The 113,002-nt window shown below is 70.4% G+C and carries 109 protein-coding genes (2 of these 109 running past the window's edge); 37 read left to right on the top strand and 72 right to left on the bottom strand.

All coding sequences use genetic code 11. The features are described 5' to 3' along the window. On the top strand, nt 1-399 hold the 3' portion of the coding sequence (locus ASD84_RS19645; RefSeq protein WP_056714104.1) for a TetR/AcrR family transcriptional regulator. The gene continues 189 nt to the left of window position 1, outside the view; the window shows 399 of its 588 coding nt (coding positions 190-588); the start codon falls outside the window, past its left edge; its stop codon occupies nt 397-399. 28 nt (nt 400-427) lie between these two features. Here ASD84_RS19645 and cimA read toward each other — a convergent pair whose 3' ends face one another. The 3 genes from cimA to ASD84_RS19630 form a co-directional block, all read right to left on the bottom strand. Next, nucleotides 428-2,044 (bottom strand): citramalate synthase, encoded by a 1,617-nt coding sequence (gene cimA, locus ASD84_RS19640; protein ID WP_056714100.1) that lies wholly within the window; start codon nt 2,042-2,044, stop codon nt 428-430. Between the two features lie 144 nt (nt 2,045-2,188). Further along, entirely contained in the window at nt 2,189-3,859 is a 1,671-nt protein-coding gene (locus ASD84_RS19635; RefSeq protein ID WP_235531232.1) for a serine/threonine-protein kinase, read from the bottom strand. Between the two features lie 53 nt (nt 3,860-3,912). Beyond that, on the bottom strand, nt 3,913-4,314 hold the full coding sequence (locus ASD84_RS19630) for an MmcQ/YjbR family DNA-binding protein (protein WP_056714093.1): 402 nt from the start codon (nt 4,312-4,314) through the stop codon (nt 3,913-3,915). 50 nt (nt 4,315-4,364) lie between these two features. Between ASD84_RS19630 and ASD84_RS19625 the strand changes: the two genes are divergently transcribed. Both ASD84_RS19625 and ASD84_RS19620 read left to right on the top strand, forming a co-directional pair. Then, nucleotides 4,365-5,135 (top strand): alpha/beta fold hydrolase, encoded by a 771-nt coding sequence (locus tag ASD84_RS19625; protein ID WP_056714088.1) that lies wholly within the window; start codon nt 4,365-4,367, stop codon nt 5,133-5,135. Nucleotides 5,136-5,144: 9 nt separating this feature from the next. Next, entirely contained in the window at nt 5,145-8,255 is a 3,111-nt protein-coding gene (locus tag ASD84_RS19620) for an ATP-binding protein (protein ID WP_056714086.1), read from the top strand. Between the two features lies 1 nt (nt 8,256). Here ASD84_RS19620 and ASD84_RS19615 read toward each other — a convergent pair whose 3' ends face one another. The 5 genes from ASD84_RS19615 to ASD84_RS25205 all read right to left on the bottom strand — a co-directional run bounded on the left by ASD84_RS19615 (nt 8,257) and on the right by ASD84_RS25205 (nt 12,757). Next, nucleotides 8,257-9,099, bottom strand: coding sequence for an ABC transporter permease (locus tag ASD84_RS19615; protein ID WP_056714082.1), 843 nt, complete (start codon nt 9,097-9,099; stop codon nt 8,257-8,259). Further along, on the bottom strand, nt 9,099-10,088 hold the full coding sequence (locus tag ASD84_RS19610) for an ATP-binding cassette domain-containing protein (protein WP_056714079.1): 990 nt from the start codon (nt 10,086-10,088) through the stop codon (nt 9,099-9,101). The genes ASD84_RS19615 and ASD84_RS19610 overlap by 1 nt, the downstream gene beginning before the upstream one ends. A 222-nt stretch (nt 10,089-10,310) precedes the next feature. After that, nucleotides 10,311-11,399, bottom strand: coding sequence for a branched-chain amino acid aminotransferase (locus ASD84_RS19605; RefSeq protein WP_056714970.1), 1,089 nt, complete (start codon nt 11,397-11,399; stop codon nt 10,311-10,313). A gap of 69 nt (nt 11,400-11,468) precedes the next feature. After that, nucleotides 11,469-12,575: a 3-isopropylmalate dehydrogenase gene (locus ASD84_RS19600; protein WP_056714076.1), complete on the bottom strand. Its 1,107-nt coding sequence runs from the start codon at nt 12,573-12,575 to the stop codon at nt 11,469-11,471. 11 nt (nt 12,576-12,586) lie between these two features. Continuing rightward, nucleotides 12,587-12,757: a hypothetical protein gene (locus ASD84_RS25205; RefSeq protein ID WP_156392238.1), complete on the bottom strand. Its 171-nt coding sequence runs from the start codon at nt 12,755-12,757 to the stop codon at nt 12,587-12,589. Nucleotides 12,758-13,156: 399 nt separating this feature from the next. On the opposite strand from ASD84_RS25205, the gene ASD84_RS19595 reads away from it, so the two are divergent. Further along, nucleotides 13,157-13,726 (top strand): O-methyltransferase, encoded by a 570-nt coding sequence (locus ASD84_RS19595; RefSeq protein ID WP_056714073.1) that lies wholly within the window; start codon nt 13,157-13,159, stop codon nt 13,724-13,726. On the opposite strand, the gene ASD84_RS19590 is transcribed toward ASD84_RS19595, so the two are convergent. The 12 genes from ASD84_RS19590 to ASD84_RS19535 form a co-directional block, all read right to left on the bottom strand. Further along, a complete protein-coding gene (locus tag ASD84_RS19590) occupies nt 13,700-14,599 on the bottom strand; it encodes an SDR family oxidoreductase (protein WP_056714068.1) in 900 nt (299 codons plus the stop codon). The genes ASD84_RS19595 and ASD84_RS19590 overlap by 27 nt on opposite strands. A 24-nt stretch (nt 14,600-14,623) precedes the next feature. After that, nucleotides 14,624-15,382: an FHA domain-containing protein gene (locus ASD84_RS19585; protein ID WP_056714065.1), complete on the bottom strand. Its 759-nt coding sequence runs from the start codon at nt 15,380-15,382 to the stop codon at nt 14,624-14,626. Further along, nucleotides 15,379-16,665, bottom strand: coding sequence for a vWA domain-containing protein (locus tag ASD84_RS19580; RefSeq protein ID WP_056714062.1), 1,287 nt, complete (start codon nt 16,663-16,665; stop codon nt 15,379-15,381). Before ASD84_RS19580 ends, ASD84_RS19585 begins: the two co-directional genes overlap by 4 nt. Further along, on the bottom strand, nt 16,658-17,815 hold the full coding sequence (locus tag ASD84_RS19575; RefSeq protein ID WP_082574089.1) for a zinc-ribbon domain-containing protein: 1,158 nt from the start codon (nt 17,813-17,815) through the stop codon (nt 16,658-16,660). Before ASD84_RS19575 ends, ASD84_RS19580 begins: the two co-directional genes overlap by 8 nt. Beyond that, entirely contained in the window at nt 17,812-20,208 is a 2,397-nt protein-coding gene (locus ASD84_RS19570; RefSeq protein WP_056714059.1) for a serine/threonine-protein kinase, read from the bottom strand. The genes ASD84_RS19575 and ASD84_RS19570 overlap by 4 nt, the downstream gene beginning before the upstream one ends. Next, nucleotides 20,205-21,317 carry a hypothetical protein gene (locus ASD84_RS19565; protein WP_056714968.1) on the bottom strand — a complete coding sequence of 371 codons (1,113 nt, stop codon included), beginning with the start codon at nt 21,315-21,317 and terminating at the stop codon, nt 20,205-20,207. Before ASD84_RS19565 ends, ASD84_RS19570 begins: the two co-directional genes overlap by 4 nt. Nucleotides 21,318-21,337: 20 nt before the next feature. Further along, nucleotides 21,338-22,264 (bottom strand): glutamate ABC transporter substrate-binding protein, encoded by a 927-nt coding sequence (locus ASD84_RS19560; RefSeq protein ID WP_156392239.1) that lies wholly within the window; start codon nt 22,262-22,264, stop codon nt 21,338-21,340. Next, the gene (locus tag ASD84_RS19555) at nt 22,261-23,538 is read right to left on the bottom strand and encodes a hypothetical protein (protein WP_056714056.1); all 1,278 of its coding nucleotides are present in this window, start codon (nt 23,536-23,538) and stop codon (nt 22,261-22,263) included. The genes ASD84_RS19560 and ASD84_RS19555 overlap by 4 nt, the downstream gene beginning before the upstream one ends. Further along, a complete protein-coding gene (locus ASD84_RS19550) occupies nt 23,535-25,181 on the bottom strand; it encodes an AAA family ATPase (RefSeq protein ID WP_082574091.1) in 1,647 nt (548 codons plus the stop codon). The genes ASD84_RS19555 and ASD84_RS19550 overlap by 4 nt, the downstream gene beginning before the upstream one ends. Nucleotides 25,182-25,251: 70 nt before the next feature. Continuing rightward, a complete protein-coding gene (locus tag ASD84_RS19545) occupies nt 25,252-25,773 on the bottom strand; it encodes a hypothetical protein (protein WP_056714053.1) in 522 nt (173 codons plus the stop codon). Between the two features lie 32 nt (nt 25,774-25,805). Then, nucleotides 25,806-27,047, bottom strand: a complete 1,242-nt coding sequence (locus ASD84_RS19540) for a toxic anion resistance protein (protein WP_056714050.1) — start codon at nt 27,045-27,047, stop codon at nt 25,806-25,808. Between the two features lie 29 nt (nt 27,048-27,076). After that, nucleotides 27,077-27,793: a YczE/YyaS/YitT family protein gene (locus tag ASD84_RS19535; protein ID WP_056714048.1), complete on the bottom strand. Its 717-nt coding sequence runs from the start codon at nt 27,791-27,793 to the stop codon at nt 27,077-27,079. 61 nt (nt 27,794-27,854) lie between these two features. On the opposite strand from ASD84_RS19535, the gene ASD84_RS19530 reads away from it, so the two are divergent. Next, nucleotides 27,855-29,309, top strand: a complete 1,455-nt coding sequence (locus ASD84_RS19530) for a PLP-dependent aminotransferase family protein (protein WP_056714962.1) — start codon at nt 27,855-27,857, stop codon at nt 29,307-29,309. 115 nt (nt 29,310-29,424) lie between these two features. Here ASD84_RS19530 and serA read toward each other — a convergent pair whose 3' ends face one another. The 4 genes from serA to efeU all read right to left on the bottom strand — a co-directional run bounded on the left by serA (nt 29,425) and on the right by efeU (nt 34,459). Next, entirely contained in the window at nt 29,425-31,014 is a 1,590-nt protein-coding gene (serA, locus tag ASD84_RS19525) for a phosphoglycerate dehydrogenase (protein ID WP_056714958.1), read from the bottom strand. 121 nt (nt 31,015-31,135) lie between these two features. After that, nucleotides 31,136-32,392, bottom strand: a complete 1,257-nt coding sequence (gene efeB / locus ASD84_RS19520; RefSeq protein ID WP_056714045.1) for an iron uptake transporter deferrochelatase/peroxidase subunit — start codon at nt 32,390-32,392, stop codon at nt 31,136-31,138. Between the two features lie 2 nt (nt 32,393-32,394). Further along, entirely contained in the window at nt 32,395-33,585 is a 1,191-nt protein-coding gene (gene efeO, locus ASD84_RS19515) for an iron uptake system protein EfeO (protein ID WP_056714041.1), read from the bottom strand. 4 nt (nt 33,586-33,589) lie between these two features. Further along, nucleotides 33,590-34,459 (bottom strand): iron uptake transporter permease EfeU, encoded by an 870-nt coding sequence (gene efeU / locus ASD84_RS19510; protein ID WP_056714040.1) that lies wholly within the window; start codon nt 34,457-34,459, stop codon nt 33,590-33,592. Between the two features lie 83 nt (nt 34,460-34,542). Between efeU and ASD84_RS19505 the strand changes: the two genes are divergently transcribed. The 6 genes from ASD84_RS19505 to ASD84_RS19480 are packed head-to-tail and all read left to right on the top strand — an operon-like array spanning nt 34,543 to nt 38,984. Further along, nucleotides 34,543-35,292, top strand: a complete 750-nt coding sequence (locus ASD84_RS19505) for a DUF4129 domain-containing protein (RefSeq protein WP_082574093.1) — start codon at nt 34,543-34,545, stop codon at nt 35,290-35,292. Beyond that, the gene (locus ASD84_RS25200) at nt 35,289-35,672 is read left to right on the top strand and encodes a hypothetical protein (RefSeq protein ID WP_056714035.1); all 384 of its coding nucleotides are present in this window, start codon (nt 35,289-35,291) and stop codon (nt 35,670-35,672) included. Before ASD84_RS19505 ends, ASD84_RS25200 begins: the two co-directional genes overlap by 4 nt. After that, nucleotides 35,669-36,643, top strand: a complete 975-nt coding sequence (locus ASD84_RS19495) for an AAA family ATPase (RefSeq protein ID WP_056714032.1) — start codon at nt 35,669-35,671, stop codon at nt 36,641-36,643. The genes ASD84_RS25200 and ASD84_RS19495 overlap by 4 nt, the downstream gene beginning before the upstream one ends. Next, nucleotides 36,544-37,932, top strand: coding sequence for a DUF58 domain-containing protein (locus tag ASD84_RS19490; protein WP_056714028.1), 1,389 nt, complete (start codon nt 36,544-36,546; stop codon nt 37,930-37,932). The genes ASD84_RS19495 and ASD84_RS19490 overlap by 100 nt, the downstream gene beginning before the upstream one ends. Further along, nucleotides 37,929-38,489, top strand: a complete 561-nt coding sequence (locus tag ASD84_RS19485) for a hypothetical protein (protein WP_056714024.1) — start codon at nt 37,929-37,931, stop codon at nt 38,487-38,489. The genes ASD84_RS19490 and ASD84_RS19485 overlap by 4 nt, the downstream gene beginning before the upstream one ends. Nucleotides 38,490-38,531: 42 nt before the next feature. After that, complete coding sequence (locus ASD84_RS19480) at nt 38,532-38,984, top strand: MaoC family dehydratase (protein WP_056714021.1); 453 nt, start codon at nt 38,532-38,534, stop codon at nt 38,982-38,984. Between the two features lie 122 nt (nt 38,985-39,106). Here the strand turns inward: ASD84_RS19480 and ASD84_RS19475 are convergent, their stop codons facing one another. Continuing rightward, nucleotides 39,107-39,748 (bottom strand): DsbA family oxidoreductase, encoded by a 642-nt coding sequence (locus tag ASD84_RS19475; protein ID WP_056714018.1) that lies wholly within the window; start codon nt 39,746-39,748, stop codon nt 39,107-39,109. Between the two features lie 142 nt (nt 39,749-39,890). On the opposite strand from ASD84_RS19475, the gene ASD84_RS19470 reads away from it, so the two are divergent. The 3 genes from ASD84_RS19470 to ASD84_RS19460 are packed head-to-tail and all read left to right on the top strand — an operon-like array spanning nt 39,891 to nt 42,470. Further along, nucleotides 39,891-40,814, top strand: coding sequence for an ABC transporter ATP-binding protein (locus ASD84_RS19470; RefSeq protein ID WP_056714015.1), 924 nt, complete (start codon nt 39,891-39,893; stop codon nt 40,812-40,814). Then, nucleotides 40,811-41,632, top strand: coding sequence for an ABC transporter permease subunit (locus tag ASD84_RS19465; protein ID WP_056714012.1), 822 nt, complete (start codon nt 40,811-40,813; stop codon nt 41,630-41,632). The genes ASD84_RS19470 and ASD84_RS19465 overlap by 4 nt, the downstream gene beginning before the upstream one ends. 7 nt (nt 41,633-41,639) lie before the next feature. Further along, nucleotides 41,640-42,470 carry an ABC transporter permease subunit gene (locus tag ASD84_RS19460; RefSeq protein ID WP_082574097.1) on the top strand — a complete coding sequence of 277 codons (831 nt, stop codon included), beginning with the start codon at nt 41,640-41,642 and terminating at the stop codon, nt 42,468-42,470. An 82-nt stretch (nt 42,471-42,552) separates the two neighbouring features. Here the strand turns inward: ASD84_RS19460 and ASD84_RS19455 are convergent, their stop codons facing one another. Genes ASD84_RS19455 through ASD84_RS19445 form a run of 3 tightly spaced genes read right to left on the bottom strand, consistent with a single transcriptional unit; the run spans nt 42,553 to nt 46,099 of the window. Next, nucleotides 42,553-43,746: an acetate/propionate family kinase gene (locus ASD84_RS19455; RefSeq protein ID WP_056714008.1), complete on the bottom strand. Its 1,194-nt coding sequence runs from the start codon at nt 43,744-43,746 to the stop codon at nt 42,553-42,555. Then, on the bottom strand, nt 43,743-45,815 hold the full coding sequence (gene pta / locus ASD84_RS19450) for a phosphate acetyltransferase (protein WP_056714005.1): 2,073 nt from the start codon (nt 45,813-45,815) through the stop codon (nt 43,743-43,745). Before pta ends, ASD84_RS19455 begins: the two co-directional genes overlap by 4 nt. After that, nucleotides 45,815-46,099, bottom strand: coding sequence for a helix-turn-helix domain-containing protein (locus ASD84_RS19445; protein ID WP_414858601.1), 285 nt, complete (start codon nt 46,097-46,099; stop codon nt 45,815-45,817). Before ASD84_RS19445 ends, pta begins: the two co-directional genes overlap by 1 nt. Before the next feature lie 156 nt (nt 46,100-46,255). Between ASD84_RS19445 and ASD84_RS19440 the strand changes: the two genes are divergently transcribed. After that, nucleotides 46,256-46,597: a DUF6907 domain-containing protein gene (locus ASD84_RS19440; RefSeq protein WP_056714002.1), complete on the top strand. Its 342-nt coding sequence runs from the start codon at nt 46,256-46,258 to the stop codon at nt 46,595-46,597. Between the two features lie 62 nt (nt 46,598-46,659). On the opposite strand, the gene ilvC is transcribed toward ASD84_RS19440, so the two are convergent. The 5 genes from ilvC to ASD84_RS19415 form a co-directional block, all read right to left on the bottom strand. Then, a complete protein-coding gene (gene ilvC / locus ASD84_RS19435; protein WP_056713997.1) occupies nt 46,660-47,685 on the bottom strand; it encodes a ketol-acid reductoisomerase in 1,026 nt (341 codons plus the stop codon). 37 nt (nt 47,686-47,722) lie between these two features. Further along, nucleotides 47,723-48,265 carry an acetolactate synthase small subunit gene (gene ilvN / locus ASD84_RS19430; RefSeq protein ID WP_056713994.1) on the bottom strand — a complete coding sequence of 181 codons (543 nt, stop codon included), beginning with the start codon at nt 48,263-48,265 and terminating at the stop codon, nt 47,723-47,725. Continuing rightward, entirely contained in the window at nt 48,265-50,022 is a 1,758-nt protein-coding gene (locus tag ASD84_RS19425; RefSeq protein ID WP_056713991.1) for an acetolactate synthase large subunit, read from the bottom strand. Before ASD84_RS19425 ends, ilvN begins: the two co-directional genes overlap by 1 nt. 223 nt (nt 50,023-50,245) lie before the next feature. After that, nucleotides 50,246-51,127, bottom strand: a complete 882-nt coding sequence (locus tag ASD84_RS19420; protein ID WP_056713986.1) for a CHAD domain-containing protein — start codon at nt 51,125-51,127, stop codon at nt 50,246-50,248. A gap of 31 nt (nt 51,128-51,158) precedes the next feature. Beyond that, on the bottom strand, nt 51,159-52,220 hold the full coding sequence (locus ASD84_RS19415; RefSeq protein ID WP_056713984.1) for a 5'/3'-nucleotidase SurE: 1,062 nt from the start codon (nt 52,218-52,220) through the stop codon (nt 51,159-51,161). A 110-nt stretch (nt 52,221-52,330) separates the two neighbouring features. On the opposite strand from ASD84_RS19415, the gene ASD84_RS19410 reads away from it, so the two are divergent. Beyond that, nucleotides 52,331-53,224 (top strand): LysR family transcriptional regulator, encoded by an 894-nt coding sequence (locus tag ASD84_RS19410; RefSeq protein WP_082574101.1) that lies wholly within the window; start codon nt 52,331-52,333, stop codon nt 53,222-53,224. Nucleotides 53,225-53,282: 58 nt separating this feature from the next. Continuing rightward, nucleotides 53,283-54,269, top strand: coding sequence for an SGNH/GDSL hydrolase family protein (locus ASD84_RS19405; RefSeq protein WP_156392241.1), 987 nt, complete (start codon nt 53,283-53,285; stop codon nt 54,267-54,269). 4 nt (nt 54,270-54,273) lie between these two features. Here the strand turns inward: ASD84_RS19405 and ASD84_RS19400 are convergent, their stop codons facing one another. The 3 genes from ASD84_RS19400 to ASD84_RS19390 all read right to left on the bottom strand — a co-directional run bounded on the left by ASD84_RS19400 (nt 54,274) and on the right by ASD84_RS19390 (nt 56,008). Beyond that, entirely contained in the window at nt 54,274-54,690 is a 417-nt protein-coding gene (locus tag ASD84_RS19400) for a VOC family protein (protein WP_056713975.1), read from the bottom strand. Nucleotides 54,691-54,722: 32 nt separating this feature from the next. Beyond that, on the bottom strand, nt 54,723-55,208 hold the full coding sequence (locus ASD84_RS19395) for a DUF6069 family protein (protein ID WP_056713972.1): 486 nt from the start codon (nt 55,206-55,208) through the stop codon (nt 54,723-54,725). Nucleotides 55,209-55,294: 86 nt separating this feature from the next. Continuing rightward, on the bottom strand, nt 55,295-56,008 hold the full coding sequence (locus tag ASD84_RS19390) for a GNAT family N-acetyltransferase (RefSeq protein WP_056713968.1): 714 nt from the start codon (nt 56,006-56,008) through the stop codon (nt 55,295-55,297). 20 nt (nt 56,009-56,028) lie between these two features. On the opposite strand from ASD84_RS19390, the gene ASD84_RS19385 reads away from it, so the two are divergent. Beyond that, the gene (locus tag ASD84_RS19385) at nt 56,029-56,853 is read left to right on the top strand and encodes a DUF559 domain-containing protein (protein WP_056713965.1); all 825 of its coding nucleotides are present in this window, start codon (nt 56,029-56,031) and stop codon (nt 56,851-56,853) included. 104 nt (nt 56,854-56,957) lie between these two features. Here ASD84_RS19385 and ASD84_RS19380 read toward each other — a convergent pair whose 3' ends face one another. The 4 genes from ASD84_RS19380 to ASD84_RS19365 are packed head-to-tail and all read right to left on the bottom strand — an operon-like array spanning nt 56,958 to nt 60,803. After that, entirely contained in the window at nt 56,958-57,521 is a 564-nt protein-coding gene (locus tag ASD84_RS19380; protein ID WP_056713962.1) for a pyridoxamine 5'-phosphate oxidase family protein, read from the bottom strand. Between the two features lie 7 nt (nt 57,522-57,528). Beyond that, nucleotides 57,529-59,205, bottom strand: a complete 1,677-nt coding sequence (gene ilvD / locus ASD84_RS19375) for a dihydroxy-acid dehydratase (protein WP_056713959.1) — start codon at nt 59,203-59,205, stop codon at nt 57,529-57,531. Nucleotides 59,206-59,264: 59 nt separating this feature from the next. After that, a complete protein-coding gene (locus tag ASD84_RS19370) occupies nt 59,265-59,714 on the bottom strand; it encodes an SRPBCC family protein (protein ID WP_056713956.1) in 450 nt (149 codons plus the stop codon). Between the two features lie 9 nt (nt 59,715-59,723). After that, the gene (locus ASD84_RS19365) at nt 59,724-60,803 is read right to left on the bottom strand and encodes a WD40/YVTN/BNR-like repeat-containing protein (protein ID WP_056713953.1); all 1,080 of its coding nucleotides are present in this window, start codon (nt 60,801-60,803) and stop codon (nt 59,724-59,726) included. 94 nt (nt 60,804-60,897) lie between these two features. On the opposite strand from ASD84_RS19365, the gene ASD84_RS19360 reads away from it, so the two are divergent. The 4 genes from ASD84_RS19360 to ASD84_RS19345 all read left to right on the top strand — a co-directional run bounded on the left by ASD84_RS19360 (nt 60,898) and on the right by ASD84_RS19345 (nt 64,223). Further along, nucleotides 60,898-61,815, top strand: coding sequence for an EamA family transporter (locus tag ASD84_RS19360; RefSeq protein ID WP_235531222.1), 918 nt, complete (start codon nt 60,898-60,900; stop codon nt 61,813-61,815). A gap of 61 nt (nt 61,816-61,876) precedes the next feature. Further along, nucleotides 61,877-62,089, top strand: a complete 213-nt coding sequence (locus ASD84_RS19355; RefSeq protein ID WP_056713947.1) for a hypothetical protein — start codon at nt 61,877-61,879, stop codon at nt 62,087-62,089. A 41-nt stretch (nt 62,090-62,130) separates the two neighbouring features. After that, nucleotides 62,131-63,066, top strand: a complete 936-nt coding sequence (locus ASD84_RS19350; protein ID WP_056713944.1) for an alpha/beta fold hydrolase — start codon at nt 62,131-62,133, stop codon at nt 63,064-63,066. Next, entirely contained in the window at nt 63,063-64,223 is a 1,161-nt protein-coding gene (locus ASD84_RS19345; protein WP_056713941.1) for a PQQ-dependent sugar dehydrogenase, read from the top strand. Before ASD84_RS19350 ends, ASD84_RS19345 begins: the two co-directional genes overlap by 4 nt. Before the next feature lie 25 nt (nt 64,224-64,248). On the opposite strand, the gene ASD84_RS19340 is transcribed toward ASD84_RS19345, so the two are convergent. Beyond that, nucleotides 64,249-65,163, bottom strand: coding sequence for a hypothetical protein (locus ASD84_RS19340; protein WP_156392242.1), 915 nt, complete (start codon nt 65,161-65,163; stop codon nt 64,249-64,251). 180 nt (nt 65,164-65,343) lie between these two features. Beyond that, entirely contained in the window at nt 65,344-66,264 is a 921-nt protein-coding gene (locus tag ASD84_RS19335; protein WP_056713935.1) for a hypothetical protein, read from the bottom strand. A gap of 211 nt (nt 66,265-66,475) precedes the next feature. Here ASD84_RS19335 and ASD84_RS19330 point away from each other — a divergent pair, with 211 nt between their 5' ends. Together ASD84_RS19330 and ASD84_RS19325 are read left to right on the top strand one after the other, a co-directional pair. Beyond that, nucleotides 66,476-66,832, top strand: coding sequence for an SH3 domain-containing protein (locus ASD84_RS19330; RefSeq protein ID WP_056713932.1), 357 nt, complete (start codon nt 66,476-66,478; stop codon nt 66,830-66,832). Between the two features lie 48 nt (nt 66,833-66,880). Further along, entirely contained in the window at nt 66,881-67,747 is an 867-nt protein-coding gene (locus ASD84_RS19325; protein WP_056713930.1) for a hypothetical protein, read from the top strand. Nucleotides 67,748-67,750: 3 nt separating this feature from the next. Here the strand turns inward: ASD84_RS19325 and gatB are convergent, their stop codons facing one another. Genes gatB through gatC form a run of 3 tightly spaced genes read right to left on the bottom strand, consistent with a single transcriptional unit; the run spans nt 67,751 to nt 71,063 of the window. Further along, nucleotides 67,751-69,244, bottom strand: a complete 1,494-nt coding sequence (gene gatB / locus ASD84_RS19320) for an Asp-tRNA(Asn)/Glu-tRNA(Gln) amidotransferase subunit GatB (protein ID WP_056713926.1) — start codon at nt 69,242-69,244, stop codon at nt 67,751-67,753. Further along, nucleotides 69,241-70,767, bottom strand: coding sequence for an Asp-tRNA(Asn)/Glu-tRNA(Gln) amidotransferase subunit GatA (gatA, locus tag ASD84_RS19315; RefSeq protein ID WP_056713922.1), 1,527 nt, complete (start codon nt 70,765-70,767; stop codon nt 69,241-69,243). Before gatA ends, gatB begins: the two co-directional genes overlap by 4 nt. Continuing rightward, nucleotides 70,764-71,063, bottom strand: coding sequence for an Asp-tRNA(Asn)/Glu-tRNA(Gln) amidotransferase subunit GatC (gatC, locus tag ASD84_RS19310; RefSeq protein ID WP_056713918.1), 300 nt, complete (start codon nt 71,061-71,063; stop codon nt 70,764-70,766). The genes gatA and gatC overlap by 4 nt, the downstream gene beginning before the upstream one ends. Before the next feature lie 43 nt (nt 71,064-71,106). On the opposite strand from gatC, the gene ASD84_RS19305 reads away from it, so the two are divergent. Beyond that, complete coding sequence (locus tag ASD84_RS19305; RefSeq protein ID WP_156392243.1) at nt 71,107-71,544, top strand: hypothetical protein; 438 nt, start codon at nt 71,107-71,109, stop codon at nt 71,542-71,544. Here ASD84_RS19305 and ASD84_RS19300 read toward each other — a convergent pair. The 3 genes from ASD84_RS19300 to ligA are packed head-to-tail and all read right to left on the bottom strand — an operon-like array spanning nt 71,534 to nt 76,948. Further along, a complete protein-coding gene (locus ASD84_RS19300) occupies nt 71,534-73,759 on the bottom strand; it encodes a protein kinase domain-containing protein (protein WP_156392244.1) in 2,226 nt (741 codons plus the stop codon). The genes ASD84_RS19305 and ASD84_RS19300 overlap by 11 nt on opposite strands. A 58-nt stretch (nt 73,760-73,817) precedes the next feature. Continuing rightward, on the bottom strand, nt 73,818-74,846 hold the full coding sequence (locus ASD84_RS19295; RefSeq protein WP_082574107.1) for an alpha/beta hydrolase family protein: 1,029 nt from the start codon (nt 74,844-74,846) through the stop codon (nt 73,818-73,820). After that, a complete protein-coding gene (gene ligA / locus ASD84_RS19290) occupies nt 74,846-76,948 on the bottom strand; it encodes an NAD-dependent DNA ligase LigA (protein WP_056714947.1) in 2,103 nt (700 codons plus the stop codon). Before ligA ends, ASD84_RS19295 begins: the two co-directional genes overlap by 1 nt. A gap of 190 nt (nt 76,949-77,138) precedes the next feature. Between ligA and ASD84_RS19285 the strand changes: the two genes are divergently transcribed. Together ASD84_RS19285 and ASD84_RS19280 are read left to right on the top strand one after the other, a co-directional pair. Further along, nucleotides 77,139-77,747: a TetR/AcrR family transcriptional regulator gene (locus ASD84_RS19285; RefSeq protein WP_056713908.1), complete on the top strand. Its 609-nt coding sequence runs from the start codon at nt 77,139-77,141 to the stop codon at nt 77,745-77,747. Between the two features lie 37 nt (nt 77,748-77,784). Further along, nucleotides 77,785-79,434 carry an MFS transporter gene (locus tag ASD84_RS19280; RefSeq protein ID WP_056713903.1) on the top strand — a complete coding sequence of 550 codons (1,650 nt, stop codon included), beginning with the start codon at nt 77,785-77,787 and terminating at the stop codon, nt 79,432-79,434. 72 nt (nt 79,435-79,506) lie between these two features. On the opposite strand, the gene ASD84_RS19275 is transcribed toward ASD84_RS19280, so the two are convergent. From ASD84_RS19275 to ASD84_RS19230, 10 genes are all read right to left on the bottom strand, one after another. After that, nucleotides 79,507-80,520 carry a methionine synthase gene (locus ASD84_RS19275; protein WP_056713900.1) on the bottom strand — a complete coding sequence of 338 codons (1,014 nt, stop codon included), beginning with the start codon at nt 80,518-80,520 and terminating at the stop codon, nt 79,507-79,509. Then, complete coding sequence (gene mnmA, locus ASD84_RS19270) at nt 80,517-81,629, bottom strand: tRNA 2-thiouridine(34) synthase MnmA (RefSeq protein ID WP_056713896.1); 1,113 nt, start codon at nt 81,627-81,629, stop codon at nt 80,517-80,519. The genes ASD84_RS19275 and mnmA overlap by 4 nt, the downstream gene beginning before the upstream one ends. Nucleotides 81,630-81,660: 31 nt before the next feature. Beyond that, entirely contained in the window at nt 81,661-82,836 is a 1,176-nt protein-coding gene (locus ASD84_RS19265) for a cysteine desulfurase family protein (RefSeq protein WP_056713894.1), read from the bottom strand. Nucleotides 82,837-82,902: 66 nt separating this feature from the next. Then, nucleotides 82,903-84,030 carry a glutamate 5-kinase gene (proB, locus tag ASD84_RS19260; RefSeq protein WP_235531223.1) on the bottom strand — a complete coding sequence of 376 codons (1,128 nt, stop codon included), beginning with the start codon at nt 84,028-84,030 and terminating at the stop codon, nt 82,903-82,905. Then, nucleotides 84,023-85,585, bottom strand: coding sequence for a GTPase ObgE (gene obgE / locus ASD84_RS19255; protein ID WP_056713891.1), 1,563 nt, complete (start codon nt 85,583-85,585; stop codon nt 84,023-84,025). The genes proB and obgE overlap by 8 nt, the downstream gene beginning before the upstream one ends. A 119-nt stretch (nt 85,586-85,704) precedes the next feature. Further along, a complete protein-coding gene (gene rpmA, locus ASD84_RS19250) occupies nt 85,705-85,959 on the bottom strand; it encodes a 50S ribosomal protein L27 (protein WP_056713888.1) in 255 nt (84 codons plus the stop codon). 48 nt (nt 85,960-86,007) lie between these two features. Then, on the bottom strand, nt 86,008-86,310 hold the full coding sequence (rplU, locus tag ASD84_RS19245; protein WP_056714940.1) for a 50S ribosomal protein L21: 303 nt from the start codon (nt 86,308-86,310) through the stop codon (nt 86,008-86,010). 153 nt (nt 86,311-86,463) lie between these two features. Further along, nucleotides 86,464-89,637, bottom strand: a complete 3,174-nt coding sequence (locus tag ASD84_RS19240; RefSeq protein WP_082574109.1) for an Rne/Rng family ribonuclease — start codon at nt 89,635-89,637, stop codon at nt 86,464-86,466. Between the two features lie 302 nt (nt 89,638-89,939). Continuing rightward, a complete protein-coding gene (locus ASD84_RS19235; RefSeq protein WP_056713884.1) occupies nt 89,940-90,656 on the bottom strand; it encodes a TIGR03936 family radical SAM-associated protein in 717 nt (238 codons plus the stop codon). A gap of 15 nt (nt 90,657-90,671) precedes the next feature. Then, nucleotides 90,672-91,868, bottom strand: coding sequence for a winged helix DNA-binding domain-containing protein (locus ASD84_RS19230; protein WP_056714934.1), 1,197 nt, complete (start codon nt 91,866-91,868; stop codon nt 90,672-90,674). A 30-nt stretch (nt 91,869-91,898) separates the two neighbouring features. Here ASD84_RS19230 and ASD84_RS25580 point away from each other — a divergent pair, with 30 nt between their 5' ends. The 4 genes from ASD84_RS25580 to ASD84_RS19210 are packed head-to-tail and all read left to right on the top strand — an operon-like array spanning nt 91,899 to nt 94,980. Next, nucleotides 91,899-92,591 (top strand): DUF4190 domain-containing protein, encoded by a 693-nt coding sequence (locus tag ASD84_RS25580; RefSeq protein WP_056713880.1) that lies wholly within the window; start codon nt 91,899-91,901, stop codon nt 92,589-92,591. Nucleotides 92,592-92,595: 4 nt separating this feature from the next. After that, nucleotides 92,596-93,675 (top strand): DUF4190 domain-containing protein, encoded by a 1,080-nt coding sequence (locus ASD84_RS19220; RefSeq protein WP_056713877.1) that lies wholly within the window; start codon nt 92,596-92,598, stop codon nt 93,673-93,675. Between the two features lie 10 nt (nt 93,676-93,685). Further along, nucleotides 93,686-94,378: a DUF4190 domain-containing protein gene (locus ASD84_RS19215; protein WP_056713874.1), complete on the top strand. Its 693-nt coding sequence runs from the start codon at nt 93,686-93,688 to the stop codon at nt 94,376-94,378. Continuing rightward, nucleotides 94,375-94,980, top strand: coding sequence for a DUF1294 domain-containing protein (locus tag ASD84_RS19210; protein ID WP_056713872.1), 606 nt, complete (start codon nt 94,375-94,377; stop codon nt 94,978-94,980). Before ASD84_RS19215 ends, ASD84_RS19210 begins: the two co-directional genes overlap by 4 nt. Nucleotides 94,981-95,060: 80 nt before the next feature. Here ASD84_RS19210 and ASD84_RS19205 read toward each other — a convergent pair whose 3' ends face one another. Next, complete coding sequence (locus tag ASD84_RS19205; RefSeq protein WP_056713869.1) at nt 95,061-97,001, bottom strand: TIGR03960 family B12-binding radical SAM protein; 1,941 nt, start codon at nt 96,999-97,001, stop codon at nt 95,061-95,063. Nucleotides 97,002-97,083: 82 nt separating this feature from the next. Between ASD84_RS19205 and ASD84_RS19200 the strand changes: the two genes are divergently transcribed. From ASD84_RS19200 to ASD84_RS19190, 3 genes are read left to right on the top strand one after another with little or no spacing between them, the layout of a single operon-like run. After that, a complete protein-coding gene (locus tag ASD84_RS19200) occupies nt 97,084-98,202 on the top strand; it encodes a calcium:proton antiporter (RefSeq protein WP_056713867.1) in 1,119 nt (372 codons plus the stop codon). Beyond that, the gene (locus ASD84_RS19195) at nt 98,199-99,095 is read left to right on the top strand and encodes a hypothetical protein (protein WP_056713865.1); all 897 of its coding nucleotides are present in this window, start codon (nt 98,199-98,201) and stop codon (nt 99,093-99,095) included. Before ASD84_RS19200 ends, ASD84_RS19195 begins: the two co-directional genes overlap by 4 nt. 31 nt (nt 99,096-99,126) lie before the next feature. Further along, complete coding sequence (locus ASD84_RS19190; RefSeq protein ID WP_056713863.1) at nt 99,127-99,999, top strand: hypothetical protein; 873 nt, start codon at nt 99,127-99,129, stop codon at nt 99,997-99,999. A 9-nt stretch (nt 100,000-100,008) separates the two neighbouring features. On the opposite strand, the gene ASD84_RS19185 is transcribed toward ASD84_RS19190, so the two are convergent. The 5 genes from ASD84_RS19185 to ASD84_RS19165 all read right to left on the bottom strand — a co-directional run bounded on the left by ASD84_RS19185 (nt 100,009) and on the right by ASD84_RS19165 (nt 104,927). Beyond that, nucleotides 100,009-101,652, bottom strand: a complete 1,644-nt coding sequence (locus ASD84_RS19185; RefSeq protein WP_082574113.1) for a copper resistance protein CopC — start codon at nt 101,650-101,652, stop codon at nt 100,009-100,011. A gap of 3 nt (nt 101,653-101,655) precedes the next feature. Next, entirely contained in the window at nt 101,656-102,384 is a 729-nt protein-coding gene (locus tag ASD84_RS19180; protein WP_056713857.1) for a YcnI family protein, read from the bottom strand. A 74-nt stretch (nt 102,385-102,458) separates the two neighbouring features. Further along, entirely contained in the window at nt 102,459-103,004 is a 546-nt protein-coding gene (locus ASD84_RS19175) for a hypothetical protein (RefSeq protein WP_056713852.1), read from the bottom strand. 5 nt (nt 103,005-103,009) lie between these two features. Continuing rightward, entirely contained in the window at nt 103,010-104,233 is a 1,224-nt protein-coding gene (locus tag ASD84_RS19170; protein WP_056713850.1) for an AAA family ATPase, read from the bottom strand. A 7-nt stretch (nt 104,234-104,240) separates the two neighbouring features. Next, on the bottom strand, nt 104,241-104,927 hold the full coding sequence (locus ASD84_RS19165) for a hypothetical protein (protein WP_156392245.1): 687 nt from the start codon (nt 104,925-104,927) through the stop codon (nt 104,241-104,243). Nucleotides 104,928-105,026: 99 nt separating this feature from the next. Between ASD84_RS19165 and ASD84_RS19160 the strand changes: the two genes are divergently transcribed. Beyond that, entirely contained in the window at nt 105,027-105,260 is a 234-nt protein-coding gene (locus ASD84_RS19160; protein WP_056713843.1) for a helix-turn-helix domain-containing protein, read from the top strand. Nucleotides 105,261-105,288: 28 nt separating this feature from the next. Here ASD84_RS19160 and ASD84_RS19155 read toward each other — a convergent pair whose 3' ends face one another. From ASD84_RS19155 to sigE, 3 genes are all read right to left on the bottom strand, one after another. Next, nucleotides 105,289-106,677 (bottom strand): S1C family serine protease, encoded by a 1,389-nt coding sequence (locus tag ASD84_RS19155; RefSeq protein ID WP_056713840.1) that lies wholly within the window; start codon nt 106,675-106,677, stop codon nt 105,289-105,291. Between the two features lie 43 nt (nt 106,678-106,720). Then, nucleotides 106,721-107,230 carry an anti-sigma factor family protein gene (locus tag ASD84_RS19150; RefSeq protein ID WP_056713837.1) on the bottom strand — a complete coding sequence of 170 codons (510 nt, stop codon included), beginning with the start codon at nt 107,228-107,230 and terminating at the stop codon, nt 106,721-106,723. Between the two features lie 67 nt (nt 107,231-107,297). Next, on the bottom strand, nt 107,298-107,897 hold the full coding sequence (gene sigE, locus ASD84_RS19145; RefSeq protein WP_056714931.1) for an RNA polymerase sigma factor SigE: 600 nt from the start codon (nt 107,895-107,897) through the stop codon (nt 107,298-107,300). Nucleotides 107,898-108,073: 176 nt separating this feature from the next. On the opposite strand from sigE, the gene ASD84_RS19140 reads away from it, so the two are divergent. Next, nucleotides 108,074-108,730 (top strand): O-methyltransferase, encoded by a 657-nt coding sequence (locus tag ASD84_RS19140; protein ID WP_056713832.1) that lies wholly within the window; start codon nt 108,074-108,076, stop codon nt 108,728-108,730. Between the two features lie 3 nt (nt 108,731-108,733). On the opposite strand, the gene ASD84_RS19135 is transcribed toward ASD84_RS19140, so the two are convergent. The 5 genes from ASD84_RS19135 to dapE all read right to left on the bottom strand — a co-directional run bounded on the left by ASD84_RS19135 (nt 108,734) and on the right by dapE (nt 112,834). Next, entirely contained in the window at nt 108,734-110,347 is a 1,614-nt protein-coding gene (locus ASD84_RS19135; protein WP_056713829.1) for a leucyl aminopeptidase family protein, read from the bottom strand. Continuing rightward, nucleotides 110,344-110,511, bottom strand: coding sequence for a DUF3117 domain-containing protein (locus ASD84_RS24865; protein ID WP_082574114.1), 168 nt, complete (start codon nt 110,509-110,511; stop codon nt 110,344-110,346). Before ASD84_RS24865 ends, ASD84_RS19135 begins: the two co-directional genes overlap by 4 nt. Before the next feature lie 133 nt (nt 110,512-110,644). Further along, nucleotides 110,645-110,980 (bottom strand): DivIVA domain-containing protein, encoded by a 336-nt coding sequence (locus tag ASD84_RS19130; protein ID WP_235531224.1) that lies wholly within the window; start codon nt 110,978-110,980, stop codon nt 110,645-110,647. Between the two features lie 10 nt (nt 110,981-110,990). After that, nucleotides 110,991-111,719: a TIGR00730 family Rossman fold protein gene (locus ASD84_RS19125; protein WP_056713824.1), complete on the bottom strand. Its 729-nt coding sequence runs from the start codon at nt 111,717-111,719 to the stop codon at nt 110,991-110,993. Next, nucleotides 111,716-112,834, bottom strand: coding sequence for a succinyl-diaminopimelate desuccinylase (gene dapE, locus ASD84_RS19120; protein WP_235531225.1), 1,119 nt, complete (start codon nt 112,832-112,834; stop codon nt 111,716-111,718). The genes ASD84_RS19125 and dapE overlap by 4 nt, the downstream gene beginning before the upstream one ends. 132 nt (nt 112,835-112,966) lie before the next feature. Between dapE and ASD84_RS19115 the strand changes: the two genes are divergently transcribed. Beyond that, nucleotides 112,967-113,002, top strand: the start of a protein-coding gene (locus ASD84_RS19115) for a hypothetical protein (protein WP_056713816.1). Its footprint extends 1,404 nt past the window's final position; 36 of the gene's 1,440 nt are visible here — the first part of the coding sequence; it begins with the start codon at nt 112,967-112,969; the stop codon falls past the right edge of the window.

Raw genomic sequence — 113,002 nt, 5'->3', positions numbered from 1 at the left:
CGCGAGGGCCTGATGGCCTCCCTGCTCGACCACGCCGAGAGCGAGTGGCAGGCGGCCGTCATCGGCGGACCGCCACCGCTCGGCCCCGGGGCACCGCCGATGGAGCGCCTGCTGGCGTTCGGCGAGTCCCGGATGCACCTGCACCTCCAGCAGGGCGCGCTGATCGACGCCGCCGGTCGCACCTGGGGCGAGAACTACGCCGTCACCGGCTTCGTCACGATGCACGTGCGGATCCTGCTGGCCGAGCTCGGCGTCGAGGGCAACCTGCCGTACCTCGCCACCGCGCTGGTCGCGCCGCTCTCGCTGCCGGTGCTGCGCCAGCAGTTCGGACCCGCCGAGATGAGCGAGGAGCAGGTCCTGGCCGGCTGGGAAGAGCTGGTACGACGCGTCGTCGGCTGAGGTCGCGACCGGCTCGACCGGCGACGAGTCAGCCCGCGTGGTGGCGCAGGATTCCGAACGTCAGCGCGTCGACGAGGGCTTCCCACGACGCCTCGATCACGTTGGCGCCGACGCCGACGGTGACCCACGTGGACTCCCCGTCGGTGGTCTCGATCAGCACCCGCGTGATCGCGTCGGTGCCGTGGCCCTGGTCCAGGATCCGCACCTTGAAGTCGATCAGCTCGAACTTCGCGATCTCGGGAAACGCCTGTCCGATTGCGGAGCGCAGCGCCTGGTCCAGCGCGTTGACCGGACCGTTGCCCTCGCCCGTGACGACGAAGCGAACTCCGTCGGCCTGCAGCTTCACGGTGGCCTCAGAGACGGCCTCCTCGCCCGGCTGGGCGTGGGTCAGCGTCTCGGTGATGACCCGCCAGCTCTCGATCTGGAAGTACGACGGCCGCTGGCCCTCGACCTCCTCGGCGAGCAGCAGCTCGAAGGACGCGTCGGCGGCCTCGAAGGTGTAGCCGCGCGACTCCATCTCCTTGACCCGGGCGGTCACCCGGTTGACGATCTCCGGCGAGTCCGACAGGTCGAAGCCGAGCTCCTTGCCCTTGAGCTCGATCGACGCGCGACCGGCCATCTCGGACACCAGCAGCCTCATGTCGTTGCCGACGCCGGCGGGGTCCATGTGCTGGTAGAGGTCCGGGTCGATCTTGATCGCGCTGGCATGCAGGCCGGCCTTGTGGGCGAAGGCCGACGTGCCGACGTACGGCTGGCGCGCGGCGGGCGGCACGTTGGTCACCTCGGCGACCGCGTGCGCGATCCGGGTCGCTTCACGCAGCAGTCCGGGCGGCAGCACCTGGCGGTCCAGCTTGAGCTCGAGGTTGGCGACCACGTTGACGAGGTCGGCGTTGCCCGTGCGCTCGCCGTAGCCGTTGATGCAGCCCTGGACGTGCGTCGCACCCGCATCGACGGCGGCGAGCGTGTTCGCAACGGCCAGCCCCGTGTCGTTGTGGCAGTGGATCCCGACGCGGACGCCGGCCGTCTGCACGACGTCGTTGACGACGTCGGCGACCCAGCCGGGGAGCATGCCGCCGTTGGTGTCGCACAGGGCGATCACCTCGGCGCCGGCGTCGTACGCCGTCCGCAGCACCTCGAGCGCGTAGTCGCGGTCCAGCCGGTAGCCGTCGAAGAAGTGCTCGGCGTCGAGGAAGACCTGCTGGCCCTCGGCGCGCAGGTGGCTCACCGTGTCGCGCACCATCGCCAGGTTCTCCTCCGGCGTGGTGCGGAGGGCCTTCTCGACGTGGCCGATGTGGGACTTCGCGACGAGCGTGACCACGCTGGCGCCGCTGTCGCGCAACCCGGCGACCTGCGGGTCGTCGGCGGCGCGGATACCGGCCTTGCGGGTGGCTCCGAAGGCGGTGAGCCGCGCGTGCTTGAGGTCGAGCTCGTGGACGGCGCGTCGGAAGAACTCGGTGTCCTTCGGGTTCGCGCCGGGCCAGCCGCCCTCGATGAAGCCCACGCCGAGACCGTCCAGGTGGCGGGCGATCGCGAGCTTGTCGGCGACAGTCGGGTTGAGGCCCTCCTGCTGCATGCCGTCACGCAGCGTCGTGTCGTAGACGTGGAACGCGCCGTGCAGGTCGAGCGGCTGGTCGAGCTGGTTCATCGAATCCCTCTGTTGGTCATGACCCGGGCAAAACAAAAGCCTCCCGAGAACGAGAGGCTGGCGCGTCCGACGTGCGGACGCGCTACGTAATGATCGTGGTGCTGGTCACGGACCCAGTTTGCCACGAAACATCGGGACGCCGGGTCAGAGTCCGAAAGGCCCGTTCGACCACGGGACCCAGTGGGTGCCCTGACCGGCCACCAGCACGCCGAGGACCGCCGAGACCGCGAGCAGACCGGCACAACAGAACAGCCAGGGCAGCGTCGGGCGACAGGCCGGGTACAGCACCCGCGCGATCGGCGAGCGGAACCGGCTGGCGCCCGGTCCCGACCACAGCGCGACGCCCAGTGTCGCGCCGCAGGCCATCAGGGTGCTCGGCACGTCGAGGGCGAAGGCGTAGCAGATCAGGCCCGCCGCGAGCCCGAGTCCGGCACTCCACGCCACCAGGACGACCGTGCCGGTGATCGCGCGGACCAGGTGCCACGGGCTGGTCGTGATGAGGCGGAGGCCGTCGTACCACTTGATGCCCCGGACGGTACGACGATCCGCGACCGCCGAGGCGGCGAGCGACCCGGCGCGCAGCAGCCACACGGCCAGCACCACCGCGAGCGTGGCGATCCACGGCGCCGCGGCGAACCCGGCGCCGAGCGCGATGGCCGCCACCCCGATGGCCGTCCAGCGGCGCAGCCGCTCCCCCAGCGGCGCCTTCGGCTGGGGCGCGAAGGGAGCGTCCGGATCGAAGCCGTGCGCCTGGTCCCACTCGCGCTCGATCCGGTCCATCACGGTCGGCGGGGGCGGCAGGTGGACCGCCGTCCCGGGAATCGTGAGCGGCAAGGGTGCCACCACCGACAGCGGCGGGGGCGGCGGGTACTCCTCAGCGATGGTCCGCGGTGTCGGCGGCGCAGGCGGCGACGCCTGGGCGGCCAGGGCCAGCGGCAGGGTGAAGTCGTCGTCGACCGGGGCGTTCGTCGCGAACACCCCGCCCGGGGGCGCCACCTGCGGGAGCTCAGGGCGGGTGCTCAGCGGGCGGATCCACGCCAGCACCTCCTCCAGCAGCGGACGCTCCAGCGGATCGGGGTTCAACGCCATCGCGAGCACGTCGGCCAGCGGTTGCTCGATGCCGGACAGGTCGTGCTGACCGCGGCGGGTTCGGTCCATGATCGCCATCGCCGGCCCACGGCCGTACGGCGCACGCCCGGTCGCGGCGTACGCCACGGTCGCTGCCCACGCGTGCACGTCGGCAGCGGGGGTCGCGTCGTCGCCGTACAGGATCTCGGGCGCGAGGTAGCCGGGTGTCCCGAGCAGCCAGCCGGTCTGGGTGAGGCGGATGTCGTCGGCGACCCGGGCCAGGCCGAAGTCGATCAGGATCGGGGTGCGGCCCTCCATCAGCACGTTGCCGGGCTTGATGTCGCGGTGCAGCACGCCGACGGCGTGCACCGCGGCGAGCCCCTCGGCCAGGCAGCCCGCGAGCCAGTGCAGGTCGCGGCCCTCGATCGAGCCCTCGGCCGCGACGTGCTCGTGGAGCGTGAGCCCCGGGACGTAGCGGGTGACGACGTAGGGAATCTCCGCCCACGGGTCGGCAGCGAGCATCTCGGCCACCCAGGGGCTGCGGATCCGGGTCAGTGAGCTGACCTCGCGCGCGAGGCGGCCGCGGGCCTCCTTGTCACCCACGATCTGCGGTCGCAGGACCTTCAGTGCGACCCGGCGTCCGTCGGGGCCCTGGGCGAGGTGGACGATGCCCATCCCGCCTTCGCCGAGCTGCGTCAGCAGCGAGTAGTCGCCCACGCGAGTGGGCGCGCCACTCTCGGGTCGCATCGTCACGAACCGAGATTACCCAGCCGTGCGCCACATCAACGTCACCGTGAACGTCAACCGCGCGCGTCGAGCTCGGCGACCAGCCGCTTCGAGGCGATCCGGCGGTACGACGCGTCCGCGAGCTCGGCGATCTCGGTCCAGTCGATGTCCGGTGCAGCCAGGTCGATCGCCCGGCCGCCGTACGGCCCGTAGTAGGCGGGCACGAAGAAGCGCTCGTCCTCGTCGATCGCGGGCAGGTCGACGCTGTCGGGGGTGAAGATGAAGGCGCTCGGCACCATCCGGTGGTCGCCGGGACTGAGCTTTTCGGAGCCCCCGTAGACCGCGAAGATCTTGCCGGCGCGGAAGGTGGGCCGACCGTGGCTGACCTTCTCCTCGGCGCCGGGCAGCGCCAGGCAGATCCTCCGCAGCTCGGCGAGGCCCGGGTCGTCGTCGCTGAACATGATCGGGTGCGCCATGGGGACAGTGAAGCACCGCGCATCGACCCGCCCCCGTGCCACGATGAGCCATGTCGTTCCTGGACCTCGGCACCGGCGATGCCGTGCTGTTCATCCAGACCGGCCTGGGCGCGGACGAGCTGCTGCCCCTGGCCAGCGAGCCGGCCCTGGCGGGCCGGCGGCGGATCCTCCAGCACCGCCGGGGATACACCGGGCGTGGACCCGAGGTCCCGGGCTCCATCGCGCGGGATGCCGCCGACTGTGTCGCGCTCCTGGAGTCGCTCCACCTACCGGCCGTGGACGTCGTCGGCTACTCCTACTCCGCCGCGGTCGCCCTGGAGCTGGCCGCACACGCTCCCGGCCTGGTCCGCACCCTCACTCTCGTCGAACCGCCGCCGCTGATCACCAGCCACCACGACGACTTCGTCGCGGTCTGCGTGGACCTGATGTCCCTCTGCGCGGAGCACGGGCCGGACGCGGCGCTGGACGCCTTCTGGGACCGGACCACCACGCCCGAGTGGTGGTCCGCCCTCGAGCACCAGGTGCCCGACGCCCGCCTCCAGATGCGCCGGGACGCCGCGACCTTCTTCGACCAGGACCTTCCTGCCCTGCTGGGCTGGGACTTCACCGCCGAGGACGCCCTGCGGATCGGCTGCCCCGTGCTGCACGTCGGGGCAGCCGAGAGCGGTCCGTGGTGGGCGGAGGTCCGCACCACCGTGCTCTCCTGGTTCCCGGCCGCCACCGATGTCTTCGTGCCCGGTGCCGATCACGGACTGGTCGTCACGCACCCGGCACAGGTCGCCGCGGCGCTCGCCACCTTCTGGGGTGCAGCCGCCTCCTAGACTGCCGACGTGCCCTTCCGCCTGACACTTCTCGACGGCGTGCAGTGGGACGGTACGGCGATTCCCGGCGATCGCCCGCAGGCACTGCTCGCCGCGCTCGTCGACGCGGGGCGCACCGTCGGCACCGACCGGCTCGTCGACCTCGTCTGGGGCGAGGACGTCCCTGCCAATCCCGGCAAGGCACTGCAGGTCCTGGTCTCCCGGGTCCGATCCGTCGTCGGCGCCGAGACGCTGGTCACCGAAGGAGACGGCTACCGGCTCCAGGTCGCCCCCACCCAGATCGACGCGCTGCACCTGCGCCGCTGCGCGCAGCTCGCCCGGAAGGCACTGTCCGACGACGCACCGGCAGCGCGCGCACACGCGGAGGAAGCCCTCGCCCTCGCGCCCTCGGGCGTCGCCGACGCCGAGAACGGTCCCCTGGCCGAGGTCCGGCGCCGGGCCACGGACGACCTGCGCACCGCCGCACTGGTGCGGGCCCGTGCTCTCGAACGGTCGGGCCAGCACGCCGAGGCGCTGCCCCTGTTGGAGGCCGCCTCCGACAGCGCACCCAACGACGAACCACTGCTGGTCGACCTCCTTCGCGCCGAGGGCGCGGTGCGCGGTCCGGCGGCTGCCCTGGATCGCTTCGAACGCCACCGGCAGAGAGTCCGCGATCGCACCGGAGCTGATCCCGGCCCGGACCTCCAACGCGTGCACCGCGAGCTGCTGGCGCTGGACAGCCCGGTCCGGGAGGGCCTGCGGTACGACGCCGGGCCGCTCCTCGGGCGCGACGCCGACCTGCGCACCATCGGTGCGCTGCTCACCAGCGCACGAGTCGTGTCGATCGTCGGGCCCGGCGGGCTCGGCAAGACGCGTCTCGCGCACACGGTCGCGCGCGCCGCGACCCAGCCGGTCGTCCACTTCGTCGAGCTGGTCGGCGTCACCGCAGCCGAGGACCTCATCGGCGAGGTCGGCTCGGCGCTCGGTGTCCGCGACTCGGTCAGCGGGCGTCGTACCCTCACACCGGAGCAGCGGGCCGACGTACGGGCCAGGATCGCGCAGCACCTCGACCAGGCGCCCACCCTCCTGGTCCTCGACAACTGCGAGCACATCGTGGACGCGGTCGCCGACCTGGTGGCGTTCCTGGTGGCGACCACCCGTGAGCTGCGGGTCCTGACGACGACCCGCTCGCCGCTCGCCATCGCGGCCGAGCACGTGCACCTGCTCCCCCACCTGGGCTCCGACGACGCGGTCGAGCTCTTCTGCACCCGGGCGGCCGCAGCACGACCAGGGGTCCGGCTCGACGAGGTGGACGTTCGCGCGGTGGTGGACCGCCTCGACGGCCTGCCGCTGGCGATCGAGCTGGCTGCCGCCAAGGTCCGGGTGATGCACCCGGCCGAGATCGCCCGCCGGCTCGACGACCGCTTCGCCCTGCTCCGCGGCGGGGACCGCAGCGCACCGGACCGGCACCGCACCCTCCTGGCCGTCATCGACTGGTCCTGGAACCTGCTGGAGGAGCGCGAACGCCGCGCATGGCGATACCTCTCTGCCTTCCACGACGGGTTCACGCTCGAGGCCGCCGGCGCCGTCCTCGGCGACGACGCGCTCGAGACCGTCGAGGACCTCGTCGAGCAGTCGCTGCTCGTCGTGAGCGACACCGACGACGGCACGCGCTTCCGGATGCTCGAGACGGTCCGCGAGTTCGGCCGCCTCCAGCGCGAGGCCGCGGGCGAGTCCGGCAAGGTGTCGAACGCGTTGCAGTCGTGGGCCGTCGACCTCGCGAGCCGCGAGGGTCGACGGCTCTTCAACACCGACCAGGTCGAGGCGATGGACCGGCTCCGCGAGGAGGAGACCAACCTCGCCGACATCCTGAGGGAGGCCATCGGCGCGGGTGACCAGGACGCCGTGGCCGTGCTGTTCGCGACCCTCGGCGGCTACTGGTCCATCAGCGGCGACCACTTCCGCAGCATGGCCGTCGCGCCTGCCGTGGGCCGGGCGCTCGACGGGTGGGAGGTGTCGCCGGCTCTCACCGACACCGCCCGCTCCGCGCTGTGCGCCACGTTGTTCAGCGTGCGGTTCACCGGCTCCGGCGGGGCCGAGCAGCTCACCGGACAGCTGGAGGCGCTCGGTCACGACACCGCACATCCGGCCTTGGCTGCCCTGGTGCGGGTCACCCTCGCCCAGACCGAAGGCGTCGCCACCGACCTGACCCACCTGATCGAGGATCCCGATCCGTGGGTGCGCTGCCTCGCGCTGCAGTGGGCGGCCCATCAGTGGGAGAACAACGGCGACCCCGGCGGCGCCGTCGATGCCCTGCACCAGGCGCTGCCGCTGGTCCATGTCGAGGAAGGCCCATGGCGGCGAGCGATGATCGACGCCCAGCTGGCCGAGCTGCACGCACAGCTCGGCGACGCCGAGCGCGCGGCCGAGCACGCGCTGCTCGCCCTGCCGGTGCTCGAACGGCTCGGGGCCGTGGACGACGCGGTCCAGAACCGGGCGATCGTGGCGACCTCGACGATGATCCGCGGCGACCTGTCGGGGGCTGCCTCCCAGATCGCCGAGCTTGCCGCACTCGCGCCCACGGGCCTGCCCGGCGGAGACGTCGCGATCATGCGCACCCGCGCTGAGCTGGCGCTCGCCACCGACGACGTCGCCGAGGGACTGCGGCTGCACCGGGCGGCCGCCGAGGCGAGCCGGGCGATGCGCCTGCCCGGCTCGGAGGAGCAGGTCACCCCGTGGGCGATCTCGGGTGAGGCCGCCGCCGTTTCGGCCTTCGCCCTCTACGGTCACGGCGACGACGGCAGCGATCTGCAGGCGTCACTGGCGGCCAAGGCGCTCGGCGCACTGGACCCGGAACAGCCGTTCATGGACTTTCCCGTTGCGGGACTGGTGTTGTTCGGCCTCGGCCTGTGGGCCCTGTTGCGCACCGACGGTCCGGCCCCCGACGCCGTACGGGTCCTGGTGCTGGCAGACCGGTTCTCCTACTACCGGTTCGCCCCGACGATGCAGTGGGACCGGGCGCAGGCGTTGTGTGCGGAGCACGCGCCCGGCGTCCTGGCCGCCGTCGAGGCCGAGTACGGCGAACGGCGCGGACCCGACCTCCTGGTCGAAGCCCGCGCCGCCGTCGGACGCATCCTCTGAGTCACATCTTGCGGAAGTAGGTCCGCACCGCCAGCGGGGCGAAGACAGCGACCACCACGGCGCAGCCGAGCAGGGCCCAACCGACCTGGACGGTGACGTTGCCGTCGTTCATCAGGTCACGCACCGCGGTCACCACGTGCGAGACCGGGTTGATCTTCACGAAGGCCTCGAGCCAGCCCGGCAGCGTGTCCATCGGGACGAACGCGTTGGACAGGAAGGTCAGCGGGAACATGATCATCATCCCGATCCCCTGCACGGCCTGCGCCGAGCGCGCGACCGTGCCGAGCCAGGCGAAGATCCACGACAGCGACCAGCCGGCGAAGATCGTGAGCGCCCAGCCGGCGAGAACACCGAGGACGCCGCCGCCCGGGCGGTAGCCCATCGCGATGCCGACGAGGATGGTGATCGTCGCGGCGGTGCCGTAGCGGATGAGGTCCGCGAGCATCGGTCCAGCCAAGGGGGCGATGCGCGCGATCGGCAAGGACTTGAAGCGGTCGAAGACGCCCTTGTCCATGTCCTCGCGCATCTGGGTCCCCGTCGCCATGCACGCGGTCAGTGCGGTCTGCGCGAGGATGCCCGGGATGATCAGCGGCAGGTAGTCGGCCACGGAGCCCGAGACCGCACCGCCGAAGATGTAGGCGAACATCGCGGTGAACAGGATCGGCTGCAGCGTCACGTCGAAGAACTGCTCGGGGTTGCGGCGCATCTTCTTCGTGGCGCGCCACGCCATGGCCAGGGTCTGGTTGACCGTGTCGCGCAGGGAGGGCCGGGCGGCCAGGACGCGATCGGCGCCCGGTGCGGCCGGCACGGCGGTGGTGGGAAGGTCCGGAAGCAGGGTGGTCATCAGGCCACCTCCTCGTGGTCGTCGGCGTGGTCGTCGGCGTGGTCGTCCTCGGCGTGGTGACCGGTCAGGGTCAGGAACACCTCGTCGAGGGTGGGTTGGCGTACGGCGGCGGTGGTGATGTCCACGTCGCCCTGGCGCAACGCGATGAGGACGTCGGCCGTGCGGTTGGCATCGGTGAGGGCGATGTTGAGTCCGCCGGCCTCCGGGGTCAGCACGGGCGCCTCTCCCAGCACCCGCTCGACGATCGACGCGGCCCGCGTCGTCTGGTCGCGGTCGGCCACCCGCAGGTGCAGGGTCGAGCTGCCGACGCTCTCCTTGAGCTGGTCGGGCGTGCCCTCGGCGACCTTGCGGCCGCGGTCAATGACGGCGATCCGGTCGGCGAGCTGGTCGGCCTCGTCGAGGTACTGCGTCGTCAGCAGGATCGTCGAACCCTGGGCCACGAGCTCGCGGATCGTGTCCCACATCTGGCCGCGCGTGCGCGGGTCCAGACCGGTGGTCGGCTCGTCGAGGAAGATCAGCGGCGGCCGGGCGATCAGCGACGCTGCGAGGTCGAGCCGGCGTCGCATGCCGCCGGAGAAGTTCTGGATCTGGCGGTCGGACGCCTCCTCGAGGCCGAAGCGGCCCAGCAGGTCAGCGGCCGTACGACGCGCCTGCCTGCTCGACTGACCGAGCAGACGGGCGAACAGGACGAGGTTCTCGGTACCGGTCAGGTTCTCGTCGACCGAGGCGTACTGCCCGGTGACGCCGACCAGCTGACGGATCCGGTGCGGCTCGCGGCGTACGTCGACCCCGAAGATCTCCGCGTGCCCACCATCGATGGGCAGCAACGTGGCGAGCATCTTCAACGTGGTGGTCTTGCCGGCGCCGTTGGGGCCGAGGACGCCGTAGATCTCGCCCTGACGGACTTCGAGGTCGATGCCGTCGACGGCGCGGAACGCGCCGAAGGTCTTCACGAGACCGGTGGCGTGCACTGCAGGGGTGGCAGTCATGGTTGCTCCTTCGCGGCCGGGGATCGACCCGGCTCATGGAAGGAGCGTGCTGGCTGCCGGTTTCACCGCGGCATCACCGCGGTTTCACCGCCGACAGCCACCGTCGTCTTGCCGCCAGACCAAGGAAGGACCTACGAAAGACAACCGCGGCGCGGCAGCGCGGCGGGAGCGAAGCTCCGGCAGCTTGCTGCCCCCCACCGAAGCGAAGACGCTCTCGCGCAATCAAACGACTTCGTGCATCCAGCCGAAGGTGTCCTCGGCCCGACCCAGCTGCACGCCCACGAGCGCCTCGCGGATCCGCTTGGTCAGGTCCTGGCTCGGGGGCGCCGGCACTTCGCCGTCCTTGGTCTTCAGCGATCCCACGGGCGTGACGACGGCGGCAGTGCCGCAGGCGAAGATCTCGGTGATCCGGCCGCTGGCCACGTCGGCGCGCCACTCGTCGATCCCGAAGCGGCGCTCGGTGACCTGGTGGCCCATCTTGCCGGCGAGCTCGATGATCGAGGCACGCGTGATGCCCTCGAGGATGGTGCCGGTCTCGGGCGTGACGATCGAACCGTCGTCGTAGACGAAGTACATGTTCATCCCGCCGAGCTCCTCGACGTACTTGCCCTCCTGGGCGTCGAGGAACACGACCTGGTCACAGCCCTGGGCGTAGGCCTCCTGCTGGGCGACCAGCGAGCTGGCGTAGTTGCCACCCGTCTTGGCCGCGCCCATGCCACCGCGACCGGCGCGGGTGTAGTCCTCGGTCAGCCACAGGGTGACCGGCTTGATGCCGCCCTTGAAGTAGGCGCCCGCGGGGCTCGCGATCACCATGAAGGTGACGTGCTGCGCGGGCCGCACCCCGAGGAACTTCTCGGAGGCGAACATGAACGGGCGCAGGTAGAGGCTCTTCTCGCCACCGTCGCTGTTGTCCGGCACCCAGCGCGCGTCGACCTTGACCAGGGCCTCAACGGCCTGCACGAAGTCGGCGGGGTCGAGCACCGGCAGCGCGAGGCGGTGGCTGGACCGCTCCATCCGCGCCGCGTTGGCCTCGGGGCGGAACAGCCAGATCGAGTCGCCATCTTCACTTGGGTGCCGGTAGGCCTTCATGCCCTCGAACGTCTCCTGCGCGTAGTGCAGGACGGCCGCGGCCGGGTCGAGGGTGATCGGCCCGTAGGGCGTGATCCGGGCGTCGTACCAACCCTTTTCGGGGGTCCATTCGACGGTGAACATGTGGTCGGAGAAGTGCACGCCGAAGCCCGGGTTGGACAGGATCTCTGCCAGCCGTGCGTCGTCGGTCTGTTCCGCAGAAAGGGTGGTGGTGATCTGCATGGTCACGAGATTAGTCCTCTGGGGTCGCGGGTGGGAGAAGCAGGCCGGGCCGCGCCGCAGAGGGCGCGGTCAGCCGGCTACTCGGGCTGCGATCGCGTCGCCCACCTCGGGCGTACGACGCGACTGGCCCGGCGTGCGCGCAGCAAGGTCCGCCAGTACGGCGGTCTCGATGCGGGCAGCGGCCTCGGGGTGGCCGAGGTGGTCGAGCAGGAGCGCACCGGACAGGATCGCGGCCGTCGGGTCGGCGATCAGCTGGCCGGCGATGTCGGGTGCCGAGCCGTGGACCGGCTCGAACATCGACGGCGCGGTGCGGTCGGGGTTGACGTTGCCCGACGCGGCCAGGCCGATGCCACCGGTGATGGCGGCCGCCAGGTCGGTGATGATGTCGCCGAACAGGTTGTCGGTGACGATCACGTCGAAGCGCTGCGGGTCGGTGGTCAGGTAGATCATCACGGCGTCGATGTGGCTGTAGTCGGTCGTGACGTCCGGGAACTCCTTGGCCACCTCCTCGAACAACCGCCACCAGACCGAGCCCGCGTTGACCAGCACGTTGGTCTTGTGGACCAGCGTCAGCTTCTTGCGCGGGCGCTTCCGGGCGCGGGCGAAGGCGTCGCGGATGACCCGCTCCACGCCGAAGGCCGTGTTGACCGAGACCTCGGTCGCGACCTCGGCCGGCGTGCCGACGCGCAGCGCGCCACCGTTGCCGGTGTAGGGACCCTCGGTGCCCTCACGGACCACGACGAAGTCGATGTCTCCCTTGCCGAGGACGGCTTCGGACAGAGGCGACGTCGCGCCGGGGAACAGCTGCGACGGACGCAGGTTGACGTAGTGGTCGAGCTCGAAGCGCAGGCGGAGCAGCAGGCCACGCTCGAGGATGCCGGGCGGCAGGTTGGGGTCGTTCGGCTTGCCGCCGACCGCGCCGAGCAGGATCGCGTCCTGGCCGCGGATCTCCTCGAGAACGCTGTCGGCGAGCACCTCACCGGTCGCGAGGTAGTTCTCGGCACCGAGGTTGTACTGCGTCTGGGCGAACTTCACCTCGGCGGGCGCGGCCACCTCGAGCACCTTGAGCGCTTCGGCGGTGACCTCGGGACCGATGCCGTCACCGGGGATGACGGCGAGGTTGACCTGGCCGGTCGAGGAGGTGACGGAGCCGGCTGCAGCAGAGGATTCGGTCATGTGAGGAGAGATTAGTTGTCGTCGGGGCGCGCGTCGTCGCCGTCTCGCAGGGCAACCGCCGAGAACGGGTCGCTGTCGAGCAGGGCGCTGTGCAACGGGTGCTCTGGATCGTGGCGGGCGGGGCCCCAGTCCGAGCCGGAGGCCGTCGAGGTGCGGTGCGTGGTGGTGGCGGTGGTGAACATGGCAGGTCTGCTTCCGGATGGGTTCGCCCTGGCGTCCCCCACCGCGGCGGGTGGGCGTCAGCTCGTGGGTCTCACGGGAGTCGACTGCGTCGGGGCTACGGATCGCGTCTCTTGCCGATCGGTGGGCCCGCCGCGGTGCGTCGGAGATGCGCCAGGGCTTCGATTCTGATGGTCGAAGGCCCGGGGGCGGAGGATCATGGGATCGCCGCAGTCACCGCGGCGAGGTGGCCTTCTTCAGGCCTCGCCGCGGCAGCCGATTACGAGAAGGGCGCCACGCATGATGGGAGAACGATAGCCGCACGATGCGGTGTGTGTCAGGCCGATCCCGCCATGCGGTCAGGTTTCGGCATGCGAGATCGCCGTCACAGCATCTGAGACACCGGATGTAAGACTCGTTGCATGAGCGCGCCCCCCGACTTGCCCGGTGTGGTCAGCCGCGCCTTCGACGTCTGCCGGCGGGCGGGTTACGTGGCCTTCTGCCGCAACGAGACCGGTCGGCTGCTGGCCACCCTCGCCGCGACCCGCGAGGGGACGATGGCGGAGTTCGGCACGGGGTGTGGCGTCGGTACGGCATGGCTGCGCTCCGGCGTACGCAACGACAAGGCGCGGATCATCACCGCGGAGCTCAACCCGAAGCTCGCGGCCGCAGCGTCCGAGATCTTCACCGACGACCCGCTCGTCGACGTCCTCGCCGCCGACTGGTCGACGTTGATGGACAAGGGCCCGTTCTCGCTGCTCTTCCTCGACTCCGGCGATCCGACGGCCGTCGCGGTCGACAAGATCGCCGACCTCATCGAGCCCGGCGGCATCGTCGTCCTCGACGACTTCTTCCCGTGCGAGATGTGGCCGCCGATCACCGGCGGTCGGGTCGACACCCTGCGCGAGCAGTGGCTGACCGACGAGCGGTTCACCACCGTCGAGGTGATGGTCGCGGCCGACGCGTCAGCCCTGATCGCCACCCGACGCTGACCGCTCGTCGTTCGCGACGTTGCGGGCGCTGGTGGAGCGCCCCAGGGCGCGGACCTCGGCGTCCATGCGCGGCAGGATGTCGGGCACCAGGCGCAGGATCGGAAGCGCGCCGACCGCTGAGTTCACCACGTTGCGGTTCAGGCCCACGCCACGGACCCAGCCGGGGCAGTAGACGTGGCGCGAACGCTTGTCGATGCCCTTGATGAACGCCTTCACGCATGCGTCGACACCGGTCGTGCGGTTGAGCGGAGGAGGCAGCTTGCTGACCAGCTCCTGGAACGTCGGCAGGTCGGCCTTGGCGTCCTGGACGAGCGGCGTGTCGATCCAGGACATGTGGGCACACCCGACGGCGATGCCGCGGTGCGTCACCTCCAGCCGGAGGGCGTTGGCGAAGTGCTCCGCGCCGGCCTTGCTCGCGTTGTACGCCGCCAGCCCGGGGGCTGCCGCGAACGCCGCCAGGGACGACACGACGAGCAGGTAGCCCTTGCTCTCCTCCAGCGCGGGGATCGACGCCCGCGCCGTGTTGAAGACACCCACCACGTTGATGTCGAGGGTCCGCTGGAAGGCCCCGGGGTCGATGGCCATGACCGAGCCATAGCTCGCGATCCCGGCATTGGCGAGGACCGCGTCGAGCCTCCCGAACTTCTCGACGCCGGCCGCGACCGCTGCCTCCATGGCGGCGAGGTCGCACACGTCGGCCACGATCCCGAGGCACTTGTCGGCGCCGATCAGCTCGACGGCCTCCTCGAGCGCCGGTGCGTCGAGGTCGGTGAGGACGAGCTTCGCGCCGCGTCCGGCCAGCGCCTTGGCCGTCTCGAGCCCGATGCCCCGGGCGCCGCCGGTGATGAAGATGACCTGCTCAGTGATCGCCATGAGGCGATCGTGGCAGAGTTCCCCTCAGAATTCGCCGGGTGTGGCCCTCCGGACCACCAGTCGGGTCCAGGCACCGAGGTAGACGCGGCCGTCCGGCCCGATCTCGCGCTTCTCCCCCGCCGGGAGCGGGTCCTTGGGCAATGAGCCGATGGTGCCGAGGTAGGTGCCGTTGGAGGAGCCGAGGTCCTCGACCCACCAGCGGGTGCCGTCGGTGGTCAGCTGACAGTGCCGGCGGCTGATGCCGTTGTCGGCCACGAGGTCGATGTCGGGGTGGATGCCCCGGCTGCGCGAGGTGCGGCCCACGAGGATCGACGTCGTCCTCAGCTGTACGACGGTCGGTACCCCCGCTGACGGCAGCGGGTCCGTGGACTCCTGGTCGGCGTACCAGTCGGGGTCGATCCAGACCTCGGCCACCCAGCCGTCCTCCAGGGGCGGTGCGATCGGGGCGTCCGCCGGCGCAGCAGGTTTCGCCTCCGGCGTACCGCTGGGACCGGAGCCGCCGGACCCGAGGTCCAGGATCGAGTCGATCGTGGGTGGCGTGAACGGCCGCGGCATCGACCCGGTGGTGAAGTCGTAGCCGCAGGCCTCGCAGAACAGGGCGTTCGGCGGGTTGGTGGCTTGGCAGTTCGGGCACGCGGTCGCTCCGGCGTCGGGCTCCGCGGGGGCCGCGTCTCGAGACGGTTGCTGCGCAACCTCCTCGACGGGCGTGGCCGGGATCGGCAGGCCGCAGACGTCGCAGTAGTCGTCGGACGCCGAGTCGTGCCCCGACGGGCAGGTGCTCATGAGGGCTCCTTGCGGATCCGTGTGGTCTTCGTCGAAGCCGTGTCGAGGGCCATCTCGTCGGCCTTCTCGACGGCCCGCTTCAGGCGCACGGTGCCTTCCTTCTCGTTCTCGACGTCGACGACCTTCTTCAGCTTGCTGGTCGCCTCGTCGTTGCCGGTCTCGGCGGCGAGCTGCACCGCACGACCGAGCTTGGTCGTCGCGGTCGCCTCGTCACCAGCGGCCTTGGCCGCCAGGCCCTCCTGGATCATGTCGGCCAGCTCGGCCTGCCCGGTGTAGTGGGCAACCTGCCGGTCGATCTTGGCGGTGAGCTCGGAGTTGTTGGACCAGGTCGCCTTCACCAGCGCCTGCGTCACGACGTCGTCGCCGAGCGCGAGCTGCACGCGGGCGGCCAGCTGCTCCTGGCCGATCGCCTTGGCCGGGACCCGGATCGCGACGTGGTAGTCGCGGGACTCGTCGGCCCAGGCACCCGTCGGGTAGTCGCCGGTGAGCGGGTTGACCGGCGTACGACGGTTGGTGAGGTCCTCGACGGTCGGCGAGACCTGACGGACGAACAGCACCTGCGAGCCCTGGGGTGTCCAGACCCGCAGGGACGCGTCCGCGACGCCGCGCGACATCGCGGCGCGCATGATCTCCTGGAACTGGGCCTTCATCTGGTCGGGGCGCGGAATGATGTCGACGGTCCCGAGCAGGGCCTGCGAGATCCGCCGGATCTCCGCGACCTGCCAGTCGGTGCCCGCACCGCGGCAGTCGGCCTGGAAGTAGCCGGTCGCACGCTGGATGGCCTCGTCGAGGCGACCGGGCCGCTCGCGGTTCTCGCCGTCGGTGAGCAGGAGCACGTGGCGCTGGGTGGCCTCGGGCACCGAGTTGAACAGCTGCCCGGCGAGATCGAGCCAGGTGCTGATCGCCGTACCACCGCTGCCGACGAAGCGGCCGATGGCGGCCGAGGCGTCGGCCCGCGCGCGCTCGTCCATCCGGATCATGCCCGGGCCGCTGGCGACCTGCGGGTAGGCCAGCATCGCGCGGTCGGCGCCCGCGATCACGGCGAACCAGGTGCCGTCGACGATCTCGGCGACCGCGGCCTGCGCGGCGTCCTTGGCGGCGGCCATCGTGGCCGGCCCCATCGAGCCCGAGGTGTCGACGATGATGATCTCGCCGGCAGCACCCGACCCGGACTGCCCGGCCGTGCCGGCACCCTTGCAGGTGATCGTCACGATCGCGTTGACGTCGGTCCCCCCGTCGGCGAGGAACTCGTTCTGGTAGACGGCGGCGGTGAACTCAGCCATCGGTCGGCTCTCCTCCTGGGGTGCCCGACTCGGCGGGCGTTGGGGTCTGGTCATTGTGCCCGAGGCCAGTCTGGTCGACAGCGACATCGACCCGGGCCAGTGCTGCAGTGATGTTGTCGTGGCCCCCGCAGGCGTTGGCGTACGCCACGAGGGCGTTCGCAACGGCTGCCGGATCCGACGAACCCGTCGCGCGGACCTGCTCGGCCATCGCCTCGGGGCTGGAGCAGTAATTCCACAAGCCGTCGGAGCAGGCCAGCAGCCAGCCGGACTCGGTGAGCTCGAGCGTGCCGCCCGTCGGGACGAAGTTCTCCGAGTCGCGACCCAACCACTTGGTGATCGCATGCGCCTGGGGTCCGGTCTCAGCCGCTTCTCGCGACATGCCGCCGGCCATCTGTTCCTGGGCGACGGAGTCATCGACGCTCAGCTGGACCGGCGTGCCCGCGTCGGGCAGCCAGTAGGTGCGGGAGTCGCCGATGTTGGCCCAGCTGACCTTGCGTCCCTCGAGGACCGCCGCGCTGAACGTCGCAGACGCGGGGTTCGTCGAGTCGGGGTCGGTGACGGCGATGATCGCGGTGTTCGCGGCCGCCGCAGCATCGGCCAGCACCTTCGCCCCCGCTGCCTGACGGCCCTCCGTCGTACCCATGCCGGCAGGGAGGGGCATCCGCAGCACCTCGCGCGCGGCGCGGGCGCCGGCCAGCGAGGCGACGTCGGAGTCGACGGAGTTCGAGACACCGTCCATCACCACGAGCACCGCACGGGAACCCGGCTCGGCGCCCGCGAGCAGCGCCATCGAGTCCTCGTTGCGGGCCTTGCCGACTCCCTTGTCGCACACGCCGGCGACCCAGGACGCGGGCTGTTCGCTGAAGTGGTCACGTTCGCTGGGCGCCTTGGTGCCGCACTTGAGGCAGTAGAGGTCCGGTCCGACCTCTCCCCCGCAGTCGACGCACGGACGACGGCCCGCGGGCGGTGGGTCCGGCAGCGACGACGCGGGCTTGCGGGTCGGCGCACTGATCGGTGCGTCCCCCAGCGGGTGGTCGTCGACGGCCGTCACCGGCGCGGGTACGACGTCCGGCTGGCCGAGCTGCGCCCCACAGCTCTCGCAGAAGCGGGCACCGGCGGCGACCGAGGCGCCGCAGGAGGGACAGGTCACGTGAGGCTCCAGTTCCGGACGGCGTTGGCCTGGTTGACCAGGGCCACCCGCTCCTTGAGGTCGATGCTGTCACGCGCCAGGGAACGCAGGGCGTTCTCCAGTCCGTCACGCACCCCGGCCTCGGTCGCGGCGACGGAGCCGATCTTCGCGCCGGCAGGCACCTTGGCTGCCCCGGAGACGACGGGCAGTGCCTCACCGAGGATCCGCACCGTGAAGCGCTGGCGGGTCTGGCCGTCGACGCTGGAGGTCTCGATCGTGCGCATCGCCTGGTCGAGCACGGCAATGTCTTGTGCACCGCCGGACAACAACACCTCGGCACGCTGCTGGCGGCTCTCGGTGTAGCCACGGCTGGTCGTCGGCACCAGGTCCAGCGCCGCGACGGCGCCAGCGGTGTCCTTGCGACCGGCCCGCACGCGGGCCATGCCGAACGCGGCGGGCGGGACGTAGGCGGCATCCGTGGACGCGCACACCTGGTAGAGCCCCTCGGACACCTCGGGCAGACCCCCGCGCTCACACGCGAAGGCGAGCGCGAGCTTGGGCGCGAGCTCCCCGGGCACCTGCTGGTAGACGGCGTTGAAGGACGCCTTGGCGGTCTCCCAGTCCTCGGCCTGGACGGCAGCGAGGCCCTCGATCCACAGCGCGCGCCACTCCCACGGGTCGTCGGAGAGCAGCGACTGCGCGTGGGACTTCGCGGCGACCGGGTCGACGAGGTCCAGGGAGGCGCGAGCCCGCGCGAGCCACACCTCGGCGCTGTCCTCGGGCGCCTGCAGCAGGTCAGCGAGCCGCTGCTTCGGGTCCTCGGCGCTGATCGTGGTGAGCCAGCTGTACTGCGGGTCCGTCGAGTCCTCGCGCAGCTTCGGCAGCTGGCTCCACTCGGTGATCGGACGGGCGGTCGCAGGCGACTCGAAGAGGACGGATGCCGCCGACGTGCTCGCCGTACCCTGGCGGCGGCGGGCGACGACCTCGCGCAGCACGCCGAGGACCTGCGTGCGCAGCTCGTCGACCGACGCGAACCGGTCGGCCGGATCGGGAGCACAGCACTTGGCCAGCAGGTGGTAGAGCGAGTCGTACTGCTGGAAGAGCGGCGTCGCGTCGACCGGCGGGAGGCTGTGCAGGTAGGTGCCCTGGTAGCCGCGGAACTCCATGGTGAGCACGACGAGCGTGCGCCCGATCGTGTAGATGTCGGAGGCCACCGTCGGGCCGACCTCGGCCACCTCGGGGGCCTGGTAGCCGACCGTGCCGTAGATCGCCGACTCCTGGTCGTCGATGCGCCGCACGCCGCCGAGGTCGATCAGCTTCATTGCGTCGCCGACCTGGATCATGTTGTCGGGCTTGAAGTCGCAGTAGACGAGGCCGAGGTCGTGGAGGTACTGGAACGCCGGCAGCAGCTCGAGGATGTAGGCCAGCGCCTGGTCCACCGGCAGCGGGTCGTACTCGCCGTTGTTGGCCGACATCCGCTGCTTCAGGATCTGCTTGAGCGACTTGCCGCCGACGTACTCCATGACGATGTAGCCGGCGCCTTCGTGGGTCACGAAGTTGTAGATCTCGACGATGAGCGGGTGCTCGACCTGGGCGAGGAACTGCTGCTCGGCGATGGCGGCGGCCAACGCATCGGGGTCACCGGAGTTGAGCAGGCCCTTGAGGACCACCCACCGGTTGGAGACGTTGCGGTCGCGGGCGAGGTAGATCCAGCCGAGGCCACCGTGGGCGAGCGCACCGGCGACTTCGTACTGGCCGGCGACCAGGTCGCCCGACACCAGCTTGGGCGTGAAGGAGAACGGCTGGCCGCAGTTGGGGCAGAAGCCCTCGCTCCGGCCGGGCGTGCCGTCGATGCTGCGACCGACGGCCTTGCCGCACTTCGAGCAGCTCCGCTTGTCCTCGGGGACCTGCGGGTTGGCCATGATCGCCTTCGCGGCATCCACCGGCGGTGCGGGCGGTACGACGGTGAGGCCGGCGCCGAGTCGCGCGGACCGCATCCGCTGCGACCCGGTGCGGGTGCGTCGGGTGGCGAGGCTTCCGGTCGAGCCGGCGCGCTTGGACCCGATCGCGGCCGACTGCACGCGACTGGCGGCCGTGGCCGCCGTACCCTCGCGGCCCGACAGGGGCTGGGACTCGTGCAGGGCGGCGACCTCGGCCACCTTGGCGCCCGGCACGGCCGGCGAGCCGCAGACGTCGCAGTAGCCGTCGAGGATCCGGCCGGTGCAGCCCGGTTGTTGGCAGGTGTTGGCGGCTCCGGACGTGGCGGCTCCGGAGGTGGCGGCTGCCGAGGCGGCCGGAGCGGCGGCGGGCACGGGCGACGCCGTACCACCGGTCCCGGCCATGCCGCACACGTCGCAGTAGCCGTCGACGATGCTGCCGGTACAACCGGGTTGGGTGCAGGCTCCAGCGCTCATGGGGTGCTCTCCTTGGTCAGCCAGGTCTGGTAGGTCGTGACGAGTTGCCGGGCCACGGCCATCGGTGACGGGCGCCGTTCGAGGAGCGCACGGGCAGCGCGCTCGCTCTCGACGAGATCGGGGTGCGTGGCCACGCCCGCGGCGCGGGCCTTGGCGACGTACGCATCGAGCAGGGCGACGAGCTGCGTGTGCTCGTCGAGCGCGTCGGAGTAGGCGTGCTGGACGACCTCGAAGGCCTGCGAGACCCGGTCGAGGCGCTGCAGGTACGGGACGATCTCCTCGGGCGTGACCGGGACCGGACCGAGCAGCTCGACGTCCGGGACGGCGTACCGCGGTGCGGGATCGACGGTCGCGACGCAGGTGGCCGCCAGCTTCTCCAGCGCGGCCTCGCGCGCCTCGAGGTCCGCGCGCAATTCACGCGCCGACAGCACCTGGCTGCGGGCGTCGCGGCGGCGCGCGTTGCCGACGATGAGGTCGCGCTCGAAGGTGGTCGCCTCTGCCTCCAGCGGACCGAGCAGACCACCGACGTCGGCACCCCGCTCGGCGCGGCCGGCCACGTCCTGCAGGCGGCTCATCAGACCGGCGAGCGTGTTGACCGCGTCGTCGCGCCGGGTGGCCGGCTCCAGGCCGACCTGGTCACGGATCCGCTCGAGCTGGGCGCGCAGCTCGCGGATCCGGGCGGCCGATTCGTCGGCGCCGGGGACCAGCGCGAGCCGGCTCCGCAGCTGGCCCGTCAACGCGTCACACAGCCGCCCCGCTTCGGGCAGCGAGACCGCCAGCCCGCCGGGCAGCTCGGTCGCGCCGTCCAGGCGCCCCCAGATCAGCGCCGAGATCCGCTCCCGCTCCTGGGTGAGCACGCGGCCGCCGTCCCACGTCGCGGAGACCAGCTGGTAGCGGTCCGAAGTCGCCTTCCACAACGCGAGCGCGAGCGACATGTCGCCGGTGAGCTCGGCCCCACGGCCCGCACCGAGGGCGGCCTGGTCGAGCTCGTCGAGCTCGGAGCGCCGGGCCCGCAACCACGCGTCGAGCTCGTTGAGGTAGCGCTGGATCGCAGCAGGATCCAGCGCGTCCCCGAGCTTGCCGGGCGCGATCGGCGCGGTGGCGGTCATCGTGGTCACGTGCTCCACGATCACCGGCCGTACACGGGCGTCGGAGGAGTGGCGTCGACGAGCAGGTAGGGCTTGAGCCACTCGTCGTAAGTGTCCTTCCAAGAACCGTCGCTGCGCATCTCGTCGAGCACCGAGTTGATGAACCTCGCCAGTGCGACGTCGCCCTTGTTGACCGCGATGCCGTAGGGCTCGTCGGTCAGCTTCCCCTGCTTGGGTACGACGGCATAAGGATCCTGCGCTGCCAGCCCGGCGAGCACGGTGTCGTCGCCGGTGATGGCGTCGACGTCACCGTTCTGGAACTTCACCAGGCAGCCCGTGTGCTTAAGGGCAAGGACTGCAACGACGTCCGGCTGGATCGCCTTGATGTTGTCGACACTGGTCGAACTCGTGGGAGCACAGACTCGCTTTCCGGAGAGGCTCTGTGGTCCCTTGTAGTCCTTCTCGGCATCGGCCCGAACGAGAACCTTCTGTGTGGCGTTGTAGTAGACCGCGGAGAAGGCGACCTTCGACCAGCGGTCACAGTTCACGGTCATGTTGCGGGCGACCATGTCGATCTCGCCCTTCTCCAGGAGCCCGATCCGGTCAGCGGCCGAGATGACACGGACGACCATGGGCACGCCGAGCTCGTCGGCGACCCGCTGGGCGAAGGCGATGTCGAAACCCTCGATCTTCCCGGTCTCCGGGTTGCGCGAGCCGAGCCTGAGCGTGTCGCCCGAGACCCCGACGACCAGTCGACCTTTGTTGGCCAGGTTCGCAATCGCGGCACCACGGTTGTCGCTCGGCGCGTAGGACTGCAGCTTGTTGTCGCACTTGACCGGGGTCGTCGGTACTGCCGGCGTCGTCACGACGGCCTCCGGCTTCGGGACGGTCGTGTCGTCGTACCCACACCCGGCCAGGACCAGCAGCGCCGCGAACGGCACTGCCCACTTGCGCAGTCCGCGGATCATGCGAACTCCCTCCTTCGTTCGCCAATACCTCGGGAGACGGCAACTGCTGCCGCAACGCCCAACAACAGGGTCAGTCCACTGAGGACCAGCGCGACGACGCGGCCGCTGCGCAGGTCGTCGGTGGCCTGGGTGCCGTTCGCGGTCACGATCTGTTGCGACAACTGGTCGAAGGCATCGAGGGACTCGGTGGAACCCCCGGCCTCTTTCGTCGCGATCTCGACGGCCTCGTCCCACTTGCCGGCGCGGTCGAGCTCGACGATCTCGTTGTGCTGGGCGACGTAGGCGTCCCAGCCCGAGCGCGTGTCCCTGGAGGCGAACTTCTCGACCTCCTTGGCCGACACCGACCACAGGTCCTCGAAGCCCTCGCCCGACCCACGGTTGATCAGCCGGAGGCTCTCGTTGGCCTTGGCATCGTTGGCGGCCGTGCGGGCATTCGCCTCGGACACTGCCGTTGCCAGCTCTCCCTCGCGGAGGCTGTCGTTGGAATTGTCGCGCAGCAGCGCGGCAAAGGCCGTCACGACCGTGACGACGAGGACGATCGCGGCTGCAATGGCGAGACCCTTGTTGATCCGTCGCTTGAAGTGCTGCGCGAGCTCGCGGTTGAGCCAGACCAGTGCGACCAGCGCGACGATGCCCAGAACCAGCAGCCAGAACGGGTGCTGGCCGGCCATCGCGTTCTCAGCACGGTCGGTGTTGGCCTTCACCAGAGCATCGAGGATCGGCAGCGCGTCAGCGCGCAACTCGGTGCTGGCGCCGCTGAGGTACTCGGCTCCGATCGGGAAGCCCTGTCGGTTGTTGTCCCGGGCCTGGGCGACCGCCGTCGCGTAGGCGGTGACGTCGACGTTCAACGTCGCGAGCACCTCACGGTCGGCGGGCTGCGCCTCGGCGGCGTTGGCGATCTGGCGCAGGACGGATTCCAGCGCGTCGTCGTACTCCTTGCGCTGCTCGGGCTCCTCCAGGCCGCCGACGAGGAAGGCATTGGTGGCGAGCGCGTCGGCGCGCAGCAACGAGGACTGGATCTCCTGGACCCGGACCAGCTGCTCGGTGTCGTCAGCGGCACGGCCGTCGGCCTGCCAGCCGCCGAACTGGATCAGCGCACTGAACACGCCGAACAGGATGGCGGTCGTCATGCCGATCAGCTGCCAGCGGTTCAGCAACGCAGGGGTGTCGACCAGGCCGGGCGTGGGCTTGGCTGCCACCGCCGGTGCCGGGGCGGGTGCCGTGGCTGCGGCCGCGGGCGGCGGTGCCGCCTGGGGGGTGGCGGTCTGGCTCACGATTCCTCCTGGGTCTCGACAGGCTCGACCTGCGGTGCCGGTTCCGGGGCAGGTCGGGCAGTCGTGGCGTCATCGCCAAAGGGGTCGACCGGTGCAGCGGGTTCCGCGTCTTCCGGCGGTACGACGACGCCGTCCTCTGCGGAGGGCTCCGACGTGTCGTTCGGGTCGACCACGAGGTCGTCGGGCTCGAGCGTGCGCAGCTGCTCGAGTGTCGGCTCGGCGATCTCCCGCAACCGCCAGGCGTGGTGGCCGATCGCCGCCTCCAGCAGGTTGCGGACGAAGCGCGCGTTGCCGAAGGACGGTCCACGCACGGCCTCGCCGAGGATCTCGCGCAGCCGGGCCAGCACGGCGTCGCTGGCGTCGTAGTCGGCGCCCTTCGCCATGCCCGCGAAGATCTCGGCCAGCTCGTCGTCGGTGTAGTCGGCGAAGTCGATGGTGGTCCGGAAGCGGCTCTCGAGACCGGGGTTCTCCGAGATGAAGATGGCCATCGGGAGCGGGTACCCGGCCACGATCACGACGAGGTCGTCGCGCTTGTCCTCCATCTCCTTGACCAGGGTGTCGATGGCTTCCTTGCCGTACTGGTCGCCCGAGAGCGAGTAGGCCTCGTCGATGAAGAGCACGCCGCCCTCGGCGGACTTCACCAGCTCAGCGGTCTTCTGCGCGGTCTGGCCGAGATACCCGGCCACCAGCTCGGACCGGTCGCACTCGACGAGCTGTCCCTTCGAGAGCAGCCCGAGAGCGCGGTAGATCCCCGCAACCAGACGGGCGACGGTGGTCTTGCCCGTGCCCGGGTTGCCGTTGAAGACGAGGTGCCGGGTGATGGTCGGGCTCTCCAGCCCGGCCTTCTTCCGCAGCCCCTCGACCCGGAGCACGGCGGCCTGTCGGTGGATCTCGCCCTTGACGTTCTTCAGGCCGGTGAGGCCGTCCAGCTCGGCGAGGAGCTCCTCGACAGACTTCGTCGGCTCCTCGGGCTGCGGTTCCTCGACGACCGGGGTCTCGGGTTCGGCGGACTGGGTCTGTGTCCCCTCGGTGGTTTCGAGGCTCGGTGCTGGCGCACCTCGCACCTCAACCAGCGACGGGTCCGGCGGCACGGCGCCGTCGAGCGCACCCAGCTGGCGTCGTACCTGCTCACCCACGCGACGCACCTGGTCGAGCATGTCGTCTCCGAAGCCGGGGACCGGCTGGCGTTCCGGGAGGTCGAAGGCTCCCCTGCCGGACGCCGGACCCTCGAGGTTGCGCACGGTGAAACCGCCACCGAGCTGCGCCGTGGTCACCGTCGTGGCGGCACCGATCGCGTCCGGACCGGGCTCCCCCAGGGCGCTGCCGGCGAGGGCCACGTCGGCCAGTGCGCCGGCGTAGTCGGCCGAGTGGGTCGACTTCTCCAGCAGCAGCTGCGCCATCAGGGGCGTCGGGCCGGCCCGGAACCGGTTGCCGCGCTTGGCAGCGAGGGCGTGTTCCTCAGCGGAGACGGCGCGCCCGGTCTGCTCCGACCACACCACGAACGCGCCACGGGAGCGCTCGGACACGGTCGCCGCCACTGCCTCGCCCTCGGCACGAGCGGCCGACTCGTCGACACCCGCGGCCCGCGCCGCGGCCACGAGAGCGTCCAGAGCGGCGGCCAGGGTCGTCGTACCGGAGGTCATTCGGGGTCCCCGCGGCGTTGTTCGACGGAGGAGCGAAGCGGGGGAGACGAAGAACGTCGTGGGGTGAATTTCATGGTGCTCCCAGGGTGAGGTCGGGGCCACCGTCGGAGGCGTGGCCGAACTTCGCCGCGAGGAACTGGCCGTGCGCGACCAACGCCTGCGCGTCCGCACGGTTCGCGGCGTCGAAGATCTGGTCCATGGTTGCTCCGAGCAGCTCGAGTTGTTCGATCAGGATCACCAGCGCGGTCTTGTGGCCGTCGATCGGCCGGGTGTCCGCCCAGTCACGCGGGAGCCGGAGATAGCCGCCGACGGCCTCCGGCAGGTAGTCGGTCGCGGTCGCCACGACGGAGTAGCTCTCCATGCTGCCGAGCCCGAGCTGGCGCAACCGCGGCAGCGTCTGGTGGATGGTCCGCGCGATCCGCACCACCCGCGAGATCACGACCGGCGGCGCGTTGCCCTCGGTCAGCATCGCGTTGACCTTGTTGAGGGCGGCCAGGATGTCCTGTTCGGTCGGGGGCGGCGGTACGACGTACCCCGACTCCACGACCGTCCCGGAACCCCGAGCCCGCTGCCACCACGACTTCAGCCCCACCCGAACTTCGTCCTGCCCGCTCGATTCCCGGATCAGCCGATGTCGAGGGTGCCGGCGGCGTTGCGGGCGTCGTGCTGCTGCACGCGCTCGATGTAGGCCTTCGACTTCTGCACCTCGGTCTCGAGGACGCCGATCGTCGTCGACATGTTGTCGAGCGCCTTGAGCTTGAACTCGTCGATCGAGTCCATGGTGGCGTAGATGTTGGCGAACGCCGCCTGCAGCTGCTCCATGCCGATGGTGGAGGAAGCGGCCTGCTCCTGGATCGCCGCGGAGTTCTCCTTGAGCATCTCCGAGGTGCGCTGGATCATGTTCGACGTCGTCGTGTTGAGCGCCGTGATCTGGTCGAGCACGAGCTTCTGGTTGTTCAGCGCCTGCGCCACGATGACCGCCGTACGCAACGCCGACATCGTCGTCGTCGAGGCCCGGTCGACGCCCTTGATGAGCTCGATGTTGTTCTTGATGATGATGTCGATCGCCAGGTAGGCCTGGATCGACACGGCGAGCTGGGTCAGCAGGTCCTGGTGCTTCTGGCGGACGTAGAACAACACGTCCTGCGAGAGCGTCTTGGCCGTGTCGGGGTCGCTGAGCTCGAGCTCGGCGATCTTCGCCGACAGCTTCGCGTCGAGCTTCTCCGCGACGTAGATGTACTGGTTGAGCCGACCCATGACCGACCACAGGTTCGTCTTCTCCAGGTTGAGCGCGACGTTGTCCTTGGTCAGCTCGTCCTGGCCGCTGCGCAACGAGTGCAGGATGCCGTTGAACTGGCTCTGCGAGGACTGGTACTTGCGGAAGTAGTCCTCGATCTTGTCGTTGAAGGGCAGCTTGTCCCAGAACTTCTTCGCGCCGGTGGCCTGGCCCGGGTCGAGGTCCTCGACCGTGCGCCGCAGCTCGAGCAGCGTCTTGCCGACCTTGGAGCCCTGGGAGATGCCGCCCTCACGCAGCGCCATCACCGGCTTCTCGAGCATCCGGTTGGAGGTCTCCGCAGCCTTGCGGATGTCGGCATCGCCCATGGTGCGGACGTTCTCCGCCTGCGCCGCGAACTCCGGACTGCCGGCCTTGGTGTTGGTCAGCGAGGTCAGGAAGTTGTCGACCTTGGCGTCGAGCTCCGGCACCATCTCGGCCGCCACCTGGGGCGCCATCTTGGGTGCGGCCGTCTCGACGACGGGTGCGGCCGCCTCCGGCGCAGTCAGCGTCAGGACGGCCTCGGGGGGTGCGAGCGGGCTGGGCTCAGGGGCAGTTGCCGATGAAGGGGCCTGGGAACCGTCGGTGGTCATGGTGCGAGCCTATCCAGCCCGCCCCCGCTTCATGCAGGGTCAGCGAACGATTTCAGGGCCGGATCGGGGACATCCCCGGGCAGGTCCGCTCGCAGGTCGACCAGGAACAACGGCATCAGCCACTGGGCGATCGGGCCGATGGTCAGCGCGAAGACGACGGTGCCGAGTCCGAGGGTGCCGCCGAGCAGCAGGCCGATCACGACGACGGTGACCTCGAGGACGGTCCGGACCAGCCGGATCGAGAGGCCGGTACGACGGTGCAGGCCGGTCATCAGGCCGTCGCGCGGACCGCGGCCGAGCTGGGCACCGATGTAGAGGGCAGTCGCCAACCCGCACAGCAGCACGCCGCCGACCATCAGACCGATCCGCGCCGCAAGGCTGTCGGGCGCGTCGAACACCGCCAGCGTCGCGTCGGCGGACATGCCGACCACCAGCGCGTTCGCGATGGTGCCGACGCCGGGCTTCTCCTTCAGCGGGATCCAGAACACCAGCACGACGAAGCTGAACAGCACGACCGCCTGCCCGAGCGTGATCGGCACGTGGCGGATGAAGCCGGAGTGCAGCACGTCCCACGGTGCCAGACCGATGTCGCCCAGCACCATCATCGCAAGGCTCACGCCGTACAGGGCCAGGCCGAGGAACAGCTGCGCGAGGCGTCGTACGAGACGACCGGCGCGCAGCTGGGCGAGCGGGCCGAGGTCGGAGAGGACGACGGTGGGAGCGGAGGTCTGGACGGCCAGGGACATGCCTCCACTGTCCACGCGATTGGACTGTTGCCAAATAGCCAATCGAGATACAGTGGCCTTCATGTTGCAGTCCACTTCGCTCGCGGCTCCCCGACTGGCCACCCTCGTCGAGGGGTTCGACCGCTCCCCCGCGTACGTCGGCCTGGCCGATGCGCTGCGTGAACTGATCGGCGACGGGCGGATCGCCTACGGCACCCGGCTGCCGAGCGAGCGCGACCTCACCGAGGCGCTCGGCGTCTCGCGCACAACCGTCACGCGCGCGTACGCCGTACTGCGTGACAGCGCCTACGCCGAGGCCCGCCAGGGATCGGGCACCTTCACCCGCCTACCCGGCGGCCGCACCCGCGCCCTGGACCGCGCCCTGTGGCCCAGTGACGTCGGCAACGGGGTCATCGACCTGGTCTGTGCGGCGGCGACCGCACCGCCCGGGATCGCAGCCGCCTACGCCGACGCGGTTGCCGACCTGCCTGCGCACCTCGGCGGCCACGGCTACTTCCCCGCCGGCATGCCGGCGCTGCAGGCCGCCATCGCCGCGTCGTACGACGCCCGCGGGCTGCCGACCGCACCGGAACAGATCATCGTCACACCGGGCGCGCTGGCCGCGACCGCAGTGATCGGCAGCGCACTGGTCGGCCCCCGGGACCGGGTGCTGGTGGAGTCACCCACCTATCCGAACGCCGTCCAGGCCTTGCGGACCGGCGGCGGGCGGCTCACGTCCGTCCCGCTCGATCCGTCCGGCTGGGACCTCGACGCGGTCGCGCAGGTGCTGGGGCGGAGCAGTCCGCGCCTGGTCCACGTGATGCCCGACTTCCACAACCCGACCGGCCTGGTGATGACCGAGGCCGAGCGCGCGACCTATGCGGACGCGCTCGCCCGCAACGGCGCGGTCGCCGTGGTCGACGAGGCGCACCACCTGCTCCGCCTGGACGATGCGCCGGCCCTGCGGCCCTTCGCGTGCTTCAGCAAGGACGCGGTCACCGTCGGCAGTGCGAGCAAGAGCGTGTGGGGTGGCCTGCGCCTGGGCTGGATCCGCGCACCGCACGGCCTCGTGGACCAGTTGACCCGCGCACGGGTCGGCCTCGACCTCGGGGCCCCGGTGCTCGAACAGCTCGTGCTGACCCGGCTGCTCAACGGCGACCACGACGCGATCGTGTCCCTGCACCGTGACCGGCTCCGGCACCAGCGCGATGCACTGGCCGCGGCCCTCGCCACCACGCTCCCGGAGTGGACCTTCCGGATGCCGGCCGGAGGGATGGCGCTGTGGTGCCAGCTCCCCTCAGCGGGCGCGACCGCACTGTCGAGCGAGGCCGAGCGGCACGGCGTGCTCCTGGCACCCGGTCCGTCCTTCGCCCCCGAGGGCGGACTGGACCGCTACCTGCGGATCCCCTACGCCATCGACGCGCCGCAGCTGGTCGAGGCGGTCACCCGGATAGCGGCGGCCTGGGCCGTCGTCGAGCGAACCGCCGCCCCCCGCTCCACGAAGCGGAGCGGGAAGGCGAGCGTGCTGGTCGCCTAGCGCGACTTGGGGTTTGTCACCGCCGACTTGGGGTTTGTCGCGCCGACGTACGTCGGCAACTCACAACTCGAAGGTGGGAAACCCCAACTCGCGCGTGACAAACCCCAACTCGCGCTCAGACGAGGTCGACGGCGCGGATCGAGGTGGCCTCGATGGCCGTCTCGATCTCGGCGAGGATCTCGGCCGGGATGGCGGAGTCGACGGACAGGGCGACCAGCGCCTCGCCGCCCTTGGTCTCGCGGGAGACCTGCATGCCTGCGATGTTGACCTGCGCCTGGCCGAGGATCTGACCGACCGTGCCGACCATGCCGGGGCGGTCGACGTAGGTGAAGAACGCGAGGTGGTCGGTGGGCTCGATGTCGATGTCGTAGCCGTTGACCTCGACGAGGCGCTCGCGCTGGTGGATGCCGACGAGCGTGCCGCTGACCGACACCTGCGCACCGTCGGCGAGGGTGCCGCGCAGCGTGATCAGGTTGCGGTGGTCGGGGCTCTCGCTCTCGGTCACCAGGCGCACGGCGACGCCGCGCTCGGCGGCGAGGAGCGGCGCGTTGACGTAGGAGACCTGGTCCTCGACGACGCTGCTGAAGACACCCTTGAGGGCAGCGAGCTCGAGCACCTTGACGTCGTGCTCGGCGATCTCGCCGCGGACCTCGACGTCGAGCTGCTGGGCGACCTCGCCGGCGACACCGGTGAAGATCTGGCCGAGCTTCTCGGTCAGCGAGATCCCCGGACGCACGTCCTCGGCGATCACGCCGCCCTGGACGTTGACCGCGTCGGGGACGAGCTCACCGGACAGGGCGAGGCGGACGGACTTGGCGACGGCGATGCCGGCCTTCTCCTGGGCCTCGTCGGTGGAAGCGCCGAGGTGCGGCGTCGCGACGACGTTCTCCAGCTCGAACAGCGGGCTGTCGGTGCACGGCTCCTTGGCGAAGACGTCGAGGCCCGCGGCAGCGATGCGGCCGGTCTTGAGGGCGTCGTACAGCGCGGCCTCGTCGACGATGCCACCGCGGGCGGCGTTGACCAGGACGAGCGAGGACTTGGCCTTCGCCAGCTGCTCGGCGCCGATCAGACCTGCGGTCTCGGGCGTCTTGGGCAGGTGCACGGACATGAAGTCCGACTCGGCCATCAGCGTGTCGAGGTCGACCAGACGCACGCCCATCTGCGCGGCGCGACCGGCCTGCACGTAGGGGTCGTAGGCGATGACGGACATGCCGAAGGCGGACAGGCGCTGCGCGACGAGGACGCCGATGCGACCCAGGCCGACGATGCCGACGGTCTTCTCGAAGAGCTCGATGCCGGTGTACTTGGAGCGCTTCCACTCGCCGTTGCGCAGCGCGGCGTGGGCGGGCGACACGTGGCGGGCCGCGGCGAGCATCAGCGCGACGGCGAGCTCGGCGGCGGAGACGATGTTGGAGGTCGGTGCGTTGACGACCATGACGCCCGACTGGGTGGCTGCCTTCACGTCGACGTTGTCGAGGCCGACACCGGCCCGGGCAACGACCTTGAGCCGCTTCGCCGCGGCGAGCGCCTCGGCGTCCACCTTGGTCGCGGAACGCACGAGGATCGCGTCGACGTCCGCGATGGCGGGCAGCAGCTCGGCGCGGTCGGCGCCGTTGCAGTGGCGGATCTCGAAGTCCGGGCCGAGCGCCTCGACGGTGGCGGGGCTCAGCTCTTCGGCGATGAGTACGACGGGACGAGAAGTCACAGCGAGGTCCTTCACAGGATCGTGCGGGTGAAAGGGTTTGCACGACGCTGTGCCAGTGGCCACAGTACCCGCCGCGAGAGCCTGTTACGAACTTGTGAACGCGATCCGGACGCGGTCTTCGTCACCCGAACAAGGACTGGCCGACGTACTCCCCCGCGGCCACGCCCGGAGGTACGGCGAACAGCGCGGAACCGCTGAACTTGAGGTACTCCATGAGAGCGTCGCTGGACGCCATCCGCCGCTGCACGGGGATGAAGTGGGTGCGCGGGTCACGGACGTAGGCGATGAAGAACAGGCCGGCGTTGAGCCCGCCGATGTCGTCGCTGCCGTCGACGAAGTTGTAGCCACGACGCAGCATCCGGACGCCGTCGTTCTGGTCCGGGTGGACGATCCGGACGTGCGCGTCCGCGGGGATGATCGGACCGGTGCTCCCGGGCAGGTCGAAGTCGGGGTCGGTGAACTCCTCGCCACCCGACAGCGGCGCGCCGGCGTCCTTGGTGCGGCCGACGAACTGCTCCTGGTCGCCCAGCGGCTGCCGGTCCCAGACCTCGATGGTCATGTTGATGCGCCGCGTGACGAGGTAGGAGCCACCGGCGAGCCAGGCTGCGGCCTTGTCGTCGTCCTTGCCGACCCAGACGTGCTCGTCGAGCGCCTTGGCCTCCTCCGCCTTGACGTTGGCGGTGCCGTCCTTGAACCCGAACAGGTTGCGCGGCGTCGACTGGCTCGTCGAGGTGGTCGACGTACGCCCGAAGCCCAGCTGGGACCAACGCACGGCAGTGACGCCGAAGCCCATCCGGACCAGGTTGCGGATCGCGTGGACGGCGACCTGCGGGTCGTCGGCACAGGCCTGGATGCAGATGTCGCCACCGCTCCGGGCCGGGTCGTCGATGTCCCCGCGGAAGTGCGGGAGGGGCTCGAGCGCCTCGGGCCGCTGGTCGGCGATCCCGAAGCGGTCCTTGCCGTCGGCCGTGCGGAACAGCGTCGGCCCGAAGCCGAAGGTGATCGTCAGTCGACTGGCGGGCAGGCCGATCGCCTCACCGGTGTCGTCGGGCGGTACGTCGGTGGCGCCCGCGACCGGCCCGACCGGTCCGGCCGAGCCGCCCTGGGTCATCCGCTCGGCAGCCTCGGTCCAGCTCTTCAGCAGGCCGATCAGCTCCTCGCGGTCCTCCGTCGTCACGTCCAGCGCGACGAAGTGCAGCCGGTCCTGGGCGGGCGTGACGATGCCCGCCTGCTGCTCCCCGCGGAACGGGTACGACGACACGACTGCCGTGACCGGGTCCCCGGCTGCGGTGCCGCGCCCTGCGACGAACGCGCCGGCCACTCCTGCGGCCGCCACACCGCCGCCGAGGAGCCCACGTCTGCTGAGGTTGCTGGCCATGGTCAGGAGACGACCGCGGCGGTCAGGTGCGACAACGGCTCGGAGAGCGCGTTGACGGCGGCGGCGAGCTTGTCGACGTCGTCCTTGGTCAGCTCGTCGTAGTACACGAAGCCGTCACCCTTGCGGTGGCTGTCGAGCAGCTCGTCCAGCTCGGCGAACCGGGTGGTCAGCTGCTCGGCGAGCTCGGGGTCCTTGGTCTCGAGGATCGGCTGCACGCCCTCGAACGCGATCCGCGCACCGTCGACGTTGGCCTGGAAGTCCCACAGGTCGGTCCGCGACCAGAACTCCTCCTCGCCGGTGACCTTCCCCGTCGCGACCTCTTCGAGCAGGCCGCGCGAGCCGTTGGCGATGGAGTCGAGCGGGTACGCGAGCGCGTCCTTGCCCGTGGCCTGCACCCGCTTGTCGAGCTCGACGGTGTTGGCGAGCAGGTCGTCGGCGTACTTGGCGCGCTCGTCGGGGGTCCACACCGCGTACTTCTCGGCGCGGGCCGGCCACAGGTCCTTCTCGATCGCGTGCCAGCCGGTCCACTTCTCGCCGGCGGCGAAGTCGACGTCGGCCTCGCGGGCGTCCATCTGCGGGTCGAGGTCGCCGAACGACTCGGCGACGGTCTCAATCCGCTCCCAGTGCTCGCGGGCGACCGGGTAGAGCGCGCGGGCCTCGTCGTCGGAGTCGCCGGACTTGTAGAGCTCGACGAACTCCTGGGTCCTGACCAGCAGCTGCGAGGTCTGGTCCTGGACGTAGGCGCGGTAGTTGTTCGTGGCCTGCTCGATGAGCTGGGCCTCGTCGGCGCTGACCTTGACCTCCTCGTCGGACCTGGTGACGTCGAAGTCGGCACGGATGCCCTCACCGACCATCCCGGGCTTGCACGCCGTGACGTACTTGCCCTCGGGCACCGTGACGGTGAGGGTCTTGGTGAGGTTCGGGCCGATGTTCTCGACCTCGCCGACGATCCGGAGCCCGTCCTCGGCCAGGAGGTAGAACTCGGTGACGTCGGAGCCGGTGTTCGAGACGTCGAAGCTGATGGTGCCGGCCGGTGCCGCCTTCGCCGAGAGGTCGCAGGCGTCCTTGGTCGAAGCGACCGTCAGGGCGCGGGCGTCGCCGCCCCCGGCGTCGGTCTTGGCGTTCTCGGTGCACGCAGCGAGGGCCGGTACGACGGCCAGGGTGGCCAGCGAGGCGAGCAGGGTCTTGCGCATGGAGTCAGTTCTCCTGGAGTGAGCGTTGGGATCGGACGAGTCGGGACTGAATGAGCCGGGGGCGGACCAGGAACAGGGCGCCGACCGGGAGCACGTAGGCGAGCCAGGCTGCGGCCTCGAACCGGGTGGTGACCGGCGAGAAGTTGAAGACGCCCTTGAGGACGGTGCCGTACCAGGAGGACGGCGGGATCGTCGCCGAGACGTCGAAAGCGATGGAGTGCAGGCCCGGGAGGATCCCGGCCTCCTGCAGGTCGTGGATGCCGTAGGCGAGCACACCGCCAGCGACGAGGATCAGGAACGCGCCGGTCCAGGTGAAGAAGACCGAGAGGTTGAGGCTGATCGCTCCGCGGTAGATCAGGTAGCCGAGCACGACCGCGCAGAGGATGCCGAGGGTGGCGCCCACCAGCGGCTCCCAGGTCGGCGCGACCACACCGGCCGCCTCGCGGGTGCCGGCCTCGGTCGCCGCCCAGAGGAACAGCGCCGTCTCCAGGCCTTCGCGACCGACCGCGAGCATGGCGACCACGGCCAGCGACCAGCGGCTGCCGGAGGCCGCGCGATCGATCTGGCCACGCAGCTCGGCACCCAGTCCGCGGGCGGCCGTGGCCATCCAGAAGATCATCCAGGTCACGAAGGCGACGGCGACGATCGACAGGGTCCCGCCGATCGCCTCCTGGGCCTCGAACGTCAGGCCTCGCGGGCCGAAGGTGAGGGCCGCACCGAAGGCCAGCGCGATCGCGACGGCGACCCCGACGCCGAGCCAGATCCGCGGGAGGAGCTCGCGACGATCGGTCTTGACGAGGTAGGCAACCAGGATGCTCACCACGAGCGCGGCCTCGAGGCCTTCGCGGAGTCCGATGAGGAAGTTGGCGAGCACGAGCAGGAAATCTACGCCTCTTTGCTTAGCCTCTCCTAACTGGGCCGCTTTCCGTGGACAGCCGACCGGCGTAACCTCCGTTCATGGGGACTCCCGTCATGGGGTACGGGTCGCGCGCGCTGCTCGCGCTCGGCGCGCTGGTCCTCGCGCTGTGCGTGCTCGTCACGGCGTCCGGACAGGGACTGCAGTCCATCGCCCGCGACGACGACCGGACCGGATCCGAGCAGCGCGACGACTCCGCGCCGTCCGAGTCCGAGGATGACGCCGAGGAGACCGTCGACCGGGACCAGCTCGAGGAGGACGACGGGGACGGCGCTGCCCCTGGAGCGCTGCTTCCCGGCCGCCTCGCCCTGCTGGTCCTGCTCGCCGCGCTCGTCGCACTGGTCCTCGGCCTGGTCGGCCGGTTGCGGATCTCGCTGCGCCGCCGACGCCTGTCCGGCGGCCAGCTGCGCCCGACCCTGCTTCCCTCCCCGCAGCCCGATCCCGAGGACGAGACCGGGGACGCGTTGGCCGAAGCACTCGGCAACGCACTCGACGACCTCGCCCACGGCTCGGCCCGCAACAGCATCGTGGCGGCATGGCTGCGCCTCGAGCACGCGACCGAGTCGGAGTGGTTCGTGCGCAGTCCCGCCGACACCCCGAGCGAGTTCGTGGAGCGGGTCCTGTCGTCGTACCCGCTCGATGCCGAGGTGATCGGTCGCCTGGCCGGGCTCTACCGCGAGGCCCGCTTCTCGACCCACCCGATCACCGATCTCCAACGGGACGAGGCCGCGACCTGCCTGGCCGCGCTGCTCGACGGACTTCGCCGACGAACGCCGGGAGGCCTCCGATGATCCTTGCCTGGGTGTGCGCCGCCGTTGCGGTGGGCGTCTTGCTGGCCTACGCGATTGCGATCGCGAACGACGTCGTCTCGCCGACGTGGCCGGAGGACGCGCCGCTGCAGGTCCGCGACAACCGTGCCCACGACCTCGAGCTCACCCACCTGGCCCGCCTGGTCGGGGCACGCGACCCCACCACCGTGCACGCCCAGCTGGTCGGCATCGTCGACCGCCTGCTGAGCACGACGGCCGTGCTCGCCGGACCGGCGGATGTCGATCCGCGCACGGCCCTGCCCGCCGTCGTACGACGCTTCCTGGATGCGCCACCCCTCGACTCACCCGACCGCTACCGCCGCGACCTGGCGACCGTCCTCGACGCACTCGAGGCGCTGTGAGTCCCGCCGAGGCGTCCCGACTGGCGCAACAGGTCCTCGACGAGGTGGAGACCGCCGTCGTCGGCAAGCGGGAGGCGCTCACCCTGGTGCTGGCGGCTGTCGTGGCCGGTGGCCACGTGCTGCTCGAGGACTTCCCCGGGCTGGGCAAGACCCTCGCCGCGCGGTCCTTCGCCCAGGCCCTCGGCCTGGACTTCAAGCGGGCACAGTTCACCCCCGACCTGCTGCCGGCCGACCTCACCGGGTCGTTCATCTACAACCAACGGACCTCCGAGTTCGAGTTCCGCGCCGGTCCGTTGTTCACCGGCCTGCTGCTGGCCGACGAGATCAACCGCACGCCACCGAAGACCCAGGCCGCACTGCTCGAAGCGATGCAGGAGCGGCAGGTGACCGTCGAGGGCGAGACCTTCCTGCTCGCGGCCCCGTTCCACGTCCTCGCGACGGCCAACCCGATCGAGTACGAAGGCACCTACCCCCTGCCCGAGGCCCAGCTCGACCGGTTCCTGCTGCGCGTCGAGTTCGGCTACCCGGAGGCTGGCGAGGAGTGGGAGGTCCTGCGGCGGCGGCTCGCCCGCGGCCAGGAGGAACAGACCGTCCGGACCGTGATCGACGCCGACGGCCTGATGGCCATCCAGCGAGCGGTCGAGACCGTGACCGTCGACCCGGACGTCGGCCGCTACTGCGTCGCGCTGGCCGCCGCCACGCGCAGCCACCACCACACCCTCGTCGGATCATCACCGCGCGGGGGCCTTGCCCTGATGCTGGTGTCCCGCGCCTTCGCAGTGATCGCCGGGCGCGACTACGTCACGCCGGAGGACGTGAAGGCAGTCGCCGTGCCCGCCCTCGCGCACCGGATCACGATCCGGCCCGAGCTGTGGATGAGCGACGTGTCCGGGCGATCGGTGGTCGCCTCGGTGCTCGCTCACGTCGCCGCGCCGGCCGCGGCGTCGAGCTCGAGAGAGCCGATCCGGTGAACCCGTGGCGCGCAACGCATGCCCATCTGCGCGCCGCGGTCGCAGGCTTCGGCCTGCTGGTGGCCGGACTCGTGCTCGGTCGGACCGACGTCGTGCTGCTGGCCGCACCACTGGCGTTGATCGCGCTGGCCGGCCAGGCCGCGCGACCGCAGGAGACGCCTGCAGCGCGCGCCACCGAAGGCGCGCTGACCGTCCACGAGAGTGAGGAGTTCGGCTGGCGGACCGTCGTGACCGAGCTCCCCCCGGGCGGCGTCGTGGCGGCCTTCCACCCGGGCCAGCGCTGGCTCGACGTCGAACCGGAGGACGGTCGACTCGTCGCCGCGCCGGACGGCACCGCGACGACGGACGTCGCGCTGCGCGCGACCCGCTGGGGACGTCGACGGCTCGGCGGCCCCGTCGTCGCTGCGTACGACGCCTGGGGAGCCTGGCGCTGGACGGCGGACCCGTTCGCCGGGCTCCAGGTGACGGTGCTGCCGGCGACCGAACCCTTCGACTCGTCGGCGCCGGCGCCCCACCCCCACGGCCTCGTCGGCATGGAGCGCGCGGGGCGACCCGGCGAGGGCACGGAGTTCGCCAAGGTCCGCGCCTTCGAACCGGGCGACCGGCTGCGACGGATCCACTGGCCGACCTCGGCCCGCACCGGACGCCTCCACGTGACCGCGACCTACGCCGACCAGGACGCCCGCGTCGTCGTGCTCGTCGACGCGGTCAACGACGTCGGCGACAGCGAAGGCATCGACGGCGCCCACAGCAGCATGGACCTGACGGTGCGAGCCGCGGCCGTGCTCGCCGACCACTTCCTGCGCCGCGGAGACCGGGTCGGGATGCGAGTCTTCGGTGCCTGGGGCGTGAGCTTCGTGCCGTCCGCATCGGGCCGGATGCAGCTGCGCCGCCTGCTGGACACCTTGTCCCTCGTGGAGCCGGGCACTGCTCGTGGCGAGGACGCCCTCGCTGCCCGGCAGGCCCTCGGTGCGGGCACCCTGGCCCTGATGCTGTCGCCGCTCATCGAGCCCGCGTCGACGCGCCAGGTGGCGATGCTCACCAGCGCCGGGATCGACGTGGTCGTCATCGACACCCTGCCGCAGGAGCTGGCCGAGGGCGTCGGCCCCGGCACCACCGACCAGGAGGCACTGGCCTGGCGGATACGGATGCTGCAGCGCCGGCTCGAACGCGACCAGATGGCGTCCCTCGGCATCCCGGTGGTGACCTGGACCGGACCGCACAGCCTCGACCAGGTGCTCCGCGACCTGACCCGACGCTCGGCCGTCCCTCGACTGGGGCGCCGATGAGCACCACGAGCGGCGTCACCTTCCGCGACCGGCAAGGTCATCGCATCGGCACCCTGAGCGTGGCGAACGTGCTGGCCTGGCTGGCGATCGTCGTGCCGATCGTGGTCGTCGCCGAGGTCACCCGTTCGTCCGCACCGACCTCCCCGTGGTGGCCGGCGCTGGTGCTGGTGCTGCTTGCCATCGCCTCGGCCGAGCTCCCGGACAGCATGTTCCCCCTCACGACCGTGCTGGCGTCGGCGGGCTGGTGGATCGCCGTCGTCGAGCAGGTCCGGCTGGGGCCGACCCTGGTGGTCGCGCTGGGACTGTTGGTCTTCCACGTGGCCGCCGGGCACGCCGCCCTCGGTCCGCAGGGTCGCGACGACGACGGAGCCGTGCTGCGCGGCGTGGTGACGCGAACCGCAGCGGTGGGCGCGCTGACCGTCGTGCTCGGTGCGGTCGCCGACGTCACGACGGGACGGGTCGACGTACCACCAGCCGGGCTGGGACTGGCCCTGCTCGCGGCGGGTGCACTGCCCTGGCTGGCGGGTCGCTGGAAGCGCTCCGGAGCGGGACACTAGTCTCGGGAGCGCAGGAGTTCGTCAGTCGACAAGGAGTCAGTCATGCGGGTGTTCACGACGTTCGAAGAGGTGGCCGAAGCAGCTGGTACCGACCTCGGAACCAGTGAGTGGGTCACCATCGACCAGCGCCGGGTGAACCAGTTCGCTGACGCCACCGGCGACCACCAGTGGATCCACGTCGACATGGAGCGCGCCAAGGAGGGTCCGTTCGGCGGCACCATCGCCCACGGCTACCTCACCCTGTCGCTCGTGCCGTGGCTCGGCAGCCAGGTCTTCACGCTCCGCACCCCGGGCGCCAAGCTCAACTACGGCGTCAACAAGGTCCGCTTCCCCACCCCGCTGCTGGTCGGCAAGCGGGTGCGCCTGCACGTCAAGATCGTCGAGGTCGTCGACATCCCCGCCGGCAAGCAGCTCGTGGTGAGCCACACGGTCGAGATCGAGGGCGAGACCAAGCCGGCCTGCGTCGCCGAGACCGTGGTCCTGCTGCTTCCCTGAGGCGCGAGCGCGTCTCCGGCGCCAGCTTCGGGCAGCAAGCTGCCAGCGAGCGCCTCCCGCCGCGCTGCCGCGCGCGCAGTTGCCTTGCGTAGGCCTCACCTTGACCTGGCGGCAAGCCAGTTCTACGGCTTCCGCGAGCCCCATGCCTGGGCCAACGCCTGCTCGAAGACCTCGGTCGGCTGGGCCCCCGAGATCCCGAAGCGCTCGTCGATGACGAAGAACGGGACGCCGCTGGCGCCGTACGCACGCGCCTGAGCGATGTCGGCCATCACCTCGTCGCGGTACTCCTTGCTCGCGAGCACCTCGTCGACGCGACCGGCGTCGAGCCCCGCCTTCGCTGCCGCGGCACGCAGCACGTCGTGGTCACCGAGCGACTCACCGCGGGAGAAGTACGACGCCAGCAGCTCCTCGAGCAGCGCGTGCTGGAGTCCGTGGCCCTTCGCGAGGTGCAGCAGCCGGTGGGCGTTGAGCGTGCGCGTGTGGGTGGCGCCGGAGTAGTCGAACTCCAGTCCCTCGGCCGCGGCGAGCTCGTCGACCTGCGCCATCATCGCCCGGGTCCCGGCCTCGTCCTTGCCGTACTTGCGGCCCAGGGCCTGCGCGATGCTCTCCGTCCCGACCTCGGGGGCGAACGGGTCGAGCTCGAAGGAGCGGTAGACGAGCTCGATGTCGTCGCCGTGCCCGGAGGCGGCAACCGCCTTCTCCAGGCGGCGCTTGCCGATGTAGCACCACGGACACACGACGTCAGCCCAGATCTCGATACGCACGTGGGATCGAACAACACGGGGGTCGGGGTTGTTCCGGCGTGACTCGCCCCGGGACCCCTGAGGGACCTCAGGGTCCGGTCAGGGGTGGATCAAGGGATCTGCCCGACGCGGCGGACCGCCCCGGACCGCGAGTCTTCTCGACATGATCACAGTCGAGTCCCTCTCCAAGTCCTACGGCGGCTTCAAGGCCGTCGACGACGTCTCGTTCACCGCACGGCCGGGCCGGGTCACCGGGTTCCTCGGTCCCAACGGTGCCGGCAAGTCGACCACCATGCGCGTGATGGTCGGCCTCACCGCGCCGGGCAGCGGCGACGTCCACGTCCTCGGTCGGCGGTTCAAGGACCTGCCCGACCCCGGCCGCGAGGTCGGTGTCCTCCTGGACGCCTCCGCCCAGCACGCCGGTCGCACCGGCCGCGAGATCCTGACCATCGCCGCACTGACCATGGGCCTGCCCCGCACCCGTGTCGACGAGATGCTGGAGCGGGTCAGCCTGACCCCCGACGAGGCCAGCCGCCGGGTCCGCAACTACTCCCTCGGCATGCGCCAGCGCCTCGGCATCGGCACCGCCCTTCTCGGCAACCCGCAGGTGCTGATCCTCGACGAACCGGCCAACGGTCTCGACCCGGCCGGCATCCGCTGGATGCGTGACCTGCTCCGAGGCTTCGCGGACGACGGCGGCACCGTGCTGCTGTCCTCGCACCTGCTGCACGAGATCGAGGTCATCGCCGACGACATCGTCGTGATCGGCAACGGCCGGATCGTCGCCCAGGGCACCAAGGACGAGCTGCTTGCCGGCGCCGGCACCCTGGTCCGCTCCACCGACGGCGTGGCACTGGCCACCGCCCTGAACGCGGCTGGCATCACGGCCCGCCCGACTTCCGGCGGCGCCGTGCTCGCCGAGGCAGAGCTGGCCCGCGTCGGCCAGGCCGCCTTTGCGGCCGGCATCCCCGTCACCGAGCTCCGCGCCGCCGAAGGCGCCGGCCTCGAGGAGATGTTCCTGTCCCTCACCGCCGACAGCCAGCGCGAGGTCACCAGCCACACCGATCCCGAAGGAGCAGCGGCATGACCACCACGACCCTCACCCGGGACGCCACCCACGTCGCACCGAGCCGCACCGACGTGCGACCCGCACCCGCGCGGATCCCGTTCCGCCGCGTGCTGAACGTCGAGCTGCGCAAGATGTTCGACACCCGCTCGGGCTTCTGGCTGATGGCGAGCATCGTCATCGCTTCCGTGATCGCCACCGTGCTCACGATCGTCCTCGGCGACCGCGAGGACCTCACCTTCGACTCGTTCGCCGGAGCAGTGGGCAGCCCCATGTCGGTCGTGCTGCCGATCATCGGCGTGCTCGCGGTGACCAGCGAGTGGAGCCAGCGCACGGCGCTGACCACCTTCACGCTGGTGCCGCACCGTCGTACCGTCCTGGGCGCGAAGCTGCTCAACACCCTGGTCATCGGCGCCGTCTCGATGCTGGTCGCCCTGGGCGTGGGCGCCGTCGGCAACCTGGTCAGCTCGGCCATCACGGGGACCGACCCGGTCTGGGACATCGCATCGTCGACGTTCGCCCAGATCGTGCTCGCCAACGAGCTCGGCATGCTGCTCGGCTTCGCGCTCGGCCTGTTGTTCCGCAACTCGCCCGCAGCGATCGTCGGGTACTTCGTCGTCAACCTGGTGCTCCCCGGCCTCTCGGGTGCGCTCGGCGCGGCACAGGAGTGGTGGGCGGACAACGCCGGCTGGTTCGACCTGAACCAGACCCGCTTCCTGCTGTTCGACTCGAACCTCACGGGCCAGGAGTGGACCCAGCTCGGGTTCACGTCGCTGCTCTGGATCATCCTTCCCCTCGCCATCGGGCTGCGGCTCGTGCTGCGCTCCGAAGTGAAGTGACCGGACCATGACCACCACGGAACTGGACGTCCGCACAGGTGTGGGCGCTGCGCAAGCGAGCAGTGTCCCCACCCGGGCTGTCCCAGCACCGATCCCGTTCCGCCGGGTGCTGAACGTCGAGCTGCGCAAGATGTTCGACACCCGCTCGGGCTTCTGGCTCATGGTGAGCATCGCCGCGCTCTCCGTCATCGCGACCGCCGCGGTGATCGTGTTCGCTCCCGATCGGGAGATCACCTACGAGAGCTTCGCAACAGCGATCGGCTTCCCGATGTCCGTCATCCTGCCGATGATCGCGATCCTGGGTGTCACCAGCGAGTGGAGCCAGCGCAGCGGGCTCACCACGTTCACCCTCGTCCCCAGCCGTGGTCGGGTGATCGGGGCCAAGGCCACGGCGACCTTCCTGATCGGCCTCGCCTCGATGGCGGTCGCGTTCGCGGTCGGCGCCCTCGGCAACGTCATCGGGTCCGCACTGACCGGCGTCGACCCGGTCTGGAACATCGCCCTGTCGGCCGTGCCCCAGATCGTGCTCGGCAACCTGGTCGGCATGGCGATCGGCTTCACCCTCGGCGTCGTGCTCCGCAGCTCCGCAGCCGCGATCGTGGGCTACTTCGTGGTGTCGCTGGTGATGCCGGGCATCCTCGTGCTGCTCGCCGAGGTGCGTGACTGGTTCGCCGACCTGCAGCCGTGGGTCGACTGGAACACCAGCCAGGTCAACCTGTTCGACGGCGCCACCGACACGGCCAAGGAGTGGGCCATGCTCGGATCCACGAGCGCGATCTGGATCGTGGTCCCACTGGTCATCGGTGTGTTCTTCCTGCGGCGGTCCGAGGTGAAGTAGCCCCACCTGCACGTGCAGAACCCGCTGACGTCATACGGTCTGGTCGCTCCGGCAGCCAGACCGTATGACGTTCTTTCGCTGGTCAGCCGCTGACGACCTCGGCCGCCTGGCGGGCGATCTCCAGCTCTTCGTTCGTGGGTACGACGAGCACCCGCACCCGCGACGCGGGACTGGCGATGTCGCGGGCGACCCGGGACACCGCCGCGTTGGCCGCAGGATCCAGCTCGATCCCGAGGACCTCCAGGTCGGCGAGGGCACGTGCCCGCACGGGCGCGGAGTTCTCACCCACGCCCGCGGTGAAGACGACGGCGTCGACCCGGCCGAGCGCCGCGGTGTAGGCGCCGACGTACTTGCGCAGGCGGTAGCAGTAGACGTCCAGCGCCAGCCCCGCGTCGGCGTCACCCGACTCGGCGGCGGCGACCAGGTCGCGCATGTCCTGTCGTCCCGAGAGGCCCAGGACGCCGGAGCGCTTGTTGAGCAGGTCGTCGAGCTCGTCGATGTCCATGCCTGCAGTGCGGGCGAGGTGGAAGACGATGGCCGGGTCGACGTCACCGCTGCGGGTCCCCATCACCAGGCCTTCGAGAGGCGTCATGCCCATCGAGGTGTCGATGGACTCGCCACCCCGGACGGCGGTCGCGGACGCACCGTTGCCGAGGTGCAGCACGATCACGTTGGTCTCCCCGGCCGGGCGACCCAGCAGCCGGGCCGCCTCACGGGAGACGTAGGCGTGCGAGGTGCCGTGGAAGCCGTAGCGGCGGACCCGGTGCTCGCGCGCCACCTCGGCATCGATCGCATAGGTGTACGCGCGGGCCGGCATGGTGCGGTGGAACGCGGTGTCGAACACCGCGACGTGCGGCAGGTCCGGGAACTCCGCCCGGGCCACCCGGATCCCGGCCAGGTTGGCCGGGTTGTGCAGCGGCGCGAGGTCGACCAGCTCGTTGACCACCCGCACGACGTCGTCGTCGATCACGACCGGTTCGCCGTACTCCTCGCCGCCCTGCACCACGCGGTGCCCGACCGCGATCAGCCCGACCTCGTGGAGCTGGGGTCCGTGCTCGGAGAACGCCGCAGCCATCGCAGTCATCGCGGCCTCGTGATCGGGTACGACGCAGTCGAGGACGTGCTTCTCCCCCTGCACCTCATGCGTGACGACCCCGCCCGCCGCGCCGATCCGCTCGACGAGACCCGCCGCCAGTACGTCGCCGTCCACGGCGTCGACCACCTGGTACTTCAGTGACGAGGAGCCGGAGTTGATCACCAGCACCCGCGTCGTCATGACTGGCCCTGGCCCTGGGACTGGGCCTGGATCGCGGTGATCGCGACCGTGTTGACGATGTCCTGCACCAGGGCGCCACGCGACAGGTCGTTGACCGGCTTGCGCAGGCCCTGGAGCACCGGACCGACGGCCACGGCGCCCGCGGAGCGTTGCACGGCCTTGTAGGTGTTGTTGCCCGTGTTGAGGTCCGGGAAGATGAAGACAGTCGCCTTGCCCGCCACCTCGGAGTCCGGCAGCTTCGTCCTCGCCACCGACAGGTCGACGGCGGCGTCGTACTGGATCGGGCCGTCGACGACGAGGTGCGGCGCCCGCGCATGCACCAGCTCGGTGGCCGCGCGCACCTTGTCGACGTCGGCGCCCGAGCCGGACTCACCGGTCGAGTACGACAGCATCGCGATCCGCGGGGTGACCCCGAACTGGGCTGCCGTCGCGGCCGACGAGATCGCGATGTCGGCGAGCTGCTCGGCGGTCGGGTCCGGGTTGACGGCGCAGTCGCCGTAGACGAGCACCCGGTCCTCGAGGCACATGAAGAACACCGAGGAAACGATCGACACACCCTCGACGGTCTTCACGATCTCGAAGGAGGGCTTGATGGTGTGCGCGGTGGTGTGCCGCGCGCCCGACACCATGCCGTCGGCGAGGCCGAGGTGCACCATCAAGGTGCCGAAGTACGACACGTCGGAGACGATCTCGCGGGCCCGGTCGACCGTCATCCCCTTGGCGGCACGCAGCTCGGCGTAGACGCCGGCGAACCGGTCGCGCAGCTCGGAGTCGAGCGGCGACAGCACCGATGCCGCCGCCAGGTCGAGGCCCAGCTCGGTGCCACGAGCCCGGATGGCCGCCTCGTCGCCCAGGATCGTCAGGTCCACGACGTCACGGGCCAGCAGCGTGCTCGCGGCCCGCAGGATCCGGTCGTCGTCGCCCTCGGGGAGCACGACGTGGCGCCGGTCCGCACGGGCTCGTTCGATGAGGTCGTACTCGAACATCAGCGGCGTGACGACCTCTGCCCGCGGCAGGTTGACGGCGGCGAGCAGGGCCGCGCCGTCCACGTGCTGCGTGAACGTGGAGCGGGCCGTGTCGAGCTTGCGCTGCGACCCGGTCGACAGCAGGCCCTTCGTCTCGGCCACGCGCCGTGTCGCGTCGAAGGTGCCGAGCGAGGTGGTCACGATCGGCAGTCGCTGACCCCGCCCACCGATCAGCCGTCGTACCGACTCCGACGGGAGGTAGCCGCCGTTGAGGATGAGGCCGGCCAATGATGCGAAGCCCTCGGCCGCGTGCGCCGCCACCATCGCGAGGACGACGTCCGACCGGTCCCCCGGTACGACGACCACGGCGCCGTCGACGATTCGCTCGAGGACGTGCTCCATCGTCATGCCACCGACGATGATGTGCTCCGCTTCGCGCTCGAGGAGCTCGGGATCGCCGGCCAGCAGGACGCCGTCCACCGCCGCCACCAGATCGGCAAGGCTGGGCGCCGACAGCAGGGGGACGTCCGGCATCACCCAGGTCGGGACCGCGACGCCCTCGAGCGATGCCTTCACCGCGTCCAGCTCCGACGGGTCCGCCCGGTTGGCGACGACGGCAACGACCTCGGCGTGCCCGGCGTGGAGCTCCGCCGTCGCGATGTCGACCATCTGGCGTACGTCGCCGGCGTGGCGGTCCACCGCCGAGACGACGAGCACCACGGCGGAGCCGAGGTTGGCCGCGATCCGGGCGTTGTAGGCCAGCTCGGCGGGTCCAGCCACGTCGGTGTAGTCGGACCCGACGATCACCACCACGTCGCACAGGTCCTCGATCCGGCGGTAGCGCTCGATGATCCTGCCCAGCGCCGACTCGGGGTCGGCATGCACGTCGTCGTAGGTGACGCCGATGCACTGGTCGTAGTCGAGGTCGACCCCGTCGTGCCCGAGCAACAGGGTGAGCACGGAGTCGCTGTGTTCATCGGCGCGGGCGATCGGGCGGAAGACCCCGACCCGCACCTGGGCCGCGAAGAGCTCGACGAGCCCGAGGGCGACCGACGACTTGCCGGTGTGTCCCTCCGGCGAGGTGACATAGACGCTGCGTGCCATCAGCGAGGCCGGTCGAGGACTTCCGGGTCGAAGTCCGGGAGCAGCTCGACCACCGGCACCTGGAGCACCTGGCTGAGGGCGAGCAGCGTGTTCAGTCGCGGGTTCATCGGGGTGTTGGGCCGGGACTCGCCCTTCTCGAACTTCTGATAGGTGTAGCCCGCGAGCCCCGCGAGATGGGCCACCCGCTCCTGGCTCAACCCGCGATCCATCCGTGCCCGGTACAGGTTGTGTCCGAGCTCGCGCGCGTAGGTCTCCCAGGTGATGTCTGCACGATCTGCCGCCACGCCCATCATCATCCGCACATGGCCACCTGTTTGCGACCACACTCGTATGGCTTTACCTTGTGCGGACAGACCTGTGGAGATCGACCGCTCCGACGACCTCGATGTCGAGGGTCTCCCGTACGGTCCGACCATCGACGACGACTTTGGGGGTGGCACGTGACGGGCAGGAGCACACCGACCTGGCTCGACGAGCCCTGCCCGGCCTGGTGCGTGCGCGTCCACCTGGAGGACGACCACCCCGAGGACCGGTACCACCAGAGCGAGCCCTCGATCCTCGCCGGCGTGGCCGGCGCCGGCGACCAGGTCCCGATGACGGCCTCCCTGCGACCACTGACGCTGGGCGTGCGCCTCGGGCGTCACGTCGGGGACGCTGGCGTCTGGCTGACGATCGAGTCGCTCGAAGCCTCCCTGCCGCGCCTGGTCCTGACCGACGCGACCGCCCAGGACCTGCTGCCGCGCCTTGCCCAGCAGCTGTCCCTGCTCGGCGTGACCGACTGAAGACGTCACGAGGCCCCCGGACCGGTCGGTCCAGGGGCCTCGGGTACGACAGAGGTCGAAGGTCAGCGAGCCGCGGAACCCTCGGTGTAGTCGTCGTCGGTCTGCTTCCACGCGAAGTGCGAGCGCAGCGCCTTGCCGGTCGCCTCGATGGAGTGAGCGGCCTCCTCCTCGCGGAGCTTGAGGAACTCGACGCCACCGTTGTCCTGGTCGTCGATGAAGCGCTCAGCGAAGGCACCCGACTGGATGTCGCCGAGGATCGCCTTCATCGACGCCTTGACCTCGGGGGTCACCACGCGCGGGCCGGAGACGTAGTCGCCGTACTCAGCGGTGTCGGAGACCGACCAGCGCTGCTTGGCGATGCCACCCTCCCACATCAGGTCGACGATGAGCTTGAGCTCGTGGAGCACCTCGAAGTAGGCGATCTCGGGCTGGTAGCCCGCCTCGGTGAGGGTCTCGAAGCCGGCCTGGACCAGGTGTGAGACACCACCGCAGAGAACGGCCTGCTCACCGAACAGGTCGGTCTCGGTCTCCTCGGTGAAGGTGGTCTTGATGACGCCGGCGCGGGTGCCGCCGATGCCCTTGGCGTAGGACTTCGCGAGCTCCCACGCGGTGCCCGAGGCGTCCTGCTCCACGGCGATGATGTCCGGGATGCCGCGGCCGGCGACGTACTCGCGACGCACGGTGTGACCCGGGGCCTTCGGGGCGACGAGGATGACGTCGACACCGGCCGGGGGCTTGATGTAGCCGAAGCGGATGTTGAAGCCGTGACCGAAGACGAGGGTGTCGCCCTCGGCGATGTGCGGCTCGATCGACTCGGCGTAGATGTGGCGCTGGAACTGGTCGGGTGCGAGGACGACGATGACGTCGGCTTCCTCGACCGCGTCGGCGACCGAGAGGACGCGCAGGCCCTGCTCCTCGGCCTTGGCGCGGCTCTTCGAGCCCTCCTTCAGGCCGACGCGGACGTCGACGCCCGAGTCGCGGAGGTTGAGCGCGTGGGCGTGGCCCTGGCTGCCGTAACCGATGACCGCGACGTGCTTGCCCTGGATCAGGGACAGGTCGGCGTCGTCGTCGTAGAAAATCTCAGCCACTGGGGGCTCTCCTTGGTTTCCTTGTGGGTGGGGTTTGTCAGGCGTTGGCCGCAGGCGGAACCGGTACGGCGACCGGCTTCCCACGCTCGGAGATCGACCGCGAGCCGCGGCTGATGGCAACCATGCCGGACTGCACGAGCTCGCGGATCCCGAAGGGTTCGAGCACACGCAGCAGGTCTGCGATCTTGTCGGAGTTGCCGACGACCTGCATGGTGATGGCGTCCGAAGCGACGTCGATCACCTTGGCCTTGAACAGCTGGGTGATGTCGAGGACCTCGCCGCGGTTGTCCGCCGTGGCGCCGACCTTCACCATCACCAGCTCACGGGTGACCGAGGACGCCGAGTCGAGCTCGACGATCTTGATCACCTCGACCAGCTTGTTGAGCTGCTTGGTGACCTGCTCGAGCGGCGACTGGTCCACGTTGACGACGATGGTCATCCGCGAGATCTCGGCGTGCTCGGTCGGGCCGACCGCGAGCGACTCGATGTTGAAGCCGCGGCGGCTGAACAGGGCCGAGATCCGGGCGAGGACGCCCGGCTTGTCCTCGACCAGGACCGAGAGGGTGTGCTGCTGAGTCATTAGACATCGTCCTCGTCGAACTGGGGCGCGAGGTCGCGCGCGTACTGGATCTCGTCGTTGCTGGTGCCGGCGGCGACCATCGGCCACACCATCGCGTCGCGGTGCACCCGGAAGTCGACGACGACCGGGACGTCATTGATCTCCATGGCCTTCTGGATGGTCGCGTCGACGTCGGCCGGCGAGTCGCACGACAGGCCCACGCAGCCGTAGGCGTCGGCGAGCTTCACGAAGTCGGGGATCCGCTTCGAGTGCAGGTCGGTGTTGGAGTAGCGCGAGTTGTAGAACAGCGTCTGCCACTGCCGCACCATGCCGAGCGACTCGTTGTTGATGATCGCGACCTTGATCGGGATGTCGTTGATCGCGCAGGTGGCGAGCTCCTGGTTGGTCATCTGGAAGCACCCGTCGCCGTCGATCGCCCACACGGTCTGGTCGGGCATCGCGACCTTGGCGCCCATGGCACCGGGGACCGCGAAGCCCATCGTGCCGAGGCCACCGGAGTTGATCCAGGTGTTGGGGCGCTCGTACTTGACGTAGTGCGCGGCCCACATCTGGTGCTGGCCGACGCCGGCGGTGTAGATCGTGTCCGGGCCGGACAGCACGCCGAGGCGCTCGATGACGTACTGCGGCGAGAGACCGGTCTCGGGGGTGTCGTAACCGACGGGGTACTGCTGCTTCATGCCTGCACAGAACGCGACCCAGCCCTCGTAGTCACCGGTGTTGCCGCCGTCCTGCTCGGTGCGCAGCGTGGTGACCAGGTCGATCAGGACCTCGCGGACGTCGCCCACGATCGGCACGTCGGTGAAGCGGTTCTTGCCGATCTCGGCCGGGTCGATGTCGGCGTGGATGATCTTGGCGTACGGCGCGAAGGAGTCCAGGTTGCCGGTCACGCGGTCGTCGAAACGGGCGCCCAGGCTGATGATCAGGTCACTCTTCTGAAGTGCGCCAACGGCCGCCACGGTGCCGTGCATGCCGGGCATGCCGAGGTGCTGGGGGTGGCTGTCGGGGAACGCGCCACGGGCCATCAGCGTGGTGACCACGGGGATCCCGGTGAGCTCGGCGAGGGCCAGCAGCTCCTTCGAGGCGCCGGAGCGGATGGTGCCGCCGCCGACGTACAGGACGGGCTTGCGCGACTCGAGCATGAGGCGCGCCGCTTCGCGGATCTGCTTGGCGTGCGGGCGGGTCACCGGCCGGTAGCCGGGCAGGTTGAGCTCGGTCGGCCACTGGTAGCTGGTCATCGCCTGGAGGGCCGACTTGGTGACGTCGACCAGGACCGGTCCCGGGCGACCGGTCGAGGCGATGTGGAAGGCCTCGGCGATCTTCATCGGGATCTCGGCGGGGTCGGTCACCAGGAAGTTGTGCTTGGTGATCGGCATCGTGATGCCGCGGATGTCGGCTTCCTGGAACGCGTCGGTGCCGATCATCGCGGCGCCCACCTGGCCGGTGATGGCGACCATCGGAACGGAGTCCATGTGGGCGTCGGCGATCGGCGTGACGAGGTTCGTGGCACCCGGACCGGAGGTCGCCATGCAGACGCCGACGCGGCCCGACGCCGAGGCGTAGCCCTGCGCAGCGTGGCCAGCACCCTGCTCGTGGCGTACGAGGATGTGGCGGATGCTGCTGTCCATCAGGGGGTCGTAGGCGGGGAGGATCGCGCCGCCGGGGATGCCGAAGATGTCAGTGACACCAGCCGCCTCCAGCGAACGGATCAGGCTCTGCGCGCCGGTGATGGTCTCGCCCGAGCCCTGCTGCTCAGTCATCCGGTTCTTCCTTCTGTGCTCATGCTGTGGTGCTCATGGTCGTCGTACAAGCAAAAACCCCTCGGTTGCCGGGCAACGAGGGGCGGGACGCGTCACACTGACGATGTCAGGCGGCGCGTCCGGTGCGTACGAGAAGCTTTTCATGCATGCGCCCACCGTACGCCGTCGCCGATCCACCGTCGAATGAGGGTGCCCCCTCGTCTCACGATGCAATACTCTCATCTCACGGAACGGCCACCGCCCGGAGGTCCGACAAGGCAGGCGGGAGGCCGGCCATCGCCTCGTCAGCGAGGGCCTCCGCGCGCCCGATCACCCGGTCGTACGACGTCCGGTCGGCCTCGTCCGCAGCGCACCCGCGCACGTGATCGGCCAGCAGCACCGCGTCGCGGTGATCGCCCAGCAGGCCCTGGATGCGCTGGCCGAGGTCGCCGACGCGGGCCGCCCCCTCGAGACCATCGACTTCTTCGACGGCGTCGGCCGTGTGCCGCAGGCGCCGGGCCGCGCGGCGCAGGGCGTGCACGGCCTCCTCGATCTTCTCGGCGTCCGCGCCTGCCCGCCGGTCGGCCCGGTCGAGCACCCGTCGGACCTGGCGTCGTACGGCCTTCGCGCCGACGTCGACAGCCGGGAGATCGGCACGACGGGTCAGCGGCGGGGCGGCCGACCAGTGGGTGAGCAGCGCGTCGAGGCTCTGCGCAGCGCCGGCGCCGTGCCAGGCGACGAGCGCGGCATGGGCCCGGTCGTGGTCGGCCAGCAGCGGAGCGACCACGCTCCCGTGCAGAGCGGCCTCCAGCCCCGTGTCGGCGAGGACGGCAAGGGCGTCAGCGGCGCGGACCTCGAGGTCGCGGCACTCCCCCAGCAGTCCGCCGTAGGCCGCGAGCACGACGGCGAACTTCTCCGCCGGCTCCGGCTCGAAGCAGCTGGCGAAGGCGGCGAGCAGGTTGCGCATCCGCCGGATCGAGGTGCGGAGCTGGTGCACCGCGTCCGGCTCGTCCGACAGGGCCGGGCCACGCCGGTCGGTGATCGTCCGGCCGAGATCCACGACCACAGCCGCCAGCATCTCGCCGCCCGAGGAATCCGACTGCCCGTCCGGCAACGCGTGGGTCACGGACCCATCGTGTCACCGGACGGGCGCTGCGTCAGCGGAGTGAGGCGATGAGCAGGGCGACCTGGATCGGCATCGACCGGCCCCAGTCACCGTCGAGCGCGGTGATCGGGATGTCGTTGCGGGCCAGCGCGGTGGTGTCGGCGTTGCGCCGTGTCTCCGGCACCGGCGCCCCCACGGTCAGCCGATAGGTGCCGCCCGTGGCCGGCACGTCGTCGATGAAGCTCAGGCCGAGGTCACTGCCGTACCCGACGTCGGTCTTGACCGCACGACCGATGGTCTCGCCGGCTCCGACGAACGGGTGGTTGACGTTGAGGACCAGGTCGTCCTTGAGGGCGCCCCACTTGACCAGGGATCCGAGCAGGCGGACCGCGAAGCTCGCCGTCGCGGTGAACTGCACGTTCGGGATCTGGGCCAGGTCCCGCGGCACCTCGGCACTGAAGGCGACCGCGGGGACGCCGTACTCATGGGCGGTGACGATCGCGCCCACGGTGCCGGAGTGGTTGAGCGTCGGACCGACGTTCTGCCCGAAGTTCGTGCCCGACAGCACCACGTCGGGACCGTCGGACCAGTAGTTGGCAGCGAACCGGCTGAGCGCGACGTTCACGGCGTCGGCCGGGGATGCCGACGGCGACGTCGAGGTGCACGGCGCCACCGCGACGCACACGCCGAACACCGCACCACCCGTCGAAGCAGCACCGCAGTCACCGGCGTACGCCGCCGGCGGGGTGACCGCCTGGACCGTCATGGCGATCGGCGAGAAGCCCGGCGACGTCATCCGGGCGCCGGCGCCGCTCTGCTGGGCCCAGGGAGCGACGACGAGGACGTCCGCACCGGCGTTGCACAACGCCCGACGCAGCTCGTAGAGGCCCTTGCCGTCGGTGCCGTACCCGGCGTCGAGACCGCGGGCACTGTCGTCGTTGGTCAGCACGACCTTCAGGCCCGCGAGGGCCGGCGCGGCCACGGCCTCGGCCGGTACGGCGCCGGTCACCGGCGCGGACGCGACCGAGCCGGCGAGCGCCGCAGCGAGGGCCAGGCCGACGGCTGCGAGGCGCGAGGCGAGGGGGACGGTGCTGATGGCGGGAACAGAACGCATTGCTACTCCTCGATGGGGGTGTGCCCGAGTGGAACAGGTTCTACATTCGGAGACGACACGGTCGGGCGTCCAAGACCCGTTCGGCATGAGCGCACCGATGGAGCGCACCGATGAGCCAGAGAGGACACGCGATGAACATCCAGCAGTTGCGGTACGTCGTCGCGACGGTCGACCACGGGAGCATGACCGCCGCGGCCGCGGCCGTCTTCGTGGCGCAACCGGCCCTGAGCCGCGCGGTGCGCCAGCTCGAGCGCGAGCTCGGCATCACGATCTTCGAGCGGTCCGGACGCGGCGTGGCACTGAGCCCCGAAGGTGCCGAGCTCGTGCGCCGCGCCCGCGGAGTGCTGACCAGCATCGACGCACTGCAGTCGGTGGCCAGCGCGACCGGTTCAGGCGCCCCGCTGGTCATCGCCGCGTCGCCGACGCTGCAGGCGGCGCTCGCGGTGCCGATCCTCGCCGCCCTGCGCGGCCACGGTGTCGCCGTACCTTCTCGCCTGGTCGGCTGCGCCAGCTCCGCAGAGGTCGTCGACCTCGTCGCTGCCGGGACCGCCGACCTCGGGATCTGCGACAGCGCCGTGGAGTCCGACCTGGTGCAGGTGTCCATCGGTCGCGCCGAGGTACGGCTCTTCTCCCCCGCCGCACTCGCGCTGCCGGACCGCGTGCGGGTGAGCGACCTCGCAGGTCTCCCGCTCGTCCTCCCGACCGCAGGCAGCAGACGACGCGCCGCGCTGGACGCGTTCTTCGACCGCTGCGGGGTGGCGCCCGAGGTCGCGGTCGAGACCGATGAGCGCAACGTCTGGCTGGCCGCCGTGGCGGCGGGACTCGCCTCCTGCATCTGGCACAGCGCGGAGGCGGCCCGCGTTCCCGCGCCCGGGGTCGTGGCGCGCAGCTTCGACCCGCCCATCCATCGCGACCTCACGACGGTGCACCGCGCGGACGACCCCTCACCCGTGCTGGCCCCGCTCCTGGAGGCCGTGCGCCAGATGGGCGCTCTCGTCGGGTGACCGGCCGGGACGCCGTACCTCCTGTGTGACGGCCGTCACCTTCGCTCGTTGGACCGGCATGCACCGTCGGACCACCCTGCCTGCCCTGCTCACCCTGCTGCTCGGGCTGGCGGCCGTCCCGCTCGTCACGTCGGGGGCATCGCCGGTCGCGCACGCGGCCGTCACCCCGCGCTACCAGGAGTACGTCGCCCTCGGCGACTCGTGGTCGGCCGACGTCGTGCTCTTCGACCGGTACGGCGTGCCCGACGCGCGGCACGCGCCGGTGGACTGCTTCCAGTCGCACACGAACTATCCGAAGCTGGTGGCTCGAGCTCTGGCGATCCCGGTGTTCCGGGACGCGACGTGTGGCTCGGCAACCACCGAGCACTTCGCCCATCCGCAGGCCGGGCTACCCCTCGGCGGCACCAACCCGCCACAGTTCGACCGCCTGACCCCGACCACCGACCTCGTGACCGTCGGGATCGGCGGCAACGACGCAGAGGGGGCCTCCGGTGCGACCTCCTGCATCTCGGCGTCGCCGATCAGCATCCCGACCCCGGTGCTGCCCTTCCCCGACGTCCTCCCGCTGATCGACGAGACGTCCCTGCCGCTGGGTGGGTGCAAGGAGCGGTTCACGGCCGGCGGCATCGACCGGCTCGCGGAGAACGTCGCCGCCACCGAGGACAAGGTGGTCGCCGCACTCAAGGAGATCAAGCGACGGTCACCCCGGGCCCGGGTGCTGCTCGTCAACTACCTCGACGCCATCCCCGTCCGGGGCTGCTGGCCGATCGTGCCGATCACCAACACCGACATGGCCTACCTGAACTCGGTCTTCGTCAAGCTCAACGCGATGCTGGCGGAGGCCGCCCGACGAGGCGGTGCGGAGCTGGTGGACACCCACCCGTTGAGCACCGGTCACCACGTCTGCACGGGTCCGCTGACCCGGTACGTCGAGGGGCTCGGCGTCATCTCGCTCAACGACCTCGCCGTCGCCGTACCCGCCCACCCGAACGCAGCAGGCGCCCGCTCCCAGGCGCGGTCGGTCCTGCAGCAGATCGAACGCTAGCCACTCACGGCAACACCAGCTCGCCGATCGGGCTCGGGTTGAAGGCGACCTCCCAGCGGAACCCGTCGGGGTCCGAGAAGTAGCCGCTGTAGCCGCCCCAGTCGCGCTGCACCCCGGGCTGGACGTGCGGCGCCCCGGCGACCTTCGCCGCCTCGAGGACCTCGTCGACCCCTGCTGGTGTGGGCATGTTGTGCGAGATCGTCAGCGGCGCGATGCCCGGCCCGCTCATCAGGGTGCCGACCTCGGCTTCGCACGACGCGCGGTCCCAGAGCGACAGGACGAGCCGTTCGCCGGCGCGGAACATGAGCACTTCGCCCGGCACGTCGATCTCCGGCGTCCAGCCCAGTCCGTCGCGGTAGAAGCGGCGGGTGGCGTCCAGGTCGGCGACGGCGAGGGTGATGAAGCTGATGCGCTGGTCCATGGATCCACTCCACCACCCTGCACCGACATCGGTCACGCGCGGCGCGGGTTCGTCTCGGACAGGCGCCGTGCGACCAGCGGGATGATCACGACGGCCGCGATCACGTGGCTCACGGCCAGCGCGACGTTGGTGGCGTAGGTGTTCGACGCCGCGACCAGCGACGGAACCACCGAGATCGCGGTCAACGTGACGGTGGTGCGGCGCCATGTCGAACGCGGCTGCCGGGCCCAGCGTGCGAAGCAGGCAGCCATGATCGCGCCGACCACGCCGAATTCGAGGACTGCGAAGAACAGCCCGGTGACAGGCATGGTGGCCGGCTCGGCGCCGGGGAGCGCGAACTCGTAGGGCACACCCACGGCGCGGGTGAGCGCTTCGAAGGCGCCGGTGACGACGGCGCCGACGAACGCGACGCCGAAGGCGTGGAAGCCGACCGGCACGCGACGGGTGCGGGCGGTGCTGGCCGTGCTGAGAGTGGTGGCGGGGGTCGTGCTGGTCGTGCTGGTGGTGATGGCAGACATTGCCGTTTCCCTTCAGGTGGTGGCGGTCCGGTGACCGCCTCTCACCCTCTCCACGAACACGGAACCGGGATTCGACAGCTTCGACGTCAATCGCCGAAGAAATCTCCAAGTGCTCGTCGCTGGAGCCCGTCGGCATCGAAGTTGTCCTGGTCCAGCCACTGCTCGTGCGCCGCCCGGACGGTCGGCCACTCACTGTCGATGACCGAGAACCAGTCGGTGTCGCGGTTCCTGCCCTGGGTCACCATGTGGTTGCGGAAGCGCCCCTCCTCGACGAAACCCAGACGATGCGCGGCTCGCCGCGACGGCTCGTTCAGGCTGTCGCACTTCCACTCGAACCGGCGGTAACCGAGGTCGTCGAAGGCGTGCTTCATCAGCAGGTGGATCGACTCGGTCGCGGCGCGGGTGCGCTGGAGAGCGGACCCGAAGAGCACGCCCGCAATCTCGACCTGCCCGTTGCGCGGTTCGATGCGCATGTACGACGCGATGCCGGCCGCCTTGCCGGCGCCCGGACCCTCGAGCGGGATCAGCGCGTAGGTCACCCAGTCGGGAGTCTCCAGCAGTCCGGCCAGGTGCATCCACAAGGACGCCAGGGACGTCGGCCGCGGCACGGGACGGTAGGTCCACAGAGCGCCGTCGTCGGGGCCGCAGGTCGAGGCGAACAGGTCGGCGTACCGCGCCGAGGTCAGCGGTTCGACAGACACGTAACGGCCCGGCAGGGAGACGGGCTCGGGGAACGGCCTCGGCTCCCAGTCGGGTACGACGGCCCCGACCTGCTGGCCGTACTCGTTGACGTCAGGCACCCTGCCGACCCTAGTGGTCTGTGGATGAGCAACCACGACGTCCGACGATCTGGCACATCCTCGTCCGGGCTCTGCTCGCCCGGGCGGCGCTCCTTCCGTTCGGCGACGCGGCTCGCGGAAGCCACAGCACTGCCGCTCGGGCATGGCGGCTGCCGGTGCCGATCGATCCGGACGAGCACGTCACCGTTCCCACCGCCGCGGAGCGCCGGTCTCGCGCCGGCGTCCGGTGTCACGTCGACCCCGACGGGCGCTCGGTCGTCGTCGACGGGATCCGGGTGTCCGCCCTCCCCGAGACCTTCGTCGAGCTCGCCCAGAAGCTCCCGCTCGTCGATCTGGTCGTCGTCGGCGACGCCATGGTCCGGCGCATGATCGGGCTCGACGAGCTACGTCGACACTGTGCCGACGCATCCGGTCCCGGCGCCGCACAGGCCCGGGCTGCGCTCGCGTTCGTTCGTTCGCGGGTGGACTCGCCGATGGAGACGAGGCTGCGCATGCTCATCGTCCTGGCCGGCCTCCCCGAGCCGCAGGTCAACCTCACCGTGGGCGATCCGCTGACGATGGCGCGGCGCAAGTACGACCTCAGCTGGCCGGAGGTCCGCCTCGTTGTTGAGTACGACGGCCGCCAGCACGTCGACCGAGTCGACCAGTGGGAGTCCGACCTCGAGCGTCGGGAGGCGATCGACGATGACGGCTGGCGGATCATCGTCGTCGTTGCGCGCGGGATCTACGCCCGACCGGACCAGACCCTGTCCAGGATCCACCGTCTGCTGGTCGAGCGCGGCCATCCCGACGTACCGCGACGGATGTCTGAGGCGTGGCGGGCGCACTTCCCCGTGCACGCCTGAACGTGATCACGCACGTGCGCGATCTTGGTCGCTCCAAGCGGCTCTGACCCGACCAACATCGTGCACGTGCGCGATGTCGGTCGCCTCCTGGCGACGTCGGTCGCCTACTGCTCCGCGAGTGGGTCGAAGTCGTACGCCGGCAGGCCGTCGACGCTGGTCCGGTTCTTCTGGCGGCGGTACTCCGCGGAGCCCTCGACGCCCTTGCGCTCGAAGTACGGCTGCAGCAGGTCGCGTTGGCCGGCGTACTCCATCAGTGGGACGCCGTAGCCGCACGAGTCGGAGATCCGCTCGATGTCGACCACGATGACGGCGCGGGCGCCGGGCAGGTCCTCGAACCGGGCCGCCAGGTCGGCGTACTCCTCGTCATAGAGAGAGACGACCCGCCCGCGGCCGTGGAAGCGCACGATGTTCGGCGGCCCGTCGAAGGCGCAGAACATCACGGTGATCCGGCCGTTCTCGCGCAGGTGCGCGATGGTCTCGCTGCCGCTACCGGTCGTGTCGAGCCAGGCGAAGGTGCGGTCACCGATCAACCCGAAGGTGCCCACGATGCCCCGCGGCGACAGGTTGACGTGGCCGTCGCCGGACAGCGGCGCGGTCGCCACGAAGAACACCTGCTGCTTCGCGACGAACGCACGCAGTCGGTCGCCGATCTGGTCGTGGACCTTCATCGGGCGATCAGCTGGTGACGGCGCCGTGGGCGGCCGACTGCACGACCTTGGCGTACTTGCCGAGCACACCCCGGGTGTACTTCGGCGGACGCGGCTCCCAACCGACCTTGCGGGCCTCGATGTCGTCGATCTCGACCTCGAGCGACCGGTTGAGGACGTCGAGCGTGATCGGGTCGCCGTCACGCACGAAGGCGATCGGTCCGGCGTCGACGGCCTCGGGCGCGATGTGGCCCACGCAGAGCCCGGTGGTGCCGCCAGAGAAGCGACCGTCGGTGATCAGCAGGACGTCCTTGCCGAGGCCGGCGCCCTTGATCGCGCCGGTGATCGCGAGCATCTCGCGCATGCCCGGTCCACCCTTCGGGCCTTCGTAGCGGATGACCACGACGTCGTTCGCGACGATCTTGCCCTCGGCCAGGGCGTCGAGGGCAGCGCGCTCTCCGTCGAACACACGAGCCGTGCCGCGGAACACCGAGTCGTCGAAGCCAGCCGTCTTCACGACCGCGCCCTCGGGCGCAAGTGAGCCCTTGAGGATGGTCAGGCCACCGGTGGCGTGGATCGGACGGTCCAGCTTGTGGATCACGTCGTCGTCGAGGTCCGGCGGGTTGATCTCGGCGAGGTTCTCGGCCATCGTCTTGCCGGTCACCGTGAGGCAGTCGCCGTGCATCAGGCCTGCGTCGAGCAGCGCCTTCATCACGACGGGGATGCCGCCGATCTTGTCGACGTCGTTCATGACGTACTTGCCGAACGGCTTGAGGTCGGCCAGGTGCGGCACCTTGTCGCCGATCCGGTTGAAGTCGTCGAGGGTCAGGTCGACCTCGGCCTCGCGGGCGATCGCCAGCAGGTGGAGGACCGCGTTGGTCGAGCCACCGAGCGCCATGACGACCGTGATGGCGTTCTCGAACGCCTCCATGGTCATGATCTGGCGCGCGGTAATGCCCTTGCGGAGCAGGTTGACGACAGCCTCGCCCGACTTGTGGGCGTAGCCGTCGCGGCGCCGGTCAACGGCCGGCGGAGCAGCCGAACCGGGCAGTGACATGCCAAGGGCCTCGCCGACGGCCGCCATCGTGTTGGCGGTGTACATGCCGCCACAGGCACCCTCGCCCGGACAGATCGCCCGCTCGATGCGGTCGACCTCCTCGCGGGTGATCTTGCCGGCCAGGCACGCCCCGATGGCCTCGAAGGCGTCGATGATCGTGACGTCCTTGCCGTCGACGCTGCCGGGCATCGTCGAGCCGGCGTAGAGGAACACGCTGGCCAGGTCGAGACGGGCAGCAGCCATCAGCATGCCGGGCAGCGACTTGTCACAGCCGGCGAGCAGCACCGAGCCGTCGAGGCGCTCGGCACTCATCACGACCTCGACCGAGTCCGCGATCACCTCTCGCGAGACGAGCGAGAAGTGCATGCCCTCGTGGCCCATCGAGATGCCGTCGGACACCGAGATGGTGCCGAACTCGAGCGGGTAGCCGCCACCCGCGTGCACGCCGTTCTTGACGGCCTTGGCCAGCCGGTCGAGCGACAGGTTGCAGGGGGTGATCTCGTTCCAGCTGGACGCGACACCGATCTGGGGCTTGGCGAAGTCCTCGTCCCCCATGCCTACCGCGCGGAGCATGCCACGGGCGGCGGCCTTCTCCAGGCCGTCGGTGACGTCGCGCGAACGGGGCTTGATGTCGGGGGCGTCGGTCATGTGCACAGATTAGTCGGCGCCCCCGCCGTGCCTGCGGGGTATCTCAGGCTGCCGTCCTGTCAGGCCTTATCGGCCGCCGCCTTCAACGACGCCAGGCCCTTCTCGAAGTCCTTGCCGATCGCCTTGTCGAAGAACAGCTTGCCCAGCACGGCGAAGACGAGGTTGCGGTTGCCGCTCATCGTCCAGGCCACCCGGGTGCCCTCGCCCGCAGGCGTCAGGGTGAAGGTGATGTCGTTCTCGGCCTTGAAGGGCTTGAGGAACTGCAGGTCGACCTTGACCTCCTCCGGTGTGATGGCGGCGAAGGTCATTGCACCCTCGCCGGCCTTCTTGTTCCCGGACCACGTGTAGCGCGCGCCGACGCCCTCACCCTCGTAGGTGCGCCCCAGCTCCGGGTCGAGGCCCTCCCAGGGCGACCACTTGATCCACTCGTGGAAGTCGGCGATCAGGGCGTGCACGGTCGCCGGCGGTGCCGCGATGGTGGTCTCGTGGGTCTGGGAGAAGGCAGGCATGCGCAGAACCTAGGCCACGCCCACCTTGACCGTCATCACGTCCGGCAGGTTCGCGGCGATCTCGCTCCACGACTCGCCGTCGTCCGCGGAGGCCCAGACCGAGCCGTTGCGGGCGCCGAAGTAGAGGCCCGCCGGATCGTGACTGTCCACGCACATGGCATCGCGCATCACGCCGACGTAGAAGTCGTCGGGCAGCCCGTCGTCGTACGACGACCAGGACTCACCCGCGTCGTCGGACCGCCACACACGGGCGTGGGCGTCCGGCGGGTAGCGCCGCTCGCCCCCGCCCAGGGGGAACACCCAGATCGTGTCGGGGCGGTGCGGGTGCACCACGATCGGGAACCCGAAGTCGCTGGGCAGCGAGTCGCCGATCGACGTCCACGACCCGCCCTCGTCGTCGGAGCGGTAGACGCCGCCGTGGTTCTGGGCGTAGAGGCGCTCGGGGCGGCTCGGGTGCCGGGTGACCTTGTGGACGCACTGCCCGAACTCGGGGTAACGCTGGTCCTCGGGCAGGAAGTCCGCGCGGATGCCCTGGTTGCGCGGGCTCCACGACGCCCCGCCGTCGGTGGTGCGGTAGACGCCACCGGTGGAGATCGCGGCGGTGACGGACGCGGGATCGGTCGGGTGCGGGAGCACGGTGTGGAAGGCCTGGCCGCCGAAGCCCGCGCCCCACTCGGGCCGTTGTGGGTGGTTCCACAGGGCCTCCTCGAGAGCGAAGGACGCGCCCCCGTCGGTGGACGTGAAGACGGCACCTGGCTCGGTGCCGGCGTGCAGCACCCCGTCCGCGGTCCCCGGGACGATCTGCCAGATCCGCTCGAGCGTCGCGCCGGAACCCTCGGGGAACCGGATGGCGCCGTTCGGGGTCTCCTGCCAGGTGGCGCCCAGGTCGTCGGTCCACCGCAGCTGCGGACCCAGCCAGCTCGACGACGCCCCGGAGAACAGGCGCGGGGTGCCGCCCCTCGTGTCGACCAGGCCGGAGTAGACCTCCTCCATGTCGTGGTGCGGGCCCGTGAACGACCAGTCCTTCCGGTCCTCCGACGTACCGATCCACAAGCCCTTGCGCGTCCCGACCATCAGGATCGTGGTCATTGGTTCCTCCATTGAAGTCGCGGTCGACGGTCCCCTCCTCACTCTGACCGACCGGACCGACAAAAGTCACCGGTGCCGCCGGTACCGTCTGCCCGTGCCCACGCCCTCCCCCGATCAGCGACCTGGGTCGCGCCCCGATCAGCACAGCCACCGTCCCCCGCTCGGGGTGGCGGTCGCACTGGTGCTGCTCGGGATCGGCTCGGTGCAGCTGGGCGCGGGCTTCGCCAAGAGACTGTTCGACGACCTCGAACCGAACGGCGTGGTGTGGCTGCGGCTCGCGACCAGCGCCGTCGTGCTCCTGCTGTGGGCACGACCCAGCTTGTCTGGGCGCACGCGCGCCGACTGGGTCGTCGCTGCCCGCTACGGCGCCTGCCTCGGCGCGATGAACTGGGGGATCTACCAGTCGTTCTCGCGCATCCCGATCGGTGTCGCGGTGACCATCGAGTTCATCGGCCCGCTCGTGCTCGCAGCCGTCGGGTTCCGCCGGCCGCGTCACCTGGTCTGGGTCGGGCTGGCTGCCGTAGGGGTGCTGCTGCTCGGCTTCGAGCGCGGCCACCTGGATCCGGTCGGGGTGGCCTACGCCCTGCTGGCAGGAGCCGCCTGGGCCGGCTACATCCTCTCCAGCGCCGCGACCGGCCGCCGCTGGGAAGGCATCGACGGCCTCGCCGTGGCCAGCCTGGTCGCCGTGGTGCTGCTCAGCCCCCTCCTGCTCACCGTCGATGGTGACGACCTGCTCGACACGCGCGTCCTGCTGATCGGTGCGGCCGTGGGCCTGCTCAGCTCCGTGGTCCCCTACAGCGCCGAGCTCGCCGCACTCCGCACCCTGCCCGCCGCGACCTTCGGTGTCCTGATGAGCCTCGAACCCGCGGCCGCGGCGCTGGCCGGCCTGCTCGTGGTGAGCGAGGACCTCGCGCCCGTGCAGTGGGCAGCCATCGGCTGCGTCGTGGTGGCGAGCGTCGGAGCGACCCGCGCGACCCGGCACCCGATTCACCCAGATGTCACCTCCGGGTGACCCGCACAACACCTTGGCGTCGGTAGGGTCGGGGTCCTCCCCCAGCTCACCGGAGGCGATCGTGTCCCCCCTCTTCCCCCTGCTCCGCACCGTCGATGCCGTGCGTTCGTGGCCCGTGGCCGCACAGCTTCGGGCCCGCCGCAACGCCATGATCGCGCTCACCGACTGCACCCAGCGCCGCGCCGAGCGCGAGGACGTCGAACGCTTCCTCGCCGAGCGGTACGCCGACCCCGAGGTCGCCGTACCCGAGAAGGTTGACGTACGCCACGCCTGAGACGCGCCCCGTGGGGCCCTCGTTCGGGCAGAATCGACCGCATGTCGAGCCCCGCACCCAGCCCTGAGCAGCGCGTCCGGCCGTCGTCGATCGCTTTCCGCGACATCCTCTCCGACGACGGCACGACCGTCCGGGCCTGGACGAACGACCCCGACGGCCTCATCGACGGCCCCACCGTGGTGCTGTGCAACGGCCTCGGAACCAACCCGTACCTCTGGCCGTGGTTGCTCGACCCGGAGTGCGGTGTGCGGATCGTCTCGTGGAACCACCGCGGTGTCGGCGGCTCCGAGCGTCCACTCGATCGCAAGCACGTCGAGATCGAGCACTTCGTGCAGGACGGCCTGTCGGTCATGGACCACTTCGGCATCGACAACGCCGTGCTGATGGGCTGGTCGATGGGCGTCAACACCGCCTTCGAGCTCACCTACCGTCACCCCGAGCGCGTGCGCGGGATCTTCGCGATGTGCGGGGTGCCCGGTGACACCTTCTCGACGATGCTCGCGCCGCTCCACCTGCCCCGCATCGTGGCGCGGGCGATCACCGTGAATGCCTGTCGGGTCGCCCAGCACACCGGCCTGCTGACCAACCCGATCGCGCGGCGGATCCCGATGGGTCCGCGCACGGTCAAGCTGATCACCCGCACCGGGTTCATCTTCCCGGGCGTCGACCTCGAGGCCACTGCGCTCGGCCTCGCGGAGTTCATGACGACCCCGATCGACTGGTACGCCCGACTGGCCATCGGCACCTCCCGCCACCCACGGGTGCGGCTGAGCAAGATCGACGTGCCCACGATGTTCGTCGCCGCGACGTACGACGTCCTGGCGGGCGCCCGCGACATGGCCTCGGCCTCGAAGCGCCTGGCCGAGCGCGGCCAGGAGAGCGAGTACGTCGAGCTGAGGGGATCGCACTTCGTGCAGCTCGAGCAGCCCGACGTCGTGCACCAGCTGCTGCTCGACTTCCTCGAGCGCGTGAAGTGAAGACCCGCGCAGCGGCGTCCCTCCTCGTGGTCGGACTGGTCGCGGCCGGCTGTGGCCAGGGCGGCAACACGACCGACATCGACGTGTCCGGCACCGCGACCGCCGCACCGACCGGGACGGTGCAGGGCGGCGAGATCACCTTCGCCGTCGACGGCGTGCCCGACGTGGTCGCCACGATCGCCACCGGCCTCGCGACGCCCTGGGGCATCGACTTCCTGCCGGACGGTCGCGCGGTGGTGACCGAGCGCGACAGTGCCCGGGTCCTGGTCGTCACCGCTCCGGAGGTCGGCAAGGAGCCGACCACCGAACAGGGGAAGGTGGACGAGGTCGGCCGGATCCCCGAGACCGACCCGCGCGGCGAGGCCGGGTTGCTCGGCGTTGCGGTCTCCCCCGCCTTCGTGACCGACAAGCTCCTCTACTTCTACGTGTGCACCGCCGAGGACAACCGGGTCGTCCGGGCGCGGCTCGACGGCGGCAAGCTCAGCGAGCCCGAGCCGATCCTGACCGGGATCCCCACCGGCGACATCCACGACGGCGGGCGGCTGGCCTTCGGGCCCGACGGCTTCCTCTACGTGTCGACGGGCGAGGGCGGCAAGCAAGCACTCTCGCAGAACAGGAAGTCCCTGGCCGGGAAGATCCTGCGGATCACGACCGACGGCAAACCGGCACCCGGCAATCCGTTCAAGACGGCCGTGTGGTCGTTGGGCCATCGCAACGTCCAGGGCCTCGCCTTCGACGCCGACGGCTCGCTGTGGGCCTCGGAGTACGGCAAGGACAAGGCCGACGAGCTCAACCGGATCCTGCCCGGAGCGAACTACGGATGGCCGAAGGTCGAGGGCAAGGGTGGGCCCAAGCGCTTCACCCAGCCCGACCTCACCTGGAAGACGGACGTCGCCTCCCCCTCCGGTCTGGCGTACGCCGGCGGGTACCTCTGGATGGCGGCGCTCCAGGGCGAGCGCCTGTGGCGGATCAAGGTCGCCGGCGGCCAGGTCAGTGACCCGACGGCGTACTTCGACGGCGAGAAGGCGGGCGACTACGGCCGGCTGCGCACGATCGTCCGGGCGCCCGACGGTCGGCTGTGGCTGACCACCAGCAACGAGGACGGCCGCGGTACGCCCGCCCCCGAGGACGACCGGATCCTGCTCGTCGAGCCCTAGGATCCGGCCGCCCCGGGCGCTCGGCTCAGGCCGCCCTGTTCACCTCGAGGGCAGAGGTCTGCGCGAAACCGCCATTGGGCTCTTTCGCACTGGCGGTCAGCTGGATGTAGTTGCACACGCCGAGGTTCTTGACCGTGACCGTCAGATTTCGTTTTCCGAGCTTGGCCAGCGGCGGGCTCAGGTAGGTGCCCGCAACAGCGGCGGCAGTCACGTCGAGGGTGCCGTCCTTGACGGTGACGACCTGACCACAGCCGCCATTGTTCTGGAGCTGGAACCCGATGGTCGCCGACGGGGCGGTGGAGTTCTGGAGGGTCACCGTGAACGTCGCGACCGCCGTGCCGGTGATGGTCGGTGCGGTCACGATCTGGTAGGAACGGCCCGGCCCGCCGACGGCAAGCTGGCTGCCGTTCTTGAGGAACAGGTCAGCGGGGCTGCCTCCGGTGAGCACCGCCGGCTCCTCCGCCACGAGGTAGACCTCGTCGATGAAGTACCCGTCGGTTCCGTACAGGCGGACGCTGGAGTAGTGCTCGTAGGCGACGGTCCCGACCGGGATCGGGATCTTGAGGGTCAGGGTCTGGTTGCCACCCGGCGGAATGGCCTTGGTGTAGTAGCCGTCCGGGCTGCTCGCCAGGGGCTTGAGGAGCAGCGTGCCGTCGTACAGCTGGGCCTGCGCACCGGTCCAGTCCTGGATGTTGATCCGGTACTGCGCCAAGGTCGCGCCAGTGTTGCGGACCTGGAAGGTGTAGGTCATCGTCGTCCCCTCCTTGCCTGCGAGGCTGACCACGTGGCCGGCGGTGTAGGCGGACCCGCCGGGCCCTCTCACGACCAGGACGCCGGAGTGGCTGGCCGCGCTGGCGGCGGGCACCACGGCAAGAGACGCAGCCAGCACGGCCACGACCCCCACGACGAGGACGGCGACCGCCCTCCGAGTTCTCTTCAAGCGTTGCATCGGGACTCCCACGGAGCGGACGCGAACCACCCCCATGATGGTCCGTCACCGACCGACGCTAGACCGCTTTACCCGCGCCCACATGGCTCGAAATGACCAGTCGCGGCTAGGTCGACGACGGCCGGATCCCGCTCGTGGAGCGCGGGATCCGGTCGCCGTGGCACGAACTGCTCAGGCCGCCTTGTTGGCGAGCAGGATCGACTGTTGCTGTAGGGGTCCTGCACCCAGCTTCGAGTACACGTAGACGGTCCCCCGCGGGCAGCCGGCAAGGACGTTCTTGACGGAGATCGTGAGGTTCCGCTTTCCGAGCTTCGCCAATGACGGCGTCTGGTACGTGCCGTTGCGGGCTGCCGCGGTGACGTCCAGAGTGCCGTCCTTGACGATCACCTGGGCGCAGCCGTCGTCATAGAGCTGGAACCCGATGGTGGTCGACGCAGCGGTCGAGTTCTGCAACGTGGCGGTGAACACCGCGACCTGGGTGCCGGAGATGGTCGGCGCGGTCATCACCTGCGCGGGGTGGCCTGCTCCACCGACGGCCAGCTGGCCACCGTTCTTGACGAACAGGTCCTGCGCGGTGGATCCGGTCAGAACGGCCGGCTCCTCGGCGATGAGGTTCCTGCTGTCGAGGACGTAGCCGTCGGTCCCGTAGAGGTAGACCGACGAGTAGTGCTCGACAGCCGCGGTGCCGACCGGGATCGGGATCTTGAGGGTCAGCGCCTGGTTGCCGCCCGGCGCGATGGGCTTGGTGTAGTAGCCGTCCGGGCTGCTGGCCAGTGGCTTGAGGAGCAGCGTGCCGTCGTACAGCTGGGCCTGGGCGCCGGTCCAGTCATTGATGTTGATCCGGTACTGCGCGAGGGTGGTGCCGGTGTTGCGGACCTGGAAGGTGTACGTCATCGTGGCGCCCTCCTTGCCGACCAGGCTGACCGCGTACCCGCGGGTGTAGGCCGAGGCGCCGGGACCGCGCAGGAGCAGCTCACCGGAATGGCTCGCCGCACTCGCTGGCGGGACGATCAGCAGGGACGCAGCCAGCGCGGCCACGATCCCGGCGACGAGGGCGGCGAGCGCCCTCCGGGTGTTCTTGAAGTGTTGCATCGGGGACTCCCCCAGGCTCAGCGCGAACCACCCCCATGATGGTCCGTCACCGCTCGACGCTAGACCGATTTACCCGCGTCGGCATGGCCCGAATTGACTGGTTCCCGCGCCGGTTCCGGGCCGGTTCGGCCCCGGACGCAACCTTCTGACGCCCTACGACGTCTGTTCTTCAGAACGTCTTCCGCCGAAGCCCTCGGGAAAGGTCTCCCCCATGACCCAGCAAGCTCACTGGCACACCCTCTACGGCAGGGCACGCCGGTCGACGGCCCGCTACGTCTCCTCGATCGCCAGGGAGCCGTACGCCGGCACCGCTGGTGACTGGACCTTCAGGGTCAACACCACCACCAACGTGCGCCAGGGGCCGAGCACGAAGGACCGCACGATCGCGACCTTCATCCGGGGCAAGGAGTTCAACACCCGCTGGATGACGGAGCGCGGGGAGTCGGTCAACGGCCAGCGCGCCTGGGTCTCGGTCGAGACCTCCAACGGGAGGCGTGGCTGGATCTCCCTCACCAACCTGTGCGCCGTCGAGCACGAGGACGACCGGATGCTGCTCGCCGAGCAGTAGGAGGACATCCCCGGGAACCCTGGCGGTCGCCGGCACGTCCTACCTGACATGCGACGACACAACGCCGCGGCTCTCGGGATCCTGCTGACCTTCGGCCTCACCGCCTGTGGCGACTCCTCCGACCCGCCCATCGACGTCACCCTCAACGGACCCGGGCACGGCACCCTGGCCAGCCCCGATGTGGTCAGTGCACACGCCGACGACGTGCTCGTGTCGATCTACTCGACCGGCGGGAGTGGGGCGCCGGGCACCCGTGTCCCCGACGCGGAGGTGCGCACGGACGGAACCGTCTACCTCAATGGCAAGGAGGGTCTCGGCGTCGACACCTACACGTTGACCCCGGCCGGTCTGGACCGGGTACGCGAGGCGTTCAAGACCGTCGCGTTCGGGAAGTACGACTACGAAGAGAGCAACTGGACCGATCAGCCGGTCACGTCGGTCTTCACGACCCTCGGCGGCCGAGCCGAAGCGGTCTCCGTCTACGGCCTGGGCCATGACGAGGACGTCGACGACTACGAGTGGGACCGACTCCTCGACGCGATCGACGAGCTGGACGACCTCGCACGGACGGCAGCCACGACGCCCGATGGCGACATCGCGACCCGGCGGGCGTCGTACCGCCCCGAACGGGTGGCGCTGGTCCTCACCGACAACGGGGGCGACGAGGACGGGTCGATCGACTGGCCCCTCGCACGCCCCTTGGCGGGGTACGACCAGGGCACCACCGAGCTCGGCTCGTCGTGCATCGTGGTGACGGGCAGCGACGTCGTCACCCTGGAAGCACTGCGCAAGGACGACCTCGACGGCAGGCCCTGGTCCACCGGTACGACGTCCCTGGACGCCGACGTGAGGCCGATCCTGCGCGGAGAGACCGGCCCGTGCACCCCAGCGGCACCCGAGACGCCGGTGGGGTGATCGTCAGGTCAGCTTCTCCAGGATGAGCTCGCGGACCCGGCCGGCGTCGGCCTGGCCGCGCGTGGCCTTCATGACCGCACCGATGACCGCACCGGCAGCGGCGTGGTTGCCGCCGCGGATCTTCTCGGCGATGTCCGGCTGCGCGGCCAGGGCTTCGTCGATGGCGGCCAGCAACGGACCGTCGTCGGACACGAGCGCCAGCCCACGTGCGGCGATGATCTCGTCGGGAGTGCCCTCACCTGCGAGCATGCCGTCGAAGACCTGGCGGGCCATCTTGTCGTTGATCGTCCCGCCGTCGACGAGTGCCTGGACGGCCGCGACCTGCTCCGGCGTCACGCCGACCTCGGCGAGCTCGACGCCTGCGTCGTTGGCACGACGGGACAGGTCCGAGAGCCACCACTTGCGGGCCGTCTGTGCCGAGGCACCGGCAGCAATGGTCTGCTCGATGAGGACGAGCGCGCCCGCAGCAACGGCGTCGCGCATCTCGAGGTCGGTGAAGCCCCACTCGCCCTGCAGTCGAACCCGGCGCTCGGCAGGGTTCTCGGGCAGGGTCAGGCGCAGCTCCTCGACCCACTCGCGGCTCGGCGCCACGGGGACCAGGTCCGGCTCCGGGAAGTAGCGGTAGTCCTCGGCGTCGGACTTCTCGCGACCGGAGGACGTGGAGCCGTCGTTCTCGTGGAAGTGACGGGTCTCCTGGAGCACGGATCCGCCGTCGAGCAGGATGCCGGCGTGGCGCCCCATCTCGTAGCGCACCGCGCGCTCGACCGAGCGCAGCGAGTTGACGTTCTTGGTCTCCGACCGGGTGCCGAGACCGCCGGCGCCCTTCGGCGCCAGGGACAGGTTCACGTCGGCGCGGATCGAGCCCTGGTCCATCCGGGCGTCGGAGACGCCGAGCGCCACGATCAGGTCGCGGATGGCGGAGACGTACGCCTTCGCGACCAGGGGCGCCTTGTCGCCGGTGCCCATGATCGGCTTGGTGACGATCTCGATCAGGGGGATGCCGGCGCGGTTGTAGTCGACCAGGGAGTAGTCGGCGCCGTGGATCCGGCCGTCCGATCCACCGATGTGGCTGGACTTCCCGGTGTCCTCCTCCATGTGGGCGCGCTCGATCTCGATGCGGAAGGTCTCGCCCTCGACGTCGACGTCGATGAAGCCCTCGAACGCGATCGGCTCGTCGTACTGGGAGGTCTGGAAGTTCTTCGGCATGTCCGGGTAGAAGTAGTTCTTCCGCGCGAACCGGCACCACTCGGCGATCTCGCAGTTCAGTGCGAGGCCGATCCGGATGGCCGACTCGACGGCCTTGCCGTTCACGACGGGCATCGCGCCGGGCAGGCCCAGGCAGGTCGGGCAGACCTGCGTGTTGGGCTCGCCGCCGAACACCGCGGGGCAACCGCAGAACATCTTCGTGTTCGTGTTGAGCTCGACGTGGATCTCGAGGCCGAGGGCGGGGTCGAACTTCTCGATGACCTCGTCGAAGGCGATCAGCGTGTCAGTCATCGGTCTCCTCCGAGGATGGGTGCCTTCGCAAGGATCGGGCCGCCCCACTGCGTGGTCAGCGCCGCCTCGACGGCCGCGCCCACCCGGTACAACCGATCATCGGCCAGTGCCGGCGCCAGCACCTGGAAGCCGACCGGGAGGCCGTCCTCGTCCGCGAGGCCCGCCGGCACCGAGATGCCGGGGACGCCGGCCAGGTTGGCCGGGATGGTGGCGAGGTCCTGGAGGTACATCGCCAGCGGGTCGTCGAGCTTCTCCCCCAGCGGGAACGCCGTCGTCGGGGACGTCGGCGAGACGAGTACGTCGACCTGCTCGAACGCAGCCGCGAAGTCGCGCGAGATGAGCGTGCGGACCTTCTGCGCCTGGCCGTAGTAGGCCTCGTAGTAGCCGCTGGACAGGGCGTAGGTGCCGATCATGATCCGGCGCTTGACCTCGTCACCGAAGCCGGCGTCGCGGGTCGCGCGCATGACCGCCTCCGCGGACGGGTCGCCCTCGGGGACGACCCGCAGGCCGTACCGCATCGCGTCGAACTTGGCGAGGTTCGAGGAACACTCGGCCGGCAGGATCAGGTAGTACGTCGCCATGGCGTGCACGAACGACGGGCACGCGATCTCGGTGACCTCCGCGCCCAGCTTCGTGAGCAGCTCGACCGTCTCGGCGAAGCGGGTCATCACACCGGGCTGCCAGCCGTCACCGGCGAGCTCCTTGATGACACCGACCTTCAGGCCGGTCAGGTCGCCGTCGGCACCCTGTCGGGCGGCATCGACGAACGCGCCGACCGGCTGGTTGACCGACGTCGAGTCGAGCGGGTCGTGCCCGCCGATCAGCTCGTGGAGCAGCGCCGAGTCGAGGACGGTGCGGGTGACCGGGCCGACCTGGTCGAGGCTGTTGGCGAGCGCGACGAGGCCGTAGCGCGAGACCGCGCCGTACGTCGGCTTCACGCCGACAGTGCCGGTCACGGCACCGGGCTGGCGGATCGAGCCACCGGTGTCGGTGCCGAGGGCCAGCGGCGCCTCGAACGCGGCGACGGCGGCAGCCGAGCCGCCACCGGACCCACCGGGGATCCGGGTCTGGTCCCACGGGTTGCGGGTGGGGCCGTAGGCGGAGTGCTCGGTGGACGAACCCATCGCGAACTCGTCCATGTTGGTCTTGCCGAGGATCGGCAGACCGGCGGCCTTGACCTTGCGGACCACCGTGGCGTCGTACGGCGGGATCCAACCCTCGAGGATCTTCGACCCACACGTGGTGGGGAGCCCCTGGGTGGCCAGCACGTCCTTGACGGCGATCGGGACGCCGTCGAGCAGGTGGCGGGTCTCCCCCGCGGCGCGGCGGGCGTCCGACTCGGCGGCCTGCGCGAGGGCACCTTCGGCGTCGACGTGGAGGAACGCGTGAATGCCTGCGGTGGCGTTCCCGTCAACGGCGGCGATCCGGTCCAGGTGCGCCTGGGTCAGCTCGACCGACGTCGTCTCCCCAGCGGCAAGGGCGTCGACCAGTTGGGCGGCGGTCTTCTTGATCAGGTCATTCACTGCTCGTCCCCCAGGATCCTCGGCACGCGGAAGCGCTGCTCCTCGGCCTCCGGTGCGCCGGACAGCGCCTGCTCGGCGGTCAGGCCGGGCACCACGACGTCCTCACGGAAGACGTTGGTGAGCGGGATGGGGTGGGACGTCGGCGGGACGTCGTCACCGGCCACTCCGCTGATGGATGCGACCGCCTCGAGGATCACGTTGAGCTGGGGCGCCAGGTGGTCCAGCTCGGCGGCATCGAGGTCGATCCGGGCGAGATCGGCCAGGTGGGCCACCTCGTCGCGGGAGAGTTGGGACATGGCGGTGATTCTAGGTGGCGGGCAGGTGCCTAGAATCCGCCGGGTGTACCCGCCCACTCCCACTCCGCCGCGGATCCCGCAGCGGGTGATCACCGCGGGGACACCCGGACCAGCAATGACGAGCTTCCTCGAGCGGCTCGCTGCCGTCCTCGACGTCCCGCTCGTGCCGCTGGCCGAGCTCGCCGATCCCTCGGATGCCGACCACCTGGCGTCCTTCGACGGCTGGGTCACCACCAGTGAGTACGACGACCCGCGGGCGTTGCTGCTCGACCGGGCCGACCTCGTGGTGCACGTGACCCACGAGGAGCCGGGCACGCTGCGGGGCCTGGTGCGCCGGACCGTGCGCCGGATGCGCGCCGACGGCTCGGAGCCGGACCTGACCTGGCTCGCGACGATCAGCGAGTCCCACCCCGACGTCGCCTTCACCCATCTCGCCGGCCCCACGGCGGCCGCGGCGTGGCTGGCGGCCCTCAGCGCGTGATGCCGACGACGACGGTGTTGTCGGCGTCGAGCGCCGCCGCGATCCGGCCGGTCTCGCGGAGACCGTCGCTCCCGTAGCGCAACAGACGCACCGTGCCGGTGGCCCGGTCCAGCAGCACCAGGTCGGTCGTTCCGTCGCCGTCCGTGTCGGTGGCGACCGGACGCGCGTCGGCGTAGGCGACGTCGGCGATGTCGAGGTGCTGGCTCTCGAGCACGGGCGTCGTGCCGTCAGACAGGACGCGGACGAACCGTGCGTTGCCCTCGTCCAGCATCGCGAACACGTCGGCATCACCGTCGCCGTCGAAGTCACCGACGACCGGGTGCGTCCCGCTCCAGTCCCAGGTGGCGGAGTAGAGCCACAGCTCGTTCTTCGCAAACGTGCTGCGTTCGGACCGGAACAGGCGCAGGTCCGCCCCGCCCTCGCTGGGCTTGCCGAGCTCGATCAGGTCGGCGTCGCCGTCAGCGTCGAAGTCGCCGGCACCGATCTTCATGTTCTCGAACTTCCAGCCGTCGACGACCGCCCACGTGGTGGGGCCGCCGAACGTGGAGCCTTCGGACAGTGCGACGTCGATGGCGACGTAATTCTCCCCCGCACCCGTCAGGTACGCGAGGTCGGTCATCCCGTCGCCGTCGAAGTCACCGGCCGTCACCTTGAATTGGTCAGGTTGCAGCACGCCGCCCCAGTCCTCGGGAGCATCGAAGCCGGTGCCGTTGGAGCGCGCGACGCGGACGCGGTCGGTCTCGACGAGCGCCAGGTCCGCGAGGCCATCGCCGGAGAAGTCTCCTCGCACCACCTTGGCGGTGCCGTAGGCCGTGCCCGACCAGGTCTCCAGGTCGCCGAACCCGGTGTCGGACGCGTCGTCGGAGGTCAGCACCAGGGTCTGGTCGGCGCTGTTGTCGACGAGGATCGTGTCGTCGCTGCCGTCGCCGTTGACGTCGGCACGTGTGACCGGTCCGAGCTGCGCGCCGGGCGGGTCGACGGTCTCGTGGTCGGACGCCGACTCCTGCGGCTCGGGGCTCAGGGTCGGGCCGGTGCTCCCCGCCTTCGGACTCTGGCCATCGGTCCGGGCGCCCGCGTCGCCGTCACCACCCAGGAAGTGCCAGGCGACACCGCCCCCGACGCCGATGACCAGCGCCGCGAGCACGGCGATCACCGCGACCAGCGGGCCGCGGCCCGATCGGGGCACCGGGGTCGACAGGTTCGGCGTGGCGTACGACGGCGAGGAGGGCGAGGAGGCGGCCGGCTGTGCGATCGGCGCCACGGGCGGGGCCAGGGGCGGAGGCGCTGACGCGGCGATCACGTACGACGGGGCGGACAGCGGGTCGGACGGCGACGACAGGTAGGCGGGCGGCGCCGCCGGAGGGGGTACGACGAACTGCTGGTCGGGCACGCGTCCGCTGGCCCGGATCGCCCGCAGCTCGGCGGCGGCTGCGGCTGCGCTGGGGTGACGCGCCGCAGGATCCTTGGCCATGGCCCGCCGCAGGAATCCGTTGATCTGGTCGGTCGTCCCGGGCAGCTGCGGGATCGGCGAGAACTCGTGCTGCTGGGCGAGCTGGACCAGCCCGCCGGCGTACGGAGGGCGACCGGTGAGCAGGAACCACAACAGGCAGCCGAGGGCGTAGGTGTCGCTGGCCGGGGTCGCGGCTTCGCCGCGGAACCGTTCGGGAGCCAGGTAGGCGTAGGTGCCGGCGACCACGCCGCTGCTGGTCAGCGAGGACTCGCCGTCCCTGGCGATGCCGAAGTCGCAGAGGTAGGCGTGCACCTGGCCCTGGCCCGAGCGGAGCAGCACGTTGTGAGGCTTCACGTCGCGGTGGATCACGCCGACCGCATGGGCGTCGGCGAGGGCCGAGGCGACCTGGGCAGCGATGTCGAGGGCCACGTCGGGAGCCGGAACTCCTTCGCCGGCGACGAGGGCAGCCAGGTCACCGCCCGAGACGAACTGGGTGGCGAGGTAGAGGCAGCCGTCCTGCTCGCCGTGGCTGTAGACCTGAATGATGTGCGGGCTGTCGCTGCGCGCCAGCACCGATGCCTCGCGGGTGAACCGGGTGCGGAACTCCGGCTCGGAGGCCAGCTGCAACGAGAGCACCTTGAGCGCGACCCGCCGCCCCAGTCCCTCCTCGATCGCCTCGAACACGATCCCCATGCCGCCCGCACCGAGCTCGCGGGTGATCCGGTAGGGACCGAGCAGGTCGCCCACACCGGGGATGCGTGCCAACGTCGCGCCTTTCGAGGGTGATCCGGAGGCAACAGCGTAGTGGTGGGAAGGGGCCGTCTCAGGAAAGGTGCCGGGCGAGGAACTCGCCGGTTCGCTCCATCGCGCTGTCGAACTGGGGACCGAAGGCGTGCTGCTCGCCGTCGTAGGCCTGGAGGGTCACGTCGACCCCGGCGCGGCGCATCGCCCGCGTGGTCTGGCGACTCCACCGGATCGGGCAGGTGTCGTCGGCAGTGCCGTGGAGCATCAGCACGGGTTCGGTGATGTCGCCGAAGTACGTGCGCGCGCTGATGCCGTCCCAGAAGTCCGGGTTGGCCCTCGGCTCGCCGTAGGCCTTCAGGATCGCGCCGGTGACCCGGTCGCGAGACCCGTCGGAGCGGATGAAGTGGTCAAAGTTCTCGGCGGCGAGCGAGCTGACCGAGGCGAACGCGACGCCCGCATCGACGAGACCGGGCGCGACCACGAGCGCGTTCTGGACGACTCCCCCGCCCATCGACCGGCCGACGAGGGCGACCCGCTCGTCATCGACCGGGCCCTCCCAGTCGCGCAGCGCGTGCACGGCGTTGATGACGTCCTCGGTGTAGCCCATCCGCATGTCCAGGCCGCGACTGCGGTCGGGATCGGAGCCGGCGTGGCCGCGGTAGTCGACGTGCAGTGCGACGTACCCGTGCTCGCCGAACCAGGCCCGCTCACGCGTCATCCCCTGTCCGTTCACGTAGATCTCGGGATCGATGTAGCCGTGGGCGAGCACCACCGTCGGGAACGGCCCGTCTCCCTTCGGTACGGCGAGCCGCCCCGAGATCGTGAGCCTGCCGCTGCGGTAGGTCACTTCGTACTCGGTGTGGTTCGGCGCGCGGAGGACCACCTCGCCGAGACGCAGCCCGTCGCCGTCGTACGTCTTCTCACGCAGCGCGGGCAGCGACACCCGGTGGGGTACGGCGGTGGCGCCCGTCGTGGGGTCGTCAGCCTGCGCGGTGGCGGACGTCGTGAGGGCGGTCGGTTCGGTCCTGGTGTCGGACTCCGGTTCGTCCGTGCCGGAACACCCCGCCGCCAGAAGCGCGAGCAGGGCAGCCGGGACCCACCGCTTCATCACTCCGGCGGACCCTGAGGTGGTCCATCGGCCAGGAGCTGCTTGAACCCGTCCTCGTCGAGGATCGGAACCCCCAGCTGTTCGGCCTTCTCGGCCTTCGAGCCGGCGTTCTCACCGATCACCACGAAGTCGGTCTTCTTGGACACCGATCCCGCGGCCTTGCCGCCGCGCGACAGGATCGCCTCCTTCGCGGAGTCACGCGAGAAGTCCTGGAGCGAACCGGTCACGACGATGGTGAGGCCCTCGAGGGTGCGCGCGACGGACTCGTCGCGCTGATCGGCCATCGCGACACCGGAGGCCGCCCACTTCTCCACGATCTCGACGTGCCAGTCGACAGCGAACCATTCGATGACGGCATCGGCGATGGTCGGCCCGACTCCCTCGGCAGCCGCGAGGTCGGCCTCACTGGCTGCGCGGATCGCCTCCATGGAACCGAACTCGGTGGCCAGCGCTCGAGCGGCGGTCGGCCCGACGTGACGGATGGAGAGCGCCACGAGGACACGCCACAGCGGGGCCGTGGCCTTGCGCTCTCCGAGGTTGTCGAGCAGCTTCTGGCCGTTCGCGCTGAGCTGAGGGCCGCTCTCGTCCTTCTTCGGCGCCCGGGTGAAGAGCGGCGTGGCCAACAGCTGCTCGACGGACAGGTCGAAGACGTCGCCCTCGTTGCGGATGGCGCCCGAGTCGAGCAGCGCAACCGCCGCTTCGTAGCCCAGGCCCTCGATGTCGAAGGCTCCCCGGCCGGCGACGTGGTGCACGCGCTCGCGGACCTGCGCCGGACAGTGCTCGTGGTTGGGGCAGCGCCGGTCCTTGTCGCCCTCCTTCTGCTCGACCAGCTCGGTGGCGCACGACGGGCAGGCCGTCGGCATCACCCACTCGGGCAGGCCTTCGGGCCGCAGCGCGAGCACGGGGCCGACGATCTCGGGGATGACGTCGCCGGCCTTGCGCAGGATGACCGTGTCGCCGGGGCGAACGTCCTTGCGCTGGACCTCGTAGCCGTTGTGGAGGGTGGCCATCTCGACCGTCGAGCCGGCCACCTTGACCGGCTCCATCACGCCGAACGGCGTCACCCGGCCGGTGCGGCCGGTGTTGACGTCGATCCGGAGGAGCTTGGTGTTCACCTCCTCGGGCGGGTACTTGTAGGCGATCGCCCACCGAGGCGCTCGGCTGGTCGAGCCGAGGCGGCGCTGCAGGCTGACGTCATCGACCTTGATCACGACACCGTCGATGTCGTAGGGAACGATCGTGTGACGGTGCTCGCCCGCGTGAGCGATGTAGCCCTCGACCTCGGACAGTGACGGCAGCACCTTAACCGCCTCCGAGACGGGCAGGCCCCAGGCGGCAAGGGCGCGATAGGCCTGGGACTGCGCGGACGGCTCGAAGCCCTGGCGGGCCCCGATGCCGTGGCAGACCATGCCGAGGTCGCGGGTCGCGGTGACGCGCGGATCCTTCTGCCGCAGCGAACCCGCTGCAGCGTTGCGCGGATTGGCGAAGGCCGGCTTGCCGGCCTCGGTCATCGACACGTTGAGCCGCTCGAACGCCAGCGCCGGCAGGAAGACCTCGCCACGGACCTCGACCAGGTCGGGCACGGGGAAGTCGTCGGTGCCCGTGAGCCGGTGCGGCACCGACTCGATCGTCTTGACGTTGGGCGTGACGTCCTCGCCGGTTCGTCCGTCGCCCCGGGTCAGGGCCCGCACCAGGCGCCCCTTCTCGTAGAGCAGGTTGATCGCGAGCCCGTCGACCTTGAGCTCGCACAGCAGCGCGGGACTCTCGATGCCGTCGCGCCCGAGGCGGGCATGCCACGCACCCAGCTCCTCGAACGAGAAGGCGTTGTCGAGGCTCTCCATCCGCTGCAGGTGGTCGACCGCGGTGAAGTCGGTCGACACCGCTCCCCCGACCTTCTGCGTCGGCGAGTCCGGTGTGCGCAGCTCGGGGAACTCCTCCTCGATCTCCTCGAGGCGTCGCATCCGCTTGTCGAAGTCAGCGTCCGACAGCGTCGGGTCGTCGAGCACGTAGTAGCGCCAGCGCGCGTCCTCGATCTCCTCGGAGATCCTGGCGTGCTCGTCACGGACCTCGGCGGGTACGACGGGAGGCGTGGCGTCGCTCATGACGCACATCTTGCCCGGTGCCGCCGACAGCCGCTGCGCGGCCCGCACCGGATGTCGGTGGCGGCTGTCAGGCTCGACGACGCAGCCCGGAGGACGTCGTACGGAATAACTTGCGAAACGAAACAGTTCCGTACTACCGTAGTGAAACGGAACCGTACCGTTCCATCATTTCCACCCCGTCAGGAGCACCATGTCACCGCGAACGAGCCCCACCTCGCCGGAGGCGGGCACCCGCCCCCGCGTCGAGGGCGACCGCGAGCAGGAGCTGCTCGAGGCCACGCTCGAGGTGCTGGCGGAGGTCGGCTACGACCGGCTCACCATGGACGCCGTGGCGTCTCGCGCAAAGGCGTCGAAGGCGACGCTCTACCGCAAGTGGGACGGCAAGGCCGCGCTGGTCATCGACGCGCTGATGTCCCAGAAGGCACCGCTGGTCGTCAAGGACGACACCGGCAGCCTGCGCGGTGACCTGCTGGCCGTGTTCTGTGGCAACGGTGGTCTCACCGACAAGCACCAGACCGACCTGCTGGGCAGCGTGATCACGGCCATCGGCCGCGACGCAGAGTTCGCTGCCCAGTTCCGCACCCGCTTCATCGCACCCAAGGCTGCTGTCGGCCGGCAGATCTACGAGCGGGCCCGTGACCGCGGCGAGCTGCGTGACGACGCCGACATCGACCTGCTCTCGACCGCTCTGCCCGGCATCATCCTGCACCGCATGTTCCTGCTCGGCGATCCGCCGACGCCCGACCTGATCGCTCGCGTGATCGACCAGATCATTCTTCCCGCCGCCACCCGCGGCTGACCCGACGCATCATCACCACCTCACGAAGGAATCACCCATGACCGACGTCGAATCACTCGACCCTGCGGAGACGATCTCGTCCGCAGAGGTCGAGACCCCGAGCAAGCACGCGGGTCTCGCGCTCGTGCTCATCCTCACCGCGCAGCTGATGGTGGTGCTCGACTCCACCATCGCCAACATCGCGCTGCCCTTCATCGGCCAGGACCTGGACATCTCCCAGGCCAACCTGACCTGGATCGTCACCGGCTACGCCCTCGCCTTCGGTGGCCTGCTGCTCCTCGGCGGCCGCCTCGGTGACCTCTACGGTCGACGCAAGCTGTTCATGATCGGCCTCGCGACGTTCGCCGTGGCCTCGGCCCTCGGCGGGCTGGCCACCAACGAGGCCATGCTGCTCGGCTCGCGGGCACTGCAGGGCGTGGGCGCTGCCATGGCCGCGCCGGCCGCCCTGGCGCTGATCACGACCACCTTCCCGGCCGGTCCTGCGCGCAACCGCGCGATGGCTGCCTACGCCACCATGTCCGGCGTCGGTGCCGCGATCGGCCTGATCCTCGGTGGCTGGCTCACCGGTCTCGACTCCTTCGTGGGCCTGGACGTCGAGGGCTGGCGGATGACGTTCCTGATCAACGTGCCGATCGGCCTGATCGCCGCATTCCTGGTGCCTCGCGTGCTCACCGAGTCCGAGTCGCACCCCGGTGAGATGGACATCCCCGGCGCCATCACCGGCACGCTCGGCCTGCTCGGCATCGTCTTCGGCCTGTCCCGCGCGGGCGAAGAGGCCTACGGCTGGGGCGACCCCCAGACGATCATCCCGCTGATCGCCGGTGTCGGCCTGCTGGCAGCCTTCGCGTTCATCGAGTCGCGCGTCGAGCACCCGCTGCTGCCAGTCCGGATCTTCGCCAACCGCACCCGGGCCACGAGCTTCGCGGCCATGATGATCGCCCCCGCCGCGATGTTCTCGATGTTCTTCTTCCTGAGCCTGTTCATCCAGCAGATCATGGGCTTCAGCTCGCTCGAGGCCGGCTTCGCGTTCCTGCCGTTCTCGTTCGGCATCGTGATCGGCGCCGCGCTCTCGTCCAACCTGATCGCGCGGGTCGACCCGCGCTTCCTCGCCGGCACCGGAACCCTGCTGGCGGCGACCGCGCTGTTCATGTTCTCGCGAATTCCCGTCGACGAGTCCCCCGCCGCCGTCCTCAAGGCACTCGGCGAGGGTGGTGCGGACATCAACTACTGGACGCACATCTTCCCGTTCATCATCATGATGGCCGTCGGCATGGGTCTGGTCTTCGTGCCGCTGACCCTCACCGCGGTGCACCACGTCCGGGCCGAGGACTCCGGCATCGGATCCGGCGTGCTCAACACCATGCAGCAGGTCGGTGGCGCCATCGGCCTCGCGACCCTGAGCACGGTGGCGCTGCACTTCACCAACAGCCAGACCGACGAGGTCACCGGCCCGATGCGCGATGCGATCACCGCCAGCGGCGGCGACCCGTCGGCACCGATCCCGGGCGGCGACCTGTCCTTCCTGGACGTCGCGGTGTTCGGATCCAGCTTCCCCGAGGGCGCCACCCATGCCTTCCTGGCTGCGTCGATCCTGATGCTGTCGGCCTCGGCCGTGATCTGGACCTTCCTGAACGTCAAGCACGACGAGATGGCGACCGACGCCCCCGAGGGCGTTCACGTCGGCTGATCAAGCCCCCCAAGGCGAAGCCCGTCGGAGCACTGCTCCGGCGGGCTTCGTCGTCTCCAGCTGCTCGGTTGCTCAGTTGCCGAGCGAACGCGCGGTCAGACGGGACAGCTCGAGCGCGCGGCGCGACCAACCCGGCGTCGCTCCCGCAAGGCCGCAGGTCGGCGAGATGACCAGCGAGCCACTCACCTGCTCCGGGTCGAGGCCGAGCATGTCCAGCCAGCGCCGGACCCGTTCCACGAGCGGTGCGTCGCCCGTGGGGTCGTCGAACGTCGGCACGATGCCGAGAGCGATCGTGTCGCCCGCCTCGAGCGCCTCCCCAGCGGCGTCGTGCCCCGCGGCGTCGAGCAGGCCGAGGTCGACCATCACGCCCCGCGCGCCCGCCCCACGGAGCAGGCCGATCGGGACGTCGGGCGCACAGCAGTGCACCCACGGCGTTGCTCCGGCGTCGGCCGCCGCGGCAAGGACCCACTCCAGCGCCTGGCTGGCCTCGGGCGGGTGGATCGCGCGGTGTCGTCCGAAACCGGACGCGGTCGGGATGGCGGCGGCCAGGACGGCCGGCAGGGCCGGCTCGTCGACCTGCAGGACCAGCTCCGTCGCAGCAGGCAGCCGGCGTCGTACGTCGGCCAGGTGGTCGGTCACGGCCTCGGCCAGCGCCTGGGCGAGCTCCCGGCGGGCACCGTGGTCGGCAAGGATCTTGTCGCCGCGCGGGCGCTCGACGGTCGCGGCAAGGGTCCACGGTCCGGTGACCTGCACCTTGAACGCGCCCGTGTGGCCCGATGCGCGCTCCTCGAGCCCGTCGAGGTCCTGGGACAGCAGGCTGCGCGCCCGCCGTTGGTCGATCGCCGGAGCGCCGCTGGACCCAGTGAGCCGCCAGCCGCTGGGCTGGAGATCGGCATCGAGGCCAGTGACCAGCCCGAGGGTCCGACCGGTCATCGCCGCCGGCGCTCCCCGTCCCGGGACCTCCGGGAGGAACGGCAGCCCGTGCTCGTCGGCCGCCAGCTCGCCCAGGACCAGGGCCACCGCCTCGTCAAAGTCGCGCTGCTCGTCACCCGGGACGGACCCGATCCCGGTGCCCCTGATCGTCACGCGGGGACCCGCTGCGTCGCGGTGATCGTCGCTGAGCCGACGACCCGCGTGCCGTCGTACACGACCGCGGCCTGGCCGGGCGCGATGCCCTCGGCGATGTCGATGAGGTCGATCTCCAGGCGGTCGTCGACGACCCGGACGACGGCGCGGTGCTCGGCGCCGTGCGCCCGGAGCTGGACCGTCACCCGGTCGCCGTCGAGGACGGTGCCGGACGGGAGCGGCGTGCCGCACCAGCGCAGCCGGTCGCCCTCGACGCGGTCCACCGCAAGACGCTCGCGCGGGCCGACGGTCACCGTGCCGCTGACCGGCTCGATGTCGAGCACGAACCGCGGCCGGCCGTCGGCCGCGGGGATGCCGAGACGCAGCCCCTTGCGCTGGCCGATGGTGAAGCCGAAGGTGCCCTCGTGGTGGCCGAGCACCTCGCCGGTCGCCTCGTCGCGGATCTCGCCACCGTGGTTCGGCGCGCGGTCGCCGAGCTTCTCGCGCAGCCAGCCGGCGTTGTCGCCATCAGCGACGAAGCAGATGTCGTGGCTGTCCGGCTTGTCCGCCACGAGCAGTCCGCGACGCGCGGCCTCCACCCGGACGACGTCCTTGGTGGTGTCGCCGAGGGGGAAGATCGAGTGCCGCAGCTGCTGCTCGTCGAGGACGCCCAGGACGTAGGACTGGTCCTTCGCGTTGTCGACCGCGCGGTGCAGCTCGACGCCCGCATCGGTGGTGACGACGGTGGCGTAGTGGCCGGTCGCGACGGCGTCGAAGCCCAGCGCCAGCGCGCGGTCGAGGACGGCGGCGAACTTGATCTTCTCGTTGCAGCGCAGGCAGGGGTTCGGCGTCTCCCCCGCTGCGTAGGTGTCCATGAAGTTCTCGACGACGTCGGTGTGGAACCGGTCGGAGAGGTCCCAGACGTAGAACGGGATGCCGATCACGTCAGCAGCCCGGCGGGCGTCGTTGGAGTCCTCGATCGTGCAGCAACCCCGTGCGCCGGAGCGGTACGACTTCGGGTTGCGCGACAGTGCCAGGTGGATGCCCGTGACGTCGTGGCCGGCCTCGACCGCGCGCGCGGCAGCGACGGCCGAGTCCACGCCACCGGACATGGCAGCAACGACCTTCATGGCGCGATCACCTCCGACTCACGGGTGCCGGTCACGCACGGGCCGCACGGGCCCGCTCCACGCAGGGAGCGATGGCGGCCGCGACGGCCTCGATGTCGGCGACGGTGGTGGTGTGGCCGAGGCTGAACCGCAACGAGCTGCGAGCGTCCTCGGGACTGCGACCCATCGCCAGCAGCACGTGCGAGGGCTGCGGCACACCGGCCGAACAGGCCGAACCGGTGGAGCACTCGATGCCACGGGCGTCGAGCAGCATGAGCAGCGAGTCGCCCTCGCAGCCGGGGAATCCGAGGTGCACGTTGCCCGGGAGCCGGTCAACCAGGTCACCGTTGAGGACGACGTCAGGCACCTCGCGTCGTACGGCGGCAACCAGCTGGTCGCGCAGGACGGTGAGCCGCGCGGCGTGGTCGGCCTGGTGCTTGACGGCCAGCTCGACCGCGGCTGCGAACCCGGCGATCGCCGGGACGTCGAGGGTGCCGCTGCGGACGTCGCGCTCCTGGCCACCGCCGTGCAGCAGCGCGGTCAGGTCCACCTCGCGTCGTACGACGAGGGCGCCCACGCCCTGCGGGCCACCGACCTTGTGCCCGGAGACCGAGAGCGCGTCGACACCGGAGGCGGCGAAGTCGACCGGCACGGAACCGATCGCCTGGACGGCGTCGGTGTGGACCGGGATGCCGTGCTCGCCGGCGAGGGCGACGACCTCGTCGATGGGCTGGAGCGTCCCGACCTCGTTGTTGGCCCACATCACCGTGATCGCAGCGACCGAGGCCGGTTCGAGCTCGACCGCGGTGCGCAGCGCCTGCACGGACAGGCGTCCCACGGTGTCGACCGGAAGCAGGTTGACCGCAGCGCCTTCGTGCTCCTCCAGCCACTCCAGCGGGTCGAGGACGGCGTGGTGCTCGACGCCCGAGGCGAGGAAGCGCAGGCGACGCGGATCGGTGGCCCGGCGCGACCAGTAGAGGCCCTTCACGGCCAGGTTGTCGGCCTCGGTGCCACCGGAGGTGAAGACCACCTCGCCCGGACGGCAGTTCAGGGCCTGCGCGACGGTCTCCCGGGACTCCTCCACGATGCGCCGCGCACGGCGCCCGGAGGCATGCAGCGAGCTCGCGTTGCCGACCTCGCGCAGTCGCGCCGTCAACGCCTCGATGGCGACGTCGGTCATCGGCGTCGTCGCGGCGTGGTCGAGGTAGACCGTCGGGGCGTCCTTCATGTCATGCCAAGGGTACGGCGCCGCCGTACACGGCAGCCAACCCTCACCAATGTCGAGACCGCGGAGTCAGCGCAGCACGACGAGGTCGTCGCGGTGGATGACCTCGCGCTCGTAGGCGGCGCCCAGCTCCTGCTTGAGCTCCTTCGAGGACCGACCCAGCAGGGGCGGCAGCTCTGCGGCGTCGAAGTTGACCAGACCGCGGCCGACGACCGTGCCGTCGACATCGCGCAGGTCGACCGGGTCGCCCGCGACGAAGCTGCCCTGCACCGCGGTGATTCCGGCTGCGAGCAGCGAGGCGCGGCGTTCGACGACGGCGCGCACGGCACCGGGGTCCAGGACCACGGACCCCTTCGGCTCGGTGGCGTGCCGCAGCCAGAGCAGGCGGATGGGACGACGCTTGCCGGTCGCGTGGAACAGCGTCCCGACGGGATCGCCGGCCAGGGCCGCCGAAGCGCCGTCCGCCGACGTGAGGACCACCGGGATCCCCGAGCCCGTGGCGATCGCTGCCGCATCGACCTTGGTGACCATGCCACCGGTGCCGACGCCGGCCGCGCCGACGGAGCCCATCGTGATGCCCGCGAGGTCCTCGTCGCCCCGCACGTCCGTGATCAACCGCGCCCCGGGGCGGGTCGGCGGGCCGTCGTACAGGCCGTCGACGTCGGAGAGCAGCACCAGCAGGTCGGCATGGACCAGGTGGGCGACGAGCGCCGCCAGCCGGTCGTTGTCGCCGAACCGGATCTCGTGGGTCGCCACGGTGTCGTTCTCGTTGACGATCGGGATCACGCCGAGCTCGAGCAGCTTGGTGAAGGTCTGGTGGGCGTTGCGGTGGTGCGCGCGACGGGTGACGTCGTCGAGGGTCAACAGCACCTGGCCGGCAATGAGGCCGTGCCGGGCCAGCTCCTCGGTGTAGCGGTGGACGAGGATGCCCTGGCCCACCGACGCAGCGGCCTGCTGGGCCGCCAGACCCTGCGGACGCTTCTTCAGCCCGAGCGGGGCCAGGCCGGCCGCGATGGCACCGGAGGAGACCAGGACGACCTCGGCGCCCCGGGCACGCGCGGCGGCCAGGACGTCGACCAGCGAGCTCACCCGGTCGGGGTCGATCCCGCCAGCGGCAGTGGTCAGCGACGAGGACCCGACCTTGACGACGATCCGGCGGGCGCCGGCCACCACCTCACGGGTCACGGCCTCACTCACCGGGGTCTTCTTCGAGCCACGCCTCGTCTTCGGGCACGGCCGGAGCGACGTCCGGGTCCTCCTCAGAGCCGATCTCGTAGGAGGTCGGCCCGTAGACCTCGGGCTTGTCGATCCGGCGGGCCACGTCGGCGCGCGTCTCGCCCTCGGCGCGCTCGCCCAGCTTGGCCTGGATCTCGCGACGACGGATGGCCGCCTGGCGGTCGTCCTGGAAACGATCGTCCTCGCCGCGCCGTGACAGGTTCTCGGCACCCGCGTCGACGCCCGGCCTGAACTCGAACACCACGGAGTCGTCGGTGGGGCCGATCAGCACCGAGTCTCCGGCCTCCGCGCCCAGCTGCAACAGGCGCGTCTCGACGCCCAGCCGGTTGAGGCGGTCAGCGAGGTAGCCGACGGCCTCGTCGTTGCTGAAGTTGGTCTGGCGGACCCAGCGCTCGGGCTTCTTGCCCACCACCCGCCAGCCGGCCTTGGTGGAGGTGACGGTGAAGCCGTCGTCGTCGACAGCCTTGGGGCGTACGACGATCCGGGTCGGGATCTCGGCCAGCTTGGCCTTGCGCGCCTCCTGGACGATCTCGGCCATGGCGTAGATCAGTTCGCGGGTGCCCTCACCGGACATCGCGGAGATCTCGAAGACGCGGTGTCCGCGCTCACGCAGGTCGTCGACGACCATCTCGGAGATGCCGCGGCCGTCGGGCACGTCGACCTTGTTGAGGGCGATCAGGCGCGGCCGGTCCTCGAGGCCGCCATAGCGGCTGAGCTCGGCCTCGATGATGTCGAGGTCGTCGACCGGGTTGCGGCCGGGCTCCATGGTCGCCGTGTCGAGGACGTGCACGAGCGCGGCGCAGCGTTCGATGTGGCGCAGGAAGTCGTGGCCGAGACCACGACCCTCGGCCGCGCCCTCGATCAGGCCGGGCACGTCGGCGACAGTGAAGGTGAAGTCACCAGCGGTGACCACGCCCAGGTTGGGGACCAGGGTCGTGAACGGGTAGTCGGCGATCTTGGGACGAGCCTTCGAGATCGACGCGATCAAGCTGGACTTGCCGGCGCTGGGGAAACCGACCAGACCGACATCGGCGACGACCTTGAGCTCGAGCACGACCTCGAGCTCGTCACCGGGCTCACCGAGCAGCGCGAAGCCGGGAGCCTTGCGGGACTTGGACGCCAGAGACGCGTTGCCGAGGCCGCCACGGCCGCCTTCGGCCACGACGAGCTCGGTGCCGGCGCCGATCAGGTCGGCGATGACCTCACCGTTGCGGCGCTTCACCACGGTGCCGTCCGGCACCTTCAAGATCATGTCGGTCCCGTGGGAACCGTTCTTGTGGTCGCCCGCACCGTGGCCGCCGTGCTCGGCCTGGCGCTTCGAGCTGTGGTGGTACTCCAGCAGCGTGGTGACGTCGGGGTCGACCCGGAGGATGATCGAGCCACCGGGCCCGCCATTGCCGCCGTCGGGGCCGCCGAGCGGCTTGAACTTCTCACGGTGGACGGACGCGACCCCGTGACCGCCCCGGCCAGCAGCGACAGTGAGCGTCACGCGGTCGACGAAGGTGGGAACAGCCATGGGTGCATCTTCTCTTCTCAGTGGTTGAGGTGCGAGCTTGCGAGCCTCGAAACCAAAATGGCGAAAGGCGCCCCGTCGAACGGGACGCCCTTCGTAAGCCAGGTCAAACGAGCGTCAGCTCATTCACCCGGAACGATGTTGATGACCTTGCGGCCGCGCTTCTTGCCGAACTCGACAGCACCGGGGATGAGCGCGAACAGCGTGTCGTCGCCACCGCGACCGACGCCCGAACCCGGGTGGAAGTGGGTGCCACGCTGGCGAACGATGATCTCGCCGGCGCTGACGACCTGGCCGCCGAAGCGCTTCACGCCGAGACGCTGAGCATTGGAGTCGCGCCCGTTCTTGGTGGACGCTGCGCCCTTCTTGTGTGCCATGTTTCAGTCCTTTGGGAGTGAAGAGGTGAACCCGCCCGGGGATCCAGCTCAGAGAGAGATGTCGGTGACCTTGACCTGGGTGTACTTCTGGCGGTGACCCTGGCGCTTCTTGTAGCCGGTCTTGTTCTTGTACTTCTGGATGACGATCTTCGGGCCCTTGGTGGCACCGAGGACCTCAACCGTCACCGACGCCTTCTCGAGGCCCGTGCTGGTCACGGTCTCACCGTCGACGGTGAGGACCACCGGCAGCGTGAGGGTGTCGCCGACCGGCGTAGCGCACTTGTCGATCTCGAAGACGTCGCCGACCTCGACCTTTTCCTGCTTCGCGCCTGCGCGCACGATCGCGTACACCACCGCGGGCTCCTTCTCACGTCAACGTTCGGGTCTGCGGCACGCACAGCGAATTCGCCGGGCGCCAGCAGAACGGCGCACCTGCGGCGCACCGACGGTCAATACTACGGTTCGGGCCGGTATCCACCAAAACGATGGACCCGCCCCGCACTGCTAGCGCTTGCCAGCGCCCTTCTTCTTGATCGGCACGTGTGCCACCGGCGCCTCGGACGCATCGGCCTCAGCGGCCGGCGCGTCCTCGTTCGCTTCGGTCGGTTCCGCGGCTGCCACGGTCACGACCGCCACCGGCGGACCCGCCGGACGGCTGGCCGAGCTGCGTCGGGTACGGGTGACGACCTTGGTCGTGGCCACCGGCGCAGGCGCCGGCTCCTCGACCACGACGGGGGCCTCTTCGACCACCACAGGGGCTTCCTCGACCACCACGGGGGCTTCCTCGACCACGACGGCGGCTTCTTCGACCACGACGGGGGCCTCTTCGACCACCACGGGGGCTTCCTCGACCACCACAGGGGTCTCCTCGACCACCACAGGGGCCTCCTCGACCACCACAGGGGCCTCCTCGACCACCACAGGGGCCTCCTCGACCACCACAGGGGCCTCGTCAACCACGACGGGAGCCTCGTCGGTCGCGTCCTCGTGAGCCTCGTCAGCATGCTTGGCCATCGCGGCGACGTCCTTCGGGGACGGGACCGGCTTGGCGGCGGCAGCGGTCTCGACCGGAGCGTCGCCCTTCGGCTTGGCCTTGCGACGGTTGTTGCCCCGACGACCCTCTTCGGGCTCGGTGCCACCGCCGCCACCACCCTTGGGGGCAACCGGCAGGTCGTGGACGATCAGGCCGCGGCCCTGGCAGTGCGAGCAGGTCTCACTGAAGGCCTCGACGAGACCGGTGCCGATCCGCTTGCGGGTCATCTGCACGAGGCCGAGCGAGGTGACCTCGGCGACCTGGTGACGGGTGCGGTCGCGGCCGAGGCACTCGACCATGCGCCGCAGCACCAGGTCGCGGTTGGCCTCCAGGACCATGTCGATGAAGTCGACCACGATGATGCCGCCGATGTCGCGCAGGCGGAGCTGGCGCACGATCTCCTCGGCCGCTTCGAGGTTGTTCTTGGTGACCGTCTCCTCGAGGTTGCCGCCCGAACCGGTGAACTTGCCGGTGTTGACGTCGACGACCGTCATCGCCTCGGTGCGGTCGATGACGAGCGAACCGCCGGAGGGCAGCCAGACCTTGCGGTCCAGGCCCTTGGCGATCTGCTCGTCGATCCGGTGCACCGTGAACAGGTCGGGGCCCGACGGATCTTGGCGCTCGACGCGGTCCGAGAGATCGGGAGCGATCTGGTCGACGTACTCCTTGACGGAGCTCCAGGCGTCCTCGCCCTGGATGACGAGCTTGGAGAAGTCCTCGGTGAAGAGGTCGCGGACGACCTTGAGGGTCAGGTCGGGCTCACCGTGCAGGAGCTGCGGGGCGTTGCCCTTGGCGACCTTGGCCTCGATGTCGTCCCACTTGGCCTTGAGGCGCTCGACGTCGCGGGTGAGCTCGTCTTCGGACGCACCCTCGGCGGCGGTCCGCACGATGACACCGGCCGACGCGGGGACGGCCTCCTTGAGCAAGGCCTTCAGTCGCGACCGCTCGGTGTCCGGCAGCTTGCGCGAGATGCCCGAGGTGGTGCCGTCGGGCACATAGACCAGGAAGCGGCCCGCGAGGCTGACCTGGCTGGTCAGCCGGGCGCCCTTGTGTCCGATCGGGTCCTTGCTGACCTGGACCAGGATGGTCTGCCCGGACTGCAGGACCGACTCGATCTTGCGCGGCTGGCCGTCCTTGTGGCCGAGCGCGGACCAGTTGACCTCGCCGGCGTACAGGACGGCGTTGCGCCCCTTGCCGATGTCGATGAACGCAGCCTCCATGGAGGGCAGCACGTTCTGCACGCGACCGAGATAGACGTTGCCGATGAGCGAGGTCTGCGACTCGCGGGCGACGTAGTGCTCGACGAGGACCTTGTCCTCGAGGACGGCGATCTGGGTGAGGTCCTTGCGCTGGCGCACGACCATGACCCGATCGACCGACTCGCGACGGGCCAGGAACTCGGCCTCGCTCACGATCGGCGCGCGGCGACGGCCGGCTTCGCGGCCCTCACGGCGGCGCTGCTTCTTGGCCTCCAGGCGCGTGGAACCGGCGATGCTCGTGATCTCGTCCTCGGCCGTGCGCGGCTTGCGGACGCGGGTGACGGTGTTCTCGGGGTCGTCCCCGCCGTCTCCGCCCTGGCCGCCGCCACCTTCACCGGTACGACGACGACGGCGACGGCGACGCGAGGAGCTCGAACCGCCCTGTCCCCCGCCTTCACCGTCGGTGTCGTTCTCGTCGCTGTCCTCGGAGGCGTCGTCGCCCTCAGCGGCCGCAGCCGCGTCGGCGTCGGCCTTCGCGCGGGCCTGGGCGTTGCCGCCACCCTGGCGCTGACGCTGGCGCTGGCCGTTGTTGCCGCCGTTCGCGGCGCGCGCGGGCGCCTGCTCCTGGCCGGTCTCGGTGCTCTCGTCGGCCTCGGTGGACTCCGAACCCTCGGATCCCTCGGCGCCTTCGGCGTCGTCGGACTCGTCGTCGCCGGCCTCGCCGCCGGCGTTGCCCGCTCCGGCCGGCTTGCGACGACGGCGGCCACCGCGACGGCGGCGCCGGCGAGCAGCGTTGGCGGACGTCGAGCCACCTTCGGTGTCCTCGTCGTCGTCCTCGTCACCCTCGTCGTCGTCCGACTCCTGGTCCTGCGCGACGGGCGCCTCCACGGCGTCGTCGGCGGTGACCACGGTCTCGGCGGTCTCCTCGTCCTCCTCGAGCTCCTCGTCGGTCGCAACCGGAGCAGCAGTCGTCTCGGGAGCCTGGAAGAGGACGGCGGTGTTGCGGGGCGGCCGCGAGGAGCGGGTCCGGGTCGTCACCGTGGTGGTGCGGGCCTCGGGGGCGGCAGCCGGGGCGGCCGTCTCCGCGGCGGGCTCGTCCTCGGTCAGGAGCAGCTGCTCCGACGTGGGGGCCGCAGCCTTCTTCGCCGGGGTCTTCTTGGCGGCCGTCTTCTTGGCCGCGGTCTTCTTCGCAGCCGTCTTCTTGGCGGCCGTCTTCTTCGCGGGCTTCTCGCCTGCGGACTCGTCGGCCTCGGCGTCGGGCTTCGCCGCCGTCTTCTTGGCCGTGGTCTTCTTCGCCGCCGTCTTGCGGGGGGCGGTCTTCTTGGCTGCGGTCTTCGCGGCGGTCTTCTCCGCCGGCGCCTCGACCGGGGCAGCCGCCTCGGCGGGAGCCTCAGCCGGCGTGTCGCTCGGCGTGTCGATCGGGGTGTTGGTGGGCGCGTCCGTCATTGCGGTACTCCTCACCCGGGCCCGCTTCCGCGTCCCGGGGTGTCATCGACACGCGCCCGGGGGTCGTGTCGTAAGCCTTCGTGGGACGACACCCTCCGCACAGCGTCACTGGAATTCCGACCTTCACCTGCCGCGGTCGCCTTGTGCGTCGCGTCGGGCGGGGTCTGACTTCCACCGTGCCGTCCGGCAGTCACACCTACCGGGCGGCGAGAACGTCGTCAGATCTCCCTGCGCTCTCCTGTAGGACGCGCACGGGGTGGATCCTGTGGCGAGTATCGCACACAGGGGTCAGCCGGGAAGTATCAGCGAGTCGCGAGCGGGTCGCCGATCGTGCCGGTCTCCCGGTCGAGCAGCCCCTGGGCGACACGCGTGAGCAGGACCGTCGGCGGGGTTTCGAAGCCAGCGACCTGGGCCAGGCCGGCGAGCAGGTCGTCAGGTCGTACGGCGGGCACGGAGTGCTCGAGCACGAGGTCGAGGCCGCCCTCGGCGGTGACCTCGAGCCGGACGACGGCCGCGCGGCAGTCGAAGCTGCGCAGGCCCTTCTTGGTCATCCGTTCGACGAGCACCGACTCGGTGGCGAGGAACGCCGCAACGGCACCGGCGAGGTCCTCGGGTGCCTCCGGCAGGTCGATCTGCCAGTGGCTTGCGGTGAGCAGGTCCGACAGCGAGCCGGGGATCGTGTTCGCGCCGTCCACGGCCGTGACGACGTCCAGCCCGTCGGGGAGGACCGCGTCGAGCTCGCGGCCGATGTCCTCGGGGTCCCGGGCCATGGACAGGCCGAGCTCGACGTACTCCGACTCACTGGCCGAGCCGGTCGGCGCTGCGCCGGCGTAGGAGATCCGGGGGTGCGGATGGAACCCGGAGGAGTAGGCCATCGGGATCGCGGCACGTACGACGGCGCGCTCGATCGCGCGGCTGACGTCGCGGTGGCTGGTGAAGCGCAACCGACCACGCTTGGCGTACCTGATCCGCACCTTCTGGACCGGGGGTGCCTGCTGCTCGGGTTGCTGACGACTCACGGGCCGAATGCTAGGTCAGGGGAGGAGCGCTCCGCGCATCTGCGGCGAGGCATAGACATTGGTGATCCGGGTGCCGTCCAGCCATCCGGTCAGCCGCTCGGCCTCCAGCTCCAGCGCCCGGCGTGCGTTCGCCGCGACGTCGTCGCGCAGCACCAGGCGCACGCGGGCGTCGTCGTCCTGCACCCAGCACCCCACGATCCGGCCGTCCCACCACGCCGTGTTGCCGGCATTGCCGTTGCTGTCGAAGAGGTACGGCGTGTCGGCCGGATCGAGGTAGAAGGCCCGCTCCTTCCACCCCATCACCGTGGGATCGAGCGTCGGAAGGAGTGCTGCCCACGGCTCGACCGGCCCACCGGGCGACGGATCGGTGTCGACCGGCAGCACCCAGCCGGTCGCTCCCCCGTCGAGCCCGACCTCGACCGCGCCGAGGTCACCCAGTGCGTGGCGCACGATCGTCTTGGTGGCACCCAGCCACCACACGATGTCTGTCTCCGTGCCGGGTCCGAACGTGGCCAGCCAGCGCCGGACCAGCTCCGCATAGCCGTCGCGCCCGGGCAGCGGCACCGCGTCCTCGCCGAGCCAGGCGCGGGTCGAGGTCCACGTCGGCTTGTTGAGGCGCCAGTGCCCGGCGTTGGCCGCCCGCACGACGCGCCCTTCGGCACCCAGCATCGTCATCACCCACGCGCCGACCGAGAAGTTGCCGCTCCACTTCGTCTCCGGGTTGCCGATGCTGATCCGCCCTTCGAGGGCGGGCACCAGGTCGCGCACCTCTCGCGTGGTGCGTGCCTGGCCGTCATCGAGGACAGCGAGCACGGCGGCCGCGGCATCGTCGATCCAGCCCGCCACGGCCTCCGGTCCGTCGGCGAGCCCGGCTGCCGCGACGTTCTTGGCGAGCTGGGCTCGTTGCTGCGCGGCGACCCGGGCCGATGCGCTCCCCCATGCCGCCGGAAGGAGCTCGCGTGGGAACACGAACAGGGTGCGCCGCATCGCCAGCTGCTTGACCAGGCTCCGGTCGTCGTACAGGGCACTGTCGACGTCAGCCACGGTCAGGTCCTCGACGCGCGCCCAGAGGGCGAGGTGGACCGTTGCCGCCTCCGTCGCGTGCAGGACCGTCATCGCTCTGGTCGCTGCCTCGACCGTGGGAAGGCGCTCAGCCAGGCCGTGCCGGGACGCGAGCCGACGCCGACGATCGATGTCGGTGATGTGAAGCACCCCACCATCGTCGCCCATTAGGGTGAGCGGGTGAGCGATCCCTACGGCAACAACTCGGGCAACAACCCGTATGGCCAGAACCCCGCCGGGCAGCCGAACCCCTACGGCGCACCCGGCGGCGGTGGCGGCTACGGACCGCCCCAGGGCGGCGGCTACCCGGGAGGGTTCGAGGCCCAGCCGCCGAAGACCGACGGACTGTCGATCGCGGCGCTGATCCTCAGCCTCGCCTGCTGCCCGCCCGTCGGCGTGATCCTCGGTTTCGTGGGGCTCTCGCGGACCAAGGGTGGCAAGCGCAAGGGCCGCGGCCTCGCGATCGCAGCCATCATCGTCGGCATCATCACGTCCATCATCGCCGTGGCCGCCATCGTCGGCCTGGTGATCCTCGCCGACCAGGTCGTGACCCCCCGCAACGCCGAGGTCGGCCAGTGCGTGAACGTCAAGAACGAGGACGGCTCGATCTTCCTCTACAAGAAGGACTGCACCGAGTCGCACGACGCCGAGATCGTCGGCATCGCCGAGGTCGACGACGACAACCTCGAGGCGATCGAGAACGGCATGACGACGTACTGCCTCGAGGCCATCGACAAGGACGACCTGACCAAGCTCACACCCCACCTCGCCGACATCGACGCGGTGATCGAGGACCCGAACAACGTCGACGTGGGCGACACCCTCGTCTGCTACGTCCACCCGGACGACAAGCTCGACGAACCGATCCTCTGATCCGGTGAGCAACCCGTACGGCGGAGGATTTCCGCCGTACGAGCCACCGAACGCTGGCTCGTACACCACGCCGGGCGCCTACGGCGAGCCGTATCGCGGGTCCGGGTCGACCGACGGCGTGTCCATCGCGGCCCTGGTCTGCTCGCTGACCTGCTGCGCTGCCCCGGTCGCGATCGGGCTCGGCATCGCGGGCATCGTGCGAACCAAGGGCGACAGAAGAACGGGTCGCTGGGCCGCGATCACCGGTCTGGTCCTCGGCAGCGTGATCACCCTGGCGCTGGTCGCGTTCGTCGCGTTCGCGGCTGTCCTGGGGGTACGCACCGTGTACGTCGCGGACGCCCGGGTCGGCCAGTGCGTCAACTTCGACTTCTTCGACGACCTCTCCAGCGGCGAGTGCGACGAGCCGCACGAGGCCGAGGTGGTCTGGGTCGGCCGGTTCGATGCCGCGCTCATCCGCGAGTACTCCAACAACGCGTTCGACGAGTTCTGCGCACTTCGGGACCTCACACCAGAGCACGCGGCAGCTGCGAAGGACGAGAAGTACGCTCTCGGCATCTTCATCGACACCTTCGATGACTACCCGGAGGACGGCGACTGGTTCCTCTGCTACATCGAACGTGCCGACGGCGAACCGCTCGAGGGCCGACTGACCGAGGACGGCGGCGCGGCCAGTGCCGACCCCGATGACTCCGTCGACGAGTCGATCGAGGTCGACGACCTTGTCATCGGCGACTGCTTCAACGACCCGGTCCTCCGCGGGCTGGAGACGGACGAGCAGGGCGATGCACTGGGCCAGCTGCACCGCCTCCCCTGCAACGGTCCGCACGACTTCGAGGTGTACGGAGAGCTCGACCTCAAGGGCGACAAGTTCCCCGGCGACGACGCGATCCTCAGGCTGACCGATCGCTGCCTGCCGTTGTTCAGGAAGTACGTCGGCCGGGCGTACGGGAAGTCGTCGTACGAGAGCTACAGCTACTACCCGAGCAAGGACAGCTGGGAGATGGGCGATCGGGCCGTCGTCTGCGTCCTGGCCGACCCCGGCGTCAAGGAGCGGACCCGCAGCGCAAAGAACACGAAGATCTGAAGGTGATCCCATGAGCAATCCGTACGGCGGCGGCTTTCCGCCCTACGAGCCGCCCTCCGGCGGCCAGCACGGCGAGTACGGCGGGCACACCGCCAACAACCCGTATGCCGGCAACCCGGCGCCGCGCCCCACCGACGGCATCTCGATCGCGGCGCTGGTCTGCTCGCTGACCTGCTGCGCTGCCCCGGTCGGCATCGGTCTGGGCATCGCCGGTCTCCTTCGTACCAGTGGCGGCCAGCGGTCCGGCCGCTGGGCAGCGATCACCGGGCTGGCGATCGGCTCCCTGGTGATGGTCGCCGGCCTGGCGTTCTCCGTCTTCGCGGTCGTGATGGGCTCCAAGACCGTCTTCGAGGACGAGGCATCGGTCGGTCAGTGCATCGGCTGGGACCTGTTCAACGACGCCGAGAAGGCCAAGTGCGGCGACCCGCACTACGCCGAGATCGTGTGGACCGGCCAGTTCACCCGCGACCTCGCGAACAGCTTCGAGAACCAGAGCGTCGACACCTTCTGCTCGAGCCTGGACCTGTCCGACGACTACCGCGAGGCGGCGAAGAATCCCGACCTGCAGTTCGGCATCTCGATCGACGCCTTCGACGAGGACGAGCCCGACGCGGGCGACTGGTTCTTCTGCTACCTCGAGCGCACCGACGGCGAGACGTTCGAGGGGCGGGTCGGCGAGTCCTCGACTTCTACGGGGGCATGAACGCCAACGCGAGCCGCGCACCGGGTGTGCTGACGGACTGGAACGACGAGCGCGGCTTCGGTTTCATCACGCCAGCGGCCGGTGGCTCGCGGGTCTTCGTCCACGTGAGCGCGTTCCCTCAGCGGCGCCGGCCCGTCGCCGGTTGCGAGGTCAAGTACGCACTGATTCGCGATGATCGGAACCAGGCACGGGCTTCGGAGGTGCGCTACGTCGGCAGCGGACCAGCGAGCAGGTCGGGCTCCAGCGAAGTGCCGCTGGCCCTCGCCATCGCGACGCTGTTCTTCGGAGTCCTGGCGCTGCTCGTGGCCCTCGACCAACTACCCATCGCGGTGATCGCCCTGTACGCCGCGTTCAGCCTCATCGCGTTCACGACGTACGGCAGCGACAAGTCGGCCGCGCAGCAGGGCAAGTGGCGCACCCCGGAGTCCACGCTGCACACCATCGCCGTGGCCGGCGGCTGGCCCGGTGCCCTATTGGCACAGGAGTTCTTCCGACACAAGACCACCAAGCAGCCGTTCCGCACGATCTTCTGGTGCACCGTGGCCGTGAACTGTGCTGCGCTCGCATGGCTCGTACAGGCAGCACCGATCACATTGTCCTGACCCGAGACCAAGAATTGGCGGTTACCTGTGCTGGGCACGCACCACGTGAGTGCCCAGCGCCGGTAAGAGGCCTTCCTGGCTCAGACGACGCTGAGCGGCAGCAACGTCTTGCCGGTCGGGCCGATCTGGATCTCGGTGCCCATCTCGGGGCACACACCACAGTCGTAGCAAGGCGTCCAGCGGCAGTCCTCGACCTCGACGTCGGACGAGCCGTCACCGACCGCGAGGGCGTCCTCCCAGTCGGCCCACAGCCAGTCCTTGTCGAGGCCGGAGTCGAGGTGGTCCCAGGGCAGGATCTCGTCGTACTCGCGCTCGCGGGTGGTGAACCAGTCGAGGTCGACACCGGTGCCGGCGAGGGCGCGCTCGGCGGCAGCGGCCCAGCGGTCGTAGGAGAAGTGCTCGCTCCAGCCGTCGAAACGCCCGCCGTCGCGCCACACCTCCTCGATGATCGCGCCGACGCGGCGGTCGCCGCGGGACAGGAGTCCTTCGATGACGCCGGGCTGGCCGTCGTGGTAGCGGAAACCGATGGCGCGGCCGTAGCGCTTGTCGGCGCGTACGACGTCACGCAGCTCCTGCAGGCGACGGTCGGTCGTCTCGACATCGAGCTGGGCAGCCCACTGGAACGGGGTGTGCGGCTTCGGCACGAACCCGCCGATGGAGACGGTGCACCGGATGTCGTTGCGGCCAGAGACCTCCCGGCCGGTCGCGATCACGCGCTTGGCGAGCTCGGCGATCTGCAGGACGTCCTCGTCCTGCTCGGTCGGCAGGCCCACCATGAAGTAGAGCTTCACCTGGCGCCAGCCGTGGCTGTACGCCGCCGCGACGGTGCGGATCAGGTCGTCCTCGGTGACCATCTTGTTGATCACCTTGCGCATCCGCTCGCTGCCGCCCTCGGGCGCGAACGTCAGGCCGGAGCGTCGACCGTTGCGGGAGAACTCGTTGGCGAGGGTGATGTTGAAGGCGTCCACCCGCGTGGAGGGCAGGGAGAGCGAGACGTTGGTGCCTTCGTACCGGTCGGCCAGACCCTTGGCGACCTCACCGATCTCGGTGTGGTCGGCGCTCGACAGCGAGAGGAGCCCGACCTCCTCGAAGCCGGTCTTCTTCACGCCGTTGTCGACCATGGCCGCGATCGTCTCGATCGAGCGCTCGCGCACCGGGCGGGTGATCATCCCGGCCTGGCAGAACCGGCAGCCGCGCGTGCAGCCGCGGAAGATCTCTACGCTGAACCGCTCGTGGACGGTCTCGGCGAGCGGAACCAACGGGTTGCGCGGGTACGGCCACTGGTCGAGGTCCATCAGCGTGTGCTTGCGGACGCGCTCGGGCGCCTCCGGGTGGTTCGGTACGACGGACGCGATCGCGCCAGCGTCGTCGTACTCCACGTCGTAGAACTGCGGCACGTAGACCGAGCCCGACACGGCGAGCCGGCGGAGCAGCTCGGTGCGCCCTCCCGGACGTCCCTCGCCCTTCCACTCGCGCGCGACCTCGGAGATCTTGAGCACGACCTCCTCGCCGTCGCCGAGCACGGCGGCGTCGATGAAGGCAGAAATGGGCTCGGGGTTGAACGCGGCGTGGCCACCGGCGATGACGACCGGGTGGTCCTCGGTGCGGTCGACGGCGTGCAACGGGATGCCCGCCAGGTCGAGCGCGGTGAGCATGTTCGTGTAGCCCAGCTCGGTCGAGAAGCTGATGCCGAAGAGGTCGAAGGCGCCCACGGGACGGTGGCTGTCGACCGTGAACTGCGGGATCTGCTTGTCGCGCAGCAGCTTCTCCATGTCCGGCCACACCGAGTAGGTGCGCTCGGCCAGGATCCACTCACGCTCGTTGAGCACTTCGTAGAGGATCTGCACGCCCTGGTTGGGCAGGCCGAGCTCGTAGGCGTCGGGGTACATCAGCACCCAGCGCACCTCGACGTCGTCCCACTCCTTCGTGACCATGTTGAGCTCGCCGCCGACGTACTGGATCGGCTTGGACACCGACAGCAGGTGGGGCTCCAACTGGGGGAAGACGGACTCAACGGACATGGGGGCGATTCTACGGTCCGACCCGGGTGCCGCGGGCATCGTCGGGGCGGGAGCGCTGGGCCCCGCCCGTAGGATCCGCACCATGAGTGCCTCCACCACGGGACGACTCGGGTGGACGGTCTTCACGCCGCCCGTGGCCGCGATCGTGCTCGCCGTCTCGTGGGGCACCCATCCCCCACCGTTCGCGGCAGCGCTCATCGGAGTCGCCCTGATCGGCGCCGTGCTGGCTGGCGTGCACCACGCCGAGGTCGTCGCCCACAAGGTCGGTGAGCCCTTCGGCTCGCTGCTCCTCGCCGTGGCCGTCACGGTGATCGAGGTCGGCCTGATCGTGATGCTGATGGTGTCGGGGAACGGCGAGACCTCGACGTTGGCGCGTGACACCGTCTTCGCGGCCCTGATGATCACCCTCAACGGCATCGTCGGCATCGCCCTGGTGGTCGCCGCCCTGCGCCACCACCTGGCGACGTTCAACCCCGAGGGCACCGGTTCGGCCCTCGCCACCGTGATCACCCTCGCCGGCCTGACGCTGGTCGTCCCTGCCTTCACGACCAGCCAGGAGGGCCCGTTCCTGACCGGGTCCCAGCTGACCTTCGCCGCGCTCGCCTCGCTGGTCCTCTACGGGTCGTTCGTGTTCACCCAGACCGTGCGGCACCGCGACTTCTTCCTCCCGAACACGGTCTCCACACCGGCGGGCTGGACCGCCGACAACGACGCGGACGGTGACGGGCACGCCGACCCGCCGACGACCCGCGAGGCCTGGATCAGCGTCGGGCTGCTGACGCTGTCGCTGGTGACCGTGGTCGGTCTGGCGAAGGTGGAGTCCTACTCGATCGAGGACGCGGTCGACTGGTTCGGCTTCCCCCACGCCGTGGTCGGCGTGGTCATCGCACTGCTCGTGCTCGCCCCGGAGACGATCGCCGCCGTACGCGCCGCCCAGCGCGACCGCGTGCAGATCAGCCTCAACCTCGCCTACGGCTCGGCCATGGCGTCCATCGGCCTCACCATCCCGGCCATCGCGGTCGCGTCCATCTGGCTCGAGGGCGAGCTGGCCCTCGGGCTCGAGCCGATCCAGCTGGTGCTGCTGATCCTGTCCGCGATCGTGGGCGTCCTGACCGTCGTACCCGGGCGCGCGAAGCCGATGAACGGTGTCGTCCACCTCGTGCTGCTCGCCGCCTTCCTGCTGCTGACCGTGGCGCCATGAACCGACGCGCACTGGCGGCACTGGCCGCCGTCACCGTCGCGCTCTCGCTCGGCGGCTGCTCCGAGGAGGCGCCTGCCGACTCCGACCGGATCGTGCTCTCGCCGCCGTCCGAAGGAGCTGGCGGCGCGGACCACACGCACGCACCGGGGCAGGAGCACGCGGCTGCTGCGCCGGTCGGTGACGGGACCGTCGCGTCTGCGGGCGGCTACAGCCTGACCGCTGTCCAGGTGCCCGCCGTCGGCAAGCCCGGAGACGTCTCCTTCCGCATCCTCGACGAGTCCGGCACCGCCGTCACGAAGTACGTCCCGGAGCAGACCAAGCTCCTGCACCTGTACGTCGTCCGGTCGGACCTCAGCGAGTTCCGGCACCTGCACCCGGAGCTCGGCGAGGACGGCACCTGGCGAGCACGCGCCGACCTCGGTGCCGCAGGTTCGTGGCGGGTGGTCGCGGAGTTCACGCCCGAGGGCGCCAGCCAGCCGTTCGTCCTCGGGACGACGGTCGACGTCCCTGGCGCCTGGGAGCGGGTCGCGGTGCCGCAGGGCGAGGACGCCACGGTCAGCGACGACGGCGTGGTCCGGGTGCGCCTGCTGGGCGCCGGTACGGTCAGCAAGAACGGGCGTCTGCGCCTCGCCGTCACGAACCTCGACGACCAGCCGCTGACGCTCGGCACCTTCCTCGGCGCCAGCGCGCACCTCACCGGCTTCGCCCTCGAGTCGCGGGGCTTCGTCCACGTGCATCCGTACGGCGCCCCCGAGGTCACCGACGACGGCACCGTGCTGACCTTCCACACCACCTTCACCGAGCCCGGCGACTACCGGTTCTTCGTGCAGGTGCGGGTCGACGGCCTGCTGCACCAGGTGGCCGTGACCGCCACCGTCGCCCCGGCCCCGTAGATTTCCCGTGAACCCCGATCTCAGGAGACCCATGAACCTCAGGCCCGCGCGTACCGCGATCGCCGTCCTGCTGACCTCGACCCTGCTGCTCGCCGGTTGCGACGACAGCGGCGACGACGGTGACAAGAAGGGGGGAAGCACGCCGCTCGGCAACTCGTCGTCGGACGCGAGCCAGCCGTCCGCGGCGCCCTCCACGGGTTCTGGCCCCTCGACGGACGGCGGTGCTGACAGCGGCAGCCTCGACAAGGACTCATTCTTCGAGACCATCATCGGCGCCCAGCAGGACGCGGGCAGCTACCGTTCCAAGGCCACCACGTCGACTGCGGGCATCAAGATGGTCCTCGACTCCGAGGTCACCTACGACGGCGACAAGATCCTGGGCCACTCGAAGAGTGCGTCGTCCAGCCCGCAGCAGATCGAGTCAGTGATCTCGGCGGGCGTGATCTACCTCCGCGGGGACGGGCTCGGGACTCCTGCGGGCAAGTGGCTCAAGCTCGATCCGAACGACCCGGACAACGCCGGCAACCCGCTCGCCGGCCTCGCCGCCGTGTCCGACCCCGAGGTCGCGCTGCGCGCCATGGGCGAGCTGGACTCGCTGAAGCTCGACGGAGCCGAGACGATCGACGGCGTCAAGGCCAGCCACTACCGGGCCGTGATGGTGACCGCCAACTACACCAAGGAGCTCGGCCTCCCCGCCGCGGTGAGCAAGTTCCTGCCGGCGAAGCTCCCGTTCGACATCTGGGTCGACGAGGACAACCGCCCGGTGAAGTTCCGCATCTCGTTCAAGATCGAAGGGACCTCGTCGGAGAGCGAGCAGACGTTCTACGACTACGGCACGGACGTCGACGTCACGGTCCCGAAGGACGCGGACACGATCACCTACGCCGAGCTCGACAAGGGCTGAGCCCGGCCCTCACTCGACAGTGAGGTCCACCGTGGTGACCGGGCTCGTGAACTCGTCCGCACGGACGCTGACCTGGAGCTCCCACGTGCCGCTCGTCGGGAACACGACGTCGGCGACGTAGGTGCCCGTCGCGGTCGGCACCACCGGGATCTCGCCGAGGTCGACCCTCGCGGAGCGCAGCGCGACCGCCGGGGCGTCGTACAGGTCGAGGGGCTCGCCAGCCGTGTCCTGCACCTGGACGATCAGCCGGCGCTGCAGGCCGGGACCCGCGTCGAGCACGGCAAGGACCTTGACGTCCTCGTTCGCGACGCCGGTCACGACGCCGGTGTCGGCCGTCGTGGGCGACGCGGGCGGTTCCCCGCCCGGCGGCTTCTGGGTGAGGAAGCCGGTGACCGCGAGGACCGCGACGAGCACGGCCGCCTCGGCCACCACGACCCGGCGGACCAGGCCGGTCGCCTTCCGCTGGCGGTCGTGACCGACGCCGCCGGTCACCTGCGCCACGAGGCGGTAGCGGTTCCAGGCCGCCATCGCGACGACGACCAGCACGAGAGCGACCTTGACCAGCAGCAGGCGGCCGTAGGTCTCCCCGAACAGGCGTGACCAGGAACCGACGATCCGCCACCCGAGCAGCACACCCGACGCCGACAGCACTGCGAGCAGGCCGGCGGCGACCGTCGAGAAACGGCTGAGGAGCTGTACGGCGTCCCGCGGTCGGCCGGCGATCGTCGGCAGCACGACGGCGAGACCGACGAGTCCGCCGAGCCAGACGGCACCGGCCGTCAGGTGCAGCGCGTCGGTGACGACCAGGAGGGTGCCGGGCTCGTAGGCACGGGTGTGGCCGACCAGGGCGGGCGACCAGACCGCGAGCGCGGTCGCCAGATCCGTCGTCAGGGCAGACTTCGCGCGGCCCGCGGACCAGACGGCTGCGCCGAGCCCCAGCACCTGCAGGGCCAGGACGACCAGATCCTCCCGAACCAGGGTGGGGTCGAGCGACGACGGATCGAACAGGCCGCCCGGTCCCGAGCCGAGCTGGTACGCCCCGGACAGGGGTACGGCGAGCGCGGCTGCCGCAACCGCCACGAACGCCGAGACCCGCAGGATGCGGACCAGGCGTCGTCGTACGACATCAGTGAGGCGGACACCGCGGGCCGTCCACGCGAGGAAGAACGCGAGGCCACCGGCGAGCAGCAGGGCGACGTAGTCGAGGCCGTGGACGATCGCCTGGATCGTCGGCAGCGCTCCCGGGTCGGCCGGGCCGAGCCTCGGCACCTCGACCTTCGCGCTGGGTGCACCGACGTGGAAGGTGAGCGACCCCGCGATCGGATGGCCGTCGGCGGACACGACCCGCCACGTGATGACGTAGGTACCGTCATCGAGGTCGTCAGCCAGCTTCCCGGTCACGACCTCACCGCTCGCGGAGGGGTCGATCTCGACCGGCTCCCCCGACGCGTCGAAGGCCAGCAGTCCCTTCGGGACCAGCTGCACCGACTCGTCGAAGGTGAAGGTGACCTCGGTCGGTGCCGCGGCCAGGACCGCGCCCTCGGCGGGGTCGGTGGAGACGAGCGTGGCGTGCGCCGACGCCGGAGCCGCCCACCCGACCACCGCGACAGCGGCGATCAGGAGGGCGAGGACCAGCGCCGGCACACGCCGCATCGATCAGGCCTTCTTGCCGGAGCGGGCCAGGGCGACGCCGCCCAGCGCCAGACCACCGATGCCCGCCACGAGGCCGCCGATCGCGAGCCCGTTGCCGTCGTCGTCCTTGTCGTCGGCCTCCTTGGCCTCGTGGTCCGCGTCGCCCTTGTCGCCGTCGTCGTCGGTTGCCGCGCCACCGTGGTGGCCCTCGCCCGAGGCCTCGGTGACGGTCACCGTGGGAGCCGGGTGCTCGAGCTCCTCGGCGTCCTGGCCGTCAGCCGCCGTCTCGGTCCAGCCGGTCTGGCCCTTGGCGCAGCTCTGCACCACCGGGAAGGCGAACGTCTCCCCCGCGGCTTCCGGCAGCTGCACCGACAGCTCGACGGTGTCGCGGTAGCCGTCGGGCAGCGGGGTCTTCGCCGTGTAGACCACCTGGGCGATCCGCTCGGTGATCTCGTTGCCGTGGGCGTCCTTGATCGGCTTGTCGAGCTTCTCGGCGACCTTCTCGACCGTCCAATTCGGGTTCACGGTCGGGGTGACCGACGGGATCTCCTCGGGCATGGCGATCGCCAGCTTCGTGGTCGGGGATCCCTCGCAGCCGTGGCCGACGCTGAAGGTGAGCACGGCGTAGGAACCGGCCGCGGTGGTGTTGGGAGTGACCGTGACGTGCGCGCTGGCGGCGCCTGCCGACAGGGCGACGATCGCGAGGGCGGCGGTGCCGCTGAGGGCGGGCAGGGTGAAGCGTCGGATCTGCATGAGTTCTCTCTGTCTTGGGTGAGGTGTGGTCGGGGCAGCAGCGACTGCCCGAGCACCTCCCGGGACGGGAGAGGTCAGGCGATCGCGGCGGTGCGGGCCGGTGGGCCGCGCGTCGGGGCGATCGTCAGGAGATGCCGTGAGGTGAGCGTGCTGACGGCCTGTCGCACAGGCGTGGCTCGGCGCACCGGTGCGGGCAGGCGACCGCTGTCCGACCACCGCAGGAGTACGACGACCACGCGACGCCGCACGGCCCACATGACTCCGGTGACGGTGGCGGCGAAAGCATGCGCCGCGAGCATGCCCGGCGTCAGGCCGAGGAACCCGCTCGTGTCGTGGCCGTGGGTCGCGTGCGCGCCCGGGCTCAGGGCCACCAGCCACGCGTGCCCGAGGACCTGCGCACCGACGAGCACCGGGAGGACCACCCGGATGCCGGCCTTGCGGCGCAGCACGACCACGCTGGCGGCGTACACCAGAGCACCGAAGGCGGTCAGCCAGAGCGCTCCCGGCACCTCTCCTCCGGCCGCGACGTGCGCGAGGGCGAGCGCCGCGACGCTCTCGAGGCTGCCGATCGTCGCCGGCACGGCCACGCGGGTGCGCGGCGTACGGCGGACGGTCAACACGGCTCCTATCCTGCCGGACGGCCCGCGAGGCCTCGCGGTCGCGTGCTGGCCATCGCATCCAGCACGGCGCCGATGGCGCGGGTCAGCGCGGAGTCACCCGACTCGACGAGCAGCCGGCCGGCAACCAGCGCCTTGTCGACCGCGGGCTGGTCCTCGGGCAGGAAGTGCACCCCGAGGCTGGCCCCGAAGCCGTTCAGCATCGCCACCACGTCCGGCTCGCGCCAGCCCAGGGTCGAGCGCATCCGGTTGACCACGACCCGCACCGGCGGGTTCACGACGAGCTCGTTGAGCTCGGTCATGGCCCGCGCCAGCCGGGCCAGGCCGACCGGGTCGGCGGCACCGACCAGGAGGATCTCGTCAGCGATCTCGAGCGCTTCGCGGGTGAGGTCGTTGCGTCCGGGCCGCCCCAGGTCGCTGGCGACGTCGGGCTCGATGCTGAAGCCGGTGTCGAGCACCACCTGGCCTCCGCGGCGGGCCGCCTCCACGATCTCGGTCAGGGAGCCCGGCCGGACCTCGATCCAGCGATCGGCGCGAGGCAGGCCCGTGATCACGCGCAGCTGGTCGGACAGTCGGCGCTGCACGGTGGTGAAGCGCTGCTCGAGGGTGCCGGACGCGACCAGCCGCGCGGCAGCGAGCAGCCCGGACACCTCGTCGAGGATCCCGAGCTGTTGGGCCACCGCACCGCCGTAGGGGTCGGCGTCGACGAGCAGCGTCGAGAGCCCGCGACGGGCCAGCTCCGCGGCGACACCGGACGCCAGCGTGGTCCGGCCCGGGGCACCGCCAGGACCCCAGACGGCGATGACCCGGCCTGCGAGCGCGCCGTCGAGCGACGGAGCGGGGTCCTCCCCCGGCATGGTTGCCGGGACAGCCGGCTGCGTCGCATCGCTGGGGAGCTCCGTCACCAGCGCACCGATCTCCTCGATCCGCGCCGCGTCGAGCAACGTCGTGATCCCGATCCGGGCCGCGCGGGGCTGGGTGACGTCCGGGCCGGTGGCGATCCCGACCACGCGGACGCCGTACCGGGACAGCTCGTCGACGACCGTCTGGTCGAGTCCCGGCAGGTCGACACCCAGGACGGCGACCTCGGCCTGCCCGGTGCTCGCTGCGGCGAGCAGGTCGTCCACGTCCACGCAGCGCTTGAGGACCACGGTGCCCGGGTGGTCCTGGAGGGCAGCGAGGCCGCGCGACTCCCACGCGGCGCCACTCGACACCAGCAGTACGACGATCATCGCGACCTCAGGACCGTTGGAGGATCCGGATGACCGGGTCCTGGAGCGAGCTGAGCAGGCGTTCGAACTCGGCCGCGCCCCGGTCGTCGACCGCCACGACCAGCTGGCGCGCTCCGGTGACGGCGAACGTGTCGTCGTACTCGGGGGCCGCGACGACGGTCACCTCGCTGAGGGCGGGCGCGTCCACCTCCAGGTCCTCCGACGTCGCCCCCTTGGCGAGCCCGGCACCGTCGCTGACCCACACGTCGACCACCGACCCGGTCTCGACGTCGGGCGGCACCCGGTTCGGGTCCACCTCGAGCGGCACCTGCAGCACCTCCTCGGCGTCGGCCTCCCCCACCGCCGAGCGGGCGAGGAGCTCACCGGCGCCCACCGCGCGGGTCAGGACCAGGTCCGTGGGCACCGGCTCGTCCGCAGGGAAGTACCGGTCCAGCACCGCGCCCTCGGCGAAACGGACCCGTTGCACGCTCAGGTCGTCGCTCACCAGCGGGGAACCGCTGCCGCGGTCCTCGGCCAGCGCCCAGACCTGCACCGTGTCGTCGGCAGCCGCGAGCAACCGCGCTCCGACGACGATCGAACCGGTGACCAGCGCAATGCCGATCCACAACCTGGGGTCACGCCAGCCCGGCCGCGCCACACGGGTGGCGATCGGCGGGACGGACGTGCCCGGAGAAATCCCGAGATCTCTGGACACGCGAACATCATGCAGTGCCGGACGCCGATCGTCACCCCGTCATCCACAGTCCGACGCGCCGCCGCTGCGCACGCGGGCGCGGAGTGCGACGATGGGGCCATGAGCGGTACGCCACGTTTCCTCACGCTCGCCGACGTCGCTGAGGTCCTCAACACCTCCAGCGCGCAGGTCTACGCGCTCGTGCGCCGTGGCGACCTGCCGGCGATCAAGATCGGCGGGCGGGGGCAGTGGCGCGTCGAGGGCTCGCGCCTCGAGGAGTACATCCAGCAGCAGTACAGGTCAGCCGAGCAGTACGTAGCCGAGCACCCGTTCGTGGACTCCGACGCCGACTGACGCGCACTGAAGCGTCGTCCGGCGGCGCTCAGCCTTCCTCGCCGTCGAGGACGACCTTGACCAATTTGTCGTTGTTGCCGCGCTTGACGGTGAACTCGATGGTCTGGCCGGGCTGGTAGCTGCGGATGGCGACGATCAGCGAGATGCCGTCGCTGACCCGAGCGCCGTTGAGGTGGGTGATCAGGTCGCCCTTGCGGAGGCCGGCCTTCTGGGCAGGGCTCCTGGCGACGATCTCGTCGAGCTCGGCGCCGTCGCCGGAAGGGATGCCGCCGGTCTTCACCTTGGCACCGATCACGGGGTACTGCGCCTTGCCCGTCCTGAGGATCTGGTCGGCGGTGACCCGGACCTGCTCGACGGGGATCGCGAAGCCGACACCGATGTTGCCGGCCTCGGAGTCGATCGAGCCGCCGCCAGCCGTGGCGATCGCGGAGTTCACGCCGATGACCTCGCCCTGCATGTTGACCAGCGGGCCACCGGAGTTCCCCGGGTTGATCGCCGCATCGGTCTGCACGGCATTGATGTACGACTGGTCCGCCGCCGAACCCGTCGTGACCGGCCGCTGGAGGTAGCTCACGATGCCGGAGGTCACCGTGTCGGGAAGGCTCAGCGGCGATCCGATGGCGACCACCGGCTCACCGACCCGCAACCGCTTGGAGTAGCCGAGCTTCGCGGGGACCAGGCCCTTGTAGTCCTTCACGGAGAGCACCGCGAGGTCGTAGACCTTGCTGAGCCCGACCACCGTCGCCTCGTAACGGTTGCGATCGTGGTCCACGACCACGATCGGGCCCTTGCTCTTGGCTGCCGACGCGACGACGTGGTTGTTGGTGATCACGTGGCCGTTCTTGTCCATCACCCAGCCAGAACCTGTGGCGCCGGCCTCCTGGCCGTCGTACTCCGCGATGATCTGGACCGTGCTCGGGAGCACGGCCTGGGCCACTGCGGCGATCGATCCGGGCGCCTCGAGCGGTGGCAGCTCCTCGAGGTCGACGTCGGACAGGCCGCCGTCCGCGAATCCGGTGTTGGTCTCGTCGTCAGCGACCTTGTCGTAGGCGAGCGCGCCGAGGAACCCGCCGCCGAGGCCGACGACGAGCGCCAACAGGGCCACGGCCGGCCAGATCCGACGCGACGAACCGGTGCCGCGTTCGCCGGGCAGGGTCGGCAGGACCGGGCGCCGGACCGACAGGTCGGCGGGCGTCGGCGGCGCGGGCGGTGCGGGCGGCATCAGTGACGGAGCGAGCGTGCCGACGGGCATCGGAAGGGTCTGCTCGGGCGTCGAGTCCGGGCGGCCGGCCACGGGCACAGGGACTGCTCCCGGCGCCGGAGGCGCCCACTGCGGGGCGGGTTCCTCCGCACCGATCGGGGCGGTGTCCTCGATCGCTTCGGTCGGTTCCCGGGCGGCGTCGTACTCGTCGTTCACATTGTCATCATGTCTGATCCACCCAGCCGGGACCGGATGCGCCCTACGGGAGCATCCCTCGCACGGGCATCCGTAGCACGGTGGTGAGGGTGGTGGACACCGTCGCGGCGCCGTTGCCGGCGTTGGTCGAGGGGGTCGTCGCGGGAGCAGAGGGCACGACGGAGTCGATCTGGGTCGTCGGCGGACGACGATCCGCTGGCGGCAGGGCACCCGGGTTGAGGCCGAAGGCCAACACACCCAGCATCGCTGCTCCCAGCGCGCCGCCACCGATCATCACCACGCCGGTGCCGCGGCGTGGACCGTGACCGGCATCGACACCGGAGAGCAGGGCGTCGCCCGGCGGCATGCTGAGCAGCGATCCCTTGAGGTTCGAGGGAACCGACCCCTCACCGCCGCACAGACCGGCCAGGCGGGTCTTCACCCATCCCTCCCGCTCGACGAGGTCGCGGCAGGTGTGACAGGCATAGACGTGTGCCCATGCCTCTTCGGTGTCCCGCGCGGACAGCTGGCCGTCCAGCAGGGCACTGACCCGGTTGCCGAGGTGGCCGATCATCGGGGTCCCCGATCGATTGTTCGCCGGAGGAGCGAAGCGGGGGAGGCGGGGAATCGAGTGGGGTGATTCATCCCGTCGCTCCACCGGCAAGGGAGACGGTGGCGGGTCCGAGATAGCGGGTGCGGTCGCCCTGAGGCGCGCGGTGGGCGAGGGCGTTGCGCAGCAGGGCACGGCCACGGTGGATGCGCGAGCGGACGGTGCCGAGCTTGGCACCGAGGATGTCGGCGATCTCCTCGTAGCTGAGGCCCTCGATGTCGCAGAGCACGACCGCCGCGCGGAAGTCGGGCGGAAGGGACGCCAGCGCGGCCTCGACGTCGTCCTCGAAGTTCAGGTCTGCGTACGCGATCTCGGGCGCCGGGGAAGCGCTCGCGAGCCGTGCGGCGCGCTCGTCGGACAGGGTGTCGAACCGGATCCGCTGCTTGCGGCGGGCCTGGTCCAGGAACAGGTTGGTGGTGATCCGGTGCAGCCAGCCCTCGAACGTGCCGGGCGTGTAGGTGTGCAACGAGCGGAACACCCGCACGAACACTTCCTGGGTGAGGTCCTCGGCGTCGTGCCGGTTCCCGGTCAGACGGAGCGCAAGGCGGTAGACGCGATCGGAGTGCTGCTCGACGATTGCTTCCCAGTTCAGGTCCTGTTCGGGGACCTGGGGATCGACGGGCTCCTTCATCGTGGCCTTCTTCCGCTGCGTCAGTACCAAGGGTGGTCTGGTCCTCTCACCGTAGAGCCGGGTCCTGAGGGTTCCCTGTGAACTCCCCCAACAATGGCCACAACGATCGGAGAGGATCCGGTGTTCCCGGCGCCGGGTCCGCCGCCCGCGCCGCCGTGAGCCTTAGGGTGAGAACCGTGGCTCCGACACCGATCAACGCAACCAGCTGGACGTACGCCGACACCTACGTCGTCGAGGACGACGTCCTGACCGCCGCCCGCGCACGGTCCGCCGAGGTCGGCGTGACCCCGATCGGCTCCGGCGGCGGAGCGGCCCTCTGCTTCCTCGCCTCCGTGCTCGAGGCGCGTGCCGTGGTGGAGATCGGCACCGGTACCGGCGTCTCCGGTGTCTGGCTGCTGCGGGGCATGCGATCGGACGGCGTCCTGACCACCGTCGACGTGGAGGCCGAGCACCAGCGCCTGGCCCGCGAGTCCTTCAAGGAGGCCGGTGTCGCGCCGCAGCGGGCCCGCACCATCGCCGGGTCGGCCCTCGACGTGCTCCCCCGCCTCACCGACGGTCACTACGACCTCGTCTTCGCCGATGGCGACAAGCGCGAGTACGGCGCCTACCTCACCGAGGCGCTGCGCCTGCTGCGTCCCGGCGGCGTGGTGGCCTTCGACAACGCCCTGTGGCACGGCAAGGTCGCCGACCCGGCCGTGCGTGACGACGAGACCGTCGCGATCCGGGACCTGGTCCAGCAGGTCGCGGCGACCGAGGGCCTCGTGCCGGTGCTCCTGCCCGTCGGCGACGGCCTGTTGCTGGCCAAGAAGGAATGGATCCCCGAGACCGATTGAGGTCTAGCTGGTCGGATCCTCGGCGAGGATCCCGTCCAGCGGGTCGGTCGACCCGAGCCAGGTCAGCAACAAGCGCGCCCCGAAGCCCGAGGGACCGACCGTCCACTCGTGCCACTCCTTCTCGACGTCGCCGACGGAGGCGATGTCGAGGTGTGCCCAGGGGACGTCGCCCACGAAGTGGCGCAGGAACAGGGCTGCGGTGATCGCGCCCGCTCCCCCGGGGTCATTGCTCGCGTCGGCGATCTTCGACGCCAGCTTGTCCTCGTAGCCGTCGTACAAGGGGAATCGCCACAGCGGCTCGCCGGACTGCTCACCGGCAGCGGTCAATGCGGTGGCGAGTGCGTCGTCGGTGGCGAAGAAGCCACCCATCTGCTGGCCGAGCGCGACCTTCACGGCCCCGGTGAGGGTGGCGATGTCGACGACCAGGTCAGGGGCGAGCTCGGTGACGGCGTAGGCGAGGGCATCGGCCAGGACCAGCCGCCCCTCGGCGTCGGTGTTGCCCACTTCGGTGGTGCGCCCACCCCAGTGGCGGATCACGTCACCGGGACGCAGCGCGCTGCCCGAGATGGCGTTCTCTGCCGCGGCGACCAGGCCGATGACCCGGACCGGGCAGTCGACGTCCGCCAGGGCAGCCATCGTGGCCAGCACGACGCCGCCACCGGTCATGTCGCGCTTCATGGACGCCATCGAGGCGGACGGCTTGATCGACAGGCCGCCGGTGTCGAAGGTGATGCCCTTGCCGACCAGCACCACCAGCGGAAGCTTCTTCGCAGCGCGAGCGCTCACTCCGTGCGGTGTGTAGTCCAGCCGGATCAGTCGCGGCGGGGTCGCGGACGCGGCGCCGACGGCAAGGATGCCGCCGAAGCCCTCACTGGCGAGGTCCTGCTCGTCCCAGACCTGTACGTCGAGGCCTGAGGCTGCTGCGATGTGTTCGGCCTGCGCTGCCAGCCACACGGGGTTCTTCAGGTTCGACGGAACGGTCGCCAGCATGCGCGAGCGCCAACCAGCACCTCCGAGCGCGACCGCTCGTTCGAGGACGGCCCGGTCACCGCCGACCTCCGGGCCCGCAATGACGACACGGCGCACAGGCAGGCGCTGGGGCCCTTGTGAACGCCAGTGGAAGACGAAGCTCCCGAGCATGGTGCCGACCACGAAGGCCTCGACCGAGGCATGCACGTCGGACATCCCGGCGCCGGCGACCACGGGGATCGACGTGGCGACGGCGTCGCGGTCGAAGCTCGCGCGGGCCAGGGCGGCGCCCGCCCTGCGCAGGTCGATCGGTTGCCCGGCACCGACGCCGACCAGGATCACCAGACGCAGGTCGGGATTGGTCGTCGTACCACCGGGGACCGGGACGGACGCGACCTCGGCGGTCGCTCCCGTCAGCCCGTGCACCTCGGCGATGCCGACCAGGTCGAGATCGAGCTCGTCGGCGAGCTCCGCTGCTCCCGGTCCCAGCAGGAAGGGCACCTCGTCATCGCCCGGCAGCACCGGGAGCGCGACGACATCGACGCCGATGATGGCGCCGGGCAGGAGATCGCTGAGCGCGAACTCCGGAGGTGAGACCTGGCCCGGAAGGACCGGCTCCTGGGGGCTGGGGGCAGCGGGTGGAGTCACCCGACCACAGTCTTGAGCGCGTCGCCGAGCGCAGAGGCCTCCTCGGCATTGAGCTCGACCACGAGTCGGCCACCGCCCTCGAGCGGGACGCGCATCACGATGCCGCGCCCCTCCTTGGTGACCTCGAGCGGACCGTCACCGGTCCGAGGCTTCATTGCCGCCATGCGGCACCCCTCTTCCACTAACTTCTGCGAGTTTGTCGTGCGCCCTGTGCACCCGACTTGTGCGCTGCACCATTATCGCCCATGCCACGCAAACCGCGCAGCCACGGGTGGGTGTCGCCCGGTCGGCGTGAGCTCAGTCCGACGGGTCCTCCTCAGGGACGTCGGCTCCGTCGGTGGACGATCGCCCCCAATAATCGGGGGTCCTGACCTTCGCACGGGGTTCCATCTCGCTCGCCAGCCGGCGGAGCAGCGCATCGACCTCCGACATCCGGTAGCCGCGAAAGGCCAGCGAGAAACGGACCTTGCGGAGATCACCGGCCTCGATCCTGCGGTCGGCAGGGACCAGCGCATCAGGACGGTCGTCGTACGCCGGAGCCATCGGCTCGCCGTGACCGGCGGCCAGCATCGCGACTCCGCCCATGGCGAGCACGATGAGGACGGCGAACACCCACATCATCGGATGGGACACGGATTCCTCCTCAGGCGTGCCGCTCGCGGGCGGCCACCATCAGCGCGACGGCCTCGTCGACGTCATCGGTCAGGGTCAGCATGTCGATGTCGGTCTGCTTGATGCGGGCGTCCGCGAGCATGGAGCCCTGCATCCAGTCGATCAGGCCCTGCCAGTACTCCACGCCCATCAGCACGATCGGGAACTGGGTGATCTTGAGGGTCTGGGACAGCGTCATCGCCTCGAAGAGCTCATCCAGGGTGCCGATGCCGCCGGGCAGCACGACGTAGCCCTGCGAGTACTTCACGAACATCATCTTGCGGACGAAGAAGTACCGGAAGTTCAGCCCGAAGCCCACGTAGTCGTTGAGCTTCGCCTCCCACGGGAGCTCGATGCCGAGACCGACGCTCTCGCCGCCGGCCTCCATGGCGCCCTTGTTCGCTGCCTCCATGGCGCCGGGACCTCCACCGGTGATGACGGCGAAGCCGGCCTCGACCAGCGCAGCGCCCACGCGGACACCGATGTCGTAGGCGGGGTGGGTCGGAGGAATCCGCGCCGATCCGAACACCGAGATCGCCGGTCCGAGCTCGGCAAGGTCGTTGAAGCCCTCGACGAACTCCGCCTGGATCTTCAGCACCCGCCACGTGTCGGTGTGCACCCAGCCGCCGTCGCCGCGGCTGTCGAGCAGCCGCTGGTCGGTCGTCGAGCCCTCGGGGCGTCCCTTGCTGGGGCGCGGTCCGGGTCCGTTCCGCTTCGTCATCGCTGAACCTCTCGTGTCGGGTCGGCTGGAACATCCGCTGGAACATCGGTGAGGAGCCACTGCCGCAGCTGCCGTTCGCACTCCTCGATCTGCGCCACCTCGACGAACTCCTCCTGCTTGTGGGCCAGCAGGGGGTCGCCCGGTCCGTAGTTGACCGCCGGCACGCCCAACGCGGTGAACCGGGCCACGTCGGTCCACCCGAACTTCGGGTTGACCTCGCCGCCGACCGCGTCGACGAAGGCCCGCGCCGCGGGCTGGTCGAGCCCCGGCAGTGCGCCGGGCGCGGAGTCGGTCAGCGTGACGTCGAAGCCGTCGAAGAACTCGCGGACGAACGCGAGCGCGTCGGTCTCGGAGCGGTCGGGCGCGAACCGGAAGTTCACGCTGACCACGCACTCGTCGGGGATCACGTTGCCGGCAACGCCACCGCTGATCCCGACCGCGTTGAGTCCCTCGTGGTACTCCAGCCCGTCGATGACGGGCCGCCGGGCGTCGTACTCGTTCAGACGGGTGAGTACGGCGGCCGCCGCGTGGATCGCGTTGACGCCCTTCCAGCTGCGAGCCGAATGCGCCCGCTCACCGCGGGTGCGTACGTCGACGCGCAGCGTGCCCTGGCAACCGGCCTCCACGACGCCGTTCGACGGCTCCATCAGGATGGCGAAGTCCGCCTCCAGCAACGCCGGGTCGGAGACGCTGAGCAGCCGGAGTCCGTTGAGTGCGGAGTCGATCTCCTCGCAGTCGTAGAGCACGAAGGTGACGTCGTGCACGGGCTCGGGCACGGTCGCGGCGAGCCGCAGGATGACGGCGTCGCCACCCTTCATGTCGCAGGTCCCCAAGCCGTGCAGCAGGCCGTCCTCGAGGCGGCTCGGCAGGTTGTCGTTGAGGGGCACCGTGTCGAGGTGCCCGGCGATGACGACCCGCGACGGTCGGCCGAGGTCGGTCCGCGCGACGAGGGTGTTGCCGTGCCGGGTGACCGTCAGGTGCGACAACCCCTGCAGGGCCACCTCGACGGCGTCGGCGATCACCTGCTCGTTGCGGCTGACCGACTCGATGTCGACCAGCGCCCGGGTCAGGGAGACGACGTCGGTGGAGAGGTCGAGATCGTGCGGAGGGCTCACCGGACCAGTCAAGCAGGCCCGCCCACGCCGCCCACCCATCCGGGCCCGGCTTCACTCATGGTTTCGCGAAATGTCTGCCCGGGTACCCCAGAAGGGTCACCAGAATGGTTTGTCGATCTCGGGAGAAGCAGGATGGCCTACGACTACGAACAGCTCGATTCGCTCCTC

Source organism: Nocardioides sp. Root682 (genome assembly GCF_001427795.1).
Lineage (GTDB): Bacteria > Actinomycetota > Actinomycetes > Propionibacteriales > Nocardioidaceae > Nocardioides.
This window is presented reverse-complemented; position numbering and strand designations above follow the sequence as displayed.

Coding starts and splice junctions, on each gene's coding strand:
- ASD84_RS24865 (WP_082574114.1), bottom strand. CDS start 110,511: ATGGCGGCAATGAAGCCTCGGACCGGTGACGGTCCGCTCGAGGTCACC.
- ASD84_RS19150 (WP_056713837.1), bottom strand. CDS start 107,230: ATGATCGGCCACCTCGGCAACCGGGTCAGTGCCCTGCTGGACGGCCAG.
- ASD84_RS19285 (WP_056713908.1), top strand. CDS start 77,139: ATGTCACCGCGAACGAGCCCCACCTCGCCGGAGGCGGGCACCCGCCCC.
- ASD84_RS19330 (WP_056713932.1), top strand. CDS start 66,476: ATGACCCAGCAAGCTCACTGGCACACCCTCTACGGCAGGGCACGCCGG.
- ASD84_RS19410 (WP_082574101.1), top strand. CDS start 52,331: ATGAGCCAGAGAGGACACGCGATGAACATCCAGCAGTTGCGGTACGTC.
- ASD84_RS19470 (WP_056714015.1), top strand. CDS start 39,891: ATGATCACAGTCGAGTCCCTCTCCAAGTCCTACGGCGGCTTCAAGGCC.
- ASD84_RS19570 (WP_056714059.1), bottom strand. CDS start 20,208: ATGAGCGCTGGAGCCTGCACCCAACCCGGTTGTACCGGCAGCATCGTC.
- gatC (WP_056713918.1), bottom strand. CDS start 71,063: ATGTCCCAACTCTCCCGCGACGAGGTGGCCCACCTGGCCGATCTCGCC.
- ASD84_RS19395 (WP_056713972.1), bottom strand. CDS start 55,208: ATGTCTGCCATCACCACCAGCACGACCAGCACGACCCCCGCCACCACT.
- obgE (WP_056713891.1), bottom strand. CDS start 85,585: ATGGCTGTTCCCACCTTCGTCGACCGCGTGACGCTCACTGTCGCTGCT.
- ASD84_RS19160 (WP_056713843.1), top strand. CDS start 105,027: ATGAGCGGTACGCCACGTTTCCTCACGCTCGCCGACGTCGCTGAGGTC.
- ASD84_RS19480 (WP_056714021.1), top strand. CDS start 38,532: ATGCGGGTGTTCACGACGTTCGAAGAGGTGGCCGAAGCAGCTGGTACC.
- ASD84_RS19605 (WP_056714970.1), bottom strand. CDS start 11,399: ATGCAGATCACCACCACCCTTTCTGCGGAACAGACCGACGACGCACGG.
- ASD84_RS19240 (WP_082574109.1), bottom strand. CDS start 89,637: ATGACGGACGCGCCCACCAACACCCCGATCGACACGCCGAGCGACACG.
- ASD84_RS19205 (WP_056713869.1), bottom strand. CDS start 97,001: ATGTCCGTTGAGTCCGTCTTCCCCCAGTTGGAGCCCCACCTGCTGTCG.
- ASD84_RS19350 (WP_056713944.1), top strand. CDS start 62,131: ATGTCGAGCCCCGCACCCAGCCCTGAGCAGCGCGTCCGGCCGTCGTCG.
- ASD84_RS19630 (WP_056714093.1), bottom strand. CDS start 4,314: ATGGCGCACCCGATCATGTTCAGCGACGACGACCCGGGCCTCGCCGAG.
- ASD84_RS19295 (WP_082574107.1), bottom strand. CDS start 74,846: ATGAAGCGGTGGGTCCCGGCTGCCCTGCTCGCGCTTCTGGCGGCGGGG.
- ASD84_RS19625 (WP_056714088.1), top strand. CDS start 4,365: ATGTCGTTCCTGGACCTCGGCACCGGCGATGCCGTGCTGTTCATCCAG.
- efeB (WP_056714045.1), bottom strand. CDS start 32,392: ATGGCCAGCAACCTCAGCAGACGTGGGCTCCTCGGCGGCGGTGTGGCG.
- ASD84_RS19455 (WP_056714008.1), bottom strand. CDS start 43,746: ATGACGACGCGGGTGCTGGTGATCAACTCCGGCTCCTCGTCACTGAAG.
- ASD84_RS19200 (WP_056713867.1), top strand. CDS start 97,084: ATGAGTGCCTCCACCACGGGACGACTCGGGTGGACGGTCTTCACGCCG.
- ASD84_RS19585 (WP_056714065.1), bottom strand. CDS start 15,382: ATGAGCACCTGCCCGTCGGGGCACGACTCGGCGTCCGACGACTACTGC.
- ASD84_RS19535 (WP_056714048.1), bottom strand. CDS start 27,793: ATGTCCCTGGCCGTCCAGACCTCCGCTCCCACCGTCGTCCTCTCCGAC.
- ASD84_RS19170 (WP_056713850.1), bottom strand. CDS start 104,233: ATGATCGTCGTACTGCTGGTGTCGAGTGGCGCCGCGTGGGAGTCGCGC.
- ASD84_RS19265 (WP_056713894.1), bottom strand. CDS start 82,836: ATGAAGGACGCCCCGACGGTCTACCTCGACCACGCCGCGACGACGCCG.
- ilvD (WP_056713959.1), bottom strand. CDS start 59,205: ATGACCGACGCCCCCGACATCAAGCCCCGTTCGCGCGACGTCACCGAC.
- ASD84_RS19540 (WP_056714050.1), bottom strand. CDS start 27,047: ATGACCACCGACGGTTCCCAGGCCCCTTCATCGGCAACTGCCCCTGAG.
- ASD84_RS19365 (WP_056713953.1), bottom strand. CDS start 60,803: ATGACCACGATCCTGATGGTCGGGACGCGCAAGGGCTTGTGGATCGGT.
- ligA (WP_056714947.1), bottom strand. CDS start 76,948: ATGAGCGACGCCACGCCTCCCGTCGTACCCGCCGAGGTCCGTGACGAG.
- ASD84_RS19485 (WP_056714024.1), top strand. CDS start 37,929: ATGAGCACCACGAGCGGCGTCACCTTCCGCGACCGGCAAGGTCATCGC.
- ASD84_RS19195 (WP_056713865.1), top strand. CDS start 98,199: ATGAACCGACGCGCACTGGCGGCACTGGCCGCCGTCACCGTCGCGCTC.
- ASD84_RS19530 (WP_056714962.1), top strand. CDS start 27,855: ATGTTGCAGTCCACTTCGCTCGCGGCTCCCCGACTGGCCACCCTCGTC.
- ASD84_RS19580 (WP_056714062.1), bottom strand. CDS start 16,665: ATGGCTGAGTTCACCGCCGCCGTCTACCAGAACGAGTTCCTCGCCGAC.
- ASD84_RS19425 (WP_056713991.1), bottom strand. CDS start 50,022: ATGACTGAGCAGCAGGGCTCGGGCGAGACCATCACCGGCGCGCAGAGC.
- ASD84_RS19185 (WP_082574113.1), bottom strand. CDS start 101,652: ATGCGGCGTGTGCCGGCGCTGGTCCTCGCCCTCCTGATCGCCGCTGTC.
- ASD84_RS19380 (WP_056713962.1), bottom strand. CDS start 57,521: ATGAAGGTCCACGACCAGATCGGCGACCGACTGCGTGCGTTCGTCGCG.
- ASD84_RS19565 (WP_056714968.1), bottom strand. CDS start 21,317: ATGACCGCCACCGCGCCGATCGCGCCCGGCAAGCTCGGGGACGCGCTG.
- ASD84_RS19400 (WP_056713975.1), bottom strand. CDS start 54,690: ATGGACCAGCGCATCAGCTTCATCACCCTCGCCGTCGCCGACCTGGAC.
- sigE (WP_056714931.1), bottom strand. CDS start 107,897: ATGAAGGAGCCCGTCGATCCCCAGGTCCCCGAACAGGACCTGAACTGG.
- ASD84_RS25205 (WP_156392238.1), bottom strand. CDS start 12,757: ATGTTCACCACCGCCACCACCACGCACCGCACCTCGACGGCCTCCGGC.
- pta (WP_056714005.1), bottom strand. CDS start 45,815: ATGGCACGCAGCGTCTATGTCACCTCGCCGGAGGGACACACCGGCAAG.
- mnmA (WP_056713896.1), bottom strand. CDS start 81,629: ATGAAGGTCGTTGCTGCCATGTCCGGTGGCGTGGACTCGGCCGTCGCT.
- ASD84_RS19180 (WP_056713857.1), bottom strand. CDS start 102,384: ATGCAGATCCGACGCTTCACCCTGCCCGCCCTCAGCGGCACCGCCGCC.
- ASD84_RS19615 (WP_056714082.1), bottom strand. CDS start 9,099: ATGACCACCCTGCTTCCGGACCTTCCCACCACCGCCGTGCCGGCCGCA.
- ASD84_RS19550 (WP_082574091.1), bottom strand. CDS start 25,181: ATGACCTCCGGTACGACGACCCTGGCCGCCGCTCTGGACGCTCTCGTG.
- ASD84_RS19325 (WP_056713930.1), top strand. CDS start 66,881: ATGCGACGACACAACGCCGCGGCTCTCGGGATCCTGCTGACCTTCGGC.
- ASD84_RS19370 (WP_056713956.1), bottom strand. CDS start 59,714: ATGCCTGCCTTCTCCCAGACCCACGAGACCACCATCGCGGCACCGCCG.
- ASD84_RS19215 (WP_056713874.1), top strand. CDS start 93,686: ATGAGCAATCCGTACGGCGGCGGCTTTCCGCCCTACGAGCCGCCCTCC.
- ASD84_RS19210 (WP_056713872.1), top strand. CDS start 94,375: ATGAACGCCAACGCGAGCCGCGCACCGGGTGTGCTGACGGACTGGAAC.
- rpmA (WP_056713888.1), bottom strand. CDS start 85,959: ATGGCACACAAGAAGGGCGCAGCGTCCACCAAGAACGGGCGCGACTCC.
- ASD84_RS19465 (WP_056714012.1), top strand. CDS start 40,811: ATGACCACCACGACCCTCACCCGGGACGCCACCCACGTCGCACCGAGC.
- ASD84_RS19280 (WP_056713903.1), top strand. CDS start 77,785: ATGACCGACGTCGAATCACTCGACCCTGCGGAGACGATCTCGTCCGCA.
- ASD84_RS19560 (WP_156392239.1), bottom strand. CDS start 22,264: ATGATCCGCGGACTGCGCAAGTGGGCAGTGCCGTTCGCGGCGCTGCTG.
- ASD84_RS19600 (WP_056714076.1), bottom strand. CDS start 12,575: ATGACCGAATCCTCTGCTGCAGCCGGCTCCGTCACCTCCTCGACCGGC.
- ASD84_RS19590 (WP_056714068.1), bottom strand. CDS start 14,599: ATGGCGATCACTGAGCAGGTCATCTTCATCACCGGCGGCGCCCGGGGC.
- ASD84_RS25200 (WP_056714035.1), top strand. CDS start 35,289: ATGATCCTTGCCTGGGTGTGCGCCGCCGTTGCGGTGGGCGTCTTGCTG.
- ASD84_RS19595 (WP_056714073.1), top strand. CDS start 13,157: ATGAGCGCGCCCCCCGACTTGCCCGGTGTGGTCAGCCGCGCCTTCGAC.
- ASD84_RS19610 (WP_056714079.1), bottom strand. CDS start 10,088: ATGACTGCCACCCCTGCAGTGCACGCCACCGGTCTCGTGAAGACCTTC.
- ASD84_RS19635 (WP_235531232.1), bottom strand. CDS start 3,859: ATGCGACCCGAGAGTGGCGCGCCCACTCGCGTGGGCGACTACTCGCTG.
- ASD84_RS19125 (WP_056713824.1), bottom strand. CDS start 111,719: ATGACGAAGCGGAACGGACCCGGACCGCGCCCCAGCAAGGGACGCCCC.
- ASD84_RS19415 (WP_056713984.1), bottom strand. CDS start 52,220: ATGCGTTCTGTTCCCGCCATCAGCACCGTCCCCCTCGCCTCGCGCCTC.
- ASD84_RS19405 (WP_156392241.1), top strand. CDS start 53,283: ATGCACCGTCGGACCACCCTGCCTGCCCTGCTCACCCTGCTGCTCGGG.
- ASD84_RS19335 (WP_056713935.1), bottom strand. CDS start 66,264: ATGCAACACTTCAAGAACACCCGGAGGGCGCTCGCCGCCCTCGTCGCC.
- cimA (WP_056714100.1), bottom strand. CDS start 2,044: ATGAACCAGCTCGACCAGCCGCTCGACCTGCACGGCGCGTTCCACGTC.
- ASD84_RS19460 (WP_082574097.1), top strand. CDS start 41,640: ATGACCACCACGGAACTGGACGTCCGCACAGGTGTGGGCGCTGCGCAA.
- ASD84_RS19505 (WP_082574093.1), top strand. CDS start 34,543: ATGGGGACTCCCGTCATGGGGTACGGGTCGCGCGCGCTGCTCGCGCTC.
- ASD84_RS19190 (WP_056713863.1), top strand. CDS start 99,127: ATGAACCTCAGGCCCGCGCGTACCGCGATCGCCGTCCTGCTGACCTCG.
- ilvN (WP_056713994.1), bottom strand. CDS start 48,265: ATGACTCAGCAGCACACCCTCTCGGTCCTGGTCGAGGACAAGCCGGGC.
- gatB (WP_056713926.1), bottom strand. CDS start 69,244: ATGACTGACACGCTGATCGCCTTCGACGAGGTCATCGAGAAGTTCGAC.
- efeO (WP_056714041.1), bottom strand. CDS start 33,585: ATGCGCAAGACCCTGCTCGCCTCGCTGGCCACCCTGGCCGTCGTACCG.